Below are 115,343 nucleotides of genomic sequence, written 5' to 3' on the forward strand. Positions count from 1 at the left end.
AAAGCTGGGGCTTGAAAAATGCCAAACAGTTGCCATAGGCGATGGTGCAAACGATTTAAAAATGATGGCTCAAGCTGGCTTAGGCGTTGCTGTACATGGTAAACCAAAAGTAGTTGAGCAAGCCCAAGCAGCTATTTGCCAAGGCTCGTTATTACAACTGTTATATATGCTGGCGGTTCCGCTAAACCCATCACAGGTTTAACGTAAACGATTTAACCAGATTAGCTTTCGTCTAGACATTTGCTCAACCTGTTGTTGGTTGAGCGCTAAATGCTCAAGTGCTTCATCACTTACATCAATAATGTCGCCCACACCTGATACAGACCATAATGCATCCTCTAAGTCTTTGGCCTTGTGAATTGCGTATTGGCTAACGTATTTTAGCTCGTTTGCTAAGTAGTCAGTATCGAGTCGACCAGTGCGAGAAATATATAAACGCATTATAAAAACCAGCTCAGATTTAAGCCCTTTACTTACTTGCTGTTTAAACTCGCTACAGTCAGTACCTAAAACACATTGGCTGGTAATGGCATCGGCTATATTTTCTTTTTTAGGATCAAAGTTAATTACTAAACTAAACTCTAGCGGCGGATCTTGACGGGTGCGATCTTTAATATTAGGGGTGATCACATCAATAATATGCGCTTTAGTAATAATATTTGATAAGTCTGTTTTAGCATTCAACAAGGCAAAATTTTGTAAAATAACATGCAGTGGGCTTGGATATAAACCAAATCCCATGGCGCCAATTTCAAAATGCGCCATTGATTTATGTAAATAAATCGGAAACTGGCAAAGCGTTTTTGTTACCATATTTCTAAGTGCTGTAGAAAGGCCTGGTACTTTAGGTGACTCTTCAGCAACTTTTAATTTCTGTTTATTACTATTGATTAAAAGGGTAAAAAAATCGACCCCAGTATGAGATGAGCCTTTATCTGCATGCGCTTTCAAATTAATCGTAGTCAGCGATTTGCTCACTGCCATGACTTCATATTGAATAAGATTTAATGAATAGTTCTTGGTAATTTTTTGCAAATCAGGAAATGATAACGAAACAATATCGCCTTTTTTAAAGTCCACTTCTTGATTGCACTCTAGCTGTAAGCCAAATATTGAAAAATCACGGGTATACCCATGCAATACCGCATCACGAGTATTAATCACTACATTAGTTTTGTATAAATAGCGTTTATTAGAGCGAAGATTTACATACTCTAGAGGTACGGTGTTGAGCTCCGGTGGAGATGCATGTTTACTGTGGCCAAAATATTTTAATTTATTGGCTAAGGCTTTATCAAATTCATATTGTTGATAATGCTGTTGCTCATGCTCATTACCAACTTGGGTAAGTAGCATTAAATATTTTACGTCTTTTATCGCGCCTTCAACACGTGGTGAAGGTGGTTTATTCAGTTTCTCAATATCTTTACCTAAAGAGTTAGGTAAAGATAAAGGAATATAAGCATCTTCAGTATGACTCGGCATTAGTTGTAATTTAAAGCAACGCCAACTGTCTCTTCGGCTACCAAAACCAAAAAATAACGCTTTTAATTGTGTTTGTTGTTCAAGCTCAGAACGAGTTGCTGAGTAGTAATAAATTTTTCCTGCAGAGACATGGGTAAAGGTATACAAATATTCTTCTTTTACTGCCACAGGTTTTAGCGCTAAGGTACGAATACGCTTATGATTTAACACATTGTAAAGACATGATTTTTTGCGTTCATCTGTAAAGTAACGCTGAATAAATAAACTGTTCTCAGTGGTTAAGCTCAGGCTAGGATAATAAACGCCGTTTTGCTGGCTAATAAAAACATATAAAGAATTAACCCTAGGAATATAATATTGTTCATACCCTTTAGAAACAACCGCATCCAGGGTGTTATCTAAATTCACTTTATAACGGCGTTTATTACCATGAATAAAGCTTTCTAAAAAACGATCAAACGCGCTGTTATTTTCTTCAAATGTACGCTTTAAGCGGATATGATTAAATTCTTCAGAGGTGTTTTCTATCGCAACGACTTCATATTTAACGCCACTTTTTAGGCCAAGCTGAAAATCTTGCTCTAAGCCTACTAAATGCATATTTATAAGCTGACCTTTTTTTAAGTTATAGCGCGACGCCAACTTAATTTTACAACCACTGAGTGAAATATCAGAGGTACTCGCATCGATTTTTGCTTGCCCGTCATACTCAATAGTAATTTTAATTGAGTAATTCATCCGCTCTTCACTGCGATTTTCATAAACTGCAAATTTAATAACGTTGGTGGTCAGTTCATGTTGTGGTTTAGCTTCTACTTTTTTTGGTGTAATTGATTGCTGTTGTAATACGCGATAATTATTTTCGGTATTCATTACCGCTTCGTATACTGCAAGGGTGTAATCTTTATGTTGTTTTATGGCCGCTTCGAATACTTCAATAGCGGTGTCATCCATAAAGTGTTGCTTGCCCTTGTATTCATATGGTTTTACTTGGCCAGTAACTAAACCACGAAGATCAATAAAGCGGTCTATCGGCTGAGATAAACGCGACATTTCCATTTTTATTAAAAACTGCTCGGGTTTAGTTAACTCGGCAGTTTTTGACTTGAAAATGAGATCAAACTTAGCATTTCCCAAATACTGTTTTAATTCATTTACAAGCGCTTCATGCTTAAGCAATACGTCATCAGCCATTTATAAATCATCACCGTCTAATTTAAAAAGTAGGTATACTGTTGCAATTATTTATTAGAATATTTAATAAATAGAATCTCGCAAAACCGCCAAATGCGGTCACGATACTATGCGTAACTTTACTTTGTGTTTATTGTTATTTTCTAATAGCCAATTAATTGGCAAGGGTTAATTAGTTTTTTAAAGCAAGAAACATGCCCTAAAGTAGGTTAAGTGAAACTACATTAATATAGCGTATTTGGTGATACTAAATGCGCTGATCCACAAGACGTTGTTGCTAAGGTAGAGCCAGCAATGGCAAAATAAGCGCTTAACACTGTGTATTTCAAAATAAAGAATAGTAGGTAAGGTTTAAATGGCTAAAGCGGCAAAAGTAGAGTTTGTTTGTACAGAATGTGGCATGAACTATCAACGTTGGCAAGGCCAGTGTCGCTGTGGCGCATGGAACACTTTAGCAGAGTTTAAACCCTCTGCAGGGCAAAACAAAAAGGTAGCTGCTCGTGCAAGTGTAGGTGGTTATGCCGGTGGCATTGGCGGTGGTTCTAAGAAAATTAATGATGTAGCAACCTCTGAGGCTGAAAAGCAGCTTACTGAAATTGGCGAACTTGACCGTGTACTAAGCGGTGGTGTAACCACCGGCTCGGTTAATATTATTTCTGGCGATCCGGGGGCGGGTAAAACAACACTACTATCTGATTTGGTGGCAAGAATGTCTCAGCGTATGCCATCACTTTACTGTACTGCGGAGGAGTCTCTATCGCAGTTTAAAAATAGGGTTAATCGGTTAAAACTAAATTACAACGAAGATGAACTCTATTTACTGTCAGAAACCAGTGTTGAAACCATTATTGAAGAGCTGGATAAAAACAAAATTAAGTTTGCCGTTATCGACTCTATTCAAGCTGTTGTCACCGATACCGCTAATGGCAGCCCAGGTTCACCTTCTCAGGTAAAAAGTGCAGCTCAAGCATTAACTCAATATTGTAAGCAAAACGACGTGACTATGTTTATTATTGCTCACGTAAATAAGAATAATGAAATAGCCGGCCCGCAAACCTTAGTACACATAGTTGATGCACTGTTACATATTGATACCAACGATGGTCAAGTGCGCACCCTGCGCGCTAATAAAAATCGCTTTGGTGATATAGACACCGTCGGCATTTTTAAAATGTGTGAACGCGGTATGCTCAGTGTGGATAACCCCAGTGAAATTTTCTTATCGGGCTCAACCACTGAATCACCGGGGTCGACAATTACCTGTATCCGTAAAGGAAATCGTAATTTACTGCTAGAAATTCAGTGTTTAACCACTGAAACCGAAGCAGAGTTTCCACAGCGAGTATGTGTTGGTTTAAATATGAACCGGATCAAAATGCTCACCGGTATTTTACGTAAGCACACCAAAACTAAAATATTCCACGATACGTTTTTTAATATTGTCGGTGGTTTAAAAATTGATGAATCAGAAACCTGTATTGACTTAGCGCTTGTTACTGCACTTTTGAGTAGTTTAAACGAATTCGTTGTTCCACGAACCACCTGTATTATGGGGGAGTTAAGTTTAAATGGTGATGTACGCCCAATCGACAGTGGTGTGCCCCGTGTTAAAGAAGCGGCGCAACATGGGTTTACTGAAATATTTATCCCATTTCGTAACTACCATAAATCAATGGAAGGGCTGGGTGCCAAAATAACGCCGGTTAAAACCGTGCACGAGCTACTTAGTTTAATTAATTAGCAAACAAAAAGTGCTTAACGACTTATGCTCTCAATGTTAGTCTTGCTTAAAGCCACTTATGTAAAGAGTTTAATAAGGAAATAACATGAAAAAATTAGTGATTGCAGCCGCGATTATTGCTGCAGGTGTGGGTGGCGTAAGCTATGCAAACTATGTAGCAACCCAAGAGGTACGCGCTGAGGTTGATAAGCAGTTGGCTTTGGTTAGCGAACAAACAGGTGCCAGCTTTAACTATGCAGAACTATCGGCGAGTGTTATTTCAAATAGTGTTGCCATTAGTAATATAGAAGTGACCAGCCCTGAGGGTGAAAATATTGCCACGGTTGAGCATGTGGAAGTGACAGGTTACGAAACCGATAAAATATCGCCACATACTGCTTTTACACTGAAGAACTTCCAATTTGATAAAAGCTTTGTCGCTACACTGCCTGCAGATACTAATGCACAACTAGCCTCGGCCAGTTATGATTTACACTCATCATTAGATTACGATGAGCAATCAGGTAACAGCGATATAGTTGTTAAACTGCACGCCAACGATATTGCCAGCATTGATATGAATATGGGACTTGCTAATTCTAAAGCGCTTATGGATGCTTCACTAGAAATAAGCAAAGCTCAGCAAACAGCAGGTGATACACCGCTTACTTATGAGCAAGAGTTGCAACAGCAAACACTTATTATGCAAGCAATGAGCAAGTTAGAGCCACGTACTATGAGTGTAATGCTCGATAACCAAGGCGAGTTAAGTGGTTTGCTAGAAAGTGAATTAGCCAAACAAGGTATGACACTAGAGCAGATGCAAATGATGCTAGCTCAACAGTTACAGCAAGCGCCGGTAACCGAAGAAATAGCGCAAGCATTAACTGACTTTGCTAAAGGTCTAAATTCGCTTAGTGTCTCAGCTAAACTGCCTGAAGGTAAAACCATGATGGAAGTAAATCAGCAGCTAATGATGTTAGCAGGGCAACCCGAAGAGCTGGTTAAATTTATAAATTTAGAAGTAAAAGGCAAATAATAGAATAAGTTGCCAGCTTCCAGTTTAATGTAAAAAGCCGTACTTGATTATTCAAGTACGGCTTTTATTATTTTAGCTGATAGCTGATAGCTGATAGCTGATAGCTGATAGCTGATAGCTGATAGCTGATAGCTGATTATTTAGTGAAGAATACGGGCTCTAATTGTGCCTTCAACAGCACTGAGTTCTTTTAGTGCTACTTCAGATTGAACGGTGTCTACGTCAATAACCACGTAACCAATTGCTTCGTCTGTTTGTAAGTACTGTGCGGCAATATTAATACCATGCTGAGCAAACGCTTGGTTAATTTGCGTTAACACGCCAGGGCGGTTGTGGTGCACGTGTAACAAGCGACTACGGTTGGCAAGTTCTGGTAATGATACTTCAGGGAAGTTAACTGCTGTAATAGTTGAGCCATTATCTGAGTACTTAGCGAGTTTACCTGCTACTTCAATACCAATATTCTCTTGTGCTTCTTGAGTCGACCCCCCAATGTGCGGCGTTAAAATAACGTTGTCGAATTCACGTAGTGGCGAAATAAACTCTTCATCGTTTGATTTAGGCTCAACTGGGAATACATCAATGGCTGCACCGCTAAGCTTCTTCTCTGTTAGTGCTTCAGCTAGGGCGTCAATGTCAACCACAGTACCGCGAGAAGCATTAATTAAAATAGCGCCTTGCTTCATCACGGCAAGCTCTGCTGTTCCAATCAAGTTTTTAGTTTGCGGTGTCTCTGGAACATGTAAACTAATAATATCAGCGCGTTGCAACAGCTGCGTTAAGTTATGTACTTGTGTAGCATTACCTAAAGATAGTTTGTCTTCAATGTCGTAATACTCCACGTTCATACCAATATTTTCAGCCATAATACCCAGCTGAGTACCAATGTGGCCGTAACCAATAATACCTAAGGTTTTGCCGCGAGCTTCAAACGAGCCATTAGCTGTTTTTAACCAGCCGCCACGATGGGCAGCGGCATTACGCTGTGGAATACCACGTAATAACAGCAATATTTCACCAAGTACAAGCTCAGCCACAGAGCGAGTATTTGAAAACGGTGCATTAAATACCGCAATACCGCGCTCACGCGCTGCGTTTAAATCTACTTGGTTTGTGCCAATACAAAAACAACCTACAGCAACTAGCTTTTCAGCTGCGTTTAATACAGATTCGTTAATATGAGTACGAGAACGAAGCCCTACAAAGTGCACATCTTTAATGCGCTCTATAAGTTCGTCCTCTGGCAACGATGTTTTAACGTAGTCGATATTGCTATAACCGTTACGTTTTAGCGTTTCAACAGCGCTTTGGTGAACACCTTCAAGCAAGAGAATTTTAATTTTGTCTTTTGCTAACGATACCTTACTCATAACCATATCCTATTTAATTTGTGGCCCATTTTTAGTGCCGATAATTACTTTATCAGCACCACGCTCTGCAAATAGGCCGTTGGTGACTACGCCAACAATTTGATTTATTTGTGTTTCAAGCTGTTTAGCATGGGTAATTTTTAAATTATGTACGTCTAAAATAACGTTGCCGTTATCGGTTACAACACCGTGGCGATACACAGGGTCACCGCCAAGTTTTAATAATTCGCGGGCAACATAGCTGCGCGCCATCGGAATAACTTCAACCGGCAGTGGGAAGTCTCCTAAGGTATCGACTAGTTTTGTATCATCAACAATGCATACAAACTGTTTTGCTACTGCTGCCACTATTTTTTCGCGGGTAAGCGCCGCACCGCCGCCTTTGATCATTTCATTTAAGGCGTTAATTTCATCTGCGCCATCAACGTATACATCAAGTGCTGCTACATCGTTAAGCTCAAACACTTCTATGCCAAGCTCTTTTAAGCGCGCTGTAGATGCTTCTGAACTTGATACTGCGCCAACGATGGTGTCTTTAACTGTGCCTAGGGCATCAATAAAGTGATTAACGGTTGAGCCTGTACCTACACCTACTATGGTGTTTTCTTTTACAAACTCGAGTGCAGCCCACGCAGCTGCTTTTTTTAATTCATCTTGTGTCATTGTTGTCTGCTCATTGGTGTCAAAATAGCTGTTAGTTTACAAGATTAGTTGTTACCAACAGTAGGTTTTATCGGGTGTTATGATCGTTTTTAGTGGTACATCCCACGATTCAATCGGTAACTCATCGACTTGTTGGCACGCATGTGCGAGGCCAATAAGTTGCGGTTGTTGCCAATGTTGTTCGTATAAACGTGCCAATGTTCTATCGTAAAACCCACCTCCCATTCCAAGGCGATTACCAAATTTATCAAATGCCACTAATGGCATTAAAACGTAATCAAGCTCAGGTAATGGGCATATTTGAGAGCAATTCAGCTTAGGCTCCAAGATACCATAGCGATTTGCTCTCATGGGTGAGTTTTTTTCATAGCGTTGAAATAGTAAATTAGCCCCATTAAATGGATGGATTATGGGCAGGTAAATAGCCTGGTCAGTGTTCCATAATTCATTAATTAACAATGAAGTATCTAATTCTCCATCATTACTTAAATAAAGCGCGATATGGCTTTTTTTGGCCGGATTTATGCTTTTTAAGTGTTGAATAAAATTCACTTTAAGCGATTCGGCGGCTAATTCTTGCTGGTTTTTTGATAGGTTATTACGTGCTTTACGAATATCGTGTCTTATTTGTGCGCGATTATTACTCATTAAATAACTTAACCGTAATTAAAAAGAGAATAAATTAGGAAATAATAAGTACAAAGCAAGTACAATAAGCAATATTACGGCTGTAGAAATCAGCGAATATAAAACAAGGTTGCCGCGTTTTTTGGGCTCAGTAGAGAGAGGCTCATCAAGCATTAAATCGTCATCTTCCCATACTTCATTATTTTCATCAGGTAATGATAATTCAACTTCAGGGAGGCGTTGCTCAATATCTTCTAGTTTTTCTTCAAGGCGAATTAGGCTACTGGTAATGTAATCTAGGGCGTCAAATAAGCGCTGATCTCGCTGGCTGTCGTGCGCTTTTTGAGAAGTAGCTTGTGTAGGGGCTGTTTGCTGAAGTTTGCTTTTGATCCCCAGCGTTGAAAGTAACTTAGCTTGCTTAAGGGCTTTCTCTTTGTTGCTAGGAGCAAACAGCGGCTTGCCATTAAAAAATGCCGCCACCTTTTCAGGTGAGGTTTTTAGTTTTTCTGTCAGTGCATTGGTCACTGCTTGGCTGTCTGCGCCTTCTGCAAGTCCTACAAATATAACACGAAAATTGTCGGCCATTTTTTATCCCTAACACGCTTTATTGTATAAGCAGAGTATATACCTAAAATGTTAAACAGTTCGAGACTGTTTTATGACTAACTTAATACACATAGCAAAACGGCCCTAAAAAGGGCCGTTTTAATATTAGCTAGGTGGCTTACAGGCCAGCTGCTGCGCGAAGTGCGTCTGCTTTATCTGTGCGTTCCCATGGGAATTCATCACGGCCAAAGTGGCCGTAAGCCGCTGTTGGTAGATAAATAGGGCGCTCAAGATCAAGCATTTGAATTAGGCCGTAAGGGCGTAAGTCAAAGTGTTCACGAATAAGTTCGATTAAACGCGCTTCTTCTAATTTACCTGTGCCAAATGTTTCAACACTGATAGATGTTGGCTCTGCAACACCAATAGCATAAGACACCTGAAGTTCACACTTGTCAGCAAGGCCAGCAGCAACAATGTTTTTAGCAACATAACGTGCAGCATAAGCCGCTGAGCGGTCAACTTTTGATGGATCTTTACCAGAGAAAGCACCACCACCGTGACGAGCCATGCCACCGTAAGTATCTACAATGATTTTACGACCAGTTAAACCACAGTCACCCATTGGTCCACCAATTACAAAACGACCAGTTGGGTTAATAAAGAATTTAGTGGCACTAGTAATCAGCTCAGCAGGAAGTACTGGCTTAATAATCGTTTCCATTACCGCTTCTACTAAATCACTTTGCGATACATCTTCGCTGTGCTGAGTAGAAAGTACAACGGCATCAATGCCTACTGGCTTGCCATTTTCGTATGCAAACGTAACCTGTGATTTTGCATCTGGACGCAACCAGTTAAGCTCGCCGCTTTTACGTACTTGTGCTTGGCGTTGTACTAAACGGTGAGAATAAGTAATTGGAGCAGGCATTAATACTTCAGTTTCGTTACATGCGTAACCAAACATTAGGCCTTGGTCGCCAGCGCCTTGCTCTTCAGGGCTTGTACGGTCAACACCTTGGTTAATGTCAGGAGACTGTTTACCAATAGTGTTTAAAATTGCACACGAATCGGCATCAAAGCCCATGTCTGAATGTGTGTAACCAATTTCACGTACTGTTTTACGTGTAATTTCTTCGATATCAACCCATGCGCTAGTAGTGATTTCACCACCAACCATAACCATACCGGTTTTAACGTAAGTTTCACACGCTACACGGGCATGAGAGTCTTGCTCTAGGATAGCATCAAGTACCGCATCAGAAATTTGATCGGCGATTTTATCCGGATGACCTTCAGAAACAGATTCAGAAGTAAATAAATGTTTTGCCATTGTAATTATGCTCACAAATATTGCGCTTCACAAACGTCGGTATTAGCGCTAAAAAATTAAGGCGCGTATTTTATCTAAAACAAGCGAACTTGCATAGTTTTTTTACGCCTAGACGTCTAAATAAAATATATAATAGTAAATGGTTCTTAAAAAATATTCATAATGTCCTATTTTTATGGGTTTTTAATTGCACACAGCCCCTACAATAAGTAAGAATGGAGGTATATAAATACCCGCGCAAATACATATAAAGGTAGGAGAATTCATGCCATCTCGCAAAGAACTTGCAAATGCTATTCGCGTCTTGTCAATGGACGCAGTACAAAAGGCCAAATCTGGTCACCCTGGAGCCCCTATGGGCATGGCTGATATCGCAGAAGTATTATGGCGCGATTATCTAAAACATAACCCAACAAATCCAGAGTGGGCTGACCGAGATCGATTTATACTCTCAAATGGTCACGGTTCAATGCTAATTTATTCTCTATTGCATTTAAGTGGTTATGATTTACCACTGGACGAAATTAAAAACTTCCGCCAAATGCACTCTAAAACACCAGGCCACCCAGAATATGGATATGCGCCAGGAATTGAAACCACTACGGGTCCATTAGGTCAAGGGATCACAAATGCCGTAGGTATGGCAATTGCTGAAAAAGCATTAGCCGCTCAATTTAACCGTGAAGGCCATGACATTGTTGATCACCACACTTACGCATTTATGGGTGATGGTTGTTTAATGGAAGGTATTTCTCATGAAGCCTGTTCGCTTGCTGGCACATTAGGCCTAGGCAAGTTAGTGGCATTTTGGGATGACAACGGCATTTCAATCGACGGTGAAGTTGAAGGCTGGTTTAGCGATGACACACCAGCACGTTTTAAAGCATACGGCTGGCATGTAATTAGCGACGTTGATGGCCACGATAGCGATGCTGTAAGTGCTGCAATTAGCGAAGCAAAAAGCGTGACCGACAAACCAACGCTAATTTGTTGTAAAACAGTGATTGGTTATGGCTCACCTAATAAATCAGGTAGCCACGACTGTCATGGCGCACCACTAGGTGATGACGAAATTAAAGCATCTCGCGAGTTCCTAGGTTGGACGGGTGATGCATTTGAAATCCCTGCTGACATTTATGCACAGTGGGATAACAAAGAAAAAGGCCAACAGCTTGAAGCAAGCTGGGATGAGAAATTTGCCGCATACGAGCAAGCATTCCCAGAGCTCGCTGCTGAATACAAACGCCGTACAAATTCAGATTTACCTGCTGATTGGGCTGAAAAGTCACAAGCGTATATTGAGCAGTTACAAGCAAACCCAGCAAACCCAGCATCACGTAAAGCATCGCAAAATGCATTAAACGCATTTGGTCCGTTACTACCTGAGTTTATGGGTGGCTCTGCCGATTTAGCAGGTTCAAACTTAACAATTTGGGATGGCTCTAAAGGCTTAACGGCAGACGATGCAAGTGGTAACTACGTTTACTACGGTGTGCGTGAGTTTGGTATGTCGGCAATTATGAATGGTATTGCACTTCATAAAGGCTTTATCCCTTACGGTGCAACGTTCTTAATGTTTATGGAATACGCACGCAACGCGGTTCGTATGGCTGCATTAATGAAGCAACCAAGCATTTTTGTATACACGCACGATTCAATTGGTTTAGGTGAAGATGGTCCAACTCACCAACCAGTAGAGCAAATTGCCAGCATGCGTTTAACGCCTAACCTTTACAACTGGCGCCCATGTGACCAAGTTGAGTCGGCAATTGCATGGCAACAAGCTATTGAACGTAAAGACGGTCCTACATCATTAATCTTTACTCGCCAAGGCTTAGAGCAACAAGCACGTGATGCACAGCAATTAAGCGACGTTAAAAAGGGTGGTTACATCCTAAGTTGTGACGGCAACCCAGAACTTATTCTTATTGCTACCGGCTCTGAAGTACAACTAGCGCAAGACTCTGCGAAAGAGCTACGTGCGCAGGGTAAAAAGGTACGTGTTGTATCTATGCCGTGTACTGATGCGTTTGAAGATCAATCGCCTGAGTACAAAGAAAGCGTATTACCAGCAAGCGTTTCACGTCGCGTAGCGATTGAAGCGGGTATTGCTGATTACTGGTACAAGTACGTAGGTCTAAATGGCGCCGTAGTCGGTATGACCACCTTTGGTGAGTCGGCACCAGCTAACGAGCTGTTTGAATTCTTCGGCTTTACCGTAGAAAACATCGTTAATAAAGCAAACGCATTGTTTTAAGCGACTGCTTTAACATTTAAAAGCCCGTCCTGTGTATAGCAGGGCGGGCTTTTTTATGAGTTGTACTTTTATTACCTCTCTAAAGCGCAGCGTCTCATCGCCCTCTTTATGCATAAATTACTAAAAGATCTGTTCGAAACTCGCAGCCCGTTGCTCGAAGCATATCTCTCTATAAAGTCGTTCATTTTTAATCTTTTGGCTTCTAAATGAGTAATTTTCACAGCACTTAACTTGCAAGGTTTTTGTGTATCAGGCACTGTGGAGGTAACAAAATTATAAATTAATAACAGGAGTTAACATGCCAAAGTTCGATAACGTTAGTGTGGTTAAAAAAGCCAATGTATATTTTGATGGCAAAGTATCAAGCCGAACTGTGCTTTTAGGAAATGGTGAAGCGAAAACCTTGGGTTTTATGCAACCAGGTGAATTTGAGTTTAATACTAACCAAAAAGAGTGTATGGAGTTGTTAGCAGGGCAGTGGGATGTGTTATTACCAGGTGAAAGCGAGTGGAAAACATTTAATGCGGGTGAGTCATTTAATGTTGATGCTAATGTCAGCTTCCATGTAAAAGTAAGTGATTTTGCTGATTATTGCTGTTCATACACAGATTAATTACATGAATGGTTAAATTATCAGCACCTCTGAAAGGCCGCTATCACGCGGCTTTTTGCATACTTAATGCTAAATGAATGATCTAAATCAGGTGGGGTAATAAATAATTGCTAAATTTAGCTATTTTCTCTTGTGTTAATTCGTTTAGCCCCCAATACTAACTGTGAGGTAACATAAAAAAGGATACCCTATGAAAATTAATCTTTCTGGTCACCATGTTGACGTTACTGATTCTATTAAAGAACACATTAACGAAAAGTTTTCTAAAATTGAGAGTCATTTTCCATCATTGATAGCGCTCGACATTATTCTTTCAAAAGAGCATCACAAGTTCCAAGCAGAAATTAGTACAAATTATGAAGGTGCGCGAATATCAGTTAAAGGGGAAAACGAGGTTATGTACCCAGCCATTTCAAGCGCAGCTAAAAAACTCGATGCCGCACTAAAGCATCGTAAAGGGCAAATAAAAGCGAACTTACATGAAAAGCCTGTAAGTACCACACCTGAAATAGCACACGAAATCATCCAAGAGATGGATTTAAATTAATAACTAACAATGTGTTATTTTTAAAAAGAGCCTAAGGGCTCTTTTTTATTGCCTGTAAATTAGGTAAGTTATGCACTCACACAGTTTATTAATGATAAAAATTAATAATAAAAGCACATAAAACACCAAATTTGAGAAGTTAATGCAGTACACACAAAACACATGGAAGTCTCGGTTAGGGGCACTCGGCCCAGGTATTTTAATGGCAACCGCTGCCATTGGTGGCTCACACTTAGTTGCATCGACCCAAGCTGGCGCATTATTTGGCTGGCAGCTATTTTGGCTTATTGTGGTGGTTAACGTTTTAAAGTACCCGTTTTTTCGTTTTGGTATGGAGTACACACTCGCTACTAAAAATAGTTTAGTCGAAGGGTATAAAAATCAAGGGCCTGGCTATTTTTACAGTTTTATTGCCCTCAATATTATTGCCGCTGTGGTAAATACCGCGGGCGTATTGTTGCTTACTGCGAGCTTATTACACTACGCATTACCTATTAGTATTCCTGTTACCTTATTGTGCTGGTTAATATTGGCTGTGTGTTTAATTATATTATTACTAGGGCACTTTAAAGCGCTCGATAACGTTGCAAAAGCTATTATGGGGCTACTTACTATAGCAACCATAACCGCATTAGTTATTGCTATAAATAACGGCCCTGTAGCTCCTGTAAACTATATTGGTCCCTCACCATATGAACTTGCCATGTTAGGCTTTATGGTTGCCTTAATGGGCTGGATGCCAGCGCCTATTGAAATTTCGGCTCTGAGCTCGTTGTGGCTTAAAGAAAAACAAGCTCAGCAAAGTGTGACTAAAAGCCAAGGCTTATTCGACTTTAATGTAGGTTATTGGTTAACCGCTGGGCTTGCGCTGGTATTTTTTAGTTTAGGTGCGTTAGTGCAATATGGGCAAAGCAGTAATATAGAGCTTGGCGGTGTAGCCTTTGCTAAACAGCTGATTGATATGTATGCACTTACTATTGGCGAGTGGGCAAGGCCTTTGGTATCTGCCATCGCGTTTTTGTGTATGTTTGGCACCACACTCACCGTGCTTGACGGTTACGCCCGCACACTTAACGAATCGCATAAACTACTGGGTTTTAAGCAATCAAAACACAGCTTAAATACGTGGCTTATATTACAAGCATTGGCCGGTATGGCGGTGATCTTATTTTTTAAATCAGCTCTTGGCCCCATGCTTACCTTTGCCATGACACTTGCGTTTGTTACCACACCGGTTTTTGCATGGCTTAACTTCAGCCTAGTGCGCTCAGAGCCTGCGATTAAACACAGTCTACTTTTGCGTGGCTTAACCTGGTTAGGCTTGGTGTACTTGGTTGGTTTTGCTGTAGCGTTTGTGGTGTGGAAGTTGATGTGATTTTATATTCGAGGTTCGAGGTTCGAGGTTCGAGGTTCGGGGTGAAAGGTACAAACCAAACGCTCTCTGCATAGATACCTGCTAGTGTGGACCACGATAGCCTACGGTGGGCGAGAATTGGCCTGTCAAAAGTAATAGCTAGGTGAAAAAGATGATCATACTTGAAAGCCAAGTATTTAAGACAATCCCTAAGTCTCCAGAACAGAGCTTTATCTTTTTAAATAATACGCAAACAGATAAAGTTGTTGATGGTACTTATTTGGAGCTTTGTATTAAAGCGGGTTGTAAATACCTTGTCTTTATGACGGATGACATTCCTTACGAGGATATGCTTCACATCCATCTCTTGAATGAGCGCCTTGATATTATTGATTCAGCTACGATTGGTAGCATGTATTCAACGGGATCTTTTCGAAATTATAATATTCAAAACTCGAACACGTTAACTTTTCATTTTATTGGCGATACTAAATGGAAAATAGAAATACTAGATAGTAAGGAGTTCTTATTTCCTCTTATTTCTTCACTTAAAGGAGTTTCGAGAAAGAATATTTTTTATCAATATTTTAAAATTTATAGCAATCCTTCGTTATAAGCCTTGTAACTTTAAATTGTCCTAGGGAATCATTATTTTATGTTTAATCTACAAGGAAGAAACTATGATATTTAATATGCTTATTACAGACAACTTCGCATCATTTTATGATGAGGATAAAGAAGTACATATTTTTATTGATAGTTTTGATAATCAAAGGTTTGAGATGCGAATAGGGGACTTAGAACACTCGAAATCAGTCGGTAGCGTTTTAGCTTCTAGCAATGATGAGTTAAATATAAAGTTATTAGCGCTTTATATTAAATATTAATACACGGAAAAATGAGTTGTAAATGGAAATAAGAACAGGCGAGCTTTCAAACCCACACGTCATAAAACTATTAAAAACGCATCATAACGATATGCTAAAGCACTCACCTGTTGAGAGCGTACATGCACTTGATGTGAGTAAACTCACTCACCCCAACATAACATTTTATAGCTTATGGATTGATAATAATTTAGCGGGTGTAGGTGCATTAAAAGCGCTTAATACAACTCATGGCGAAATTAAATCAATGCGTACATCAAGTAACTATTTTCGCCAAGGCATAGCGGCTAAGCTACTTACGCATATTATTGAGCAGGCAACACTGCGAGGTTACAAAAAGCTAAGTTTAGAAACTGGAACAGCAGAGGCATTTTTGCCCGCACAAAAGCTCTACGCCCAATTTTGTTTTAAAGAGTGTGAACCGTTTGGGAATTATGAGCTAGATCCATATAGCTTGTTTATGAGTAAAGCGCTTTAAAAGTGAGAAAGGGATATTATGGCTTATAAAGTTGGATTTAAAGCCCCTGCACTGGATGAGTTTGCTAATTTACGTACACAAGTAAAGTGGCAAAATCCTGACGATGAAATTTTAAAAGTGTATGAATAGGGTCAGGTCTTGTATTTTTCCTTTATGTAATTAGTGGCAAAAAAAAGACCTGACCCCGATAGTTCGTACTCAACGAGTTATGAGTTTAGCCAATTTAGCCTAATTGTTACTCATTTGAGTAAACAACAATTTCATCAGAATTTGGTAATTTATAAAATCCAACGTTTTTTGATTGCTTACCAATGAAATCAATAGCATATTTCATCTCTGCAATTGTTCTTACTGTAGAAAATTTATCTTTAAAACATGCTGAGAATTCGTATGTGAAAGATGTTGACTGATCATAACCTCCCAGCTCTAAAAGGTTATATTCAGCAAAAGGATCTGGTCCTAGAATTTGATGAGAGGTAATAAAAGGCACTCTTGAGTCTTGTGATTTCCAATCATTCAAACATTTAGCTTCAACATTACTTGCTAATAAATAAATGCTTTCATTTTTTTTAGAGTCACTTATAAAGATAGAAATAAAAACCATATTTATAATAAGTGATGCAAACAAAACTAATTTTAATGTATTCCTATTACTCATTTTAACTCAGCTCTTTTATAGCGCTACTTATCCCATCCAAGCTCAGCGGGTACATGCGGTTGTTCATTAGCTGCTTTATAAAATCAATTGATTGATAGTACGGCCAGTGTTCAACCGGTTGTGGGTTGAGCCACGCGACTTTATCAAAGTGATTGGTGATTCGGTTTAACCATGCACTGCCGGGTTCTTCATTCCAATGCTCTACTGAGCCGCCAGGATAGGCAATTTCATACGGGCCCATAGTGGCATCGCCAACAAATATTACTTTGTAGTCGCTGGTAAACTTGTTGATGAGTGTCATGGTGTCAATAACGTTTGAGTGGCGGCGTTGGTTATCTTGCCAAACGTGTTCGTATAAACAGTTATGAAAGTAGTAAAACTCTAAATGTTTAAACTCGCTGTGGGCGGCGCTAAATAACTCTTCACAGGTATGAATGTAGTCATCCATTGAACCGCCAATATCAAACAGCATCAATACTTTTACCGCGTTATGGCGCTCGGGGGCCATTTTTACATCGAGCATGCCGCCTTGCTTGGCGGTCGCGCGAATAGTCTCGTTTAAATCAAGGGTGTCGCTTGCGCCAGTACGAGCAAATTTGCGTAGTTTTTTAAGTGCCAGCTTTATGGTACGTGAACCAATTTCGCGGTCAGAATCGAGGTTACGGTATTCGCGCTTATCCCACACTTTTACTGCTTGGCGATTGCGGTTGCCGTCTTGACCAATACGTACACCCTCAGGGTTATAGCCGTATGCCCCAAAAGGCGAGGTGCCGCCTGTACCTACCCACTTATTGCCGCCAGCATGGCGTTTTTGCTGTTCTTCTAAACGCTCTTTTAGGGTTTTCATTAGCTCGTCGAGCCCACCCATGGCTTTTAGTTGGGCTTTTTCTTCATCGCTTAGGTGCTTTTCAAACTCTTTACGCAACCAATCTTCAGGTAAGTTGTGTTGCTGTTTTAAGCTCTCGAGTAGGTCTAAGTCGGCAATACCGCTAAAGTAATCGCTAAAGGCTTTATCGAACCGGTCAAAATGGGTTTCGTCTTTTACCATAATAGTGCGCGCTAAATGATAAAACCCGTCTACATCAGCAAATATAACGCCTTGTTTTAAAGCGTTAATTAAATCGAGTAGCTCTCTCAGGCTCACGGGTAAGCGGTATTCTCGTAATTTGAAGAAAAACTGTACCAACATGTTAGCGACGGCTCATAAACGCAAGTTTTTCGATTAGGCTTATGTCTTGCTCGTTTTTAAGCAGCGCGCCAAACATCGGCATTAAACCGCCTTTTTGCGCTTTGTCGTGCAGGGTTTTTGCGTCTATGTCTTCAGCCATTAATAGTTTTAACCAATCCAGCAATTCGCTGGTTGATGGCTTCTTTTTAAGGCCGTTGGCTTCGCGTAAGTTAAAAAATACTTCTAGCGCTTGGCGAACTAAATCTTGTTTAACATGCGGGTAGTGCACATCAATAATTTGCTGCATTTCGTCGCTATTTGGAAAATCAATATAATGGAAAAAACAGCGACGTAAAAACGCATCAGGCAGCTCTTTTTCATTGTTTGATGTGATGATCACAATAGGGCGCTCTTTAGCCACAATGCGCTCACCGGTTTCGTATACATGAAATTCCATTTTATCGAGTTCGAGCAGTAAATCGTTTGGAAACTCAATATCGGCTTTGTCTATTTCATCAATAAGCAGTACTGGGCGTTTGCCGTTTAATTCAGCGTACATGAAGGCTTGCCACAGCTTACCTTTAACTATGTAGTTGCTAATATTGTGAACGCGCTCATCACCTAGCTGGCTGTCGCGCAAACGCGATACCGCATCGTACTCGTACAAACCTTGCTGCGCTTTAGTGGTTGATTTTATATGCCACTGAATAAGCTCAGTATCTAAACTTTTCGCTAACTCTTCAGCCAGCATGGTTTTACCTGTGCCAGGCTCGCCTTTAATTAAAAGCGGTTTTTGCAGCATAATAGCGGCGTTTACTGCCTGTTTTAATGCTGAGCTTGCGATGTAATTATCAGTAGAATTAAATTGCACGGGTTATCCTTTATCTGGTCTGAGCAGTAATTATTATGCGTTATAATGCCATAGTTAATCGGCTTCACCAAGGTAGGCAAAACGGGCGATAGTTTTACCGTCTTTTTCTACGGTTTCAGTAAACATACTTAGTGGGCGTGCCCATATGCCGTATTCACCGTATAAGGCTTGGTAAATAACCAATTGCTCGTTGGTTTCGCTGTGAGTCGCCACATGCATAACTTTATATTGTGGGCCTTTGTAGTGTTGATATAAACCCAGTTTTAGTGCTGTAGTCATAGTCTGTTATCTTGTATAATTTGCCTTCGCTTTTTATTATGCCAAAGAATACAGCAATACTATGAATTATATTTCTCTTGATGATTACAAAAAAGCCTGGGTATTTCGCCACAAAGATATTCCGGTTTCAGATATTGATGCAGCCAATATTAAACCCATGACCAGCGAGCGTGCCGCCGTACTGTGGACAACCATGGTGAGTCGCGAACATGATCATCCAGACTTTTTTGATAAAACCGATTGGTGCGCGCAAGAGCAAAACTTTAGCCAAGAAATTAATTGGGAAGATGCGTGGGAAAGCGAAGAACCCCAATTTCCAGATGCTATTTTGAACCACTTAGATTGGCAGGCTAATACCACAGTGTATTTTTGCATGGCACGCGACAATATTATCGAAACGACATTTGATGTGTTTAAACGTAATTGGCAAAACTTTATGTTTTTGGCTGATGGCAGCTTATTAATAGGTAAAAAGCGAAGTACTATGGTGCAATTTTTAGAATCAGGTATCGCAAAATTAGGTGAAAAGCCAAGCGCTTAAATTACTACAAGTGCTTAAAAACTGTGCATTACTGTGTTATAAAACAGTATTAAAATGTTTTTTTGAGTACAGCGATTGGTTGCTAAAAATAAGCAGTTTAACACAAGCCAGCAAGTTGAAATGTGGCAAACTGATGCACAAAAAGTGCTTTACGCACAATTATGCAATGCTTTTTATCAGCGTGAAGTTCAGCGCTTAGTGGCTGAACCTAATGGTGACCGTTTACGCAGGCAATTAAAAAGCCTGCCTTATTATATTGAACGTGCCGCAACACGTGTAGCTAATGCACCATTGCCTTTTACGCTTGATGCGCAAAATGGAGGCTGGCTTGAAAAACAAAAACCTACACCGCCAGAGGCTAATCCTGCAGCGAATGAACTTTTTTATCAAGCGCATGCCAAAGTAGGGCTAATAATTCCGGTATTATTACAAAGTCACGGTCAAATTCGGGTTAGAATAGATAGCATTGATCAAGTAGCTGATACGCAACTGCATTGTAATGAACTTGGCTGGTTTGATTTTTTAGGCCAAGGACTTGAGCAACAAAGTGCGCAATTGCTTAAACCTAGTAAAACGAGCCTTGCAGCGGCGTGTTGTGGCCACCAGTGGCAGTTTTCAAAGCGTAGCACGCCACGGGTTTTGTCATTACGGGAAATGTTACTAGCTGCCAATATTAATTGGCGCAATGTTAAGCGGCCGCTAGCATAAGTAGATAATTAAAAATTAAAATAAGGAGTGTTTAATGCGATTTTTTCAATTTGGCTTGTTGTGCTTAGCACTTTTTATCCAGTATCGCCTTTGGTTTGGTCATAACGGGGTGCAAGACTACACCCGTTTAAAAAATGCGGTGGCATCGCATCAACAAACTAACGAAAAACTAATAAAGCGTAATAAAGTATTAAAAGCGGATATAGAAGATTTAAAGCTCGGCCACGAAGGCATTGAAGAGCGTGCCCGCAACGAATTAGGAATGATTAAACCGGACGAAACCTTTATTCGTGTTTTACCGGCTCAACACCATGACAAATAAACAAACTATTGCTGCTATTGTTCCTGCCGCAGGTGTTGGCAGTCGAATGCAACACACAACACCAAAGCAATATATTTCCTTAGCAGGAAAAACCATTTTAGAGCATACGCTCGCTAAGTTATCGCAGTTACCGCAGTTAAACTCTATAGTGGTGGCTCTGAGCGAAACCGACCCCTACTTTGACGACCTTACGCTAGCTGATCCTCGCATTGTGCGTGCTATTGGCGGTAAAGAGCGCGCAGATTCAGTGTTAAACAGTTTATTGTTTTTAGCTGCCAACCCACCTGCTTGGGTTTTGGTGCACGACGCAGCAAGACCTTTAGTGGATATTGCTGATATAGAGCGCTTGATAGCACAGTGTATGCAGGCTGATGAAGGCGGCATTTTAGCCAGCAAAGTAAAAGACACTATAAAACGGGGGCAAAGCCATGCACAGCAAACAGTGCCTCGTGATGATTTATGGCAAGCGCTTACCCCGCAACTGTTTAAATACGACGAGCTTAAAACGGCATTGCAAAATGCGCTTAACAGCGGCGTTACTATTACTGATGAAGCCAGTGCAATGGAGTGGGCAAATAAGCCGGTAAAGCTGGTAGCAGGGCGTAGTGATAATATTAAAATCACCACCCCAGAAGATTTAGATTTAGCAGGCTTTTTACTGCAAAAACAAAATAATGAGAGTGCAAAATGATACGAATAGGCCATGGTTTTGACGTGCATAAATTTGGAGGCCAAGGGCCTTTAACTATCTGCGGCGAAAAAATTGATTATCCACAAGGCTTTTTAGCACACTCAGATGGTGATGTAGCTATTCATGCCTTATGTGACGCTATTTTAGGATCATTAGCGCTGGGCGATATTGGTAAGCATTTTCCGGATACGGCCAGTGAATATGAAAATATCGATAGCCGTATTTTACTTCGCCATGTAGTGAACCTAGCCAAGCAACAAGGTTATGTATTGGGCAATGCGGATGTCACTATTGTGGCACAAGCACCAAAAATGCTGCCGCACATTCAAGCGATGCGTGGCAACCTTGCCAGTGATTTAAATGCCGAGCTTTCACAGGTAAATGTAAAAGCTACCACTACCGAAAAACTCGGTTTTGAGGGGCGTAAAGAAGGCATTTCAAGCCATGCCGTGGTCATTATGAGCAAACAAAACGCATGAGCGAATTAAATTATTTATATGGCGCGCCGCTTTCCAAAGCCGACTTTAAAACCACCGCAGAAGACTTTATGGTTGATGAGGATCTCGGTATAGAGTTTACCGGCAGTGGTGAACACGTGTGTTTGCAAGTGGTTAAAAAGGGTGAAAACACCCAATATGTTGCCAAGCTGATTGCACAAAAAGCGGGTGTATCGCCACGTGATGTAAGCTATGCCGGTATGAAAGACCGCCATGGAGTATGCTCGCAGTGGTTTAGCGTGAAAGTACCGATTAAAAAGCATATTGATTTTACAGAGCTGAACAGTGAAAGCGTGTTTGTGGTATCGCAGCAGCGCCATGAGCGAAAATTGCGCACCGGTTGCCATAAAGGAAATAGATTTACTATTACCTTGCGCAATGTAACCGAGCCGCTTGATATTCTGTGCCGTATAAACGCAGTACGCGCAGGTGTGCCTAACTATTTTGGTGAACAGCGCTTTGGTCGTGATGGACACAACCTAGTGATGGCCGAAAAGATGTTTGCCGGTGAGCGTATTCGCGATAAAAAGCTGCGAGGCATTATTATTTCTGCCGCGCGTTCACATGTGTTTAATCAAATTGTTAGTTTACGCGTGGCTGAGCATGGCCTTGCTAAAACCATGCACCGCGAAGTATTTATGCTCAGTGGCAGTAATGCATTTTTTGAAGATGCGATAAGTGATGAAAATATTGCACGGCTTGCCTCTGGCGATATTATGATGTCGGCGCCCATGGTGGGCAAAAGTGAAAAAGGCTTAACCGAACAAGAAAAAACATGGTTGGCACCGTATCAAGCATGGTGTGATGGCTTAGGGGATTTAGGGCTTAAAAACGAGCGTAGAATGCTGCGTTTAATACCCCAAGAGCTAAGCATAGAAACACTTGATGAACGCACATTAAAACTCAGCTTTGGTTTACCCAAAGGCTGTTTTGCAACGGCTTTACTGCGCGAACTGGTTAATTATACTGACGCCAGCCCACGCGAGCGAAAAGAAAAGGATACCGCAGATGAAGATTCTATTAAGTAATGATGATGGTGTTAATGCCAAAGGTATTGCTGTTTTATATCAAGCATTAACACAAATTGCTGAGGTAACGCTGGTTGCTCCAGATAGAAATTGTAGTGGTGCTAGTAATTCACTAACGCTAATGAATCCGCTGCGTGCCACAACGCTCGACAACGGATTTATGTCGGTAAACGGTACACCCACTGATTGTGTGCACTTAGGTGTTAATCAATTAGTGGATGAAAAACCCGATTTGGTAGTTGCCGGTATCAATCATGGCGGTAATTTAGGCGACGATACACTTTACTCTGGTACAGTTGCTGCGGCGACTGAAGGTCGTCATTTGGGCTTACCAGCGATTGCGGTATCTTTGTGCTCTCATCATGGTGAGCATTTTGAAACAGCGGCAGCCGTTACTGTAAATATTATTAAAGGACTTGCCTCACATCCGCTGCCGAAAGATCAGATCATTAATATTAATGTTCCCGATATTCCGCTCTCTGAGCTCAAAGGTGTTCAGGTAACTCGTTTAGGGGCTCGTCACAAAGCAGAAACCATGACCAAGCAAACCGATCCATGGGGACGCGATATTTTTTGGTATGGATCGCTAGGGCTTGAAAGCGACGCAGGTGAAGGCACTGACTTTTATGCGGTTAATAATGGCTATGCATCAGTGACCCCGTTAAGCGTTGATATGACTGCCAAAGACAGTATTAAAGCCGTGGGAGAGTGGTTAGCCGAGTTGGAGATTAACCGTGCTGGCTAATTATACTCGTAGTGCACAAGCGCTTTCAGACTTATTACAGCGAGATGGCGTAGAAGATAAAGAGGTTTTAAAAGCAATAGCGCAAATTCCTCGGCATATTTTTATTGATGATGTACTCAAACACAAGGCGTATCAAAATACCGCGCTACCTATAGGACAAGGGCAAACTATTTCTCAGCCCTATATTGTTGCGCGCATGACCGAGCTAATGCGATTAGCCGGTGTGCAACATAAGGTGTTAGAAATAGGCACCGGGTCGGGCTATCAAACTGCGGTTTTAGCTAAAACCTTTGATAAGGTATATTCGGTAGAGCGTATTAAAGCTTTGCAATGGCAAGCTAAACGCCGATTACACCAGCTCGATTTGTACAATGTCACCATGAAACATGGCGATGGTTGGCAAGGCTGGCAGTCACAAGCGCCATTTGATGGCATTATCGTGACCGCTGCGGCAACCACCATTCCCCCCGAGTTACTCGCACAACTTGCAGATGGAGGCGTATTACTGGCCCCTATTGGTGAGGCAGAACAAAATTTAACCATGGTTATTCGCCAAGGCGATAGCTTTACAGAGCATGTAATTGCGCCAGTAAGATTTGTACCTTTAGTCCCTGGTGATATTGAATAGGAATTCATTTTGAAGTTGTTTACCAAGTTATACGATATGGCGCTAGTGTGGGCTAAACACCGCCACGCAGAACGTTATTTAGCAGGAATGAGCTTTGCCGAATCGGTTTTTTTTCCGGTCCCGCCCGATGTAATGTTAGCGCCGATGTCGCTAGCGCAACCAAGTAAGGCATGGCGATTTGCAAGCTTTGCTACGGTTGCCTCTGTGCTTGGCGGCGTGCTGGGTTACTTACTTGGATTTTGGTTGTTTGAACCGGTTGTAGAGCCCTTTATTGCGCAAATGCAATGGCAAGATAAATTTAATACGGCGCTTGCATGGTTCAAAGATTACGGTGTTTGGGTGGTATTTATAGCGGGGTTTTCGCCTATTCCTTATAAAGTGTTTACCATTGGCGCTGGTGTATTACAAATGGCGTTTTTACCTTTTATTATTGCCTCAGGTATTGGGCGTGGCGCGCGTTTCTTTTTAGTATCTGCTTTAATGAAATGGGGCGGAGTTAAAATGGAACAAAAATTACGCCAATATATTGAAGTACTTGGCTGGGCAGTGGTTGCTTTAATCGCTGTTGCGTACCTATTGTTGCGATAATCGCCATAATATAATGATATTAAAACAGAGGGCAAAACACATTGAATAAACAAATACGCTGTTATGTTGCTTTATTTATTAGTGTTTTGCTTTGTGCATGCTCGTCTCGCCATGTTCCCGCTCCTGTAAGTAGTTTAAATAATAATATTAATGACTATCCTTCACGGATTAATATTAACGGTGGTAAGTACACGGTACAAAAAGGCGATACACTTTATTCGATTGCTTTTAGTGCTGGAAAAGATTTCAGAGAACTTGCAAAAAATAATTCAATTCCATCACCTTACACTATTGTTCCTGGTCAGGTTGTATCCCTTTTAGAACCAAGTAGGTCAAGGGTTACACAAAAAAAGTATAAAAAGAAAGCTGTTAAAAAGTCATCTCATTTACAAAAAAGTAACAGAAAATTAAAGAAAGAGCTTGATAAGCCGAAAAAACGTAGGTATGTTCAAAAACAAGCTAACCAAAAAATTAGTCAGTCTCAAGGTTCTTCAACTAAAAAGTTGAGTTGGTTTTGGCCTGCTAAAGGTAAAATAACAAAACGCTTTTCTAACAAGGAAAATGGTTATAAAGGCCTACAGATTGCTAATAGAAAGGGTACTGCCGTACTCGCCGCTGCAAAAGGAACAGTAGTTTACGCGGGTAGTGCACTTAGAGGTTACGGTAATTTAATTATATTGAAACATAATGATGATTACCTAAGTGCTTATGCACATAACTCAACGTTACTTGTGAAAGAAAAGCAAATAGTGAAGGCGGGACAAAAAATAGCAGAAATTGGTAATTCAGAGTCTTCAGTAACGGCACTTCGTTTTGAAATTCGTTATCGAGGAAAAGCTGTTAACCCTGCTAAGTACCTACCCTGAACTGAAGGTGTTGATTGACTGTTCTGGAGAAGGCTCATGGCTAATACAGCAAAAGCTAATAAAACGACTACAGACCTTAATCATAAAGTTATTGATAGCTTGCTCAGGAGAAGTCTTATGGCTGATGTAGCAAAAGCTGAGAAAACCCCCACTGATGATAAGTTTGACGACTCTAAAATAGAGGAGACAACGAAGTTACTTGATGACGTGGAAGATGAAGATGTATTTGTAAAAGAAGAAGTCACTAAAAACCTCGACGCCACCCAATTATACTTAGGCGAGATTGGTTTTTCCCCTCTATTAAGTGCAGAAGAAGAAGTGTTTTTTGCACGAAAATCGCTTAAAGGCTGTGAAGCCTCCCGAAAACGCATGATCGAAAGTAACTTACGCTTAGTTGTGAAAATTGCGCGTAGGTACAACAATCGTGGGCTTGCTCTACTTGATTTAATTGAAGAAGGTAATCTAGGGCTGATCCGAGCTGTTGAAAAGTTTGATCCTGAACGGGGTTTTCGATTTTCTACTTATGCCACATGGTGGATACGCCAAACCATTGAACGGGCAATAATGAATCAAACCCGTACTATTCGTTTGCCTATTCATGTTGTTAAAGAGCTTAACGTTTATTTACGTACGAATCATGTACTGGTGGTGGAGTGAGTTATTCGCTTACCGATACCCCCGGAAGTTCAGCATATATTGACCGTGCATTTGTTACTTATAGCAATAACGCCAAGCAAGAATTACTCAATGTGAAGCATGCTACCCTCGAGCAATTTGGCGCAGTAAGCGAACAAACAGTCATTGAGATGGCTGCAGGCGCCTGTAAGGCTGCAAATGCTGATATTGGCATTGCTATTTCAGGAATTGCAGGTCCAGGTGGTGCTACTGAGGGCAAACCGGTAGGGCTCGTGTGGTTTGGACTGCAAATTAACGGTAAACACTGGACGTTTGAACAAGTATTTAATGGTGATAGGGCGCAAGTTAGGCTGCAAGCTATTGTATTTTCTTTAAAAAATATAATAGAGAAGATAAAATAATAAAATTAGCTTGATACTGTGATTTCATACAGTATACTTGTCTGCATTAGCTGGATTTGGAGAAGAAAATGAACGATAACAAACAAAAAGCGTTGGACGCAGCTTTATCACAAATTGAACGTCAATTTGGTAAAGGCTCAATCATGAAATTGGGTGACAATAAAGCGTTAAACATTGACGCTGTATCAACAGGCTCGCTAGGTATTGATATTGCCTTAGGCATAGGCGGCTTGCCGATGGGGCGTATTGTTGAAGTATATGGCCCAGAGTCATCAGGTAAAACAACGCTAACATTGCAAGTTATCGCTGAAGCTCAAAAAGAAGGTAAAACCTGTGCCTTTGTTGATGCTGAGCATGCTCTTGATCCAATTTATGCACAAAAACTAGGTGTTAACATTGATGAGTTACTGGTATCTCAACCAGATACGGGTGAGCAAGCACTGGAAATTTGTGACATGTTAGTGCGTTCAAGCGCGGTTGATGTAGTGATTGTCGATTCGGTTGCAGCATTGACACCAAAAGCTGAGATTGAAGGCGACATGGGTGATTCACACATGGGCCTACAAGCACGTTTAATGTCGCAAGCATTACGTAAGCTTACAGGTAACATTAAGCGTTCAAACACACTATGTATTTTCATTAACCAAATCCGTATGAAAATTGGTGTAATGTTTGGTAACCCTGAAACAACAACTGGTGGTAATGCCCTGAAATTTTACGCCTCTGTACGTATTGATATTCGCCGTATTGGTTCGGTAAAAGAAGGCGATGAAGTTGTTGGTAATGAAACGCGCGTTAAAATTGTGAAAAACAAAGTTGCACCGCCGTTCAAACAAGCTGAATTTATCATTATGTATGGCGAAGGTATTTCTAAGCAGGGCGAGCTGATTGATTTAGGTGTTAAGCACAAAATTGTTGAAAAAGCGGGTGCTTGGTACAGTTACAATGGCAACAAAGTTGGCCAAGGTAAGTCTAATTCGATTAAGTTCCTTAAAGAAAATCCTGAAATTGCAGATGAAATTGAAGGTAAATTACGAGAGATGCTATTGCTAAAAGCAACGGTTGAGCCAGAAGATGGCGAAGACGTATTAGGTGATGAAGGCGACCTTTAAGCCCATTTGTTTTAAAGCTTGATTTGACCCGAGCTTAAAAAAAGCGCTAACCATTAGGTTAGCGCTTTTTTATTGTTTGCTATAAAGTGACTTAAAGCCTAGTTAGCTTTATAGCTGCCAGTTAACTGACAATGAGTAGTTACGCGGTGCCCCGTAGTAACCTTGCTCCCAATAAAGGCTGTTTATGTACTTTTCATCAGTACTGTTATTAACATTAAAGGTAACACCGACGTTTTGAGTAATTTCGTAGGTGGCCATTAAATCTAATAAGCCATAAGCATCTTGTTTTGTAGTTGCCAATGCGTTGCCTGCTGGATCTTTCACTTGCACACGGCTAATAGAATCTTGCCAGCGGTAATTAGCACCTAAGGTTAAACCATCAATAAATGGCACTTGATAAGTGGCTGCCATTTTTAATTGGTTTTCTGGGGTGTAATCTTTAACGAGTTCATCACCATCAATACTTAAATTACTAAAGCTGATGCTGGCACTTAAATCATCAGTTAAGCGACCGCTTAATTCAATTTCGAAACCATCACTGTTAATACCATCTGCAGCGTAATAACGCGTATCGCTTGGAAGGGAGCCCGGAAGTGCAACAGCAAGTCCATCTTGCTTAGCATCAAAATAGGCCAGTGTTACAAATACTTGCTCATCTAAAAGTTGTGCTTTTAAACCAACTTCAGCACTTTTACCAATAACAGGAGCCAGTTGTTCAGCGTTAATGTCTAATTCTTTTTGCGGCACAAACGTTTCTGTGTAGCTAGCGTAAGCTGATAATGACTCGGTAAAATCGTACACAGTACCAATGTAAGGAATAACCTCTGAGTCATCGCGGGTTTGCACTACACTATAAGCAGTACCTTTAGTTTCCCAGTCGGTATAGCGTACGCCAGCCAAAATGCTTAATGGATCTGCTAGTTTTATACGAGTTGAAACATAGGCCGATCTTTGTGTATTTTGTACATCACTGCCGTCAGGTTTATCAACCAGTGTTGCTTCTGGTGCTATCCCATCCCAAGTCGCTAAATCAGGCATCGCAGGGAAACCATTTCCTGTGCTGTAGTCATAAAGAGATTGGTCATTAAAGTCCATGTTTGCTTGGCTAATGCCGAATGATAAGTCGTGCTCTAAAGAAAATAGCTCAAACTTACCGCTGGCATATAAATCAAACAAATCTTGTGTGTCTTTGTAATCATAACGACTCGCATAGCCGGTTAAACCTAAACCAGTATCTTTATCTGGGGTACCATATACATAAAATAACTCAGAATTTTGTTCATTTTTTATATGGGCATAACGGGCTTTAGCAACCCAAGTCGCTGATAAGTTTTGCTCAAGTGTTACATAGATACGTTCAGCGCTATTATCCCAATACGACCAATCTGCAGCTGTACTAGTTGACTCATCATAATCAGTTGGTGAACCATCAGTGTAATAAAGCGGTAACGCGCCCCATAGAGGGCTATCGGCATCTTTTTGCTGGTTTACATAGTTAATGCTTAGTAGTGTATCGTCAGTTAGCTTACCCTCATAGGCAAGGTAGGCAATGGTCTTATCGGTTTCGTAACGGTCTAGGTACGACTCTTTATCTTGCTTAGTAAATACAGCACGAACAGCGTGTTCATCGTTAATCGGTGCGGAAACATCAATATCTACACGTTTGTTATTCCACGAACCATAAGAAGCCGATGCATTAGCTTGCGTTGTGTAGGTTGGCTTTTTTAGCACCATATTAATAGTCGCAGATGGGTTACCTGCACCGGTCATCATGCCATTGGCACCACGTACAATTTCAACGCGATCATAAATTGCAGTATCTAGTGTACCTTGAATTGAACCGGAATTTTGCGGTGTCCCTAAGCCATCAATTAAAAAGTTAGTTATTTCAAAACCACGCGCTTTAAAGTAAGTACGGTCAGTTTCTATTTGCTCTACTGTTACGCCAGGTGTGCTTTCTAATACTGCGTTAATATCATCAAGTGAAAAATCATCCATCAGCGCGCGTGAAACAACAGAAATTGACTGTGGGGTCTCTTTAATTGTTAGACCTAGCTTAGTCGCAGACTGTGCTTCTTCGGTGATATAGTTTTTATGATGTTGCCCATAAACGGCTATTTTTTCTAGAGGCAGGTTGTCTTGCGTGTCGTTTGCAACAGCATATCCAGATAAAACGAGTGAAGTAAGTAGACTTAGTTTAAATGCAGAGTTTTTATGTTTGTGCAGCATCTTGTTTCCCATAAGATTAAATTTGGTTGGTAATTTAATCTAAATGAGAGTGATTTGCAATTACGTTTGCGCGGTATTTTACACGTCTTTGACATTTTTTAAGTAAAGCGCATGGATTTGGTTAACTTGAGCTCTGGTTAAAAACAAAAAAAAGCGGCCGAAGCCGCTCAGGAAGTAAATCAGTATTTTAATTGGTTAGGAAATTAAAACGCATACTTTACAGAAAATTGTAAACGATCTAGATCGCCATCTACGCCACTTTCAAGCTCTCGTTCTGCATGTTTAAATTCCGCACCAAAGGTTAGACGTTTAACCGGTGAGTATAAAATATTTGCACTGTAGCTTTGGCTTGATTCTGTAGGATCGCCATACATTGCAAGTAGGTTTTCATCGTTATCAGCAGGTAAGAACGAATATAGGAAAGTAGAGCGCCACTGGCTATTCCACTTATGTTGATATGCAATAAAACCTGATGTTGAATCAATCGCATCTAGGTCATCACCATTGAGAACCGCACCACGAGCTACGTTTAGACCAACATAACGACCTAGTCCTTTACCTTGGGTAAGCATAAATTTTAGATTGTCTTCACCAAGTTTCACCATACCCGATGCACTAACACCAAATGAGGTTTCATCGGCATCAACACCACCTACTTTGTAGGTCAGTTGACGAGCAAGGGCTGCTACTACAAAGTTACCCCAATCCGCTTTGTGAGTATAGCGTGCGGTAAAGTCAGGTAATGAGGCATCATCAGTCACTGCCATACCACCACCTGCTGTAGTAATTGTGCTTTCTGGATTTTCTAAAGAGAAAGACCATGCACCTGTAGTGTATTTAATTTGAGATTGACGAACGAACACTGTGCCTTCTGCTGGGCCAACAAAATCAAGCGCTTCTGGTAATGCACCAACGTTTTGAAAGTTTGACCACGTTTGACCAAATAACCATCCATCATATGAGATAAATGCATGGCGAATACGCGGCGAATATGAATTAGACACACGCTCGTTACCGCCTGGGGCAGAAGCTAAAAAGTCTAGCTCTATTTTAGTTTTAACCGTTTTACCGTTATCTAATAAGGTAGCAGTTCCAAAATTGAAACGTGACTCACGAGCGTGCATATCAAATACAGCGTCTGAACTATCATCGCTACCGACTGTTAATGTACTTGGTACATAAAAGTCACGGCCAACACTGCTGCCTGCAGGAGCGCCTGCTGAGTAGTCACTCCACATTGCGTCGAGTTTAATGTATCCACCATAGGTGAATTCTGTATCACCTATTTTCGCAGCTGTAGCAGCATAAGCTGTGCTAGAAAGTGCACATAGTACAGCAGTCGCTGCCAGTGTTTTAATTGGAGTAAATTTCATTGTTGCGTCCTTTTATAGGCTACTTGTTGTATGTTGTTTGCTTATGATATGCATTAATGTGTGTTACTTATATAGTACTAACAGATTGAATTTAATTATCTTTAATTTAATTTGTTAGTAAATACGAGTTATTAATAAACAATCAAGGTTTTTATATATTTAAGCTACTGTTGTATATGTACACAATTTACTCAATCAACTATTAGTCTATTAGACTAAGGTTTAATAATTATTGAAGGCTCATATACTTTTATTTAATAGTATGTTTTTTATGTAAATAAGGTGTAGCCATGAGGATTATAGATAAGATAATCGTTGTTTGAACCCAGATACAACTAATGTCTAATATTTAATAGTGCACTGCTGAGTAATCCTTGATGAAAAGCCTAAGGCAAGTAATATAAATTGGAGACTAATATGTCACAAAGTATCTATCCAGTTCCTGCGCAGATAAAAAACGCAGCGCTCGTCGATAATGAAAAATATAATACGATGTATAAACAGTCTATTGAAGACCCTGAAGGGTTTTGGGCTGAGCACGGTAAGCGTCTTGACTGGTTTACTCCATATTCAAAAGTAAAAAACACTTCATTTGACAAAGGCCATATCAATATTAAATGGTATGAAGATGGCTACCTGAATGCCTCTTATAACTGTATTGATCGTCACTTAAAAACAAAAGCGGATAAAGTAGCATTAATTTGGGAAGGTGATGATCCTTCACAAAGCGAAAATATCACCTACCAACAGCTACATGATGAAGTGGCAAAGTTTGCCAATGGTTTAAAAAAATTAGGTGTTAAAAAAGGTGACCGTGTAGCCATTTATATGCCAATGAGCCCGCAAGCTATATACGCAATGCAAGCTTGTGCCCGTATAGGTGCTATTCATTCAGTTATATTCGGTGGCTTTTCACCGTCAGCTATTGCGGATCGTATTAATGATTCGGGTGCTAAAGTGGTGATCACCTCAGATGAAGGCCGACGTGCAGGTAATTGTGTACCGCTAAAAGCCAATGTAGATGAAGCCGTATTACAAGATTCAGTCACCACCGTTGAGCATGTAGTGGTACATAAACTAACTTCAGGCGATGTTGATTGGCACGACCATGATATTTGGTGGCATGACTTAGTTGCAGACCAAGCGCCAGATTGCGAACCTGAACACATGAATGCTGAAGACCCGCTGTTTATTTTATACACCTCAGGTTCTACCGGTCAGCCCAAGGGGGTGGTACACACCACTGGTGGCTATTTAGTGTATTCATCTATGACCCACGAATACATTTTTGATTTAAAAGACGATGATATTTTTTGGTGTAGTGCTGATGTTGGCTGGATCACAGGTCACAGTTATATTGCTTATGGGCCGCTCGTTAATGGGTGTACACAAGTCGTATTTGAAGGCGTACCAACTTACCCAACTGCTGGTCGTATGGGCGAAGTGGTTGATAAACATAACGTGACAATTTTATACACAGCACCTACTGCCATTCGTGCATTGATGGCTAAAGGCGAAGAGCCGATTGCAAGCTCACATCGTGACAGCTTACGCATTTTAGGTTCTGTGGGGGAGCCGATCAATCCAGAAGCGTGGACTTGGTACTATGAAAAAATTGGTAAGTCGAATTGCCCAATTGTAGATACTTGGTGGCAAACCGAAACCGGTGGCATCATGATTGCTCCATTACCAGGTGCAACTGATATGAAACCTGGCTCTGCAACTCGTCCATTCTTTGGTATTGCACCGGCATTATTTGATGCTGAAGGTAATACATTAGAAGGTGCGGTTGATGGTAACCTTGTGATTTTAGATAGCTGGCCTTCACAAGCACGAACCGTTTATGGCGACCATGAGCGCTTTGAACAAACCTACTTTAGCGCTTATCCTGGTGTGTACTTTACTGGTGACGGTTGTCGTCGTGATGAAGACGGTGATTATTGGATAACAGGACGCGTTGATGACGTACTTAATGTGTCTGGGCACCGTTTAGGTACTGCGGAAATTGAAAGTGCGTTAGTTGCTCATGAAGCTGTAGCTGAAGCGGCAGTAGTAGGCTACCCGCATGATATTAAAGGCCAAGGTATTTACGTTTACATAACTCCTAACGAGGGTGTAACGGTGAGTGATGAGCTAACAAAAGAGATCCGTAATTGGGTACGTAAAGAGCTAAGCCCAATAGCATCACCAGATATGATTCAGTGGTCTCCAGGTTTACCAAAAACACGTTCTGGCAAAATTATGCGTCGTATTTTACGTAAAATCGCGGCAAATGAGCACCAACAGCTTGGTGATACTTCAACACTTGCGGATCCGTCAGTGGTTGATGAGCTAGTAGAAAATCGATTAAATCGTTAATTTCGCGTTAAAAGCTTGATTAGAAGTTGATTCTAAACGTAGTATATCGGCTGTTGTCTATTGGATAGCAGCCGAATTTTTGGGAGTGAACAATGAGTCAGTTTTTAATAGCGGACGATCATCCGTTATTTCGTGAAGCACTAAAGGGCGCTTTGAGTGCAAAGTTTGCAGGTTTAGAAGTATTTGAATCAGCGGATTTTGATAGCACATTGCAGGTGTTAAGCGAACAAGAAGATCTTGATATATTACTACTAGATTTACACATGCCAGGTAACGGTGACTTATACGGCTTGATCCGTATACGTGAAGATTACCCAAGCTTACCTATTGCGGTGGTTTCGGGTAGTGAAGATGTAAATATTGTTTCGAAAGTTATGGGTTATGGGGCAATGGGGTTTATTCCTAAGTCATCATCATCTGACGATATTGCCAACGCAATTAACCAAATACTCGAAGGCGATACTTGGCTGCCAACCGAACTAAAAAGTAAAGTGGCTGAAATAGAAGGCGCAGATAGAGAAATTGCTGCACAAGTAGCATCACTTACTCCACAGCAATACCGTGTATTACAATATTTGCACGAAGGGTTACTGAATAAACAAATTGCGTACGAACTTCACATTTCAGAAGCCACAGTCAAAGCTCACATCACTGCCATATTTAGAAAACTCGGTGTTTATAATCGAACTCAAGCTGTTTTAATTGCTGCAAAACTACAACTAGAACCGATAGAGCAAGCTTAAGCAGACTAAATAAGAGGCGAGAGCCTCTTTTTTGTAACCCCATCACAATAAAACCCATCAGTTAATTACCATGACATAACAAGTCATTCATCTTTATTACATGACCTGCTCAGAAAATAATGCTAGGTTACGGGCATTTTGTAATTAAGAGAGCATGGTATGTCAGACTCAATGGACTCACCACACACATCCCAAGATGAAAATCAGGCCGCAAAGGGCGGTTGGTTTAATCGATTTTTAGCCACGGTAGAATTTTTAGGGAATATGCTTCCCCATCCAATTACCTTATTCGCGCTGTTTTGTATTGCCATTATTTTATTTAGTGGCGTTGCTGATTGGTTTGGACTTAGTGCTATCGATCCTCGCCCTGAGGGCTCTGCTGGGCGCGATCCAGATGGTGTAATTGAAGTTGTTAGCTTACTCAGTGCCGAGGGCTTACAGCGTATTGTAACGGGATTGGTAACTAACTTTACCAGCTTTGCCCCATTAGGTACGGTGTTAGTGGCGCTATTAGGTGTAAGTGTTGCTGAACATTCTGGGCTATTGTCTGCGGCAATGCGTGGCATGGTTATGGGTGCATCTAAACGCTTAGTTACCTTTATGGTTGTATTCGCTGCTATTTTATCAAACACAGCATCTGAGCTGGGTTATGTCGTATTGATCCCCCTAGCGGCAATGATATTTCATAGTTTAGGTCGTCATCCGCTTGCAGGCCTTGCTGCAGCATTTGCTGGTGTATCGGGTGGCTATAGCGCTAACTTATTACTGGGTACTATCGATCCGTTATTAGCGGGTATTACGACGCCTGCAGCACAAATGATTGATCTAACTTATCAAGTAGGCGCTGAAGCAAACTGGTATTTTATGATGATTTCAGTATTGCTAATTGCTGTTTTAGGTACACTTGTTACTGAGAAAATTGTTGAGCCACGTTTAGGTAAATATAATCCAGATGAAGCCAGTGAAGATTTAGCTCAAAATAATATTGCCGGTTTAACTGCCAAAGAAAAATCAGGTTTAAAATGGGCTGGGGTTTCATTACTTCTGGTTTCATTGTTACTTGCTTGGACTATTGTTCCTGCCGACGGTATTTTACGTAACCCTGAAACGGGGCTGGTTGCTCACTCTCCGTTTTTAAAAGGGATTGTGGTGTTTATTTTTGTCACCTTTGGTATTCCTGGTTTTGTATATGGTCGCGTGGTTGGCACCATGAAAAATGATAAAGACGTGATCAATGCCATGAGCAAAAGTATGAGCTCTATGGGCATGTACATTGTATTAGTGTTTTTTGCTGCACAGTTTGTGGCATTTTTTAAATGGACTAACTTAGGTACGATTTTAGCGATTAATGGTGCCGCATTACTACAAGCACTTAGCTTAACTGGACCGGAAGTATTTGTACTGTTTATTTTAATGTGTGCGTTAGTTAACTTAACTTTAGGCTCATCGTCAGCGCAGTGGGCAGTAACAGCACCTATATTTGTTCCTATGCTGATGCTTATAGGTTATGCCCCCGAGACAATTCAAGCGGCTTACCGTATTGGTGATTCAGTAACTAACTTAATTACTCCGATGATGAGTTACTTTGGTTTAATCCTCGCGGTTGCCACTAAATACAAAAAAGACATGGGAATAGGTACTTTGGTAGCCACTATGTTGCCATACAGCTTAATTTTCTTTGTTGGCTGGGTGGTACTGTTTTATTTATGGGTATTTGTTTTAGGTATGCCAGTAGGTCCTGGGGCACCAACGTATTACACACCCTAATTAGGTAAGGTTTAATATTTACTTATAAAAAATGCCAGCTTAGTAGCTGGCATTTTTAATTTTGATATAAAGCTAATTATGAAAATACGACGGTTTTATTGCCATTAATAAACAGCTAGAGTATTACCAAATAGGTTTAATAACATGCCGCCTAAACAAAGGCTTCTTTTGGAGCTAATAATACAACTTTGGTTTTTTCTTCGCCGTGCAGTACCACTTTTGCAATCCTTCGCAAAGTTATAATAAAAAATCGCTGCGGGATTAGCCTGTGAGTTCTGCTCTCATAAAAAGCGTTGTGCATCTTTATCAACAAGGCCTAATAATATCTAAATTATGCTGATTACAGAGTTTGGTAATTTTGGCTAAGCCTAATATCGTTTGCGTATTAGTTGGTTAGTGTATTACTTATTTTCCTCATTTCCCTCCCTGTCTTTACTGCGCTTGCAGGGGGGAATTACATTTACATCAATGTGTAGAGAGGGGGATTTTAGTGTGGAAAGATGCCACCTAATAATAAGGTGGCATATATAGATAAGCTAGGTTTTTGGCTCAGACGCTAAATCGTCTTCCTGACGTAAAAAACCAGCGGCTTCCTCATCATCTTTGGTTAAAGCTGGCTGCATAGGCATAGCCCGTGTTTGCTGGTTTAACTGGTGCAATTGAGATGCATTGCCTAAATCGCGTTCGCTAGTGATAGAGGCAATTGATTCTCGATCTTTCAAAAATGCAATTACATCTTTTTTGATTGCTTGTAATTGACCTTCATCTTTATGCATTTCCATAATATGTCGAGGATGCTCGAGGTTTTTCATGCCTGTAGCTGCAAAGGTTGTAGAAACAATGCGCGAAACAATCACCCAAGGCGTTATGCTGCTACGTACCAAGGTATTTTCCGAGCGTGTGCTATCATGAATACCGGTGCCCGTTGATATTTTTGACTCAGTAAATGTGCCCTCGCACTTGAAGTACACGAGTAAAGATTCAAATTGCATTTCAGCAAAAAATAAATGGGCACTATTGCTCAGCAGCTGAGCAAATGCTTTAACTAATATGCCGATAAGCAATAAATGAACACTTGCCATTAACAGCTCGCTAAACTCAATAATATTTTTATTATTAAAGGCTTGTTCAATACTATTTATATTAGCAGCGTCAATATAGTGGTAAATATTAATAAAAGAGTAAGCAAGCAACACAGTAAAGGTAAGCGCTACAATGTAGAGTAAGTTACCACTAATTAACGCAACTAAACGAGAAAGGTTAAAGTGCTTACCTAAATCCATTGTGTGTAGTTTAGGCTGAATCTCTTGAATCATTTCGCCTTTAAACCCGCCTTTTCCTTCAATTTGCTCTTGTAGTTTAGGATCTAGCTCACGATAAACCCTATTAGGTACTTCTTTATAACGGCGATTAGCCATTACTAAGTTATCAAGATTTATAAAAATTTCATCTGGATGAACAGACTCTTGCCAGTTTTCACGTAGTTCTGATACTTCAGCGCTTGGTGTCACTTCGTTTAAACGCGCTTTAATCATCACAAAAACAAGTGCACAACTAAGTGCAGCTAAAATAATAATGGCAGTTAAATAGAGGCCCGCGTTAAGATTGGGTAATTGCTCAAGCCAATTGTCTATTTGTTGTTTGCTTATGCGCTGTTCCTGCATTATCCACGACATAGACAGGCCTATAGCAATGGGCAATATAAAGGATAAAGAAATGATTTTAGCAAGAGCACCAGTACCTAAGGCTTCAATATTTTTCTCTGCATTACGTGAAATAGGTTTGCCAGAAGAGCGCCAAGAAAACAGCACATAAAACATTAATATGGCACTATATATTGGAAAAGCTAGTTCGCCAGCTTCACCGGTAAAACCAGACAGTGACACAAAGGCGACCAATGCGTAAGCGATAAGAGCAACCAGTGTGCTTATCCATGAGCCAAATAAACGTTGGGCAACATTACGTATTGGGTAGGGTAAAAATAATAGTTTTGGTACTAAACTATGTAGCAAACGCGATAAAAAGCCATTCGGTTCTTTAAAAGTACTGTTTTTGCGACCAACAAGCATTTCTTCTAATGTTTGCGCAGTGTAGGCTACCTCGTTTTTTTCTTCTTGTGCAGTTGAGGTTTGCGACTTGCTAAAATTAAACGCCAGCGATGTTGGGTGGTTTCTACCTACGAAGTACTTAAGTGTTGCATAAATACCACCCGATAAAGTCCGAATGCCTAGGGCGAGTATTAACATGCCAAATATCATTAAGATCCAACCTGCTGTTGCATCTTCTTTTACAGAGCTAGACGCGATAACAAGCAAGCTGACGCCAACAACAGATTCAATAAGCCCTCTTATTGCTTTTACTTTACCTTCCAGTTTGAAAGGGTTTTTTAGTCCAAGATCGATTGATCCGTAATCAAAAGCCATCAAATGCTCCTTATAAATAGTAAACCCTAAAAAGGGAATATCAGCATAGCTAAAATAATGCATGCATTAAGACATTATTGCTTAATTTCTGATTATATATCAATAATATTGTTCAGCTTAAGGTTACTTGAATATGATAAGTTAAATCTCTTAAAAGTTGTTATTGCTTAAAAGGGAGTGTAGTAAATAACCTGATATTTCAGCTAATCCATAAAGTGAATGGTTTTGCCAAGAGGAAAATTGCATATTTTGGCCGTGGAAGTTGATAGTAAAGGCCGAGGAAAATAATGATATAAATCTAACAAAAGGCTCTATTTTCGGTTCTATTAGGTTGAATTTACTTGCAATAGAAAACAGCTGATACGTAAATTTACTTTGTTTTAATAAAGTCTCTTAATCAATGTTCAGGTTTAGTTATATTGGATAAACAAATGCCAGCTTATTAGCTGGCATTTTTAATAGCTATATAAAGCTAATTATGAAAATACGACGGTTTTATTGCCATTAATAAACAGCTTATGCTCTGATGCTAGTTGCAGTGCTTTACAAAACACCGTTTTTTCCACATCTTTACCCATTTTAGCCATCATCTCAGCTGTATTCGCATGAGTCACACTCGATACGTCTTGTAAAATAATAGGGCCTTCGTCTAGCTCATTATTAACAAAGTGAGCCGTGGCACCAATAATTTTCACACCACGCTCAAACGCTTGATGATAAGGTTTTGCACCAATAAAAGCAGGTAAAAATGAGTGATGAATATTAATTATTTTACCCTCAAAACGACCTACAAATTCAGGGCTTAAAATACGCATATATTTAGCTAGGCCAATAATGTCAGGGTTATAGCTGGCAATTAAGTCACCGACTTTTTCGTCGTGCTCACTGCGCGTAAGTCCTTCATGAGAAACCACATGAAAAGGAATATCAAACCCTTTCACTAGAGGCTCTAAAGTAGGGTAATTGGCGATAACGGCGAGTATCTCTATGTTTAGGGCTTGTTCAAATTGCTTAAGTAACATGCCGCCCAAACAATGAGCTTCTTTTGTAGCTAATAGTACCACTTTGGTTTTTTCTTCACCGTGCAGTGCCACTTTTGCGCCAGCTGGTAATACGTCGCGAAGTTGTGACAAAAACTCAGCATGTGGTTCGCCTGTAAGCTCTGTGCGCATAAAAAAGCGTTGTGCATCTTTATCAACAAATTCGTTGTTACGAATAATATTTAAATTATGTTGATTACACAGTCCGGTAATTTTGGCGATTAAGCCTATATCGTCTGCGCATTGGGTGGTTAGTATATAACTCATTTTCCTCATTCTTACCCAGTGGTTAGTTGCTTCATTATTTGTGTTTTAACTCAGAAAGCAAGACCTTTGTGTGATGGCCAATGTTTAATTTTAATTTACGCTAAGATAGCGTTAGTAAGGTTAATTTAGCTTTAAGTAAGTTTAACAAATTGTGTTCTAGTAAGGATTTAAAACAAGGAACTAAATCAGTTGTTTATTACTATATTTATACTATTGTCTAGTTAAAAAGTTGTTTTTAGTGTGCTTTACTAGCATACGAGTATATTAAATTGCGAATTAACTCTGTTTGTGCTTAATTTGTATACAAGTGTGGCGCTATTGTAAGTAATATAAACAATGGAAACTTAGCTGCTAAGCGGCTGAAAAATAAAAAGCTTAATGGCTTATAATGTTAATTGGAGAAATAATGGGTAATTTAAGCTTAAAAAACAAGTTGCTACTGTTGGCTGTTTTACCATTGATAGTATTACTAATCAGTTTTATGGCGGGCTCTTATTATTTAGAGAAGCAGAATCAACAGCAAAACTTTAATGAGTTCAAAACTAAATTAATTGCTGATAAACAAACCTTGCTAAGAACAGAAATAGAAATCGGCTCTAAAGTAGTGCAATACCAATTAGCACAAGGAAATGAACAAGACGCTAAAAATGCGTTGCGAGATTTAACCTTTGGTGAAGATGGTTACTACTTTATTTATGATACCAATGGTATTAGTGTTTTTCATGCCTTATTGGGTGATGCAATAGAAGGTCAAAATAAAATAGGCATGACCGACCCAAACGGTAAAAAAATAGTGGTTGGCTTACTTGAGCAAGCGCGTAAAGGCGGTGGCTCGTTTACCTATCATTTTCAAAAGCCCAACACCACCGGCTTAGTCGAAAAAATTGGTTATGCTGCAATGATCCCAGGTACCAATTGGATGATAGGCACTGGCACATATATGGATGATATTGAAGCTGAATTGGTAAAGTATCAAGCAACTATGGAACGCCATTTAAGTGAAAAAATGACCACTTTGGTTTTAATATCACTTCTACTTCTTGGTTTAGCAGCAGCCGGTGCGTTGTATGCTTCTAATAATATGCTAAAACCGATTAAACGTATGGTGCAAAGCTTAGATGATATTGCCAAAGGGGAGGGGGATTTAACCCGACGCTTAGAAATAGATACTCATGATGAAATTGGTCAGTTAGGTGAATCTTTCAATGTATTTGTGAGCAAGCTACACAGTATTATTGCCGGTGTGGTTGATGTAACAAGTGACGTTAAAACAGCTTCTTCAGATATTAATACGCAAACATTACTCATAGAAGACAAGTTATTAAAGCATAACCATGAAACCGATTTAGTGGCAACGGCGATTACCGAAATGTCAGCAACCTCGCATGAAGTTGCGCAAAATACCACACAAGTTGCAGTGTCAACGCAGGCGGCAACAAAAGAAGTGGCTAACGCGCAAGATTGTGTGGATGTTTCACTGAGCGAAGTATCAAACTTAATGGGCGAAATTAATCAAGCAGCAGAGCAGGTTAACTCGTTAAGTGAGCAATCTAAAAAAATTAATAGCGTATTGAGTGTAATTGGTGGCATTGCTGAACAAACAAACTTATTGGCATTAAATGCGGCAATTGAAGCGGCACGCGCAGGTGAGCAAGGTCGGGGGTTTGCGGTGGTGGCTGATGAAGTTAGAAGCTTAGCGAGCAGAACCCAAGACAGCACATTAGAAATTAACGAAATGCTAAGTGAGTTACATAATTTAGTAACGGCAGCTGTTGATGCTATGCATGCGAGTCAACAAAGCTGTAATCGTTCAGTTGAGTCTTCTCGCGCTATTTCTGAAAGCTTAGGTGCGGTAACCACGTCTGTGACTACCATTAATGATATGAGTACACAAATTGCTACAGCGGCAACAGAGCAAAGCAGTGTAACAGAAGAAATTAATCGTAACGTGTATGCGATTCAAGAAATAGTTAATGAATTAACACAGTCGAGTAAAACCACTTCTTCAGTAAGTCAGCACCTAGCAGGGCGAGGTGAAAACTTGGGTGACCTAGTAGGACAATTTAAAATATAGATAGCGTGATTTAAATTGCTAACTACGCTAAGCCGTAACATTATTTGTTACGGCTTTTTTATTGGTTGGCGCTGAGTGGGTGATAGCGGCTATAAATATCTAACGACACAGAGATTTTTTAATATTTTTATTCGTCTCTAATGTACACTATTAGCTATTCTTATTAATAAGTGCTTACTTATTACAGTAAATTTATAGTGAAAGACTATTTTAGGGTTTTGAAATGATAGAGTATCCGGTTGATCAGTTACCACAACTCATAAACGACTTATTGCAGTGTGATACCACAGAGCGCAAAAATAAATTACTTATAGATGCTCAGCAAACCTTATCAACCGAACATTTATCTTTGTTGTTTGAAGCTATTCCTAAAGAGCAACGCCTTGAAATTTGGCATTTATTAGATGAAGACACGCAACACGAAATTTTCGTTAATTTAAGTGAAGATAGCTGTTTGTGGTTATTGCAGACTCTAGATGACAGCGACGGTTTTAAATTATTGGACGAAGTTAATGTTGAAGAGCTGCTTGAATTAGAAGAGGTTATTCCACAACGTTTTATTGATTATGCAAAAAAGCAGCTAGATGAAGCACAAACCAAACAATACGAACTGGCGCAACAATATACACCTGAGCAGTTAGGTCACTGGATTGGCTTTGACTTTTTAAAGGTGTCTGACAAGCTCACTGCTGGTGGCGCTAAAAAGCTGCTACATAAAGGGTTACCGCAGTACAGCGAAGTGATTTATTTAGTGAGCCGTAAAGGTAGCTTAATCGGCGAAGTGGCAGTTAATGACCTAATAAAAGCAAATGATAACGAGAGCTTAATGACTCTTGCTAATCATGACTTTACTTCACTGCACGCAGACCATGATTTATATGAAGCCGCCGAGGTGGTTATTCACAGCGAGCAAATGGCTATGCCTGTGGTTAATGCCGATAACAAACTAATAGGACGTTTAACCATTGCATCGGCTTACGAGTTACGTCAAGAAATCGCTGACGAAGCAGCAGCAAAAGCCGGTGGTTTACGTGAAGACGAAGATTTATTTGCCAGTGTTCGCAAAAGTGCTAAAAACCGTGGTATTTGGTTAGGTATAAACTTAGCAACCGCATTTTTAGCCTCTTGGTTTATAGGTTTGTTTGGCGCCACCATAGAACAAGTGGTGGCTCTTGCGGTATTAATGCCAGTAGTGGCGTCAATGGGCGGAATTGCCGGTAGTCAAACCTTAACAGTTATAGTACGCGGTCTTGCGCTTGGTCAAGTTACCGACTCGAACCGTAACGCTCTACTCAAAAAAGAGCTGCGAGTAGGGGCGGTAAATGGCTTGGTGTGGGCTTTAGTGATTGGTTTGCTAACGTATCTATGGTTTAACGATATTATGCTTAGTATAACCATTACCGTGGCAATACTGCTGAATTTAGTGGCTGCATCGTTGGCGGGCGTAGTGATCCCGTCTATTTTAGATAAAATGAAAATTGACCCTGCATTATCAGGCTCAGTTATTTTAACCACAGTGACTGATATTGTCGGCTTTGTAACCTTTTTAGGGTTAGGTAGTTTATTGTTACTTTAAAATCGGCTGTTATTTAACTAAACGCCACCTCCATGAAGTGGCGTTTAATATGGATATAGCGTCATGAAAAGGTCTTTAATTTAAACTTTAAACAATCGTACTTATTTTATTTCTGCCTTCCGTTTTTGCCCGGTATAAAGCCGTGTCTGCGGCATATAACAGCGCCTCGTAGGTGCGGTACTGGTTATTATTTTCACAGGCAATTCCTTGGCTTACCGTAATTTTAACCTCTGGCGGCAAACCTAAGTCGGTAAAGCTCATTTGTGCAATTTGTTGTTGTATATGGTTGGCCACAACGGTGGCGGTTTTTATATCGCAACGGGGTAAAATAATGGCAAACTCTTCACCGCCATACCTAGCAGCTAAACACTCTCTAGATGGAATGCATTGTAATAGCATTTTTGCTATTTTCTGTAAGCATTTATCGCCTTTAATATGCCCATAGGTATCGTTGAATTTTTTAAAGTGATCAACATCAATTAATATACTGGTTAAAGGTTGTTGGCTTTGAATACTCTCTTGCCAGTATTTTTTTAACGACTCATCTAAAGCTAAACGGTTAGCAAGCCCAGTTAAATGATCGGTTGAGGCCTGTATTTTTAAACGGTTATACATGGCTTTATGAGTACTAAGATCGTGAAGTATACATACGTACAACTTTTGTGCCGATGTGATACTTTTTGGCATACTTGATATTGATAAGTCAGCTTCAATCACATCGCCATTGGCTTTGTTTATAGCAACTTCATTTGGGCCAATGCTAAGAGGGGTGTCCTTAATACCAATCCAATTTAATAAGGTCTGTTTATATTTATCAAGGTCTGAACCGTGTAAAAACGACAGTAAATTTTCGCCTATCAGCGACTGTTGAGAGTAACCAAGTAATTGAGCAGCTTTTGGGTTGGCAAATTCAAAACCACCCTGTTCATTCAGTACAAAAATACCTTCGGCGGTGCCATTAAATAATTCAATTAATGCATCAAATTGAGTATGAGAAAAAGAGGATGATAAAGCGCTATCGAAGAGCAATGCTTTATCGTTATCAGTTGCTGCAGTCTTTTTATTGTTAATTTGTTTCGACACGTTTTAGCCTTAGCATGGTACAGACGTTTTTGATGTCTACAAATTTACTTAAAAAAGTGCAATTAAACCTTTCGGTAATCTTCTGAATTTAATTGTTTGATTTTTAATGTCTTTTTTGTGTTTGTGTTTGTGTTTGTGTTTGTGGTTTGGTTTTATTTGCGGTTTAAATAGCAGTTAGTGTGTTAAAATTTATTGTTAATTAAAATATTCATTTAAATTTGTTGTTGGTTATACAACATTTAAAACTAATTAGTAATAATATGAACAACTTTTAAAGTTATGTATGTTTGAACTTTCTAAATAAAAGACGCTCATTTAGTTCACAGCTAAATGAGCGTTTTGAGTTCTAAATATTAACGAGGTTCATTTCTAACTTGTGGATCTGCGCTAATGTATTTTTGGATTGTTGGGATTGCAACAATAAACTGCAAGCATAAATCACCTGCATTTTTATTTGAATCAACAACCACTATAGATTGACCACCGTTGATTATTTTAAAACTAAAATCTTCTACTATCGGTCCACTCAGCTCTGCACCAACAAAATAAAAACCACGTTTAAGTGTTTCTTCATCTAAAGTATAGACACCATGAGTGTTTGGAACTGTTACCTCTCCACCACCTGATACCTCATGACCATTTTCTGTGTATTTGAATACAGCCTCGTCGTTCTCATTAATTGTTACGTTAACACTAAACTTTATAAGTTGATTGTTATCTACTGTAGTCATTGTTTACATCTCTTTTTTAATAAGTAGTAGGATACTACTGAATATATTTTTAGTTTATAAGTCGAAATTATTGATACCAAATTCTTTAAGTATCTTTATTTTTTCGGGAGCTTCAGACAAGCGATCTAAGCAACTATATGTCTGTAATAGGGGAAAAAGAATATCAATATCATTTGTTTTTTTAGCTATATTTAAGATTGATTTTAGAGCCTTGTGGCAAAATAATTTTCGCTTCTCATTATTCTCTTTAGATGCTGCTAATTTTGCTTGCGCCAAATATATGCTGGCTATATGAATGCTATTATTAATGCCTGAGTTTTCTTCAATTCCTAGTGAAGTTGTATATCTGTTTAACTCATCCATGAATTTCTCTGCCAAGGTCGATTGTTTGACTTTGACAAAGTAGCGAATCAAATTGACATAGATACCCGTGATATTACGATTTTTCTCTGATGTATGTAAGAAGTTTATAATGCTTTCAATTAAAGAAATATTAGCGAGCTCAGCGTAAATTAAGGTTTGGTTAGTTAAAAACTGAAAATATTTTTCTTGGAATTTCTTATTTTTTGGATCCTGTTTTAATGCTTTTTTTTCAGCCTCTAATGCTTTTATTGTATGCAAAAAAGCTGGCTGTTTATCTGGCAGGTAACTTAGTAGATTGGCTTGATGGGAGTGCGTATAGGCCAGCATCTCTAATAAGTTTGCATCATTAGGATATAATGAGGTTAAAGTATTTAAAACTTTTTCTGCTTGTTCATAAGAATTTAGCGCATTTCTGTAGTTACCTAAGTGTACTTCTGTGCTAGCAATCCAGCTAAGAGTATCAGCTCTATCAATTAATAAGTTTTTATCGTTTGGAATTAAATTAAGCGCTTCATTTTTAAGGGCGAGCGACTTTGTAAAGCGTTGTTTCGCGGCAGTGTAGTTAAATTGCTTTAAATACAAAGAGCCCAGCGAATTATGCGAATACGATAGCTCCATAATCGAGTTAAAATCATTCGGTGCTAATGAATACATTTTCTCGCTGTAGGCATGATATTTTTTAAATAATGGCTCAGTAGCAGCGTAATTACTTTTATCATAATGAAGCTGACCGAGCCAAAAGGCATTGGCACCGGCAAGCGTTAGTAACTCTAAGTTGCTTGGCTGAATTTTTAATAATGCTTCAAGGCGAATGCGGGCGTTTTCAAAGGCAGTGAAGGCCTCAATGGTTTTACCGCGAGAATAGGCCACTTCCCCCATGGCTTCTAGGGTTTGTGCGTACTGAAAGCGACTTTTAAACTCGGCTTGTTGACTGCTAAAGTTAAATAGCGAGCTTGGCTCCTCTACTTGATTGGTAAAATACTCAAGTGCTTTATTACTAATGCCATCAAGTAAGTCCATACGCTTTACGCTGCGTAATTTATCGGCAAAATCACCTACCATAAACCCTAGTAAGCTTTCGGCCTCTTGGCGTTTTTGCTGTGCAAGTTGCTGCGCTTGAAAGCTGGTAACACTCATAAATAGGGCAACACAGGTAAGTAAACAAAGCAGAGCGACGGTGCCGCGTTTTATGGTTGTTTTTGTTTTACTGTGTTTAAGAGAGCTGGTTATAAGCGCGCGTTCGTCATCGTCTAGTTTAAATATGTTGTCGTTTAATAAGGTAACGGCCTCTTGCAGCGGTTTACCCGGTGCTAACAGGTAGGCGTTACTTTTATGCTCATTAAGCCATTGTTGCGTGTGGTGGTGTAAGCGGCTTTTTATAGCAAGGGCATCTTTATGGTCATTAATCCACTGTTTGGCACGTGGCCATTGGCGTAATAATGCCTCATGGGCAAGGCTAAAGTAGGCTTCTTGGTTTTGTAAATGCGATACAAATAAGCGGCTATCGACCATGGCTTGAACCAGCTCTTTTTGGCTGGTGTTGGTTAATGCTTGCAAGCGGGCTGCGCGGCTAGTAATGGTTTTACCATCTGGGTTTAGCGTTACTAATTGCGATAACACGCTTTTTAGTTGCTGTTGTTGCGCTTGAGAAAGCCCTATAAATATCTCTTCGGCTTTTTTACCAATGGCACCCTCAATACCGCCGAGTTTTTCATATACACTGTGCAATAACTCATTATTATCACTGCGCTGTAAATACAGCTCTTGCAGTGTATATTGTAGCATGGGCAGTGCATCTGGATTATTGGCGGTATCGGCGCAAAGTATTTCATCCAGCGGGGTTTGGGTTTGCGGGTCGTGTGAGAACGTTAAATTAGCGGTTAACGCTGGCAAACGAATAATTTGTTGTAGTTCATGGCGATTTGGCGGGGTTAAATCGTAATGCGCGCCATGAGCTTTGCCCACCATAAGGCTTGGCTGCTCAACCACTAAAGGGTAAAAATCGTTACGACAGGCACTAAATACAATCACCGCTTTAGAGGTCGCTAAACGCTCAATAACAGATAAAAAATGACTTCGGGTGTCGTTACTAAATAGCGGTGAGGAGAGAAGCACTTCTAAGCGGTCTATAAACAAAAACAATTGCGGCGTTTTTGCAGCTGTTTGGGTATTCGCAACTGTATTTTTTAAGCAACTAATAACATTGTCTATGTCATGTTCTAGCTGCTGCGCCAGCGTTTGTGCGCTTAACCCTGTAAATACTGGAATGTCGTTAATATCCCAATCGAGCATGGCTGAGGCGAGATCTAAATACAGCCTATTTTGAGCTACATCTGCAAAGTCGAGTTGGGTGTACGACATTACTCTAATGCCGTTATAGCCTCGCTCGTCGAGTAGCTTTGGCAGTATACCCGCATTAACTAATGATGATTTACCCGTACCACTAGGGCCAAGGATTAAACAAAATGCGCGCTGCAATGTTACTTGGTTTGATACGCTCTCTAATAACGTGCTGATGGCATGATTACGACCAAAAAATAAGTGGGTATCGGTTGGGTTATATGCACTCAAACCTAAAAAAGGGGAGCCGCCTTGCCATGTGTTAACTTGGTTGGGGAGGTCATCAGCTAATGGAAACTCAACCGATGCAATAACCCTATAACCACGTTTACGTATGGTTTCTATGTATTGCGGCGCGCTTGCCTTATCACCCAGAGCCTTTCGAAGTTGAGTGATAGTTTTATGCAGAGGATTATCGCCGGTTTCTGTGTTTGCCCAGCAGTGAGTTAATAACGCTTCGCTACTCACAATCTCTGCTTGATTTTGACACAAGTATACCAGTACATCCATGGCTTTAGGTTCTAGCTGTTTTTGTTCCTCAGCGCGTTGAATGGTGTTACTGGCAGGGGTTATTTGCCATTCACCTAAATAAAAGGGAGGTTGATGCATAATAGGCTCATTTTTATAGTTATAAGTGCACTTAGTTTTTGCTTTATTTATATTAGTAGTACTAGTTATTTTTATTAAGTGTAACAATGCGCTGTGGAAACGGAATTTCTATATTGGCATCATTAATTGCTTTATATACGCCGCCATTAATAGCGAGCTTAGTTTCAATAATTTTAGTGGTAGGAACCCAGTATCGATAGCTAATAGTAACGCCGCTATCAGCAAAGCGCTCTATGCCAATTTGTGCATTAGGTTGTTTAGCAACCAGTTCGTGATTAGCTAATACGTTTTCGATAAGGTTGATCGCAGTATCACTAGAGGCGCTGTAGGCTATGTCTATTTCACCTTTTACTAAAGAGTAGTTAAATGAGTTATGTAGGATTTCGCCAACGATATGCTTATTGGGAATGGTTATTTCTACTTTTTCTTCATTAATTAACACGGTGTGGCCCAGTTCAATTACTTTTACTTGGCCACTAACCCCTTTTACTTCTATGGTATCGCCTACCACAAATGGCCGCGTGGCAATAATAGCAAGTCCCGCGCCATAATTAGAAAGCATGCCTTGTAATGCTAAGCCAGCACCTAAAGAAGCGGCACCTATTGCAGCAACAAACGGGGTAACACTAATACCAATTTTACCCAACGCAATTATGATCACCATAATGATCAGCAGTACTTTAACTACATTACTAACAAAGTTAGTTAAGGTGATATCAATGTTATGTCGAGTCATCAAATTGGCAACTACTTCGGCAAGCTTTTTCGCCACCCAAAGACCAACCAGTAGAATAAAAATAGCACCGACTATTTGCATACTATAGGTGACTAAATACTCGGTAAGTAGGGCGTAGTACTTTTCAAATTGTTGAATTTCGGAACTGATCATGGTGAGCTCTAGTTTTAGTTATATTGGTATCAACTTACTATAACAAAGTGCTCACTAAAATTGGATATAATAGTGGTACTATCACAGCAGTTAATAGCGCACTCAATGCCATAGCCACCGATGAAAATGCCCCTATTTTTGGATGTTCGGCAATTGCAGCCGCTGTACCTATAGCGTGACAGGCCGTTCCCATTGCAATGCCTTGTGCCTCAAAGTTAAATATTTTAATTAATTTTAGTAGCAAAAAGCCAAACAAAGCCCCAAGCAAACCAATAAAAATAACCATAGCAGCGGCTAGCGAGCTGATCCCGCCAAGTGAGTCGGTGACAAGTAATGCAATAGGTGTAGTAACGCTAAGTGCCGCAACTGAAGCGCTGAGCTGCGATGGGACAGCAAATAAAACACTTAATACAAAAGCCACCAGTGTGGCGTTAATAATGCCAATACTGCAGGTGACTAAAATGAGTAAAAAGTTTTTTCGAATATGCATAAACTGCTGATACAAGGGGAGGGCTAACGCGACTATGGCCGGCTCTAATAACCACGTTAACAACCGACTATGCGATGCAAATTGTGAATAGGGTAATTTAAGGTTAACGAGTAATAAGGCAACAATGCCGATACTTAAAAATACGGGGTTCGTGAGGGATTTTAAAATGCTGTGACTTACTCTCACATTGAGCATTTTTAGTCCAAAAAAAAGAGTAATTATAAAAGGGATGGTCAACCACCAAAGGCTTGGCGTTATTGCACTGATTTGCTCATTCATTGTTTTCAGTGCCCTTAAAGTGGCCAACCACACTGGCTACTAAAATTAAGCTACTCAAGGGCACTATAATCATCACAGTGGTTAAAAATGGCCAATGTGTTTTTATAAGTCCCAAGTGTTCAATAAAACCAACGCCTGCAGGAATAAAGAAAATAGGCATTACATTTAAAATAGGCGAGGCGCATGGAGTAAGTTGCTGCTCTTTAACAATGCCTGATAAAAGTAGTAGCAGTAAAATAACCATTGCTAATAGTGGCGCAGGAAAACTGGCATCAATAAAGTGCATAATAAGTTTGCCCGCTGCCAAGCAAAGCAAAATGATAGCGCTACTTAAAAAGTATTTCATGACGACGACTCAATACAATAGAGGGTTATCACTTTAACAAATAACGCTGTTTTGTGCATTGTGCCTTAGTATTACCATCAATGTTACCAGCGCTTGGCGTTTGAAAACTCAATACCAGTTTTACCTTTTGCTTTAGCAATGGCTTTTTTAGTATTGGGGTTGCTTAATAAGCGAATTTGGCTCCATGTTTCTTTAGCGAGTATTTTTCGAGCTTGGGCTTTATAGCTTTGTTGAGTTACTCGTTTTATTGCCGCCAATGTGTCAGGTGAACGCGCTTGTAATGTTTCAAGCATTTCTTTAGTTGCTTTATCTGTATCGTCGGTTGTTTTTGTTACTAAACCGAGTTCAAAAGCGTTTTGTGCGTTTATTGGTTCGGCATGGCTTGCTAGCCAAAGTGCTTGGTCGCGTTTTACTAAGCCTGAAATCATAACATTAGCGCCCATGTCTGGGCATAACCCCCAGCGCGCTTCCATAATGGCGAGTTTGGCATCGTGGTGAACAATTCGGTAATCGGCACCCAGTGCTATTTGCAACCCTCCACCAAGGCAATTTCCATTAATTTTAGCAATTACAGGCACACTCAATGACTGCCAGCCTAGTACAACTTTTTGCGCTAGGTTTTGATTACCAGGAAGCCATTTGAATAGGAGCTTTATGATATTAAATGGCGAGGCCATAACCGCATTAATATCGAGCCCCGCACAAAAGTGTTCGCCCTCACCGGTTAATACAACCGCACGAATACTGGCATCTCTTTTTATATTTTTAATCACCTTGTTAAGCTCAACAAACATAGTAAAGCTTAAGGCATTTTGTTTTTCTACGCGATTTAATGTAACGGTAGCAATACCCTGTTTTTTTTCTAATTTTATCATTATGCACTCCTCTGACCTGTTGTTTGAGCTTATGTTTTTATTGATGTTAAGTAAAGTGGATGAAGATGAATAAAAACAAAGTGAATTTTTTAATGTAAGTTGGGTCTATTCCCTTTAAAGGAAAATTTAATTTAAAAGGTCAGCAGACCTTAATACAAACCCATCCAACAATATCTATAAGTATTAGGTAAAAGTAAAAAAGCCAGTATTTAACGTGTTTTTTTTATCAAAACCCTAGCAACTTTTGATATTATGATTGCCACTTAAAAGCTCAGAGGTTAACCATTCATGTCAGATCCACGTTTATTTACGGTAGAAGAAGCAACTCATCAAGCTTATGATATTTTTTTAGAGCTGGCTCCCAATAATTTAAGCGACAAAGATATTGAAGAATTTAACCTACACCGTGAAGAACTAGGCTTTATTGAAGAAGATGAGCCCGATGAACAGTGGCAAGACTTTGTTGCCCTAGAAATTGAACCTGAGCATTTTATTCAAGTATTAGTTGGCCTTGAGTTTGATAACGAAGACGTATTATTTGCGAAAATTTTAATTAGCCGTGATAAAGACGCGCCTTTTTGTCATATTTTGTGGAAAGAAAGTGAATAACCATTTCTCTGCTTTTTTGTTATTGCCATTTGTAAGAGAACGTATTTTGCGAAACTCCTTTGTATTACTGCTTTTATTATTTAGCTGCTTTAGCTGGGCAGTTGATCCCTTTGAAGATTTTCATGAGTATGGGGAGCTCTCTGATGAAGAAATTCATGAGTTACACAAAGGCGAAGTATTGTATGGTGATACCGAATTTGGTTTTATTTTAAGTAAAGGTAACACTAATTCCATCAGTTTTAAGCTTAAAGGGAACCTTTATCAAGATTTTGAAAACTGGCGAAATCAATTCAAAATAGACTCTTTGTACAAACGTGACGAAAACGAAGAAACGGGTGAGTCGGATGTTACTGCTAATCGCGTGTTTTTCTCTGCACAGGGTAACTATAAAATAGGTGTTAAAAACTCGTCTTTCTTTATTTACGGGGATTATGAAGAAGATCAATTTAGCGGCCTTGATTTTAAAAGTACGGTAGCAACCGGTTATGGCGCACGTGTTTATCAAGGGGTTAAAAATAAGGTAGATATAGATATTGGCCCAGGTCTATACCGCTCAGTTGCTGATGATGAGTCAACAGCACTTGAAGACGATAAAGACAAAATGGGTTATTTACTTCGTATTGCAATGCAGTGGGAACGGTTGGTATCTAAGCGTACCCGATTTAATCAAGATATCAGTATAGAACAGTCTTTGTCTGGGCTTAACTCACGGTTAAAGTCAGAAACGGCATTAATTAGCCAAGTGGTTGGCGCGGTATCGTTAAAGTTTGCTTATATGTATCGTTATAATTCTAAGCCTGAAGAAGATAAACTAAAATACGATTCAGAGCTCAGTGCCACCTTAGTGTACAGTTTTTAATTTTTTAACTTTTTAATAGAGAGTGTTATGTATCAGCATAAGCAGTATGCGGTATTTATATTTGTAGTATTAGCGTGGATCAGTGGTTTTGTTGCGCTTGCATGGAATTTAATTGGTGCCGATGCCCCGTTAATCGTATTTGCTGGTATTTTAGTGCTGGTGGGTTTTTTGTTCCACGGTTTAACCATTAAAGTTGACGAAACTCATGTTAGCTGGGCATTTGGCCCTGGGGTTGCAGGCCAAAAATTAGCATTAGAAGACATAGTGGACGTAAAGCCAGTACAAAATTCATACCGCCATGGTATTGGTATTCGCATTACACACGATGGGTGGATTTATTCGGTATCAGGCTTTAGTGCGGTGCAATTAACGCTTCAAGATGGCACTCAGTATCGCTTAGGCACGAATGACCAAGCAGGATTAGTTGCTGCGCTTGAAGATAAAATAACCCCTGCTGAAATGCCAGCAGCAGAGCCTCAAGCCAAATTACGAACACAGAATAATATGCTATAAAAAAAGCGCCTTAGGCGCTTTTTTATAAACTTATAGTAATTTTATTTAGCGGGTTTTAGTGCTCGTGGCCACAGCCGCCTTCACCATGTACGTGGCCATGCTCAAGCTCTTCGGCTGTTGCATCGCGTACCTCTAAAATTTCTACATCAAAGTTAAGTGTAATACCGGCAAGTGGATTATTACCATCAACAATCACTTCTTCGTCTTGAATGTCGATGATCATTACTGACTGGTCGCCGTCATCTGTGGTTGCACGAAATTGCATGCCCACTTCAATTTCCATACCTTCAAACATTGATTTTGGTACGGCTTGCATTAGGTGATCATGACGCTCACCGTAACCTTCTTCAGGCTCTACTTTTACGCTTAGTGTATCGCCAGCTTGCTTGCCTTGCAGCGCGTTTTCAAGCCCTGAGATCAGGTATCCTGTACCAACGATAAAAATTAATGGCTCACCGCCAAATGAGTTATCAATGGTATTGCCGTCATTATCTAAAACAGAGTAATGCATTTTTACCACTTTATTTGCTGCAACGATCATAGTCATTCCTATTATTCATCTTCAAGAGAGTAAGGTAGAGGCAGAATGTTTAGCTCTACCGAAGGGGTGTGTTTTGCACGAAGAGTCTGATCGATATCAGTATCGTTTGGCAACACGACCAAACCAGTTAAAGTCTGTGTTTGTTCATTATAGCTTTGCGCAATAAGTTTACCTGCGCGGCGCCAGTTTTCACCTAATTGAGTTTCAATGTCGGGTGCTTCGAGTAACCCCTCACTTTGCCCAGAAACGATATACATAGCACGTTTGTTTTTGCCTAGGTACTTCATACGTGCAACGGTTTCTTGGCCTGTGTAGCAACCCTTTTTAAAGCTAATGCCGTTAATGGCTTGCAGATTAACCATTTGCGGTACGTATTCATCAATCGCATCGACACTTAATTGCGGTTCACCAGCGAGTATAGACGCTTGTTGCCATAGGGCATCGTTGTCGAGGGTCGATACGTCGTCAGGTAGGCAAAATTGGCTATCAACCATCAATAAAACGCGGTTTGATGCAAGTTTAAGGGCTTTACCGTGAGCGAAGTCACAAGCCGTTGCGTCATCGCTGAAGTGAATATCGAGTTGTACGAGTATGTCTGTTAAGTTATCGCCAAGTAGACCAATTAATCGCTCTGATGCTTTATTAATTTCAACTTTTGCAAATACAGCGTATTTTTTTAATTCAGCTAGTGAACGTTCGACTTCAGCACTTGAACCAGCTAAAAAGTAACTTTGTTGATAAGAAAATAGCTTAAATACACCCCATAACTTACCTTTTGCACTGCAGTGACCTGCCCACAAAAAGTTATCGTTGTTAAGTTTATTTAGATCTTGAGTGATTTGTCCGTGGAGGTACGATAATTTATCTGCGCCTGAGAGGCTAATAACCTGATGTGATAAAGGACATGCATAAACCTGAGACATAAACACCTTCTTTGCAATAACAAATGAGGTCACATAATAACGTAGTTAAAGCGTATGGTACAGCGACTAACAGACGATGTTTTTATAACTTAGTGCTGTTAAATTAACGCGTATTTGGTAAACTCGAGTTAATTAAATATGAGGTTTAAAATGGTTGAAATACATAGTAAAGCACGTATCCGTTGGGCTTGTCGCCGTGGCATGTTAGAGCTAGATGTTTTGTTTATGCCGTTTGTTGAAGAAGCTTATGATTCGTTAGATGCTAAACAGCAAGCGATTTTTCAGCGTCTATTAACGCAAGAAGACCCAGATTTATTCGCTTGGTTTATGGGCCATGAAGAATGTAAAGACGCAGAGCTAAACAGCATGGTTCAGCTAATTTTAGACCGAGTTCGTGTATAGATTTACCGTTACAGATAATAAAACAGACCACAAACCGATTGTGGTCTTTTTTTGTGTGCTGACTTTAGTGTTGTGCCTATTTATGAACTCGGTGGTGGCAACTCTTTTTTGTATTGCACTTAATACACTTGCTGGCATTATTGTTTGGCGAAAAATCGTGGCTGCTCAACCACAGCAAGGCATTATACTCTTAGAGCCGAATCAATTTCGTTTTGAAGGATCAGGCAGGCAAATTCAAGGGGTAATTAGTAAGCAAAGCCGGTTACTTGGTCAGAGTGTGTGGCTGTATATTAATGGCTTTAGTAAAAACTATTGGCTGATTATCTCAGCCAATAGTGTTGATGAGCAAAGCTATGCGCGCTTAAAACGGGCAACGCTTGAAGCAATTAATTACGTAGCGGAGTCAAAATAGTGGGCGTTGGGTTCTCATTTTGCTCTGGATAATCAATAGTAAAGTGTAGTCCACGACTTTCTTTACGTTCCATTGCGCTTCTAATTATAAGCTCGGCAACTTGTACCAAATTACGTAACTCAAGTAAGTTATTACTCACTCTAAAGTTTGCGTAATAATCGTGTATTTCCTGTTGTAGCAGTTCAACACGATGCAGCGCACGTTCAAGGCGTTTTGTTGAGCGTACAATCCCCACATAATCCCACATAAATAATCGTAGCTCATGCCAGTTATGGGTGATCACGATTTCTTCATCTGAGTTAGATACACGGCTTTCATCCCAACTAGGTAAATCTACCAGCGCGGGTGCGGTCTCTATTTTACTTAAAATGTCTTTTGCTGCTGCATGGGCAAATACAATGCACTCTAATAATGAGTTACTTGCCATGCGGTTAGCACCATGTAAGCCGGTATAAGCCACTTCACCCACAGCGTATAAATTTGCTAAATCCGTTTTGCCATTAAAGTCGGTCATTACGCCACCACAGGTGTAATGTGCCGCAGGAACGACAGGGATTGCTTCTTTGGTTATATCAAGGCCTACGCTCAAGCATTTAGCGTAAATAGTAGGGAAGTGTTCAATAATAAAATCTTTGTCTTTATGGCTAATATCTAAATATACGCAATTTGCGCCAAGGCGTTTCATTTCAAAGTCGATAGCGCGCGCGACTATGTCGCGCGGGGCGAGTTCTTCTCGCTCATCAAACTCTTTCATGAATCGCGTGCCATCTGGGCGTTTTAAATAGGCCCCTTCACCACGCATTGCTTCGGTAATTAAAAAGTTTTGTAATTCCGGGTGGTAAAGACTGGTTGGATGAAATTGATTAAATTCCATGTTAGCAACGCGACACCCTGCACGCCATGCCATTGCTATGCCATCACCGCTAGAAACATCAGGGTTAGAGGTGTAAAGGTACACTTTACTTGCGCCACCGGTTGCTAAGGCAACAAATTTTGCGCCAATGGTTTCTACTTTTTTGGCTTTTTTATTCCACACATGCATACCGTGAACATGTGACCCCGTTTTACCGATATTTTTATCAGTAATTAAATCAATCGCATTATAATGCTCTAACAAGGTGATATTACTGTGCGCTTGAACTTGGCTAATCAGCGTTGTTTGCACTGCTTTGCCAGTGGCATCGGCAGCATGCAAAATGCGTCGATGGCTATGACCCCCTTCACGGGTTAAATGAAAGCGCTCTTTACCTTTACTATCAAATTCCATATCAAAAGGCACGCCTTGATCAATCAACCATTGTAGGCAGTCATGCGCATTACTGGCAGTGTAATGAACAGCTTCTCTGTCACATAAACCGCCACCTGCATCTAAGGTATCTTCAACGTGAGATTCTATACTGTCATTTTTTTTATCAAAAACAGCGGCAATTCCGCCTTGGGCATAAAGAGTAGAACCTTCGGTTAATTCACCTTTACTGATCACGGTAACGTTACAGTAATTAGCCAAAGATAAAGCAAGTGATAAGCCTGCTGCGCCGCTACCAATAATAGCGACATCGGTAATGTGATGTTTATTTTGGTTCATCTGTGAGGTACTTTGCGGTTACAATGCTCAGATAGAGCAATATTTATTTTTAATACTTACAGTTGTACCATATTTGTTGAACTACTACTAAGTGGTTTTAGCGTATAAACGCGTAATTTGTAGCTATTTTATAAAAAAACAATATGAGTCAGAACTTTTTATTCATCTAAGGGTCAGAGTAGGTGTGAACAATGGCGACACTATGAATAATAAGCAAGAATCAATCAGAGGAGTACCGGCTCGAATGAGCGAGCAGGAATTAGATTTAGCGTTAGTGAAAAGGGTCCAGCAGGGAGATAAAAACGCCTTTAACCTATTAGTTAAGAAGTATCAGAACAAAATAGCCGGTTTGATCTCACGTTATGTATCAAATCAAGGTGACATTGCTGATGTAGCACAAGAAGCGTTTATTAAAGCGTATCGTGCCCTTCCAAACTTTCGTGGTGATAGTGCTTTTTATACTTGGCTTTACCGTATCGCCGTTAATTGTGCTAAAAATTATTTAGTGGCTCAAGGGCGTAAACCGCCAGCAAATGATATAGATGCTGACGATGCCGAGTTTTATGAAGGTGCAGATTCAATGCGTTCTAACGCGTCACCTGAAAATTTACTATTAAGCGAAGAAGTACGCGCTGTTATTTTTAATACGATTGATAGTTTGCCTGAAGATCTTAAAACCGCGATTACTCTTAGAGAAATTGAGGGTATGAGCTATGAAGAAATAGCCGTGGTGATGGATTGCCCAGTCGGGACGGTACGTTCGCGTATTTTTCGTGCCCGTGAAGCAATTGATAATAAATTAAACCCATTAATAGGCGAGTCTTAGTATGACAAAAGCACACGTTAACCGCTTAGATAGCGAATCGTTATCAGCATTACTTGACGGTGAACAAACATTAAATGATGCAACTATTGCATCGGATGATGTTGCTACGTTTGGCCGTTACGCGTTAATCGGTGATGCAATGCGAGCTAAAGAAAATAACAATAATATGGATTTTGATATTAGTGATCGCATTTCGTTAGCACTTGAGAGTGAGCCCGTTTATGCAGACTTTAGCCAGTCTGATAAGTTGGCAACCCCTTCAAATACCGAAACAGAAAATAAAGTAGTGGCGTTTAATTGGCGTAAACCAGTTGCTCAATTAGCGATTGCAGCGAGCGTAGCAATGTTTACTATTGTTGGTGTGAACACCTTACCGCAAGGTGAAGATGCTGTGCAAAACGAAATTCCATTATTGCAAACCACGCCGTTAACCGGCATGGCGTCGCCAGTAAGCTACTCATCGGCACCTGCACTTGATAACGCAGAGCAAGGTTTGCGAGAGCTTCAGCAGCAACGCATTGGCGCATTAGTACTTGAACATCAACGTCAAGCGCGTGTAGCTCATTCGTTAAAAACAGCTAAAACAGATGAAACATCCCCAGAGGAAAAAAACTAATTAGATGAAAGTAATTACTTTTATTATGTCATTGGTGCTGAGTTTTAATACTTTTGCCAATGACACAAACCCTGCTAAAGATTTACTGCTTGAAATGGCCAGTGCAGTTCACACTCGTAATTTCGACGCCTCTTTTGTTGTTGTTAAGGGTAAAAGTATGGAGCCCTACCGTTGGGTGCATGCTAAACAAGGTGATATAGAGCTTGAACATTTAAGTTTGCTTAATGGTGCAGGCCTTGAAATGATCCGCATTGACGATCAAGTTACCTACTTTGAGCCACAATCAGAACCTTACTCGTTAACAACTGACTCGATTGCAGGCCCCATCCCAGAAGTCTTATTTAAAGATATTAACCGCTTAAGTGCACATTATGACTTTGTGCTTGGTGGTAAAGGCCGTATTGCGGGGCGTCCTGCTCAGCTGGTTCGAATTGAATCTAAAAACGATGACAAATATAACTATTGGATTTGGATTGATACTGAGTCGTCTTTATTGTTGAAAGCCGCCTATGTGAATCACCAAGGCGAAGCGCTTGAGCAATTACAACTTACCCACATTAGCGTAACTGAGCAACCGGCAAGCTTATTATTAGAAGTACTTAATCGTAATTTCCCAACACCATTACCCGCTAATTCAATTGATGAACAAAGCAAAGCGAATGCTATGAATTGGACTATTGGATGGCTACCTGAAGGGTTTGAATTACTTAAGTCCGATAGACATAAGCTCGACTTAAACAATGAATTAACAGATTACTATTTATTCTCTGATGGATTTGTTGAGGTATCAGTATTTGTGCAACGGCCACTACCAGGTAAGCGCTTAAGCGGAGCTCTCACCTCAGGAGCAACCACTATTTATGTGCACAACGGCGGAAATTTTGATGTGTCTGTGGTGGGAAACATTCCAACCATGAGCGCTAAAGCGATTGCTGAGTCTGTTTCACGGGCATTATAGATGATAGAACAAACGTTAACCGTCGTGGCCCTTAGTGGCCACGTTGCGCATTTAGAAGCCCAACAAAAGCAGGCCTGCGAAGGCTGTAATGGTCGTTGTGGCTCTCAAGTGTTTAGTAAGTTATTTGGTACAGCAAAGAAAACCTTACCCTATAAATTCGAAACGCAATTAGAAGTTGGACAAAAAGTGACTATGTCACTGGATGACAGCCATGTTGTAAAACATGCCTTTGCCGTTTACATGCTGCCCTTATTTTTGAGTTTAATCTTCGCCTTAATAACTAGTGAATTAATACTATTGGCTGAAGGTTGGCAAATTTTAGCAGCGATATTGGGTGGCATCACCGGCTTCTTAATTGCTAAAACATGGGTAAAATCACTTAGGCATGAGATTAAAGTGATAAAAATTCATCCAATTAGTCTTCCTTTAACTCAAATAGATGGTGATTGACGCCAATTAAATGTAAAATTGCGTTTTTATGCCACAGTAACTTGAAAATGCACAGCAAGTATTTTCAAGTTATTTAGGCATGCGACCTTAGTCCTTTAAAATAGAAGTTTAGAATCCAGTTTATGAAGCATATCCGTAATTTTTCGATCATCGCCCACATTGACCATGGTAAATCGACCCTTTCTGACCGTTTGATCCAAGTTTGTGGTGGTTTAACCGACCGTGAAATGCAGAAGCAGGTTCTGGATTCAATGGATATTGAACGTGAGCGTGGCATTACCATCAAGGCGCAAAGTGTAACGTTAAACTACAAAGCAAACGATGGTGAAACCTACCAGCTCAACTTTATCGACACTCCAGGTCACGTTGACTTTACTTATGAAGTATCACGTTCATTAGCCGCGTGTGAAGGTGCATTATTGGTTGTTGATGCTGGCCAAGGTGTTGAAGCACAAACATTGGCTAATTGTTATACCGCCATCGAAATGGACTTAGAAGTTATACCGGTTCTAAATAAAATTGATTTACCGCAAGCTGACCCATTACGTGTAGCCGAAGAAATTGAAGACATCATTGGTATTGATGCCCTTGATGCCGTGCAATGTAGTGCTAAAACAGGTGTGGGTATTGCCGAAGTACTTGAAATGATCGTTAAAGATGTACCGCCACCAGTTGGTGATAAAGACGAGCCATTACAAGCGCTAATTATCGATTCTTGGTTTGACCCGTACCAAGGCGTTGTATCGCTGGTGCGTATTAAGCATGGTGAACTTCGCGCGGGCGACAAAATTAAAATTATGTCGAATGAGCATATTCATACTGCAGATCATGTGGGTATTTTCACACCTAAACAAACTAATACCGGTATTTTACGTACAGGTGAAGTAGGGTTTGTTATTGCCGGTATTAAAGAAATACACGGTGCACCGGTGGGCGATACTATTACTCATCAAAAAAATGCGGCACCAGAGCGCTTACCTGGTTTTCAAAAAATTAAACCACAAGTCTACGCGGGCATGTTCCCAATTGCGTCAGATGATTACGAGTCGTTCCGTGATGCACTTAACAAACTAAGCTTAAACGATGCGTCGTTATTCTTTGAACCAGAAAATTCAACCGCATTAGGGTTTGGTTTCCGTTGTGGCTTCTTAGGTATGCTGCACATGGAAATTATTCAAGAGCGTTTAGAGCGTGAATACAACATTGACTTAATAACCACAGCACCAACGGTTATTTATGAGGTAGTGACTAAAGAGGGCACTACACAAATTGATAATCCATCTGACTTACCAGCCGTAAACGATATTTTAGAAATACGTGAGCCAGTAGTAGAGGCTAATATTTTAGTACCGCAAGAGTACTTAGGTAGCGTAATCACTTTATGTGTTGATAAGCGCGGTATGCAAACTAAAATGAGCTACCATGGTAAGCAAGTTGCAGTAACGTACGAACTGCCAATGGCCGAAGTGGTAATGGACTTCTTTGATAAGTTAAAATCAACCAGTCGTGGTTTTGCGTCGCTTGATTATAACTTTAAGCACTTCCAAACCTCAGACATGGTACGTGTAGATATACTCATTAATGGCGAGCGTGTTGATGCCCTTGCTATTATTGTACACCGTGAAAGCGCGCAGTCTCGTGGTCGTCAGCTTGCTGATGCGTTAAAAGAGCTTATACCACGTCAAATGTTTGATATTGCGATTCAAGCAGCAATTGGTCAGCATGTAATCGCGCGCACAACCGTGAAGCAACTTCGTAAAAACGTAATCGCTAAATGTTACGGCGGTGACGTGAGTCGTAAGAAAAAATTACTTCAAAAACAAAAAGATGGTAAAAAGCGAATGAAGCAACTTGGTAACGTTGAAGTGCCTCAAGAAGCGTTCTTAGCCATTTTAAAAGTTGGTAAATAAAAAATAAAGGGATAATAAATGGCTGGCTACTTTTCAGTTTTATTGGTGTTATTAACCTTAGGCTCAGGCTTAATATGGTTAATAGATCACTTAATGTTTGCCCCTAAAAGGCAAGAGCGTTTGGCAATTGCACAAACTTCTGCCGGTGGCCAACTTGACGAAGAAACAGCAGCATTGATTGCGCCTGAGCCAGTCATTACTGAAACAGCAAAGTCGATTTTTCCGATGATTGCTGCTATCACTATTTTTAGATCGTTTATTTTTGAGCCGTTTCAGATCCCATCGGGTTCAATGATGCCAACCTTATTAGTAGGCGATTTTATTTTAGTGCAAAAGTATTCTTATGGAATTAAAGACCCTGTATGGCGCAGCCAGTTAGTGGATGTAAGCGAACCAGAGCGTGGCGATATTGTTGTTTTTAAATACCCATTAGATGAGAGAGTTGATTATATTAAACGCGCTATAGGCTTACCTGGCGATAAAATTGTTTATCGCGACAAGCGTTTATATATTCAACCAAAGTGTGAAGAAGGCGAAGTTCAAAAAGGCGCGCTTCTTTGCAACGAATTCAATAAAATTGATTTTAAATTAATTAATGATGATGAATTTATGCAAGGCCCAATGGCTTTAGCGCGTTTAAATGAAGATTTAACGACCTCTAGCCATGATATTTTAATCAACCCAAAATCGCCTGAACGTAAAGGGCGTTACTACCAGCAATTGGGCACTCCTGCAGATGAATGGGTGGTGCCTGCTGATCATTACTTTATGATGGGTGACAATCGCGATAACAGCCAAGATAGTCGCTTTTGGGGCTTTGTACCAAAAGAAAACTTGGTGGGTAAAGCTGTCTTTATATGGATGAGTTTTGAATTTGATAATGGCCCAGATGACATTTTACCAGGATGGGTTCCAACTGGTGTTCGTTTTGAACGCCTAGGTAATATTCAGTAACAATGAAAAAAAATGTAACAGAGTTATACAAAAGAATTGGCTACACATTTGCTGATCAAGGCCTACTTGAGCAAGCAATGACGCACCGCAGCCACAAAGGTCAACACAACGAGCGACTCGAATTTTTGGGCGACTCGATTTTGAGTTTTGTAATTGCCAATGCCTTGTACGCTAAATTTCCTAAAGCACGTGAAGGCGATTTAAGCCGCATGCGTTCGACTTTAGTTCGCGGCCAGACGTTAGCTGAATTTGGTCTTGAGTTTGAGCTAGGTGATTACCTGCGTTTAGGCCCTGGCGAGCTAAAAAGTGGCGGGTTTAGACGCGAGTCGACCCTAGCAGATGCAGTGGAAGCTATAATTGGCGCTGTATTTTTAGATTCAGACATTGATCGTTGCGGCGAGCTTATTTTAGCGTGGTATGAATCACGTTTAGATGCTATTTCACCAGGGCTTAACCAAAAAGATCCTAAGACCCTGCTGCAAGAGTATTTGCAAGCTCGTAAGCTATCATTACCTGGTTATACTGTAGTAGACACTAAAGGTCAGGCACACAATCAAACATTCACGGTTGAATGTATCGTTGATGGAATGGATAGCATTATTTCTGTTGGCAGCTCAAGGCGTAAAGCCGAACAAAAAGCGGCCGAAAAAGCATTGAAGATACTTAAAAATGAATCTTGATACCTTAATACAGCCTCATGAAGGCGAAATAGACACATTTTGTGGCATGGTTGCGATTGTTGGCCGTCCTAATGTGGGTAAATCAACCTTGCTCAATGAAATTATTGAGCAAAAAGTCAGTATTACCTCACGTAAGCCACAAACCACGCGCCATCGTATTATGGGTATTCATACTGAGGGTAAACACCAAGCGGTTTACGTAGATACCCCAGGTCTGCATGTTGAAGAAAAGCGCGCAATTAACCGTTTAATGAACCGCGCAGCGTCGAGCTCAATTGGCGATGTTGAACTGATTATTTTTGTTGTTGAAGGCACCCATTGGAATGCCGATGACGAGATGGTACTAAACAAAGTGAGCCAAAGCGGCAAGCCGGTATTGTTAGTTATTAACAAAATTGATCAAGTGAAAGATCGCGATCTTGTACTGCCACACATGAAATTTTTAGGCGATAAGTTTGACTTTATAGGCATTATGCCTGTATCTGCGACTCAGGGTAAAAACATTGACCTGATCAAAGAAGAAGTGACTAAACGTTTACCGCCGTGCGAATTTTATTTTCCGGATGACTACGTTACTGACCGCTCAATGCGCTTTATGGCTGCTGAAGTGATCCGTGAAAAGCTTATGCGCTTTATGGGTGAAGAACTACCTTACTCAGTGACTGTGGAAATAGAGCAGTTTAAATGGCAAGAAAACGGTGTTTGGCACATCAATGGCCTTATTTTAGTTGAGCGTGAAACGCAAAAACGTATGGTTATCGGTAACAAAGGCGAAAAGCTAAAAGTGATCGGCCGTGAAGCGCGTAAAGACCTAGAAGAAATGCTTGAAAATAAAGTATTTTTAGAACTATGGGTTAAAGTAAAATCGGGCTGGGCTGACGATGAACGTGCCTTAAGAAGCTTAGGCTACGGTGAAGATTAATAAGTATCGAATAGCCTAATATGGACAGCGACTTTTACAAAGCCTATTTATTACATCGACGTCCCTATAGTGACTCGCAAGTAATGTTAGATATGCTGGTAGAAGGCGTTGGCCAGCTTAGAATGCTCGCACGAGTTAGTGGCCGCCAGGCCACTAAACATAAAGCCCAATTGCAACCATTTCAATCCTTACTCGTCCATTACAATGGCAAATACGATTTAAAATATATTAATAAATTTGAGCTCTACGGCAACCCGTTATTTCTAACTGGTGATAAGCTTTATTGTGGCTTTTATTTAAATGAGCTAACTAATCGCATTGTGCCGATTAATGAACCCATTGATCAAGTTTTTCAACTTTATAAAACACACCTAGAAAACCTTAATAGCGGTACTGACATGCAAGCAGTATTGCGCTCTTATGAATTTCAATTGTTAGAGCTGCTAGGATATGGAGTTGATTTTAGTTTTGATGCGGACGGTGAGCCAATTGACGAGGCACAAACGTATAGCTATTTTGCAGAAGTAGGGTTTTCGGTGCAACATGACACGCGTTCTGGATTTACCGGTTCACAACTTAATGCCATAGCAAATCATGACTTTAGCCAAGCGGATGTGTTATATATGGCAAAGCAATTAAGTCGTTATTTATTAAAGCCATTATTGGGCAATAAGCCATTAAAAAGTCGTGAGTTATTTATTAGCTCTCAATAAACAAATTTCACAGGTACAAACATGAAAGATATTCTTCTAGGCGTGAATGTAGATCATATTGCAACGCTTCGCCAAGCTCGAGGTACTTCTTACCCAGATCCAGCCCATGCAGCCAGTGTTGCAGAGCATGCCGGTGCTGATGGCATTACGATTCATTTACGCGAAGACCGCAGACACATTCAAGACCGCGATGTGTATGTGATGGCTAAAACCATTCAAACACGTATGAACCTTGAAACCGCAGTAACCGATGAAATGATTGCGATTGCACTTGAGGTTAAACCTGAATATGTTTGCTTAGTACCTGAAAAACGTGAAGAGCTTACTACCGAAGGCGGCTTAGATGTAGCGGGTAATATTGATAAAATCGCCGCAGCGACTAAAACTTTAACGCAAGCCGGTATTAAAGTGTCACTGTTTATAGATGCCGATAAAGCGCAGTTAGACGCTGCAAAAGCCTGTGGTGCGCCTTATGTTGAAATTCATACCGGAGCCTATGCTGATGCCACCAACGATGAAGATACAGCAAAAGAGCTTGAACACATCCGCCAAGGCGTTAAGTATGCAGCGAGTATTGGCTTAATTGTTAATGCCGGCCATGGTTTGCATTATCACAACGTGAAGCCAATTGCAGCGATGCCAGAGATTTACGAGCTTAACATTGGTCACGCTATTATTGCCCGTGCAGCGATTGATGGTTTAGATAAAGCAGTGCGTGATATGAAACGCTTAATGCTTGAAGCTCGCGCTTAGAATCATAAATAGCAATAGACAAGACGAGCTATAGCTCGTCTTTTTTATTGTTGTTATCAATGTTGGCATCAACAAGTAAGTTTTCCAGCTCGTCTTGAAGTTCAAACAGTTCGGGCTCTATATTATCAAGTACGCACTCATTTTTAAGTGATGTTTCGATCGTTTCAGCTAAGGTTTTAAGTTTTGGTACACCTGTATAGCAACACGCTCCATGAAATTTGTGGATCACGCTGAGTACTTGAGGGCAATCATTGCTGACTATTGCTTGATTTAATAAGTTTAGGGTTTCAGGCACGCTTAATAACAACATGTTAAGCATTTCATTGGCTAATTCAGGCTTACCGCCTGCACGTTGCAGTGCCAACGTCCAATCAAGCCGAGTGCTATCAAAAGGCGCTGTGCTATGTTCAAATGTGCTTTTTGACTTATCACGGCTTACAGGTAATTGCGGGCTATGATCGCAAATAATTTGATTGAGCATATCTTCGTCAATTGGCTTAGTTAAATAGCCTTCAAAACCATCTTTTAATAATTGTTCTTTTTCACTATTAAGTGCATGCGCAGTTACGGCAATAATAGGTGTATCTTCATTTAAAGATGACTCTTTAATGAGTTTACAGGCTGTAATGCCGTCCATTATCGGCATTTGAATATCCATAAAAATCACATCATATTTATGACTTTTACTTAAGCTGTAAGCTTGTGAACCATTATGGGCAGTATCAATCAATTCCACCTGTTCATTGAGTAGGGTGTATATTAATTTTAAATTAGCGTCGTTATCATCTACCACTAATACTTTTAATGGCAGTAGAGTTTGTTCATGCTGATCTATGTTATGTGCCGGGTGATCAAGTCGGTATGGTGCGGCTAATAACTCACATAATTTACGATGGTTGAGCGGTTTACTTAAACAGGCATCTGCACCGCTGCCTATAAAGGCTTCACGCATATTGTGTGATACAGTATTAAGCATTAAATATAAATAATCGGTTGATTCCCTAACCGCTTTTACATAGCTTTTTAAGCGCTGCATATCATCAACCGATGCCATGTGACCAATAAGGCATATATCAAAATTAATCTCTGATTTCTCGATACACTCTAAAAATTCACTTTCGCTATGACATCGAGTGACGCTAATTTTCCACTCTTGTAATAATGAAACAACGGCATGATGGGTATGCTTATGTGGCTCTAGGTAAAGCACACGTTTACCAATTAATGACTGGGTAGGCAAATCGTTGATAAATACATGATTTGGTAATCTAAATACGCCATTAAAAGTAAAGCATGTGCCACTACCTGGAGCTGAATTTAAGGTAATACGGCCATTCATTGCTTCAACAATATGTTTAGTAATAATAAGCCCTAAGCCAGTGCCACCAAATTTACGGGTGATACTGGAGTCGGCTTGGCCAAAGGCGGTAAATAACGCGTCTTGTTTATCGGCAGGAATACCCACCCCAGTGTCAGCCACCGACACTAAAATGGAAGTACGCTCCTCATCCAACAAACGATGGCTAATATCGACTTTAATGGCGCCTTTTTCAGTAAATTTTATAGCGTTACTTAACAAGTTAATAAGCACTTGTTTAAATCGAGTGGGGTCGCCGGTTAAGTGATCGGGCACCTGAGGGTTTATATAAATAGAGAGCTCAAGTTGTTTGTCGTGAGCGCTAGGTGCCAGTAATGTCATCACTTCGTTTACGCTATCGCGTAATTGAAATTGAATCGATTCAAGCTCCATAGCACCCGCTTCTAATTTGGAGAAGTCTAATATATCGCTAATAATGGTCAGTAAGCTGTTTGCTGAAAGCTCAATGGTATCAAGGTAATCTTTTTGGTTTTTATTTAGCGGTGTTTTATAAAGCTGGCGAGTAAAGCCAATAACCCCATTAAGTGGTGTGCGCAATTCATGACTCATTTTTGCTAAAAAGTCAGACTTAACGCGATTAGCATCTTGGGCTTCTTTTTTAGCCATAGTGAGCTGTATATTTTGTGTTTCGTATTGCTCAAGCGTTTCGCGGTAATCACTAGTTGCTTGATCAATATTTTTTTGCATTTCGTCTTTTTGCATCACCATAGAGTGGGATATGGTATTGAGTCCTTCACGCAATAGTTCAAACTCACCATTCATGGGCTCAGTTAACCCTGTTTGTCTTTTCCCTTCAATCAACCTGTCGGTAGCAAGTACTAACTTATTTAGCGGTGTCATAAACATACGGCTAAGTTTTAGTGCTAAAATAGCTGCTAATACTAAGGCAAGAATAATAATAATACCGCTGACTAATAATGCGCGTTGCTGACCAATAACAGCTTTGTCGCGATTAAGTTGGATCACTACGGTACCTAATGTGGTCTGAAACTCAGAGGTATTCCAATCGCTATTAGGTGTTGTGTGATTAATAATAGGGGTAAAAAAAGTTACTAACTCTTCAGTTTGCTGAACATGTGTGGCTTTAAAACTGTCTATTTGTGTTTGCTCAATTAAGGTATCGAACGAGCGATGATAGTTACTAGTTATAATAAGTTGGTTGTTATCATTAAAAATAGCAATTGATTTAATCGCCGGTGAGTGTTTGTTATGTGTATAACGAATCACGCGATTAAGTAGTTTTTTATTTTTTTCCAGTAAAGGTTGTTCAAGAGCAATCGCTAAAGGCTCAGAAATTGTTGTGCCTTGTTGATATAAAATTTCATCAAGCTCAATGTAACGATTTATTGTAAAATAACCACCTAGTAATAGCCCAATGATCACTGTGGGGATCAGGGTGAGTGTTAAAACAGAATCGCGCAAGCCTAGTTTGGTCATAATCTGAGCATTATTATCATTTTTATTAAATGTGAGTATATACATACTCATAGCTATTCTCAAAGTAGAGACGTAATTCATCAACCTTTAAGGTAATGCCTCATGGCACAAATATTTAAAGCAAAGAAAAAACCACTACAACAGCAATCGCTAGAACTCGATATTACAGCAATGGATCACCATGGCCGTGGTATTGCTAAGTACAATAATAAAGTGTGTTTTGTTAGTGGTGCATTACCTGGTGAGCGAGTAAAAGCCAAGTTGGTTGATGATAAAGCACGTTACAGCCAAGCTGATACGCTTAAAATAATTAAAGCTAGTGAATATCGCACAGCGCCTATTTGTGAACATTACAGTCAGTGTGGTGGTTGCCAGCTACAGCATTTAGATACCACACAACAGGTAATTGAAAAGCAAGCTGCGGTGAATCAATTATTTGCCAAGTTTGCAAAATTAACCGATTTAAACTGGCAAGCCCCGCTGCAAAGCCAAGCAACTCATTATCGACGCAGTGCTCGAATTGCTGTTATGCTCGACAAGGCTGCAAAAAAAATGCGGGTAGGCTACAGAGCACGTGGCTCTAAAAGTATTGTTAGTATTAATCAGTGCCCAGTTTTAAGTGATGTATTTGCCGATGTATTTAATGTATTTGATAAAGTCATTAATCAAAACAAGACGCTACACAGTATCAGTCATTTACAATTATGTGCCGCTGATGAACAATCTTTTATTGTTATCCGCCATACCAAAGCGATTTCACCTCATGATAAGGCGTTTGTTGAGCAAAGTGTGGCAGCTCATAATTGGCAGTTAGTGTGGCAAAGTGACAGTGATACTATTGATCATTCACATTTAGCTATGCCATTTTATAAACTTGAACAGTTAAATATAATGTTTGAGTTTGGGCTCAGTAACTTTATTCAGGTTAACGCGAGTGTAAATCAAGCGATGCTGATCCAAGCTGCAAACTGGTTAGCACTTCAAGGCGATGAAAATGTTCTGGATTTATTTTGTGGTATTGGTAACTTCTCTTTAGTGTTAGCCAAACAAGCTAAAACAGTAACAGGAATTGAGGGCGTAACTTCGGCGGTTGCATTAGCAACACAAAATGCGCACACTAACTCTATTACTAATACCCAGTTTCATTGTTTTGATTTAACCACGAGCATTAAAAAAGCGCCGTGGTTTAATAAAGAATTAGATGTTTTAGTACTCGACCCCTCACGCACTGGTGCGATGGCAGTTTTAGAACAGCTTCCATTAACGCAGTTTAAAGCGATTTTATACGTTTCTTGCGACCCTGTTACTTTAGCCCGTGACAGCGCTATTATTTCGCAAGCCGGCTTTGAGCTGAACAAGATAGGGCTAATGAATATGTTTCCTCACACGGGGCATATCGAAACTATGGCGTTATTTCAACGGAGGTAAAGCGCATTATGGTAGCGACACGTCAATCTCATCAACATGATAAAGCGGGTGACTTTTTTTCACGCGTAGAATCTCTTGATTTGTCTCAAGAAAAAATCAGCTTACTCAACAAAGCGCAGCAGCTTTGCCAAACGTGCGATAACAGCGAGCGACAAAATACCGCTATAGAAATGGTGGAGATTTTAGTTGAGTTAAATTTAGATGCTGACTCTTTAGCCACAGCCTATTTAACCCCTTATTATTTAAATGATGTAGTGAGCATTGATGCGGTAGAAGAGCATTTAGGCAATCATGTTGCAGTGCTGCTTACAGGTGTGTCACAAATGGCTACCATAAGTACCTTAGCTCATCAAGGCAACGGCACTGTGCAAGTCGATAATATTCGCCGGATGCTGCTTGCTATGGTGGAAGATGTGCGCGCTGTGGTGATTAAATTAGCCGAACAGGTTTGCCATTTACGCAATGTCAAAGATGCCGCAGAAGAAGAGCGAGTAGTTGCCGCCAAAGAGACCGCTGATATATTTGCACCGCTTGCCAATCGTCTTGGTATTGGTCAATTAAAATGGGAGCTTGAGGATTTAGCTTTTCGTTATTTGCACCCCGATATTTATAAAAACATTGCCAAGCAGCTCGATGATAAGCGCCTTGCCCGTGAAGCGTATATGGTTGATATGGTTGAACAGGTCAAACAACGCCTCCATGAAGCGGGTATTAAAGCTGAGGTGTACGGCAGGCCAAAACATATCTACAGCATTTATAAAAAAATGGCGAAAAAGAACTACGAGTTTGATCAGCTATTTGATATACGTGCCATGCGAATTGTGGTTGAACGATTACAAGATTGCTACGGCGCCCTAGGTATAGTGCACACTAATTGGCGTCATTTAAATAAAGAGTTTGACGATTACGTTGCGACCCCAAAACAAAATGGCTATCAATCTATTCATACGGTTGTGTTTGGTCCTGAGGGTAAAACCGTTGAAATTCAAATACGAACACACGACATGCATCAAGATGCAGAGCTGGGTGTCGCCGCGCATTGGATGTACAAAGAAGGCGCATTGCCAGGGCGTGGTTCAGGCTATGAGCAAAAAATTAGCTGGTTGCGTAAATTACTGCAATGGCAAGAAGAAGTGGTTGATGGCAGCGATTTAGCACAAGAGCTTAAAAACCAAGTGGTTGAAGATCGTGTGTATGTGTTTACCCCTCGAGGCGATATTTTTGACTTACCACTGGGGGCAACGCCTCTTGATTTTGCTTACTACATTCACTCCAATGTAGGGCATCGATGTATTGGCGCAAAAATATTTGGCAAAATAGTGCCATTTACTCATCAGTTAAGCACTGGTGACCAAGTTGAAATACTAACCCAAAAGCAGCCAAACCCAAGCCGTGATTGGTTAAACCCGTCGCTGGGATATATTAAATCGTCTCGCGCTAGAGCCAAAATCCACCATTGGTTTAAACAGCTCGACCGCGATAAAAATTTAAGTGCGGGTAAAGAAATCCTTGATAACGAATTACAAAAATTAGAGCTAACTTATAAAGATTTAGATCCTGCTATAAAGCGTTTTAATTTTAGAGAACTTGATGACTTAATGGTCGCCATTGGCGCAGGCGATATTCGTCTTAACCAAATGCTTAACTTTATTACCGACAGAACAGAGCATGAGCCGGTAATTCGTTTCAAATCGCCTAGTAAAGTGACTGGTGACAAAAACGGTATTGTGGTGGATGGGGTCGGTAGTTTAATGAGCCATGTTGCTCGTTGTTGTCGCCCAGTACCTGGGGATGAAATTATTGGGTATATTACTCAAGGGCGCGGTATTGCGGTGCACCGAGAGGATTGTGATTCGTTTAGTAATTTAAAAAACAAGCACCCCGAGCGTGTTATTTCAGTGAGTTGGTCAGACGATATTAGTAGCTCTTACGCCTTAACTATTCGTATTGAAGCCAGTGATCGTTCTGGCTTAATTCGTGACATCAGTTCTGCACTTGCCAATGAAAAAGTTAATGTGCTCAATATGAACGTAAACACGGTTGATAGCACTCAAACTGCTATTTTTGTGATGCAAATTGAAGTGCATGACTTACAAGGCACAAACAAAGTGCTGTCTAAGCTACATCAGATCGAAGGGGTACACAGTGCAAAACGAGGGCAGTAATCAGGCTAACAATGAGGCTTTAAGCCAACTGCTGGAAATAATGCAAACACTGAGAAACCCTGAGGGCGGATGCCCTTGGGATCTCAAGCAAACGTTTGCGTCAATCGTACATCACACTCTTGAAGAAGCCTATGAAGTGGCTGATTGTATTGAGCGCGACGATTTAAATGAACTTAAAGGTGAACTAGGTGATCTGTTATTTCAAATCGTGTTTTATGCGCAACTAGCGCAAGAGCAGCAATTATTTGATTTTAATGATGTGGTGGCTCAGTTAAATGAGAAGCTGATACGTCGTCATCCGCATGTATTTTCATCGCAAGACACACCCACAACTGATGCCGAATTAGCCGCGCAGTGGCAAGCAATAAAAGCACAAGAGCGCGCAGCTAAACCCCAAGATGACAGCTCAACACTTTGGCAAGATATACCAAATAGTTTACCTAGCTTAACAAAAGCTAAAAAAATTCAACAACGTGTAGCCGCTTTAGGCTTTGATTGGCCTACTTATCATGGAGCTATAGATAAAGTGAGTGAAGAGGTTGAGGAAGTGAAAGAAGCTTTAGCTCATAACCCGTACTCAGCGCATACAGCAGAAGAGCTAGGTGATTTGTTGTTTGCTACCGTGAATGTAGCGCGCCATGTTAAACGTGATCCAGAGCAATTGCTTCGTAGTGCCAACGATAAGTTTTCTGCACGATTTGAAAAGGTGCAAAATTACTTAATTGCCCAGGGTAAATGTATTGAGTCAGCGTCTTTAGAGGAAATGGATGCGGCATGGGATGCAATAAAAAAATTAAATAAATAGGGACATAAAAAATGTCTGTTTTTTGTGCACAGATTTGCTATTTATAGCTGGATTGCTTAGCTATGTTTTGGTATAATTTCGCCCCGTCTTGTTTATATTCCAAAATCACTTGTTTGGGTATTATATTCCTTTTAATTCCTGATATTCTAGGGTTCGCATGAGTACAAAATTTATCTTCGTTACTGGCGGAGTTGTTTCTTCGTTGGGTAAAGGTATTGCAGCAGCATCATTGGCCGCTATTTTAGAAGCCCGTGGCTTAGATGTTACCATTCTAAAGCTGGATCCTTACATCAACGTTGACCCAGGCACAATGAGCCCAATTCAACACGGTGAAGTATACGTTACCGAAGACGGCGCAGAAACGGACCTTGATTTAGGTCACTACGAACGTTTTATTCGCACCAAAATGACCAGCCGTAATAACTTTACGCAGGGGCGCGTATATGAAGATGTACTACGTCGTGAAAGACGTGGTGAATATCTTGGCGCAACTATTCAGGTTATTCCTCATATTACCAATGACATTAAGCAACGTGTTTATGATGGCGCAGAAGGCCATGATATAGCAATCGTTGAAATTGGTGGTACGGTAGGCGATATTGAATCACAACCATTTATCGAAGCAATTCGTCAAATGGGTACAGAAATTGGTCGTGAACGCGCACTTTTTATTCACTTAACCTTAGTGCCATTCTTAGGCCCTGCCGGTGAAGTGAAAACAAAACCAACTCAGCACTCAGTTAAAGAGTTACGCTCGGTAGGTATTCAACCAGATATTCTTATTTGTCGCTCAGACCGTAAGCTGCCAAATAACGAGCGTGCAAAAATTGCATTGTTCACAAACGTTGAAGAAAAAGCAGTTATTTCACTGCCTGATGTAGACAGTATTTATAAAATCCCTGCGTTATTAAAATCGCAAGAGTTAGATAACTTTGTATGTCGTCGTTTTCATTTAGACGCGCCTGAAGCCGATTTAGCTGAGTGGGAACAAGTATTGTATCAAGAGTCTAACCCAACGGGTGAAGTGACAATTGGTATGGTAGGTAAATACATTGAATTACCAGATGCATACAAATCAGTAAACGAAGCATTAAAGCATGCGGGACTGAAGAATCGTTTAACTATTAATATCCAATACGTTGATTCACAAGACTTAGAAACCAAAGGAACGGATGTTCTTTCTCGCTTAGATGCTATTTTAGTGCCAGGTGGTTTTGGTGGTCGTGGTGTTGAAGGTAAGATTTTAGCGGCTAAATATGCTCGTGAAAACAAAGTGCCTTACTTAGGTATTTGTTTAGGTATGCAGGTTGCACTTATTGAATACGCACGAAATGTTGCCGGTTTAGTTGATGCAAACTCAACTGAATTTAACGCAAACTCAGACTCGCCAGTGGTTGGTTTAATCACTGAGTGGTTAGATGCTGAAGGTAATGTTGAATTACGAGACGAAAAATCTGATTTAGGTGGCACTATGCGTTTAGGCGCACAAAAATGTCATTTAACACCAGGCTCTAAAGTACATGATGTGTATGGTAGCGACGAAATTGTTGAACGCCATCGTCACCGTTATGAAGTTAACAACAACTTTGTAGCACAACTTGAGCAAGCTGGTTTAAGCTTTACAGGTTTATCTGAAGATAAAAAACTAGTAGAGATTATTGAGAATAAAGATCACCCTTGGTTTATTGCAGCGCAATTCCACCCGGAATTCACTTCAACACCACGTGATGGTCACCCGCTATTTGAAGGGTTTGTAGCTGCGGCTCATACCTATCAAAAAGCGTCTTCGTAATATAAAAAGGCTGTGCATGATGCGCGGCCTTTTTTGTTTCTAAGGCTAGCCAAACTCAGGTTAGCCGCACTCACCATTTTGGGAATATAGAGGAATCAAGATGTCAGAAATCGTAAAAGTAATCGGTCGTGAAATTATGGACTCGCGTGGTAACCCAACTGTTGAAGCTGAGGTATATTTAGCTGATGGTTCATGGGGCCGTGCTGCTGCACCTTCAGGTGCATCTACAGGAACTCGCGAAGCATTAGAATTACGTGATGGTGATAAAGCGCGTTACTTAGGTAAAGGCGTATTAAAAGCGGTTGGCTTCATTAATAATGAAATTGCAGAAGCGCTAAAAGGTCAAAACGCACTTGCTCAAAGTGATGTAGACCAAGTAATGCTTGATTTAGATGGTACTGAAAACAAAGAAAAACTAGGTGCTAATGCTATTTTAGCGGTTTCACTTGCTAACGCAAAAGCGGCTGCACAATCTAAAAAAGTAGAGCTTTACGAGCACATTGCTGACTTAAATGGCACGCCAGGTGTTTACTCTATGCCACTACCAATGATGAACATCATCAACGGCGGTGAGCACGCTGATAACTCAGTAGATATTCAAGAATTTATGGTTCAGCCAGTAGGTGCTACTAACTTCCGTGAAGCATTGCGTATGGGTGCTGAAGTATTTCATAGCCTAGCTAAGGTACTTAAAGCAGATGGACATTCAACAGCTGTAGGTGACGAAGGTGGTTTTGCACCAAACCTTGCATCAAACGAAGCTGCACTTGCAGCTATTAAAGTGGCTGTTGCAAATGCCGGTTATGAGCTTGGTAAAGATATTACCCTTGCACTTGATTGTGCGGCCTCTGAGTTTTATAACAAAGAAGCAAATATCTATGACCTTAAAGGTGAAGGTAAGCAATTTACATCTGAAGAGTTTAACCACTTCTTAAAAGATTTAACTGAGCAATACCCAATTGTATCAATTGAAGATGGTTTAGATGAGTCTGATTGGGATGGCTTTGCACACCAAACCAAACTAATGGGCGATAAAGTTCAATTAGTGGGTGATGATTTATTCGTAACCAATACTAAGATTTTAAAACGCGGTATTGATAACGGTATTGCCAATTCAATCTTAATTAAATTTAACCAAATTGGTTCATTAACAGAGACGTTAGCTGCAATCAAAATGGCAAAAGATGCAGGTTTTACAGTGGTTATTTCTCACCGCTCTGGTGAAACTGAAGATGCAACTATTGCTGATTTAGCAGTAGGTACTGCTGCAGGTCAAATTAAAACGGGTTCATTAAGCCGTTCAGATCGTGTTGCTAAGTACAACCAATTGCTACGTATTGAAGAGCAATTAGGCGCTAAAGCACCGTACAATGGTTTAAAAGAAGTTAAAGGTCAGTAATTCTCTAATCAGAATCTGATATTTAAGATTATAAAAATCCTCGCTTATGCGGGGATTTTTTGTAAAAAATAGCAAAAAAGGGACAAAGAAACGGGCTACGAGCACCGAGCTACGGGCGTTAAGCAAGCAGTGCGAATATCTAGGTTAAACAAGCCTAACGTTAGTTACTTTTCATCAATTAAAGCTGAAATTGCTTTTTTAAAATATCACCCGTAAAACTGGTTTTTAAGTAAAAGCCACGTGGCAGAGTTTTTATAATTTGTCCGTTTGGGCCTATTGCATCGGTAACAATATGGCTATTGGCTGCTTTTGGTCGTATTTGCATTACATCCCCTAAATGACCTGAGATTTCATCAATTCTACCAAGAGCTATAAGCTCCATTTGTTCTTCCCAGTCTCGCTGCAATTGTGCATCTTGCGCGGGGGAAGGTTGCCACAAAAAGCCACTGCCTATGGTTCTATCAAAAGGAGCGATATCGCGCTCACTTAAAATAGGTAACCATAAAACATGATTCAACTTTTTACGTACGCTACTTGTGTGCCACGTCATGCCAGTTACATTCATTAGCGGGGTGACCGACACAAATGTGGTTTCTAGCGGTTTACCTTTATATGAAATAGGCAATGTTTTAAGCTCTATGCCTAAATCTTCAAAGTCGGGGAGCGGTTTTGAACCAGCGGTTGCGCCTAATACATACTCAATCAGTTGACCTGTCCAGCCTTTTTCACGCAATAAATCATCTGGCGTTTTAAAGTGGTACTGCTGTGCTAGTTGTCCAAGTGTGAGCCCTGCAATATTATTGACACGTTGCATTAGTTGATTAATTGAATGAGGTTTTAAAGGTTGCATACTGTTAATTTAGTTGAATAAATACCAACGCCATGATAGCAAATTAGCTTGATAGTGGATATCTTTAGCGGTTGGTTGATTTTTATACGTGTCGTGGTTGGTGCAATTTTATGCACTGCTTTAAAACGCTAAAATTAACTAAGTAACTGAACTACATTGTTTTTTTTGTTTTTGGTGTTCAGTTTTAATTAAGGTCTATAATTGTTGTAAGGATAAATACAGATGTATAAACATGTTTATCCACAGATTCTGTGGAGAACATCACTTTTTTGATCTTGTATTGTGGATTTGTTTGCTAAATGAGCGTGTTTTACAAAAGTTATGCACAAGCTGTGAGTAACCAGCACAAACAGTGTGGTTTTTATGTATTTACGTATGGCAGTGTTGTTTGTTATTCACATGAATGGATTTCGCCATTAATTTGCCTTAAGCGAAGGTGTTAACGAGGCTTGCACGTAATAGTATTTGCCGTATTGCAGCTAATGTGGAACAATCATAAAAAATCGACTTACAAATGAGGCACTAAGGTGATTGATGCCGAAGGTTTTCGTGCCAATGTCGGAATTGTAATTTGCAATAATCAGGGGCAAGTGTTTTGGGCCAGACGCTATGGTCAACATTCTTGGCAATTTCCCCAAGGTGGTGTTGATGATGGTGAAACACCAGAACAAACTATGTACCGTGAATTACACGAAGAAGTAGGTTTGCGACCAGAAGATGTAGAAATAGTTGCAAGCTCAAAACATTGGTTACGCTATAAATTACCCAAACGATTAATCCGCCGAGATTCAAGTCCGGTGTGTATTGGGCAAAAACAAAAATGGTTTTTACTAAAACTGCGCTGTAAAGATGAAGATGTTAACTTACTGAAAACCCATCATCCGGAATTTGATGATTGGCGATGGGTAAGTTATTGGTACCCGGTTAGACAGGTTGTGTCGTTTAAACGGGACGTTTATCGACGTGTTATGAAAGAGTTTGCTCCCTTTGCTATGCCCTTTAATAAGCGAGAGCAACAAAAAGATCACTGGCGAAATAAAAGGTAGTTTTACATAAAAAGGAGCAGTGTATGCTGGCAACACTCAGAGCGATAGCTGAGTCTGTTTCGCAACAAGCGAATTTAGACGACGCGTTAGTGTGCTTTGTGAAAATGGTAAAAGATGCCATGAATACCCAGTGCTGCTCCATTTATTTTGCAGATTACAGCCAAGATAATTTTGTACTGATGGCTACCGAAGGGTTAAACCCTGATGCGGTGGGCAAATTTAGAATTGGCTTTACCGAGGGTTTAGTTGGGCTTGTTGCTCAGCGTGAAGAAGCAATTAACATTGCCTTTGCCAAGTCGCATCCTCGTTTTAAACTCTCCCCAGAAGTTAACGAAGAAGGTTATAACGCCTTTTTGTCTGTGCCTGTTGTTCATCAAAAAAAAGTGTTAGGTGTTATTGTTGTTCAACAGAAAATGGCGCGGGTATTTTCTCAAGATGAGGAGTCTTTTTTAATTACGCTTTCTGCGCAGTTAGCTTCGCAATTAGCCCACGCTGAAATAAAAGAAGTATTACGCCAAGATGAGTCTTCCCATCAAACATCGGTATTAAAAGGGGTTTCTAGCGCACCTGGTATAAGTATTGGTAAAGCTTTTGTTGTTATTCCTAAACTTAATTTTAAATCCATAGAACTTACTAAAAATAACGATGTTATTGAACAGCGTCGTTTATTCACCCAAGCAGTTGCTGCTACGCGCAAAGAATTTAGCACCTTATCGATGACGTTAAGTGACAGCATACCGCAAGAGGCGTTGGCTGTATTTGATGTATATCAGCAATTACTAGATGCTAAAAGTTTAGGTCATAATGTAGAGACACAATTACAAGAAGGGTGGTGTGCAAAAAGTGCATTAAAAATTGTGATTGAACGTTTAGTTGCACAGTTCAACGAAATGCAAGACCCTTACATTAAAGAGCGTGCGGTTGATGTTAAAGACATTGGCTTACGAGTGCTGCATCACTTAGTGAATACCGAACACGCAATAAAAGACTACCCTGAAAACACCATTTTAATAGCGCACACACTAACGCCAGCTATGTTAGCTGAGGTGCCCAATGAGCGTTTAGCGGGGGTTGTGAGTATTAATGGTTCAGCCAATAGCCATGCCTCTATTTTAACCCGTGCTATGGGCGTGCCTGCGATTTGGGGTATTGAAGATTTACCGCTATTGCAGTTTGATAGTAAAGAAATGATTTTAGATGCTTTTGCTGGGCGTTTATATATTTCGCCTTCGCAAATGCTTATTGATGAGTATACCGAATTACAACACCAAGATAACTTACTCAATAATCGGTTTTTAGAAGAACAAGCACTGCCTGCAATCACGTTAGACGGTGAGCATATTAGTTTATTACTTAATGCAGGGCTTGAGCTTAATACCCAACAAAATAGTGCCCATATTTGTGATGGTGTTGGCCTTTACAGAACCGAAGCATGGTTTATGCAAAAGGGGCAGTTTCCATCGCAACAAGAACAAGAAAACTGGTACCGAGAAGTACTAAGTAGCTATTACCCTAACCCCGTTGTTATGCGAACGTTAGATATAGGTGGCGACAAAGTTTTAGATTATTTTAACATTACCGAAGAAAACCCATTTTTAGGATGGCGAGGTATTAGAATTAGCTTAGATCATCCTGAGCTTTTTTTAGATCAACTCAAAGCGATGCTAAAAGCGAATATTGGCTTAGGTAATTTAAAAATAATGCTGCCGATGATCAGTGGCACTGATGAGGTTGAAGAGTCACTGGCATTGTTTAACCAAGCTTATTATGAGTTAAGTGAAGCGTTTCCTGAGCAACTAATAGAAAGGCCCGATATTGGCATTATGCTTGAGGTGCCTTCAAGTGTATTTATGCTGCCAGAGTGGTCTAGAAAAGTCGATTTTTGCTCAGTAGGTAGTAACGACTTAACTCAGTATTTATTAGCCGTAGACAGAGCAAATGCACGCGTAGCCGATTTATTTAATCCCTACCATCCAGCCGTGTTGCGTGTATTAAATAATATTGCCAGCGAGTGTGAGCACTATGAATTGCCCTTTAGTTTATGTGGGGAGCTTGGTGGCGACCCCGAGGGCGCAATATTACTAATTGCTATGGGTTATAGGCGTTTAAGCATGAACTTATCGTCACTAAACAAAGTGAAGTGGGTGCTAAGGCGCTTAAATGTAAGCGACATGGAACAATTACTGAGCGAATGTTTGGCACAGCCCAACGCTAAACAAGTACTGCGGTTAACTCGTAGTTTTATGATAGAGCATCAGCTAGGTAATTTATTTTATACACCAAAATGATAGAACTGTAATTGTTTATATAATCAATTAAAATATACTTATAATTAAATGTATTAGAGATAACTATGTATGAACTAGGACTTCTAGTTGCAAGTTGTGCGCTGTTAGGCTGCATTGTTGGTTTTTTAGCAGGGTTACTAGGCATAGGCGGTGGTTTAATCATTGTGCCAGTGCTAAGTAGTTTGCTACTTAGTTTTGACGTTGCCGCTGCCGATCATGTGTTAGTTATCGCCATTGCAACATCTTTAGCCTCTATTTTATTTACTTCTACCTCTTCAGCGTTGGCTCATCATAAAAATGATAATGTGCCTTGGAAAATTGCTCCTTGGGTTATGTCGGGCGTGGCCATTGGTGCATTGGTAAGTGGCTTTGCTGCCAGCTTTATCCCTGAGAAAATGTTAAGAACGGTGTTTGCCGTCAGTGTAGTTTTTATTGCAATGAGAATGGTACTTTCTGCTCGTAATAAAGTGAGCGCAGAACACCCTTTGCCCGCAGGCCCCGTGCTAGCTAGTGTTAGTTCGGTAATGGGGGCTTTGTCTGGATTAATTGGCATTGGTGGCGGTGCATTACTTGTGCCTATGTTGCATTATTTTTCGGTTGATATTAAAAAGGCAATTGGTTGCGCTGCTGCATGTGGTATTGTAATTGCCTTTTTTGGGTCTATCGGTTACATCAGCGCTGGGTGGCATGTAACGGACTTAGCGCATGGTTTTATGGGGTTTGTATATCTACCTGCTTTATTTGGGATTGTTGTTACCTCATGGTTTATAGCGCCTATTGGGGCTAAGGCAACACATTACTTACCTGTGAATACAATTAAGAAAGTTTTCGCGATGTTACTGGTTTTCATCGCTATTAAAATGGTTTTTAGCTAAAGGTTTATTTTTATGGCACTGGAGTTTCCTCAAATTGATCCAATAATATTTTCTGTTGGACCACTTAGCGTTCGTTGGTATGGGTTAATGTACTTAATTGGTTTTGCGTTTGCGATGTGGTTTGCTAATCGTCAAGCTAAAAAACCAGGGTCGGGTTGGACTAAAGACGAAGTCAGTGATTTACTCTTTTACGGCATGCTGGGCGTTATATTAGGTGGACGTATTGGTTATGTTCTGTTTTATCAATTTAGTTATTTTATCGAAAACCCCTTATATTTATTTAGAATCGATCAAGGTGGCATGTCGTTTCATGGTGGCACACTTGGGGTGATCACTGCGATTGCTATTTTTGCTTATAAGCGTAAAAAGTCCTTATTGCAAGTCGGTGACTTTGTAGCACCTTTAGTGCCAGTTGGTTTACTTGCCGGGCGTATAGGTAACTTTATTAACGGCGAATTATGGGGCCGCACTACCGATGTTCCATGGGCAATGGTATTTCCAACTGGAGGCCCGCTTGCACGCCACCCATCACAACTTTACGAAGCTTTTTTTGAAGGTCTAGTATTGTTTGTCATATTATTGTGGTTTATTAAGCGTCCTCGTCCTGCGGGAAGTGTGTCAGGTTTGTTTTTACTGGGTTACGGCGTATTTAGGTTTGGTATTGAGTATTTTCGCCAACCCGATGCGCAATTGGGGTTATTTGCCGACTTCATTTCAATGGGGCAAATTCTATCGTTACCTATGATCATTGGCGGGTTAGGCTTACTTATTTGGGCCTATAAACAACCACAATCGCAAACAGCGGCAAAAGTTTAAAAGAAGAAGTTAGATGAAACAATATTTAGAATTATGTCAGCGCATTGTTGACCAAGGACAGTGGGTTGAAAATAAACGCACCGGTACACGTTGTTTAACGGTTATAAACGCTGATTTAGAATACGATGTGGCGAATAATCAGTTCCCTATGATCACCACTCGAAAGAGCTATTACAAAGCGGCTATTGCTGAATTGTTAGGTTATTTAAGAGGCTATGACAGTGCTGAGCAGTTTCGTAGTATAGGCTGTAAAACCTGGGATGCTAACGCCAATGAAAATAGTGCCTGGCTCAATAATCCTAACCGTAAAGGTGAGGATGATATGGGGCGCGTTTATGGCGTTCAAGGACGTGGCTGGCAACGCCCTGATGGTTCAACATTGGATCAACTGGCAAAGGTCATTAATAATTTAAAAAATGGCATAGATGATCGCGGCGAAATTATTACATTTTACAACCCTGGTGAATTTGAACTTGGTTGCTTGCGCCCATGTATGCACACACATACCTTTTCATTATTGGGCGATACCCTGTATTTAACCTCATATCAACGCAGTTGTGATGTTCCACTAGGACTTAATTTTAATCAAATTCAATGTTTTGTATTACTTGCATTAGTTGCCCAAATTACCGGCCATAAAGCGGGTAAGGCATATCATAAAATTACCAATGCTCATATTTATGAAAACCAGCTCGATTTAATGCGAGATGTGCAGTTAAAGCGTGAGCCATTTGCTTCTCCCCAATTAAAAATCAACCCAGAGATTAAATCACTCGAAGATATAGAAACATGGGTAACACGTGATGACTTTGAGGTGGTTGGCTATCAATGCCATGAAGCGATTCAGTACCCATTTTCAGTTTAAAAAATAAGGAGAGCATAATGAAAGCAGTGATCCCTGTAGCGGGCCTTGGAACACGTATGTTACCGGCCACTAAAGCAATTCCAAAAGAAATGCTGCCAGTTGTAGACCGTCCACTAATTCAATACGTTGTGAGCGAAGCCGTTGCCGCTGGCATCAAAGAGATAGTGTTAGTAACCCATTCGAGTAAAAACTCAATTGAAAACCATTTCGATACTAGCTTTGAATTAGAGGCTACGTTAGAGAAACGTGTAAAGCGGCAATTACTTGCCGAAATACAGTCTATTTGCCCTAACGACGTGACGATTATTCATGTGCGTCAAGGTGAGGCAAAAGGGTTAGGTCATGCTATTAACTGTGCTGCCCCTATTATAGGGGATGAACCTTTTGTGGTTATTTTACCTGACGTTATTATCGATGAAGTGGAAAGTGATTTAACAAAAGATAATTTAGCGGAAATGATCACTCGTTTTGAGCAAAGTAAACACAGTCAAATTATGGTTGAACCAGTTCCTAAAGATGACGTAGATAAATTTGGTGTTGTTGATTTAGGTGATGTTGAGTTAAACCAAGGTGAAAGCTCACCCATTAAGAGTATGGTAGAAAAGCCACCCGTTGACGAGGCACCTTCAAACCTTGCTGTGGTTGGTCGTTACGTGTTGAGTAAAAATATTTGGCCATTATTAGCTAAAACACCACAAGGTGCTGGTGATGAGATTCAGCTAACAGATGCAATTGCGATGCTTATGCAAAACGAAAAAGTAGACGCTTATGCTATCAAAGGCCGAAGCCATGATTGTGGTAGTAAAATTGGTTATTTGAAGGCGACGATTGAATTTGCCTTACGCCGCGATGAATTTGCTGATGAGCTTAAGACCTTTATTAAAACGTTAATCTAATCAGTTCTTTATTTATTTAAAGCGCCTATATGGCGCTTTTTTTTTGATTGTAAAGTCGCTTTTTCAGGACTTTAATTATAACTATTTTTGCAGTTATACAGACAGATCTGGGTTTGTAATGTAAGCTTTATGTTAACTAAAGTTGTTTTGTAGTTAACGTTCTTTATTAGGCCAATTGTAAATTGGCTCAATTTAGCGATCTAAACTGTTGAAAGAGAAACAATCAATGTGTGAATGCAGCATAAAGTATCACCGATATTTAGTTATAGCGTTACTCATGTTAATTGGGAGTGGCTGTACTATATCGCCAGATAAAACTACGTTAAATGAACAAGTTAAAGATTCTCCTGAATATGTAACCATTACCGCACTTGAGCTTGCACAGCTAAAAGATGCCGCTTTGCAATGGCAACAGGCGCGCTCTGGTATTGAGCGGCTATTAAAATTAGAACGCGAGCTTACATATTTAGTTGATAATTTAGATATTATTAATAGTAAAGCAATAGCGCAATCAAATCAGGCTGTTAGCAATCGCTATGCACGCTCATCAATTAAGGCTAATACATCGCCAAACCTCAGGTATGGTAATAACTACGCAAGCACGTCAGATAAAGTTGAGCGCCCAAAGCAAAGATATAGTAATCGCTACGCAAAACCAACTAATAGGGACGCTCTACAAAATCAGCGATACAACAGTCGCCATGCAAGTGTGCCTAAAAAAATGATTACAGCCCCTCCAAAAAGTTACAGTAACCGCTCTGTTCGTTCGTCAGTAAAAGCTATTAATCCAAGGATGAATAAAAAGGTCGCTTCTAAAATATCGAAGGCAACAAAAGTGGCAATGGTTGATACTAATAGAAAGGTATTTGCTTTGCAGGTAGCTTCGCTTGATTCAGAAGAGAGTGTTGCTAAGCAGTGGAAGAAAATTAATAGAAAAGCGGCGCCTCTATTCAGAGATAAAATTACTACTAACGTGGAAAAAGCCAAGGTCAATAATAAAACCTATTACCGATTAAAGTTAGGTGAATACTATAACTTTAAGAGCGCCGAGGATGATTGTGAGGTATTTAAATTTTATAAAGTTGATTGCTTTGTGAGTAACTACACTGACAAACCAATTAGATTATAAATTATTTATTTGGCGCTTTTATTGCATAATAGCTAGAGCTAGTTTTTTGTAATAGGTGCTTTAAAGTGAAACTTCGTTTAATAATATTACTAATACCCTTTGCATTAGCTGGTTGTAGCAACCAGCTAATGCCCGCCGACTCACAAAGCGACAAGCTTGTGCGTGAAAAAGATATAAAACCTTACTTAGAGCAATGGGATAACAACAAAGAGCAAATAGCGCGTTTAAGCACCATGGAAGAGGACTTATCATTACTGATTCAAGCTCTTTCTGCACAAACAGATATTGATACCGTACCAGAGCCGTTGAAAGAGAAGGTAAAACGTGTTGAATATGGCTCTAAGCAATCTTTACAACTCTCATCAGAAACTGCCTTAGCCGATAACACTATCAGTACAAACAAAGCAATTTACGGTGTGCAAATTGGACGTTATTTAGTTTCTAACGGAGCCAAAAGGCAAGTACAGCGACTAAAAGAGCAATATCCTCAATTGAACAGTATTTTACAATACCGCATTAATGAGCAACAAAAGGAATCAACAACGTTTTATAGTGTTGTAGCAGGCCCGCTAAAAAATCAACAGCAAGCAGCGCAGCTGTGTTTATTTTTTTATAAGATGGGTAATAAATGTACCTTAGCGGCATTTTTAGAGGATGTTTAAGGTTTTTTACGTTTATTTTTGCATCCTGTTATTATAAATCAAAATAAAGTAAATATTTTCTAACTTTTTAGTGATTTTGGCCGATACTTAACATAACCTGACTGACAGGTTTATACTTTATATCTAAGGGAAAACTATGAACAAAATATTTACTAAAGCAGCATTAGCTGCATCAATGGCTGTTCTTTCTTTCGGCGCTGCAGCTGAATCAGTTTCGTTTCAAGCAGGTGTTACAGTTCAAAATGCTTTTACCTTGACTAACGATTCTGCACTAGATTTTGGAACAATTCGTGCCTCAGCAGATTTAGCAGCAGCTGAGACGGCTACCCTTGTTTTAGCCGCAAATCCAGCGACCTCACCTACAACTGCTTCTACATCGATTGCCGATGCTGAAATCGCAATTTTAGTACCAGGTGCACCAGCTTCTTTTTCTGTTTCTGGCGTGTCTCCTTTCGGTTCACTGACAATTACAAATCCGACAGAAACTGCAATTTCACCTGATGCAGCACCTGCTGGTACTGCAGCATTTACTTTGGGTACTCCAACGTATTATGTGCTAACTGGCGCGACGCCTAACAGTGCTGCTACAACGACCATTCAGGTAGACGCAAATGGTGAAGCGACATTTAATGTTGGTGCCACATTAACGACAGATGCCACTACTCCTACGAGTGATTACATTGATGGCACTTACAGTGGCTCATTCACATTAGAATTAAACTATTAATGAGCAAAGCCTGCTTTATTATAAAGCAGGCTATTTTATGAAATTAATTTTATTCATACTAGCAGCTTCCTTAACTCCAGGTTTGTGCGCGCAGGTAACACCGCTTGAGCCATTGAGTTTTGGTAAAATTGTTATAAGTGATAATCAAAGCATTAGCTCCATAACTTTGTTGCCTAGTAATACAAATACCTTAACCAATAAGATATATTTACTTGAAAAAGGCCATGCAGCTGAATTGCTGCTTGAAGGATACCCTGCACGTATTCAAGTAAATGTAAGTGACTTTGTAAGCAACCAACCTTTAAATAACATTTTCGGTGGTGCATCTCTGATTTTAAATCAACTCATATACAATGCGACCATTACAACCGATACCACAGGGACTGCGTTATTGAGAGTTGGGGGGCAATTGAGTACCTCAGGTGACGGTAATACTTATAAAGATGGCATCTTTGATACTACAATTGAAGTGACGCTAAATTATTAGACAACTAGAGATGTTGATTAAATGACAATAATAAAAACTTTTTTTATCTTAGTAAGCTTTATTTTAATTAGCTTTCATTCTTATGCAAACTTACTTATTTCTCCAACAAGAATCAATTTTGATGAGCGCCAACGTGTTGCTAAAGTCATTGTTGTTAATAACTCTAATGAACCCAAAACTTATAGGTTGGAGTGGCAAGACAAAGTTGCACTAGCTGGCGGAGGGTATGCTAATTTAGCGGCTGATCAAAAAATTTCATCTTCACTTAAAAACATGGTTAGGATCAGCCCATCGCAAGTTAGATTAGCACCAGGAGAAAGGCAGATTGTTAAGCTTGCTATTAGAAAACCGAAAGGTTTAACAGAGCAGGAATACCGATCTCATCTAGCCTTTAAAGCACTCCCTAATGAAGCTCAAAGTCAGCAACAGAGACTAGGCATTAAGGTAAACTTACTCTTAAGCTACACTATTCCTGTTATTTTGCGAAAAGGCGCTGAAAAACCTAATGTTAATATTAGCAATTTACAGCTTATACATAGCCCAGAAAAAAAGGCGCTTGAGATTGAAATTAAGCGAGAGGGTGACTTTAGTTCTTTTGGCAAGTTAGAAGTTTTCTTTAAGCAAAAAGGAGCGGATACAGAGAAAAAGATCGCAATGTTAAACGATTTTAGTATTTACCCTGAGCTAAAAACAACAACGGCGACGATACCAATTTTTGCAGATCAAAATATCCCGAAAAATGGCGAAGTTCGCGTCATTTATACAGGGCTTAAAGAATATCGCGATACTATTTTTAGTGAAAAGTTTGCGCCAATCAATAATGCAATTATCGGTAATTTGAAATAGGCGATGTATTACTTTAAGCACTTAAAGTGGTTGTTGATCATTTTTTTATCAATTGATCCATTATTAGCAGCAGAGCCTGACACTCAGGCCATTCTTGCTAGCATAAAAAAAATAGATAAAAAATGGCAGCAATACAACACTGAACAAGCTGTAAATGAGAGAGCCGAGTCTAAGCTTAATGTGCAGCAAGGTGAGGGCATCCCCGAAGGGGAGTTATTATTTTTTTCATCGTTCGTGAAAAAAAATTACTTGGGTGAAATGCTCGGGGTGAAAAGTAAAACAGGTGTATTAATAGATTTATTAAGTTTTTCAGAAAGCCTGGATTTTGCTATCGATATAAATAGCGATGACCTTATTGCTCAAGGGTGGTTTATTCGTGAAGATAATCAGTTTTATCTAGACCTAAATACAAACACAGCACAAATTAACGGCGCTAGATATTCATTTAACAGCCAACAAGCTTATGCTGATAACGGCGATATGTTTGTTGATAGTAACTTGCTAGCGCAGTGGTTTTCGTTAGATATTGATATTGAATATTCAGCACTTGAGCTATATGTAAGCTCCCCTACCAAATTACCTATAGAATTAAAACGCGAAAGAGAGCAGCGAGAAACTGTAACTAATAGAGAGTCACGTCAAGCAATATTACCGTGGAAGGCCAGTCCATACAGTGCAATTTCATCTCCTCTTGCTGATGTGCAGCTTAGTGCAACCAAGAGTAATACGGATTCAGCGATAGGGTACTCTGTATTAGGGTCAAATGACTTAGCCTATTTTAATGCTCAGTATTTTTTTGCAGGGCGAAAACAAGATTTACTATCAGATTCAAGATTATCATTTAGCCGTCAAAGTAAAGATGCACGGTTATTAGGTCCTTTAAATGCGACAACTGTTCAATTTGGAGATGTATTAGCAACTCAAGTCGGTAAACAATTTAATAGTAGTTACGCCAGAGGAGTAAAAGTTGATAACAAACCACTTTTTAAACAGGTTAATAGTAATCAAATTAATTTAACGGGTGCTATTCAACCAGGGTGGGATGTTGAGTTATACCGTAATGATGTACTGCTAGCGCAGCAGTTTAGTTTAGCTGATGGGCGTTATTTATTTGAGGATATTGATTTATTGTTTGGTGCTAATAATTTTGAGCTGATCTTTTATGGCCCACAAGGGCAAGTAGAGCGAAAAACAGAGCAATATTTTATAGATGGTAATAGTTTGTCAGCAGATGAGTCGTTCTATGAGTTGTCAATTACTGAGCAAGGTGAGCAGTTATTTAATCAATCACTTTATTCGACAGAGGGCAAAGGTTGGCAGCTAGCAGGCCGTTATGAAACGGGGTTAACTGATTATTTATCGGTTTATGCTGGTACATCAATATTAAATAGTAATTCGGGTGATAATGTTAACAATTATGCTTTTGGTTCGAACCTAAGTATATTTGATAAAGTATTACTTAATCTAGATTATGAAAAAAATAATAACGATGAAGACAAGCTAGAGGTAGCTGCTAGAGGTGAGTTAATTGGTCAATCGGTACGTTTAAGCCTGTCTCAAAACAATGAAAAGATAGTTGGTGATTCGCAGACAGCGAAAGTTGAAAGTTATCAACTATATGCGGCAGGAAAGTTGTTTGATAAATCGTTTGGAAGCTTGAGCTATCAAAATACGCTCGCATATAACAACAGAGAGTTTAGCGACTCATATTTAAGTGTTGATAATACCTTATCGTATAATTTAGGCGGTACCGTTGTTAGTAACAACTTAATTTGGCGAAAATTTGATTCTTTAGATGATGCAACAACACTTGGCAGCATGCGTCTTCAACATCGATTTGGTAAAACATACACTCGTTTTAGTGTTGACTATAGCGCAGACTCTGGTTCAACTATACTGGGTTACCAAGCTGAATTAAGCCGTAGTTTATCTCAGAATTTGCAATCTGAATTCACACTGAGAAACTCCCGTATAAATGATTTAGTTTCTATGGAGTTGGGTCTAAATTGGCAAAGCGATAGTTTTAGCTTAAATAGCACAATGAGTTACGATGATGATGATAACTGGCGACTAGGTTTATTTAGTCGTTTTAGTATTGGTTTTGATACGAACACTGACGAGTACTTTTTAAGTAAAAGAAGCCTCGCAAACTCTGGCACTTTAATGGTTAGAGTCTTTCTTGATTCAAATAATAACAATATTCAAGATGACGGAGAAAAGGGAATTGAAGGCGTTAAGGTAAAAGGAGTTCAAAACTATCGCCGAGCGGTAACTAACGAAAATGGTTTAGCGATTCTTAAAGGAATGCCAGCAAATAGAACCACCGACATAGTGATTGAGTCTGGTAGTATTAGTGAGCCTTTTTTAGTTGCCGCCAATGATGGCTTTTCTATTACACCGCGTGCCGGCTTTGTTGAATATATGGAAATCCCACTTAATAACAGTAGTGAATTAGAGGGAACTGTTTACAAACAAGATGAGCAAGGCAGTAGTGAAGTACAGCCTTTTGCTACCGTAAAATTACTCGACAAACAAGGCAAGCAAGTGGCGCAAACACAGGCTGCTTATGATGGTTATTATTTGTTTACCGATTTACGCCCTGGCGAATATAAAGCGGTTATAGATGATGAATTTAAGCAACGTAAATCTTTAAAAGATACGCAACAGGTGGTGGTTAAATTACCAGCGCAAGGTGAAGTAGTAATGGGCGTTGACTTTGAGCTTAAAGAAAAAACACAAACTCCAGCGTATATTGCTAATGCAGGTGGGTTTTCATCATTGCCAATTATGAAAGCGTATTATCAATTAATTAAACGTCATTTAAATGAGCAATCAAAGCGTGATGCTTTTTATATTAAAGACGAAAAACAAAAACGGTATATTTTAGCCGTCGCTTATGCCGAGTCTGCGCAAGGGGAACTTGAACAAGTATGTGCAGAATTAAAAGTAAAAGGCTTGAACTGCCAAGTCCAAGCGCAACTTATTAGCCACTAATAACAATAAGGTTTAACCATGCAACATGCTAATTTATATAAACGCTACTCAATACTAATTGCCTGTATTGCTGCTCTTTTTATATCAGGATGCAGCACCACCAAAACTGCAGAATCTCCTCAGCCAATGCAAGCGAGTGCCAGCCTTTCTGAGGAAGAGTTGGCGCAGCTAAAAGCATCGTCTCAGCAGTGGCAAGCAGCCAAAGCCGGTGTTGAGCGTTTATTAGTGATTGAACAAGACTTAAAGTTATTAATAAGCCAATTAAATGCAGTGGCAAAACAAGGCTCTGCATCAACAAATACGCCTGAAGTACCAACAGCTAAAGCTTCGGCTGAAACGGTAGCACCCACAAAAGTTGCACAAAAAGCTAAAGTAGCAATGAATACAGCTGATGAAAAACAAGCCGTTAAAGCCTTATTTTCCTTGCAAGTTGCAGCCGTTACCGACAAAGAGCGACTTAGCCAAAGCTTAAATCAAATAAAAGCCAGCGCATCTTCGTTATTTCAGGGCGAATTCGTGGCGAATGTAGAAACTATTAACGTGAGTGGCATGACTTATTACCGTTTAAAGCTTGGAGCTTATCAAAATCAAGCCAATGCCGCTGCTGATTGCGATAGACTTAAACAGCGCCAAATCAACTGCATTGTGAGCCATTACACCCAACAGCCATTAAAATAAATATGCATCTAGGGTATTAGGCATAATAATTGCTTTGTAACTATTATGTTTTTAGAGGATGGCAACTATGCGCCTTTTGTTACCCTTACTATTATTAAATTTAGCGGGCTGTAGCTTAACACCCCAGCCAAAGCCAAGTATAAGCACTGATGCGCCTAAAGCGGTCATGGCACCCTATACGCTCAACCAGTATGTAAATAGCTTGAGTGCTCAGCTTAGCCATATCAAAGAGCCTTTTAAAAGCACCGCTTCAATCGCGGTCAGCAGCTTTTATTTAGCCAATGCTTTGGATTCACAAATTGCCCAAGGGCAGGGGACAGGGCTTAGTCAGCAAGTTCAAGAAAGCTTAATAACCCAATTTACTCAGTTAGGGTACAACACGGTTGAATATCGGCTTGAAAACCAACTTAACTTATCAGCAAGGGCTGATTCAGTGTTAAGCCGCAGTACCAGTAACTTAAAGCAGCGTCAGATTATTGACTTTGTGATCACTGGTACTTTAACCCGTCAAGAACATGCTTATATTGTTAATGCTCGCATGGTAAATATGCAAACTAATCAGATTGTATCTGCCGCAAGTACTGAAATTCCCATCAATGTGATGTGGAGTAATGAAAAAATACAGCAGCGCGGTGACTATATTTACCGCAGTGAATATTAATTAGGAGCACACATGAAACGCCTACTATTAACTTTATGTTTGCCACTGGGCTTTGGTTGTTCACAAATGACAAACCATAGTGACACGCAAATTACCGACGATGCGCCTATGTTTTTTGAGCAACGCCCTGTAGCTGCACCAACAAATACTGATTCGCTTTATCAAAATAAAGCCGCAGTGATGAATAAAAACAAACAAGTAAATACGCCAACCCGTAAAAATATTAATCATTATGTGCGTGGCATCATGCAAGACATGGCTGAAAACTTACAGTATGTAAATACTAAAACGCCATTGGCGGTATCAAGCTTTGTTTTTTTAGACCGTGACTACAACAATGCTGACTTAGTGGGTAACCAAATCGCAGAGAGCTTTATGCATGAGCTGCATAATTTTGGTGTGCCGGTCATTGATTTTAAAACCACCGATTATATGCGCGTAACGCCTGGCGGCGATTTTGTTTTTAGTCGCGACTACTTAGAGCTTAACCAAGAACAAAACTTTAGTTACGTATTAGCCGGCACGCTAGTAAACCACCAAGGCGGCATATTAGTAAACGCACGTATTGTTGGCTTAGCGAGTAAAGCGGTTGTAGGCTCTGCACAGGGCTTTATTCCACAATCAGTTATTGATGCGCTAAATAGCAGTAACAGTGCTGATGGCGTTATGCTAAAACAAGCGAGTAAGTGAGGTTTATCATGGCTAACTTAGCTAAGCGCTCAGCTTTAATTAGCATAAGTGCATTATCACTATTACTTTCAGGCTGTAATTTACTTGGTGGATCTAACATGGCTGAACCCGCCAAATCTGAGCCAGAGCAAACAGTGGTAAGCAATCTTGATTTTAACCAGATCATGGCGCAAATGCAGCAAAATGACGAGCAAGAACAATACGCCGATACAACGCAGTTTAACCCAAACAAGCATCATAAAAGCTTAGTTAACTACGTAGAGCAAATGGCACTTGATTTAACCGACACCATGCAAGTAGCCCCGCAAGATGCAGCGATTGCAGTCACCTCGTTCGTTGATTTAGACGCAAGTTTAACTACAGCAAGCCAGTTAGGTAATCAGTTATCAGAAACCTTCATACATCAGCTGCAAAAATTTGGTTATAGCGCGGTTGATTTTAAAACAGCCAATTTAATTACCGTTAATGATCAAGGCGACTTTGCATTTACCCGCAACACTCGCAAGCTTGCAGGTACGAATATAGCCAGCCATGTTTTATCGGGTACATTAATTTACCGTGCAGATGGGGTTGTTATTAACGCTCGCGTGATAAATATTGAAAATAAACGCCTTGCCGCCAGCAGCCGAACATTTATACCGCTTTACGTATTAAATAAAGAAGATATATATTTATCAAGTAATTAACTTAATTTGATGCTTGATATAAAAAACCAGATGCCGTTATAATTTCCAAACACTTAGTACTTAGCACCCAACGTGGCCTCTTAGTTAAATGGATATAACGGCCCCCTCCTAAGGGGCAGTTGCAGGTTCGATTCCTGCAGGGGCTACCAATTAAATCAATGAGTTATGTTTTTATTTTCACTGTTTTTAATTTCCGTGTAGCACATATGTAGCGGCCTTTCCAACTAGTCTCCCGATGGTAATTATTTTGTAATCTTTCTTAATATCGGTTAGTTTAATTGCTTATTCAGTACAAGTTCACTTTGTTAAATAATGGATTAAGAATGGCGATTAAAAAGAATAAACCGGTAAACCGCTTTTATACTAATATCAGTAATTATAAAAATTATGGAGCCGCAGGAAGCAACCTTTTTGAAATAAATAATTGGCTTGAGACTGAAGGACTAATTGAAAAGCTTCATCAAAACTTAAAAAAAGAGCAAGATGTTTATACGTTACTTTCTCCAGAGCAACCAAAGAAAGTACAAAGCTTTTTTTATCCACCGACGGTGAAGGGAAGAGGCCAAGATGATGTTTCATTAGAGAATTTAATGAAAAAAAATGGCAAGAACGGTGTCTTGATTCAAGGAAAGTTGGGGCAAGGTAAGTCTATGTTGCTTAGATATTTGCAGTTTCTTGAGCTCAATAATGGCTTTGCAATACCGCTATTTTTAGAATTAAGGAAAATTAAATCTACTACACCTTTATTAACAGCTGCTAAATCAAAGTTGAAATCATTAGGATTAGACTGTTCGGAAAAAGTTTTCAACTTTTTGCTAGATAATGGGTTAGTTACACTGCTATATGATGGATATGATGAAGTTTCTCTAGAAAATAGGGAGCTAGTTAGTCAAGAACTTACTGAAATATGTGATCTTTACCCAAAGGCGAAGGTTGTAGTAACTAGTCGCCATCATACTGAAATCAGTAAGAATAAGTCATTTATAATTTACACAATAAATACTCTTCAACGAAGTGATTTAGCCCCGTTTATTAAAACTATATTCGGTAAATCAGATTTATATGCACCAATTATATCTAAAATCAATGAATCGAACGAGTTTGAATATGAAGTTCTTGATACACCTCTGATGGTTACTTGGTTTATTGTAGTTTATAAAAAAAGATTTAAGATCCCACAGACTAAACTTGGATTCTATGAGGATTTATTTGGGGCGATATTATCAAGGCATGATGGATTTAAAGAAAGTTACGATAGGGAATCAAAGTCAAGACTTAATGATGACCAAATTAAGCAGGTTTTTCAGACTTTTTGTTATTTGAGTCGAAAAAGTCAAGTAAGCACTTTTAGTCAGGCAAAAATTAAAGACTATATACAAAGAGCATTAAATATAGAGTCGTTAACGAATGTTAAACCTTTCGATTACTTATATGATCTCACTCATGTAACGTGTTTAGTTAAAATAGATGGTTTAGAGTATGAGTTTTTCCACGACAGTGTACCTCAGTACTTTAGTGCTTGCTTTATTGCTTCAAACACTGACGAAAATGTTAAAAAATTCTATAAAAACCAGGATAATGTGGCAGTTATGGAAGATGAGCTCATGTTTTTGGAGGAGCTGGATCAGTATCGCTACCTCAAATATTTCTTAAAACCTAGAATTGAAGCCTTGTTAACTGGAGAAAGCATAAATAGTGATATATTAAAGTTAATGCTAAAAAACTCACATTTATGCTTTGACAAAAAGGATGATAATAACTTTGTTATGCTCGTTTATATTAAATCTTATGAAACGAAAAAGATATTTGAGGTTAATGGAAATGATACTTTACAACTGTCTGCATCATTTGTGCTAGATCGGATTGTAGAAGATAATAAGCATAATAGAGAGATATTCTCGTCACTATATGAAGAGTTTGATAATAATACAGGGCGCTTTATATTTGTTGATTTATCTAAGTTTTTAAAGGTTTTCAAATTTACCCATGAATTCTATGAAATAATGAAAGGGGTTCTTGTTGATTATGTGGTTAATAATTTGAATAAAGTTGCTGCTATTATTACGAAAGAAGATAAGAAAGAGGATTTATTTTAATGGTTAGTTGGCTTGTTCTAAAAGATATATATGAGCTTAAGGTCATTAAGGGGACTGCTATTTGGATATTTATAGTCCCAGCTTTTGTTAAATTTTTCAGTATTTTTGACTCTTCAGAGATAATTGATGCTAGTTATGTTTTTTTTAACTCTTATGTTCTATTTGGCTTATATTTCTCAGCGCTGAGCTTTTTCTTAGGTTCTATTGTTTTTAATTTAAGGTGTCCTTCATTAAATAAAGGTTTACACGGTTATGACGCTTTTCAAGAAAAAGGGATGACAATTTACAATTTGGCTGAATATACAAATGAGTTAGCTGAAAGTGATGCACTTAAATATAAACCTATTTTAAAAAATGTAAGTAGCCAATTTGAAAGCCATTATATAGATAATGGCAAGACCTACACATTAGAAAGGACGGATCAGACTATATGTCAAAGCTTTCTAAAAGATGAATTACCTCTTATTTTTTGGTCATTATATGTGTTTACATCGAAAACTAGGTCTATATCACAGTTTTTTTGCTGGTTGTTTTTGTTTTTCGGATTTGCTGGCTTGTTATTAGTTTTACTTAGAAACCTTACAATAGTGATTGAATTTTTAATGGATGCTTTAAATTAAGTACAGTTATTTACAGAACTCCAAGTAATATCTCTCTTGCCATTCTGACAAGTAGTTCGCTAAAGGTTATTTTTGGCTTTGTACTGGTGTTTGATATGAGCTAAAGCTCAGTAGGTAGCTTTAGCTATTTGAAATGTTGAATTTAACTGCAATTTTATTTTAAAGAGATAGCTTTAGGTTATGCTTTTTCCAACTTCCATGAATAATACCTAGTGATGATGGCTTTACCAGCGAACCATAACCCTTTTACTTTGAGTATGAGTTCACTATCGTAATCGCTTTGTAAGCACTCGCCAGTTTCTTCTCATTTATAAAATCTTTTCTAATTACAAATAATAAAGCGAGTAACATAAATTTACTCGCTTTATTATTTTGATAGCTGATAGCTAGTTCTTAACCATCACTAGTAATTGTAGCAATCAGCTCGCTCAGTACCTGCTCAGCTTTGCCTGTTTCTACTTGGCAAGTACCGGCATTTAAATGGCCGCCGCCACCGTATTTAAGGCACAACTCGCCAACATTAGTATTGGAGCTGCGGTTGGTGATTGATTTACCAATGGCGTACACCACGTTTTGCTTTTTAAGCCCCCACATTTTATGTATTGAGATATTACATTCGGGGAACATGGCGTAAATAACGAAGCGGTTAGTAGCGTAAATGGTTTCTTCTTCGGTTAAATTGAGTACCACTAAGTTGTCGTGTACTGATGAGCAGCGGTCTATTTGCTCTTTAGCTTGTGCGTTGTGCTCGTGGTATAACGCAACACGCTCGGCAACATCTTCCATTGCTAGTATTTGTTCTATGCTGTGATCTTTACAGGCGTCAATTAACTTCATCATTAACTGGTAATTAGAAATTTTGAATTCACGAAAACGGCCAAGTCCTGTGCGCGCATCCATAATAAAGTTCATCAGTACCCAGTCTGTTGGGTTTAAAATTTCGTCTTTTGTAAATTGTGCCGAATCCCCTTTATCGACCGCTTCCATCATGTCAGTTGAAATATTAGGGAATTTCTCTGCACCGCCATAATAGTCGTATACAACGCGTGCTGCAGAGGGCGCATCAGGGTCAATAATGTGGTTTTTAATATCGCTTTCGTTACGAACGGTTTCACTCAAGTGGTGATCAAATGCAATATGACAACCGGCAACATAGGGGAGGTTAGTGGTAATGTCGTTGCTGGTAATGGCTATTTTACCGTCTTGCATGTCTTTTGGATGCACAAATAAAATATCGTCGATTAAATCTAAATCTTTAAGTAATACGGCACACACTAGGCCGTCAAAATCGCTTCGAGTGACAAGTCTATATTTATTATTGCTCATTTTCGGTCCATTTTTGTTTATTTATTAATCTGAGTGTAGCAGTTTAAACTCCATTTTATATACCAGTTTTTAACATAAAAAAAGCCAAAACAATGGTTTTGGCTTTGAGTAGCAAGTGTGTATTAGTGATGTGTTATGCGCCTGGGCCACATTCCATACAATGGTTAATAATGTCTGGGCCAAATTTTAATTTAGCGTTTAAATCACGTAGTGCAGTGCGTAGGCCTTCTTCAATAACAGGGTGATAAAAAGGCATATCAAGCATTTGTGGTACAGTCATTTTGTTTTGTACAGCCCATGCTAATAAATGAGCAATGTGCTCTGCTTGAGGGCCAATAAATTCAGCACCTAAAAATAAGCCGGTGCCGTGCTCGGCATACACACGCATGTGGCCTTTGTTTTTTAGCATAACGCGGCTACGGCCTTGGTTTTCAAAGCTGACTTCGCCTATTTCAAAGCACTCACAGCTGCCTAATCGTTGGCTAATTTCTTTAAAGCTTTCACCAACCATGGCTATTTGTGGGTCGCTAAACACAGCGGCAATTTTAGCGCGGCGTAAACCCGCACGTACATGAGGGTAGCGGCCTGCGTTTTGCCCTGCGATTGTTCCTTGATCGGATGCTTCGTGAAGCAAAGGGATCATGTTACTAGCATCGCCAGCAATAAATATGTGGGAGTTGCCACATTGCATAGTGTGGGCATCAGCGAGTGGTACGCCACGTTCATCAAGCTCTATGCCGGTGTTTTCTAACCCTAGTTTATCGGTGTTAGGTACTCGCCCGGTTGCAGCCAGAACATAGTCAAACTGCTCGGTGTGTTTAACACCTTGTTTGTCGGTATAGGTTAGCTCTGCTTTATTACCTACTTGTTTCATATCTGAAACGTTTGAGTCGGTATCAACATAAAATTCTTCTGCGAATACGGTATTAGCGTAATCTTTAACTACTGGGTCGGTTAATGGGCCTATGGCACCACCTACACCAAAGAGTTTTACCTTTACCCCTAATCTATGCAACGCTTGGCCAATTTCAAGGCCTATAACGCCTGGGCCAAATACGGCTACTGATTCTGGTAAATCATCCCAGTCGAATACATCGTCATTAATAATCAGTCGGTCGCCAAAGTTATTAAATACGCCAGGGTAAGATGGGCGTGAACCTGTTGCTATTACAAAGCGTTTAGCAGTGATAATGGTGTGCTCATCTATTTGCACGCGGTTGGCGTCTAAAAACTGTGCATAGCCACGAATTTTATCTTCGCTAGGTATTTCATCTACGGCTTCTACTACGAATCCTGCAAAGCGATCGCGCTCACTTTTAACTCGTGCCATAACGGCTTTACCGTCAATAACAGGTTTTGAGCTGTGAACTCCAAAGGCAGGTGCCATTTCTATTGAGTGCGCGGCTTCTGCTGCAGCAATCAATAACTTACTTGGCATGCAACCAACACGTGCGCAGGTTGTACCGTATGGGCCTGATTCAATCATAAGTACGTTTTGAGTAAATTGTTTTGCATTACGGTAGGCACTTAAACCAGCAGTACCTGCACCTATAACAACAACGTCGGTTTGCAGTTCTTTCATAGTGTTTTTCCTTTAATAAACAGGGGCGTTGCAGCCCCTGTTTTATTTACTTAATTAAGCAAAGTATTTTTCTAAATCGTCTGAGCCGCCAATGTGCTTACCGCCAATAAATACTTGTGGTACGGTTTCACGGCCCGATACCGCTTTAAGGCTGGTAAGTGATGCGCCAGCACCCATTACGATTTCTTCAAAAGCAAAGCCTTTAGCTGTAAGTAGCTCTTTTGCTTTTTTACAGAAAGGGCAGCCAGGCTTAGTAAATAGAGTAACCGCCTCTGGTTTTACTTGAGTTGGGTTGATGTAATCAAGCATAGTGTCGGCGTCTGATACTTCAAACGGGTCGCCTGGTAAATCTGGTTCGATGAACATCTTCTCTACTACGCCATCTTTAACCAGCATAGAGTATCTCCAGCTGCGCTTACCAAAACCTAAATCGTTTTTATCAACTAGCATACCCATGCCGTCAGTAAATTCGCCGTTACCATCTGGTAGTAAGGTAATGTTTTGCGCTTCTTGATGTTCAGCCCATGCGTTCATTACAAAGGTATCGTTTACTGATACACAAACAATGTCGTCAACGCCATTTTGTTTAAGTACACCAGCTAACTCGTTGTAGCGTGGTAGGTGAGTTGATGAACACGTTGGTGTAAATGCACCAGGTAGTGAAAACACAACGACTGTTTTGCCTTTAAAAATGTCATCAGTAGTTACTGATTTCCATTCGTCGTTTTGACGCGTTGCAAATGTAACGTTAGGGATTGTTTGACCTTCAATATTGTTTAACATGTTTTTAGTTCCTCTTGATTTGTTGATAGCCATTATGGCGAACAATTAAATATAGTTCCAATCGTTTGTTTGTATTAAACTGATAGGCATAAACTATCAGGTTGAGTGTGAATATGAACTTAAAAGATTTAGAATATGTAAAAGCCGTTGCGCATTTTAAACATTTTCGTAAAGCAGCCGACGCTTGCTTTGTAAGCCAGCCCACCTTGAGTGGGCAAATTAAAAAGCTAGAACAAGAATTAGGGGTTATCTTATTTGACCGTTCAACTAAGCACGTTACCTTAACAACCCAAGGTGAACGTTTGTTGACACAAATCACTCTTATATTAGAACAAACTCAAATATTAAAAGAACTGGCTGCTACTTCTAACCAACCGTTACAGGGCAAGCTGAGTATTGGTATTATTCCTACTATTGCCCCGTATTTACTACCTACACTGCTTACATCAATGAAAGCGGCATTTACTCAAAGTCAGTTTTCGTTTATTGAAATGCAAACTTCTACCATTTTAGCTGCGCTAGACAGTGGCGAGGTGGATTTTGCAATTTTAGCGGATGTGCCTGAGCTAAAAAATTACCATACGATTAATGTATATAAAGAAGACTTTTTAGTTGCGGTATCTGCTGATAACGCTTTAGCTGTAAATAAAAAGGTAGCACTGCAAGATCTTCAAGGTAGTAACCTATTAATGTTAAGTGATGGCCATTGCTTTAAAGATCAAGCCCAGCAGTTTTGTTTTTCGGCAGGAGTGGATGTTTCTAGCCATTATCAAGGTAATAGCTTAGAAACCTTATTAGCGCTGGTGGCGATGGACGATGGGGTTACGTTTGTGCCAAAACTTGCTGCAATCCCCCGAGAGGGAATTCATTATTTGCCTATTTTTCCTAATCAGCAACGTAATATTGTATTGGCCTGTCGAAAGCACTACCCGCATTTATCTGGGGTTGAGCAGTTAGCAGATTGGTTAAGCGCTCACGATAATTTAAAAGTTAAGCTAACCCAAGCACTTTAGGGCGTTGCAACTTCCACAATATCGTTAATTTGTACGCCCGGTAAAGGCTGATCATTAATACTGACGGCAATGGCGCTATGCTGATATAGCTGCTCTACACGAATACGGTTCAAAGTGGTTATAGTATGCGGCATGGTGTTGCCTTGCGCGTCTGTTAAATAATTATGATGAGCAATACTCAGTTGTTGGCCTTTTTCTAAGCCATGTGCCTTTCCTAAGTTAATGACGAGTTTATTATTTTCCATGTGCAAAATTTTGCCTTGGGTGGGTAGGCACGCCATGGCTGCTTGCAAATCGTAACTTAGGGTTTGGTTTATCTCACTAATACTTTGACCAAAAGGTGACTGCCAAAAACGATTACTGTTTACATCAATAATAGCTGTTTTTTCAAATGGCCAGATAGCTTGGCTTTGATAGCTTTGTTGCCACAAGGGCTCATAAGTAGTGCCATTAAATAAACTAAACTCTATTCGGTAGTGACGCTGATAGCTTTCATCTTGCCAAAATGCATAGTCGCTATTGAGTTTATCGCTGGTGGATAAACTGGTAATTTGGCTCAGTAGCACATATTGTGCGTTACTGCGCGATGAAATTTCCTCTAACTGGCTGTTAGAGTAGTCATGTTGTTGATTAAAATAGGTATCGACTTTTATCGCTTTATTGAAATAGGCAACCGGTATAGCACTCATTTTTGATTTTTGCAGTGACGTGTAGATGTTTTTGCTTACTGCTTTATTAATGTCAAATATTTGACCCATTCTCGCTTGTTCGCGATTTGTTAATTGACTTTGCGTCACAGCTATAAATTTATTGAAGTTGCTTTGCGGGCATTGCTCGGTTTGTGCAAAAATATCTAGGCGTAAGGTAATCGCAAATTCATCATTGCTGCGGTTTTCGCTAACGAGCTCTATTTTTTGAATTTCGCCTTGGCTACTTATTTTTAGCTGATCTTGGGTTAAAACACCATCAACAAGTGTTTGCACCGAGCTCACCCGCGCACCAGAGAATACAAGGGCTTGGGTAATCGCATCTTTTATTGCAGCGGCCTTTGCACCGGGAATGTCGCTATTTTGAATAACCGCATGGCCTGTAGACTCATACCACTGAGCGTGGGTAAAAGGTGAAAACGTTAATACAGCAGTGGTGCTTAATCCTGCCAATACTGCTTTTAAAAACGACTTCATACTCTTACTCCAATTAAACGTTAGCGTTAATGAGTCTCAGCAAGTAATGTACCACTATTATTTGTTGTTACAGAATATAGGTATCACTGGCATTAAACGTGCATAACTGAGTTTAATTAGTTTTTAAAGGCCCTGTATGATGCGAGTAATGCCATTAATGATCACATTAGGCTGCTTAACGTTAAGCGGTTGTAGCAATATATTTGATAAGCACGTTGAATATAAATATGTTGAGCCAAATAATTACCCTGTATTAAAAGCAATAGGGTACGCGCCCATTAGTTTGCAGTCGGGAAGTAATGACACTCAAAAACAGCTTATGGCAATTAAAGCCTCCAAGCTAGAAGCATACCGCGAACTAACGGAACAAGTGTACGGGCAAAAAATTACCGCAGGCACAACCGTCGCAGGCTCTGTTGCCCAAGATGATTATTTACAGAGTAAAGTGCAAGGTATTATAAAAGGCGCGCAAATTATAAAAACCTATGCCGTTAATGATATGTATATTACTGAGCTTGAGCTTAATATGAAGCGCGTACACGACTTGTACATCGGTGAGATAAAACCACGGGAAGTGAAAAAAGTCACTTATTACTAAGCGACAAGTTATTACCAACCGACAAATTATTACTCATAAAAAAACGCCTAAACGAATAATCGTTTAGGCGTTTTTTTATGAGTATTCTTTAGGCTTTTAGGTTACGCACAATGCTGTTGTCAGTATTAACTACGCTACCGGCTTGATCGTAGGTCATAGACGAAGGTGCGCCAATTAAAATACCCTTTAATTGCTTTACACTTAACTGCGCCTGGTGCGCTGCATGAGCGTTAACTTCATTTTGTTTTTGACATTGCTCAAGCTTAGTTCTGGTTAGCTTTATTAAGTCAGCGTTTTCATCTGTTTGCTGATCATTACTGGCAATCAGTTTACTGAGTTCTTTATCTAGGGTGCTTATGCTGGTTAAAAAAGACATTTTTTGTTGGGCAATTTCTTTTAAACCTTCGCCTCTTCGTGAGGCAATAGCATCAAGTTCTTGAGTAAGAAGCTCACTCAAGGTTGTTAAACAATTTATTTGTTCGTTTAGTTTAATCGTAATTAAACTATTGTGATCAGCCATAAACATTAAACTCGAAGTCTGCTAAATTTTTGGCAAGTTTCTCACTGTCTATTTGATACTTGCCTTCGGTAATCGCTTTTTTAAGCTCAGCAACTTTGTTGCTGTCAAAACCAGAAGACTGCTCTGCTTTTTCTTGTAAAGATTTTAATTGCTTGGCCTGCGGTGTTAAGCTCACCGAATCGCTTGCAGCTTTAGGTGAAGGCGTTTGCGCAGCTTGTGTATTTGCATTATCTCTTTTTAAATCAACTTTTTGCTGTTGAGTGTTTGTTAAAACACCAGGCTGTTGATTTGATTTGTTTACTTGACCGACCATGATAAAAACCCGTTTATTACCCAACTGATGCCTTTATATCGGCATTTACTAAAGATACTTTAGCATAAATTTACATTAAATATTTACCTGCACAGACTCTACACCATCTACTCGCGCATTTAAAACTTTACCTGTTTTTTTGTTTTCAACTCGTACTTGTTCACCTAAGGTTCCATCCTCTAATGCAACACCCGTGGTTTTTACTCTTAACCCTTTAATATTGGCAAAAATATTGACAGAGTCGCCTTTGCAAACCATACAAATTTGATTGAGTAGTACAGGCATACCTTCACGAATATTACGTTTACTGCGGCTACCAATAAGTTGCGCAGGATCATCAAGATACTGAACACGTATAAAGTGCGCAGGGCGCATATCAATACTTAAATGGGATGGAGTAATCACTTCACCTCGTGCTAAATTGGTAGTAGCAACTACAACAGGTGCTGATTCAGTGATTCTCACATGAACGTATTGTGCCCAGTTGTCACTATCGTTACATTTTATTTGAATGGTGACCTGACGATTAAATGGGGGCTCACTTGGCGTTACTAGCTCTAGCTCAGAGTTACACTGGCGATCGGGTATGCGGGTATCTAGCGGTAACGCGCTAAACTGTATTTTGTTGTCATTTGTAGTTACTGCTTTTTGAGCAACATAAGATACAGCCATTTCCTGTAGTGATTCTTTACTAAATACTTGAGCCTTCAGTGGCAAAGTGAAGCAGAGGCTAGCAAGAAAATAAAAAACACTGTATCTTCTGGTTTTTTTTAACAAACTCATAATGTTTCGACTATGCTTATGGTTGCAAACAGGGTATAAATATTTTGCGTCAGAATTTAGACGCCCCCGTTGTGTTATGACGCTTTATTAATTGAAAGCAATTATCGTTCCTTATATTTGTTTTCTTAGGAGATTTAAATGGCCGGTATTTTAGACTCAGTAAACCAACGTACTCAGTTGGTTGGGCAAAACCGCTTAGAGTTATTGTTATTTAAGCTTAACGGACGTCAGCGCTTTGGCATTAATGTGTTTAAGGTAAGAGAAGTTCTTCAATGCCCGCCATTAACCAGCATGCCAAAATCTAACGCTTACATTCGTGGTGTAGCACATATCCGTGGCCAAACAATCTCGGTAATTGACTTATCAATGGCAGTAGGTGGTCGTCCTATTAAAAGCATAGAAGATGGCTTTATTATTATTGCAGAATATAACCGTACAGTGCAGGGCTTTTTAGTTGGTGGTGTTGAGCGGATTGTTAATATGAACTGGGAAAAAATAATGCCACCGCCATCAGGAGCGGGCCGCTATTCTTATTTAACTGCCGTGACTGAAATTGAAAATGAGCTGGTTGAAATACTCGACGTAGAAAAGATCCTAAACGAAATTTGTCCTGTCAATACTACCGTGAGTGATGATGTTGCCTCGCAAGGTAATATACAAAAAGACTTAGGCGAAAGAATTGTATTTATTGCCGATGATTCGGCCGTGGCACGAAATCAGGTTAAACGAGCGTTAGAACCTTTAGGTGTAACTACTGAACTTGCTAAAAATGGTAAAGAAGCTTTAATAAGACTAAAAGAAATTGCAGAGCTTGATTGTGTTAACGATATTACAGAGCGAGTAGGGTTACTTATTTCAGATGTAGAAATGCCAGAAATGGATGGTTATACGCTCACTGCAGAAATTAAAGCAGATCCCAAACTTGCACCATTGCATGTGATTTTACACACATCGTTAAGTGGTGTGTTCAACCAAGCAATGATTGAAAAAGTAGGGGCTGACGATTTTATTGCAAAATTTAATCCAGACGAGCTTGCTACAGCCGTTAATAAGTGGGTTCATTGTGATTAATAAACATAGGTGTTATTGATTTGACTAATAAAGATTTGCAGCAAACAGAATACGATCAATTTCGCTTATTTTTAGAACAACAGTGCGGTATTGTTTTAGGTGAAAATAAGCAGTATTTGGTTAAAAGTCGCTTGGCACCATTAATGTCTCGATTTAATGTTGAATCGTTATCTGAACTGGTTAGCAAAACACTTGGCGTGCATGAGCGTCAATTGCGCGCTACTGTTGTTGATGCCATGACAACCAACGAAACATTGTGGTTTAGAGATCAATACCCATTTGAGTTGCTCAAAACCAGATTATTCCCTGAATTTAAAGCGTTAAATAGGCCATTAAAAATATGGTCTGCTGCGAGCTCTTCAGGGCAAGAACCTTATTCAATTGCTATGTCGGTTGCTGAGTTTCAATCAAGTAGTCCTGGTGTTTTAAAAATGGGTGCACAAATAGTGGGTACTGACATCTCAAATACCATGCTGGATATGTGTAAACACGCCGAATATGATGCATTGGCACTGGCTCGCGGGCTATCTGCTGAGCGTCGTAAGAAGTTTTTTAAAGATAGCGGCAATGGTATGGCACAAGTGGTTGACTCATTGAAAAAGCAAGTGAGCTTTAGGCATTTAAATTTACTCGACTCGTACGCTTTGATGGGTAAGTTCGATATTATATTTTGCCGTAATGTTTTAATTTATTTTTCACCTGAGGTGAAAGCCAAAATAATTGCACAATTTTCTCAAGCACTTAACCCTAAGGGGTATTTATTTTTAGGTGCGTCGGAATCTATGTCTGGTTTGAGTACCGAATTTGATATGGTGCGTTGTAACCCCGGGATTATTTACCAAAAAAAATAACTACCGTTTACACCCCCCCCCTCCTAAAAACGGCGCTATAGCGTCGTTTTTTGTTTTTATCGTCACTATTTTCATTGCTGGCTTACTTATTGCTTTATTGGTACTAAGTCAATTTTTTGGAGATAGTTATGGCTATCAGTTTTGATAAAGCATTAGGCGTGCATCCGCATGCGATGTTAATCCGTTCGCAAAGAGCAGAAATGCTCGCTACTAATATCGCAAATGCTGATACGCCCGGCTATAAAGCAAAAGATATCGACTTTGCCTCAGCATTAAAAACGGCAAAGTCTAACCAACTAAGCGGCAATACGATGGTAAGAACCAACGAAAAACACATTGCCGGTGGTACCCGTAGTGTAGGTGGAAATGAACTATTTCGTACGCCAAATCAAACAGATACAGGTGATGGTAACTCTGTTGATATACAAGTGGAACGGAACTTGTATACACAGAATGCTATGGAGTATCAGGCCAGTGTCCAGTTTCTTAATGGTAAATTTAAAGGCCTGAAAAAAGCCCTCGGTAGTCAAGGAGCCTAATTATGAGTTTATATAATGTGTTTGATATTGCAGGTTCGGGTATGAGCGCGCAAAACGTGCGATTAAATACCACCGCAAGTAATATCTCTAATGCCAATACAATTAGCTCTTCACAAAATGAAACGTACCGAGCGCGACAACCTGTATTTGCTGCGGAGCTAACAAAAGCGTCAGCGTCAGCAAGCAACCCACAGGGCTCTGCCGTTGGTGTGAAAGTGTTAGGAGTGGTTGAGAGTGATAAACCACTACAAATTGAATATAACCCAAACCACCCGAGTGCGGATGAAAATGGTTACATTTATAAACCCAACGTGAATGTTGTTGAGGAGATGGCAAATATGATTTCTGCATCTCGCTCTTATCAGACAAATGTTCAAGTTGCTGATGCAGCTAAGCAAATGTTAAGTAAAACACTGCTGTTAGGTCAGCGGTAACTGAGGGTAGCTCATGAGTAACGATATTAGTACTTCTTCATCCTACATGGACTCTTTACGTTGGCAAGATAAGCAAGTGCCACAAAAAGAGGATAGTGATGCGTTAACCCAAGAAGATTTCTTTTCGTTGTTAACACAGCAGTTGTCATATCAAGATCCCAGCAAACCAGCTGATAACGATCAGATGATTGCACAAATGACAAACTTTACCATGGCTGAAGGAATATCAAATTTAAACTCTAATTTTGAGTCTTTAGCCGCGTCGATGACATCAAATTCGGCATTGCAAGCATCAACACTGGTTGGCAAACAAGCGCTGTTGGAATCGAATACACTTGAGCTTAATGAGTCGGGTGAATCAAGAGGTTCTGTTGTAGCTGAAAAGCCAGTCGATAGTTTAATGATTCGCATTGAAGATGCATCCGGGCAGTTGGTTAAAACTATAGATTTAGGCACTCAGCCCGCAGGAGCCATTCGTTTTGCATGGGATGGTAAAAATGAAGCGGGTGAACGGCTACCACCTGGTGAATACAACATCAAAGCAGAAGGTAGCACAAATGGGGAATTTTCAAGCCTTCCGTTAGCTACATTCAAAAATATTGAAAGTGTTAATATTAATGGCTCAAGCGGCATTATTATTAACACAAAAGAAGGTGCGGTTAGGCTGACTGATGTCGCAGAAATCGCGTAATAGATTTTATGTATTTTTTAGCCATCGGGCTAAATACTTTTAGGTTAGAGGTTAATTATGAGCTTCAATATTGCATTAACAGGCCTTGCTGCCGCACAAAAAGATTTAGATGTTACCGCCAATAACATTGCCAACGTAAATACCACGGGCTTTAAAGAGTCTCGCGCTGAATTTGCTGATGTATACGCATCTTCGGTATTTAGCGCAGGTAAAACGAAAAATGGTGATGGTGTGCAAACCACCATGGTTGCTCAGCAGTTTCATCAAGGGTCGCTGCAGTTTACTAATAACTCACTGGATTTAGCGATCACAGGTGAGGGTTACTTTGCAACAAGTAATGACTTAGGCTCTTTAGATTTTAGTTATACTCGCGCAGGTGCGTTTAAGCTTAATAAAGACAACTTTGTAGTTGATGCTAAAGGAAACTTCTTACAGAGTTTTCCGGTGAATGAGGTTACAGGCAGTACCACTTCGGTTAGTTTAAGTACATCTTCTGCATTGCAAATACCTGATTCATCAGGCTCTCCGCGCTCTACTTCAAACGTATATACGTCGTTCAATGTTGATTCGCGTGACGATGTTATAGCTGTGCCATTTGATGCAACAGATGGCACTACTTATAACTCTTCGACTTCAACCACAGTTTACGACTCACTAGGTGAGCCGCATGTAATGCAGTTTTATTTTGTTAAAACTGCACCAAACGAATGGCAAGTGCATGGTACATTGGATCAAAAACCGTTTGATGCTACCGGTGCCGCAACGGCAACTCCAAGCCCACTTAGTACGTTTGGATTTAACGCAAGCGGTACGCCAGAAACAACCAATGGCGCACCTATTACAGGAAGTACCTTTGATGATGTAAATTTAAATACTGCTAACTTTTCAGGATTATTAACCAACGGTGCACAGTTTAATGACATTGCAATTCAGTGGCGTGACGAGGCAGGTACTGCAGGTAAAATACCTACTCAATATGCAAATCGATTTGAAGTAAAAGCACTAGAGCAAGATGGTGCGACAGTGGGTCGCTTAGCGGGTATTGACATTGGTACTGATGGAAAAGTCGTTGCATCGTACAGTAATGGCGACACTTCATATTTGGGTCAAGTAGCCATGGTTAGGTTTGCAAACTCACAAGGTTTACAACAGGTGGGTGATACTTCATGGAAAAAAAGTTTAACCTCAGGTGAGCCTATAGCAGGAGAACCGGGAACAGGAACTTTAGGCAAAGTCAATTCTTCAGCGCTCGAGCAATCAAATACAAACTTAACCACAGAGCTGGTTGATTTGATTAGTGCGCAGCGTAACTTCCAAGCAAACTCTCGTGCGCTTGAAGTGAATTCAACGCTTCAACAAAATATCTTACAGATCCGATAATCATATTTTGATTTATAAAGGCTGCTTAATGCAGCCTTTTTTATTCCTCCTTAAAATCTTATTCATACTTAAATTTAATCTGGCACTTATATTGCATTTACCCATATATAGATTTCTTAATGAGTCGATGTTATGGATAAAATGGTCTACATAGCGGCATCTGGCGCTAAACAAAGCATGCAAGGGCTTGCTCTTAAAGCCAATAATTTGGCAAATGCGAATACCACTGGGTTTAAATCTGATTTTGCGCAAGCGCGATCAATGCAGGCTTTCGGTGAAGGTTTGCCGACTCGTGTTTTTGCTATGCAAGAGCGCCCAGGATCTAACATGACATCGGGCGGTATTGTGGAAACAGGTCGCAGCCTTGATATCGCTATGAGCGATAACGCCTGGCTGAGTGTTCAGGATGCCTCTGGTAATGAAGCCTATACAAAAGTGGGCTCGTTAAATATCACTGCTGAAGGTATGTTGACTACCAGCGACGGTCGTCAAGTTATTGGCGAAGGTGGGCCTGTCATATTACCTGTACCGATTGAAAAAATTGAATTTAGCAAAGATGGCACTATTCAAGTACGCCCTCAAGGTGCACCGGCTAACTTTTTAGAAGAAGTTGATCGGCTAAAAGTGGTTGATGCAAACAACGCCACGCTCGAGAAGGGTAACGATGGCTTATTCAGAGCTAAACCAGGCCAAATAGTTGAAACATCAGCCAATGTACAAGTATTAGGTGGCACATTAGAAAAATCGAATGTAAATCCTGTGCATGAAATGGTCGATATGATCAGTCACCAACGCCAATTTGAATTACAAGTAAAACTGATGAAAACAGCTGAAGAGATTGACGAACGTCAAGAACAGCTGATGCGCATCGTTTAACTTTAACGTGAGGATATTATTATGAATCCAGCATTATGGATAAGTAAAACAGGGCTTGACGCTCAACAAACTGATATATCGGTTATATCAAATAACTTAGCGAACGCCAGTACAGTGGGTTACAAAAAAAGCCGCGCTATTTTCGAAGACTTACTCTACCAAAATATTAATCAACCAGGCGGTCGCTCATCGCAAGACACCGAAATGCCGTCAGGCTTAATGCTTGGTGCGGGTACTAAGGTAGTGGCTAACCAAAAAAACTTTTCGCAAGGTAATATGCTCACTACTGAAAATTCATTAGATTGGATGATTTCTGGTCCTGGCTTTTTTGAAGTATTGCAACCAGATGGCAATATTGCTTATTCGCGTAACGGCCAGTTTACTACCGACGGCGACGGGCGTGTTGTAACCTCGGGCGCTGGTTATGTTGTTCAGCCTGAAATGAATGTACCTGACGATGCACAGTCGATCACCGTATCTCAAGATGGTGAAGTGTCAGTTCGCGTAAAAGGTCAGGCCGAAAACGTGGTTATTGGTCAAATCACGATTAGTGATTTTATTAATCCGTCGGGCCTTGAGCCTATAGGGCAAAACTTATATACCGAAACCGCGGTAAGCGGTGCGCCTGTTCAAGGTAACCCGGGTGTTGAAGGTTTAGGTACGATTATTCAAGGTTCACTTGAAACATCAAATGTAAATGTGACCGAAGAGTTAGTTAATTTGATTGAAACGCAGCGCGTTTATGAGATGAACTCAAAAGTTATCTCAGCCGTTGATGAAATGATGAGTTATATCAATCAACAGTTATAGTTTTGGGGGATTGTATGCGTAATATTATGTTATTTACAGTAGGAACTTTACTATTAAGTGGTTGTGTAGCTACACAAAATAATGAGGTAGTACAAGACGATCCCTATTATGCACCTATGTATCCAGAGCCTAATATGGAGCCAGTAGTCGCAACCGGCTCTTTGTTCAGTACTCAATTATCGAATGATCTATATGCCGATAAAAAAGCACTGCGAACAGGCGATATCATTACTGTTAAATTACAAGAGTCGACCCAAGCGACTAAAGCAGCTAAAACAGAAACGGATAAAGAAACCGATGCCAGCCTCGACCCTGTAATTGGTTTAGGTGGTTTACCGGTAAATATTGGCGGCGATAGCATTCAATTTGGTATTGGCAGTGACTCCTCATTTAAAGGTGACTCAAAATCAAATCAATCAAATAGCTTAGTTGGCGATATTTCGGTTAACGTGATGCGAGTACTACCAAATGGTAATTTAGTAATTCGCGGTGAAAAATGGCTAACGTTAAATACCGGTGAAGAATTTATTCGCCTAGAAGGGTTAGTGCGTCCGCAAGATGTCAATGCCGATAATACTGTTGAGTCTAATCGAATTGCGAATGCACGTATTCAGTATTCAGGTAAGGGTCAAACTCAAGAGGCACAAAGCCCGGGTTGGTTAACGCGTTTCTTTAGTAGCTCATTGTTTCCCTTTTAGAGGACATTCGACATGAATGGTTTTAAAGTTTTTTGTTTTATGGTGCTACTAGGCTGGCAATTTACTGCCAGTGCTGAGCGAATTAAAGATGTATCTATGGTCGAAGGGGTGCGGTCAAACCAATTAGTCGGGTATGGATTGGTAGTGGGTTTACCGGGAACTGGTGAGCAAAGCCGTTTTACCGAGCAAAGCTTTAAAGGCATGCTCAATAGTTTTGGTATTACGTTACCAGCTAGTTTAAAGCCAAAAATTAAAAATGTTGCAGCGGTTGCTGTTCATGCTGAACTCCCGCCATTTAGAAAGCCAGGGCAGACTATTGATATAACCGTATCATCGATTGGCAGTGCAGGCAGCTTGCGCGGTGGCACATTATTACAAACATTCTTAAAAGGGGTTGATGGTAATGTTTACGCCATCGCTCAAGGCAGTTTAATTGTAGGTGGCCTAGGTGCTGAGGGGCTTGATGGTAGTCGCGTTGTGATTAATACGCCAACGGTAGGGCGTGTGCCAAATGGTGCAACCGTTGAGCGTGCTGTTAAAAGCCCATTTATGCAAAACGACTATATTACTTTTAATTTAAACCGCCCTGATTTTACTACTGCGAAACGTTTAGAGAAAACCATTAATGATTTAATTGGTCCAAATAGCGCTCAAGCACTCGATGCAGCCTCTATTCGCGTTATTGCCCCACGTGATGCCTCGCAGCGCGTATCGTACTTATCAACTCTTGAAAACTTAGAGTTTAAACCGGCAGATACTTCGGCAAAAATAATTGTTAATTCGCGTACTGGCACCATTGTTATTGGCAAAAATGTAAAATTACAACCTGCGGCAATTACCCACGGTGGTTTAACAGTAACGATTGCGGAACAACAAAATGTAGCGCAGCCAAATCCTTTAGCAGAGGGTGAAACCGTGGTTACTCAGCAAAGTATTATTGATGTTAATCAAGATGATTCACGCGCTTTTGTATTTGACCCTGGTGTAAGTCTTGATGACTTAGTACGTGCAATTAATGAAGTTGGCGCTGCCCCGGGTGATTTAATGGCTATTCTTGAAGCACTAAAAGAAGCCGGTGCAATTAATGGTCAACTTGTTGTAATTTAATCTTTTAAAAAACACCGTTTAAAATTTTATTGCGGTGTTTTTTACTTTTTATTCCTGCTTACTCCTACCCTTGAAAGTCTCGCTGGCTCAATTATTGCATTGCTTTAGATATTATTAATTATTGTGTCAAAAAGCCGATGGAAACAAATCATCTAGATAAGCAAAACTTTTTTGATTTAGGCAACTTAGACTCTTTGCGTCGAGATGCTTTAAACAGCGGTGATGCATCAACCGATGCATCTAAAGCGGCGTTAAAAAAAGCGGCGGCACAATTTGAAGCTATATTCACCCAAATGCTGCTTAAAAGTATGCGTAAAGCCAATGAGGCTTTTGAAGATAAAGAAAGCCCGTTTAATGCTAGTGGCGTTAAGTTTTTTGAAGAAATGCACGACCAACAGATGGCTTCAGAGCTTTCATCAAATGGCTCTTTGGGTCTTGCAGATTTAATTGTGCAGCAATTATCGCCAGATGGAAAAAACTTTATGCCAGGCTCTGTTCTTCGCACAACGTCAGATTTCTTTAGTGACCAACGTGCGGGTAGCACCTTACCTCATCAAGAAAACCAAAAGGTCACTGAAAAAGTACCGCTCGTTGATTCAACTGAAAAAAGCGAACAAAACATAGCGTCTGGCACATTTGAAAATGCTGAGGAATTTGTAAGCACCGTGTGGGAACACGCAAAAACAGCGGCTAAAAAAATTGGTTTAAATCCGGCGGTTATGGTCGCACAAGCAGCATTAGAAACTGGCTGGGGTAAACATATTATTAGTAAAGGTGATGGTAATAGCTCAAACAATTTATTCAATATTAAGTCAGATAAAAGTTGGCAGGGTGAAAAGGCCAGTAAAGTCACTTTAGAGTTTGAGCAAGGTGCTGCAGTTAAAAAGCAAGCAAGCTTTAGAGCGTATGATTCGATAAAAGATAGCGTGAATGATTTTGTGGATTTTTTAACACAGAACCCGCGCTATCAAGATGCATTAAACAATACGGCAAAGCCGCATAAATTTTTAGACTCTTTACAGCAAGCTGGTTATGCAACCGATCCTAACTATGCAGACAAAATAAAAAGAGTGCTGAACAGTAACGAATTGAAGAATATCGCCACAAGCGTGATCCGCCAGGGAGTAGAGTAACATGTCGTTTAATTTATTAAATATTGCTAATTCAGGAATAAGAGCAAACTCTGAGTTATTGCAAACGACAAGTAAAAACATTGCAAACGTTAATACCGAAGGGTATGTACGTGAGCGCACCGAATTTACCACCATGATTGATAATCAGGTAGGCCGTGGTCAAACGTATCGTTTATTGAATGAGTTTGCGCAAAAGCAATTAAACCGAGATACTTCAAATAAAAGTTTTTTTGATCAATTTGTTAGTGAAGCGAGTCGGGTTGATCAAATTTTTTCAGAAAAATCAAACAGCTTATCAACTAGTATCAACTCAATGTTTAATAACGTGCAAGAAGCTCTTAATCAACCTTCATCAACAGTTGCTCGTTCGTTGGTGATGAGTGATGCGCAAAACCTGATTGATCAAATGGATCGGCTTGCAGGTATCGTTTCAGAGCAAAAAGCGGTGGTTAATGAGCAATTAGAGATTTTTTCAGAAGAGGCGAATACGTTAATCGAAAGTATTAGTTCGTTAAATCAAGAAATTGCGGGTGTTCATGGTACTAAAAACGAAGCCGATGCGAGCTCAGCTTACAATGAGCGTGATAAAGCAATACGTGATTTATCTGAGCTGATTGATATAGAAACACTTGATGGCCCTAATGGTGAAAAACAAGTGTTTATGGGTACAGGTGAAGCGGTTGTTATGCAAAATGGGTCATTTAACTTATTTTCGATCAGTGGCGATCCTGATGCTAACTTTAAAGAGCTACGTTTAGATGTAAATGGCGGTAAGGCTGTGCCATTAGATATAGACCCTACTAAACTCAAAGGTAAAATTGGCGGTTTATTGGCATTTAGAGACGATATTTTGGTGCCTGCACAAAATCAAATAGGCCAGATGGGTATTGCGCTTGCTGATTCGTTTAATCAGCAAAACCGTCTAGGTATGGATGCAAACGGTGAGCTCGGAGGGGATATTTTTGATATCCCAACGGTCAGTGCTTTTGTTTATCAAGCAAACAC

General features: G+C 39.9%; 111 protein-coding genes, 1 tRNA gene and 2 pseudogenes (2 of these 114 cut by a window edge). 81 read left to right on the top strand and 33 right to left on the bottom strand.

Translation table 11 applies throughout. The features are described from left to right. Nucleotides 1–202, top strand: partial view of a phosphoserine phosphatase SerB gene (gene serB, locus PUND_RS05450; RefSeq protein WP_041709674.1) — the final stretch only. Its footprint begins 824 nt before the window's first position; 202 of the gene's 1,026 nt are visible here — the last part of the coding sequence; its start codon lies off the left edge, out of view; its stop codon occupies nt 200–202. Here the strand turns inward: serB and PUND_RS05455 are convergent. Continuing rightward, nucleotides 199–2,679 carry a PilZ domain-containing protein gene (locus PUND_RS05455; RefSeq protein WP_010387715.1) on the bottom strand — a complete coding sequence of 827 codons (2,481 nt, stop codon included), beginning with the start codon at nt 2,677–2,679 and terminating at the stop codon, nt 199–201. The two genes, serB and PUND_RS05455, sit on opposite strands and share 4 nt — an antisense overlap. Before the next feature lie 355 nt (nt 2,680–3,034). On the opposite strand from PUND_RS05455, the gene radA reads away from it, so the two are divergent. Both radA and PUND_RS05465 read left to right on the top strand, forming a co-directional pair. After that, nucleotides 3,035–4,420 carry a DNA repair protein RadA gene (gene radA / locus PUND_RS05460; RefSeq protein ID WP_010387717.1) on the top strand — a complete coding sequence of 462 codons (1,386 nt, stop codon included), beginning with the start codon at nt 3,035–3,037 and terminating at the stop codon, nt 4,418–4,420. 85 nt (nt 4,421–4,505) lie between these two features. Next, the gene (locus PUND_RS05465) at nt 4,506–5,438 is read left to right on the top strand and encodes a hypothetical protein (protein WP_010387719.1); all 933 of its coding nucleotides are present in this window, start codon (nt 4,506–4,508) and stop codon (nt 5,436–5,438) included. A gap of 140 nt (nt 5,439–5,578) precedes the next feature. On the opposite strand, the gene serA is transcribed toward PUND_RS05465, so the two are convergent. From serA to metK, 5 genes are all read right to left on the bottom strand, one after another. Continuing rightward, on the bottom strand, nt 5,579–6,808 hold the full coding sequence (gene serA / locus PUND_RS05470; RefSeq protein WP_010387720.1) for a phosphoglycerate dehydrogenase: 1,230 nt from the start codon (nt 6,806–6,808) through the stop codon (nt 5,579–5,581). Between the two features lie 9 nt (nt 6,809–6,817). Then, nucleotides 6,818–7,471 carry a ribose-5-phosphate isomerase RpiA gene (gene rpiA / locus PUND_RS05475; protein WP_008110310.1) on the bottom strand — a complete coding sequence of 218 codons (654 nt, stop codon included), beginning with the start codon at nt 7,469–7,471 and terminating at the stop codon, nt 6,818–6,820. A 51-nt stretch (nt 7,472–7,522) separates the two neighbouring features. Beyond that, nucleotides 7,523–8,119: a 5-formyltetrahydrofolate cyclo-ligase gene (locus PUND_RS05480; RefSeq protein WP_010387724.1), complete on the bottom strand. Its 597-nt coding sequence runs from the start codon at nt 8,117–8,119 to the stop codon at nt 7,523–7,525. Between the two features lie 18 nt (nt 8,120–8,137). Continuing rightward, complete coding sequence (locus PUND_RS05485; protein WP_010387725.1) at nt 8,138–8,683, bottom strand: hypothetical protein; 546 nt, start codon at nt 8,681–8,683, stop codon at nt 8,138–8,140. Nucleotides 8,684–8,822: 139 nt separating this feature from the next. Next, the gene (gene metK / locus PUND_RS05490) at nt 8,823–9,974 is read right to left on the bottom strand and encodes a methionine adenosyltransferase (protein ID WP_010387726.1); all 1,152 of its coding nucleotides are present in this window, start codon (nt 9,972–9,974) and stop codon (nt 8,823–8,825) included. A gap of 265 nt (nt 9,975–10,239) precedes the next feature. On the opposite strand from metK, the gene tkt reads away from it, so the two are divergent. From tkt to PUND_RS05525, 7 genes are all read left to right on the top strand, one after another. Then, the gene (gene tkt, locus PUND_RS05495; protein ID WP_010387727.1) at nt 10,240–12,231 is read left to right on the top strand and encodes a transketolase; all 1,992 of its coding nucleotides are present in this window, start codon (nt 10,240–10,242) and stop codon (nt 12,229–12,231) included. A gap of 298 nt (nt 12,232–12,529) precedes the next feature. Continuing rightward, entirely contained in the window at nt 12,530–12,844 is a 315-nt protein-coding gene (gene ppnP / locus PUND_RS05500) for a pyrimidine/purine nucleoside phosphorylase (protein ID WP_010387728.1), read from the top strand. Between the two features lie 190 nt (nt 12,845–13,034). Then, nucleotides 13,035–13,391 carry a ribosome hibernation-promoting factor, HPF/YfiA family gene (gene hpf / locus PUND_RS05505; protein ID WP_008110321.1) on the top strand — a complete coding sequence of 119 codons (357 nt, stop codon included), beginning with the start codon at nt 13,035–13,037 and terminating at the stop codon, nt 13,389–13,391. Between the two features lie 142 nt (nt 13,392–13,533). After that, on the top strand, nt 13,534–14,766 hold the full coding sequence (locus PUND_RS05510) for an NRAMP family divalent metal transporter (RefSeq protein ID WP_010387730.1): 1,233 nt from the start codon (nt 13,534–13,536) through the stop codon (nt 14,764–14,766). Nucleotides 14,767–14,917: 151 nt separating this feature from the next. Next, nucleotides 14,918–15,361, top strand: a complete 444-nt coding sequence (locus PUND_RS05515; protein WP_010387733.1) for a hypothetical protein — start codon at nt 14,918–14,920, stop codon at nt 15,359–15,361. A 64-nt stretch (nt 15,362–15,425) separates the two neighbouring features. Next, nucleotides 15,426–15,632 (top strand): hypothetical protein, encoded by a 207-nt coding sequence (locus PUND_RS05520; protein ID WP_010387734.1) that lies wholly within the window; start codon nt 15,426–15,428, stop codon nt 15,630–15,632. Nucleotides 15,633–15,654: 22 nt separating this feature from the next. After that, on the top strand, nt 15,655–16,110 hold the full coding sequence (locus PUND_RS05525; RefSeq protein WP_010387735.1) for a GNAT family N-acetyltransferase: 456 nt from the start codon (nt 15,655–15,657) through the stop codon (nt 16,108–16,110). 235 nt (nt 16,111–16,345) lie between these two features. Here the strand turns inward: PUND_RS05525 and PUND_RS05535 are convergent, their stop codons facing one another. From PUND_RS05535 to PUND_RS05550, 4 genes are read right to left on the bottom strand one after another with little or no spacing between them, the layout of a single operon-like run. Beyond that, entirely contained in the window at nt 16,346–16,768 is a 423-nt protein-coding gene (locus PUND_RS05535) for a hypothetical protein (RefSeq protein WP_010387736.1), read from the bottom strand. 1 nt (nt 16,769) lies between these two features. After that, nucleotides 16,770–17,957 carry a vWA domain-containing protein gene (locus PUND_RS05540; RefSeq protein WP_010387737.1) on the bottom strand — a complete coding sequence of 396 codons (1,188 nt, stop codon included), beginning with the start codon at nt 17,955–17,957 and terminating at the stop codon, nt 16,770–16,772. Nucleotide 17,958: 1 nt separating this feature from the next. Beyond that, nucleotides 17,959–18,807 (bottom strand): AAA family ATPase, encoded by an 849-nt coding sequence (locus PUND_RS05545; protein WP_008464234.1) that lies wholly within the window; start codon nt 18,805–18,807, stop codon nt 17,959–17,961. 54 nt (nt 18,808–18,861) lie between these two features. Beyond that, a complete protein-coding gene (locus PUND_RS05550; protein WP_008110327.1) occupies nt 18,862–19,086 on the bottom strand; it encodes a DUF1653 domain-containing protein in 225 nt (74 codons plus the stop codon). A 61-nt stretch (nt 19,087–19,147) separates the two neighbouring features. Between PUND_RS05550 and PUND_RS05555 the strand changes: the two genes are divergently transcribed. From PUND_RS05555 to recA, 13 genes and pseudogenes are all read left to right on the top strand, one after another. Next, on the top strand, nt 19,148–19,627 hold the full coding sequence (locus PUND_RS05555) for a DUF2947 domain-containing protein (protein ID WP_008464232.1): 480 nt from the start codon (nt 19,148–19,150) through the stop codon (nt 19,625–19,627). A gap of 75 nt (nt 19,628–19,702) precedes the next feature. After that, a complete protein-coding gene (locus PUND_RS05560) occupies nt 19,703–20,335 on the top strand; it encodes a hypothetical protein (protein WP_008464230.1) in 633 nt (210 codons plus the stop codon). A gap of 34 nt (nt 20,336–20,369) precedes the next feature. Next, nucleotides 20,370–20,657: a cell division protein FtsB gene (ftsB, locus tag PUND_RS05565; RefSeq protein ID WP_008110330.1), complete on the top strand. Its 288-nt coding sequence runs from the start codon at nt 20,370–20,372 to the stop codon at nt 20,655–20,657. Next, nucleotides 20,647–21,348, top strand: coding sequence for a 2-C-methyl-D-erythritol 4-phosphate cytidylyltransferase (gene ispD / locus PUND_RS05570; protein WP_008464229.1), 702 nt, complete (start codon nt 20,647–20,649; stop codon nt 21,346–21,348). The genes ftsB and ispD overlap by 11 nt, the downstream gene beginning before the upstream one ends. After that, entirely contained in the window at nt 21,345–21,827 is a 483-nt protein-coding gene (gene ispF, locus PUND_RS05575) for a 2-C-methyl-D-erythritol 2,4-cyclodiphosphate synthase (RefSeq protein ID WP_008464226.1), read from the top strand. Before ispD ends, ispF begins: the two co-directional genes overlap by 4 nt. Beyond that, entirely contained in the window at nt 21,824–22,873 is a 1,050-nt protein-coding gene (gene truD, locus PUND_RS05580; protein ID WP_010387747.1) for a tRNA pseudouridine(13) synthase TruD, read from the top strand. The genes ispF and truD overlap by 4 nt, the downstream gene beginning before the upstream one ends. Next, the gene (gene surE / locus PUND_RS05585; protein WP_010387748.1) at nt 22,854–23,618 is read left to right on the top strand and encodes a 5'/3'-nucleotidase SurE; all 765 of its coding nucleotides are present in this window, start codon (nt 22,854–22,856) and stop codon (nt 23,616–23,618) included. The genes truD and surE overlap by 20 nt, the downstream gene beginning before the upstream one ends. Next, nucleotides 23,608–24,246 (top strand): protein-L-isoaspartate(D-aspartate) O-methyltransferase, encoded by a 639-nt coding sequence (locus PUND_RS05590; protein ID WP_010387750.1) that lies wholly within the window; start codon nt 23,608–23,610, stop codon nt 24,244–24,246. The genes surE and PUND_RS05590 overlap by 11 nt, the downstream gene beginning before the upstream one ends. Before the next feature lie 9 nt (nt 24,247–24,255). Further along, nucleotides 24,256–24,834: a YqaA family protein gene (locus PUND_RS05595; protein WP_010387753.1), complete on the top strand. Its 579-nt coding sequence runs from the start codon at nt 24,256–24,258 to the stop codon at nt 24,832–24,834. A 41-nt stretch (nt 24,835–24,875) separates the two neighbouring features. Further along, on the top strand, nt 24,876–25,700 hold the full coding sequence (locus tag PUND_RS05600; RefSeq protein ID WP_010387756.1) for a peptidoglycan DD-metalloendopeptidase family protein: 825 nt from the start codon (nt 24,876–24,878) through the stop codon (nt 25,698–25,700). Nucleotides 25,701–25,817: 117 nt separating this feature from the next. Further along, nucleotides 25,818–26,333 (top strand): annotated as a pseudogene (locus PUND_RS05605) (sigma-70 family RNA polymerase sigma factor); the annotation flags it as partial. Next, a pseudogene (locus tag PUND_RS05610) lies at nt 26,327–26,737 on the top strand (CinA family protein); the annotation flags it as partial. The pseudogenes PUND_RS05605 and PUND_RS05610, both read left to right, overlap by 7 nt. 68 nt (nt 26,738–26,805) lie before the next feature. Next, on the top strand, nt 26,806–27,849 hold the full coding sequence (gene recA, locus PUND_RS05615; protein ID WP_008110343.1) for a recombinase RecA: 1,044 nt from the start codon (nt 26,806–26,808) through the stop codon (nt 27,847–27,849). 108 nt (nt 27,850–27,957) lie between these two features. On the opposite strand, the gene PUND_RS05620 is transcribed toward recA, so the two are convergent. After that, a complete protein-coding gene (locus PUND_RS05620) occupies nt 27,958–30,078 on the bottom strand; it encodes a TonB-dependent siderophore receptor (RefSeq protein WP_010387760.1) in 2,121 nt (706 codons plus the stop codon). A gap of 203 nt (nt 30,079–30,281) precedes the next feature. Continuing rightward, entirely contained in the window at nt 30,282–31,451 is a 1,170-nt protein-coding gene (locus tag PUND_RS05625; RefSeq protein WP_010387761.1) for a DcaP family trimeric outer membrane transporter, read from the bottom strand. Between the two features lie 417 nt (nt 31,452–31,868). Between PUND_RS05625 and acs the strand changes: the two genes are divergently transcribed. From acs to PUND_RS05640, 3 genes are all read left to right on the top strand, one after another. After that, nucleotides 31,869–33,809 (top strand): acetate--CoA ligase, encoded by a 1,941-nt coding sequence (gene acs, locus PUND_RS05630; RefSeq protein ID WP_010387762.1) that lies wholly within the window; start codon nt 31,869–31,871, stop codon nt 33,807–33,809. A gap of 92 nt (nt 33,810–33,901) precedes the next feature. Continuing rightward, on the top strand, nt 33,902–34,552 hold the full coding sequence (locus tag PUND_RS05635) for a response regulator transcription factor (RefSeq protein ID WP_008111545.1): 651 nt from the start codon (nt 33,902–33,904) through the stop codon (nt 34,550–34,552). A gap of 159 nt (nt 34,553–34,711) precedes the next feature. Beyond that, nucleotides 34,712–36,319, top strand: coding sequence for an AbgT family transporter (locus PUND_RS05640; RefSeq protein ID WP_010387765.1), 1,608 nt, complete (start codon nt 34,712–34,714; stop codon nt 36,317–36,319). A 536-nt stretch (nt 36,320–36,855) separates the two neighbouring features. Here the strand turns inward: PUND_RS05640 and PUND_RS05645 are convergent. Both PUND_RS05645 and purU read right to left on the bottom strand, forming a co-directional pair. Beyond that, complete coding sequence (locus PUND_RS05645; protein ID WP_010387766.1) at nt 36,856–38,742, bottom strand: hypothetical protein; 1,887 nt, start codon at nt 38,740–38,742, stop codon at nt 36,856–36,858. Nucleotides 38,743–39,218: 476 nt separating this feature from the next. Next, nucleotides 39,219–40,049, bottom strand: a complete 831-nt coding sequence (gene purU, locus PUND_RS05650) for a formyltetrahydrofolate deformylase (RefSeq protein ID WP_010387767.1) — start codon at nt 40,047–40,049, stop codon at nt 39,219–39,221. A 406-nt stretch (nt 40,050–40,455) separates the two neighbouring features. On the opposite strand from purU, the gene PUND_RS05655 reads away from it, so the two are divergent. Together PUND_RS05655 and PUND_RS05660 are read left to right on the top strand one after the other, a co-directional pair. Next, nucleotides 40,456–42,123 carry a methyl-accepting chemotaxis protein gene (locus tag PUND_RS05655; protein ID WP_010387768.1) on the top strand — a complete coding sequence of 556 codons (1,668 nt, stop codon included), beginning with the start codon at nt 40,456–40,458 and terminating at the stop codon, nt 42,121–42,123. 223 nt (nt 42,124–42,346) lie between these two features. Further along, nucleotides 42,347–43,699: a magnesium transporter gene (locus tag PUND_RS05660; protein WP_010387769.1), complete on the top strand. Its 1,353-nt coding sequence runs from the start codon at nt 42,347–42,349 to the stop codon at nt 43,697–43,699. Between the two features lie 87 nt (nt 43,700–43,786). Here PUND_RS05660 and PUND_RS05665 read toward each other — a convergent pair whose 3' ends face one another. From PUND_RS05665 to PUND_RS05695, 7 genes are all read right to left on the bottom strand, one after another. Beyond that, on the bottom strand, nt 43,787–44,782 hold the full coding sequence (locus tag PUND_RS05665; RefSeq protein WP_010387771.1) for a GGDEF domain-containing protein: 996 nt from the start codon (nt 44,780–44,782) through the stop codon (nt 43,787–43,789). Nucleotides 44,783–45,135: 353 nt separating this feature from the next. Beyond that, nucleotides 45,136–45,513: a DP-EP family protein gene (locus tag PUND_RS05670; protein ID WP_010387773.1), complete on the bottom strand. Its 378-nt coding sequence runs from the start codon at nt 45,511–45,513 to the stop codon at nt 45,136–45,138. Between the two features lie 54 nt (nt 45,514–45,567). Next, a complete protein-coding gene (locus PUND_RS05675; RefSeq protein WP_041709683.1) occupies nt 45,568–48,825 on the bottom strand; it encodes an nSTAND1 domain-containing NTPase in 3,258 nt (1,085 codons plus the stop codon). Between the two features lie 61 nt (nt 48,826–48,886). Then, a complete protein-coding gene (locus tag PUND_RS05680) occupies nt 48,887–49,714 on the bottom strand; it encodes a mechanosensitive ion channel family protein (RefSeq protein WP_010387776.1) in 828 nt (275 codons plus the stop codon). Between the two features lie 37 nt (nt 49,715–49,751). Continuing rightward, the gene (locus PUND_RS05685; protein ID WP_010387777.1) at nt 49,752–50,483 is read right to left on the bottom strand and encodes an LrgB family protein; all 732 of its coding nucleotides are present in this window, start codon (nt 50,481–50,483) and stop codon (nt 49,752–49,754) included. Further along, complete coding sequence (locus tag PUND_RS05690; protein ID WP_010387778.1) at nt 50,476–50,829, bottom strand: CidA/LrgA family protein; 354 nt, start codon at nt 50,827–50,829, stop codon at nt 50,476–50,478. Before PUND_RS05690 ends, PUND_RS05685 begins: the two co-directional genes overlap by 8 nt. An 83-nt stretch (nt 50,830–50,912) precedes the next feature. Beyond that, on the bottom strand, nt 50,913–51,704 hold the full coding sequence (locus PUND_RS05695; protein ID WP_010387780.1) for a crotonase/enoyl-CoA hydratase family protein: 792 nt from the start codon (nt 51,702–51,704) through the stop codon (nt 50,913–50,915). A 288-nt stretch (nt 51,705–51,992) separates the two neighbouring features. On the opposite strand from PUND_RS05695, the gene PUND_RS05700 reads away from it, so the two are divergent. From PUND_RS05700 to PUND_RS05710, 3 genes are read left to right on the top strand one after another with little or no spacing between them, the layout of a single operon-like run. Beyond that, nucleotides 51,993–52,313 (top strand): HI1450 family dsDNA-mimic protein, encoded by a 321-nt coding sequence (locus PUND_RS05700; RefSeq protein ID WP_010387781.1) that lies wholly within the window; start codon nt 51,993–51,995, stop codon nt 52,311–52,313. A 46-nt stretch (nt 52,314–52,359) separates the two neighbouring features. After that, the gene (locus PUND_RS05705; protein ID WP_041709682.1) at nt 52,360–53,172 is read left to right on the top strand and encodes a DUF481 domain-containing protein; all 813 of its coding nucleotides are present in this window, start codon (nt 52,360–52,362) and stop codon (nt 53,170–53,172) included. A gap of 27 nt (nt 53,173–53,199) precedes the next feature. Then, complete coding sequence (locus tag PUND_RS05710) at nt 53,200–53,685, top strand: hypothetical protein (RefSeq protein WP_010387785.1); 486 nt, start codon at nt 53,200–53,202, stop codon at nt 53,683–53,685. Between the two features lie 55 nt (nt 53,686–53,740). On the opposite strand, the gene PUND_RS05715 is transcribed toward PUND_RS05710, so the two are convergent. After that, entirely contained in the window at nt 53,741–54,226 is a 486-nt protein-coding gene (locus PUND_RS05715; protein ID WP_008111743.1) for an FKBP-type peptidyl-prolyl cis-trans isomerase, read from the bottom strand. Between the two features lie 11 nt (nt 54,227–54,237). After that, entirely contained in the window at nt 54,238–55,149 is a 912-nt protein-coding gene (ygfZ, locus tag PUND_RS05720) for a tRNA-modifying protein YgfZ (RefSeq protein WP_010387787.1), read from the bottom strand. A 150-nt stretch (nt 55,150–55,299) separates the two neighbouring features. On the opposite strand from ygfZ, the gene PUND_RS05725 reads away from it, so the two are divergent. Together PUND_RS05725 and PUND_RS05730 are read left to right on the top strand one after the other, a co-directional pair. Beyond that, a complete protein-coding gene (locus PUND_RS05725) occupies nt 55,300–55,551 on the top strand; it encodes an FAD assembly factor SdhE (protein ID WP_010387788.1) in 252 nt (83 codons plus the stop codon). 82 nt (nt 55,552–55,633) lie between these two features. Further along, entirely contained in the window at nt 55,634–55,963 is a 330-nt protein-coding gene (locus PUND_RS05730; protein WP_010387789.1) for a hypothetical protein, read from the top strand. Here PUND_RS05730 and nadB read toward each other — a convergent pair. Further along, nucleotides 55,938–57,548, bottom strand: coding sequence for an L-aspartate oxidase (gene nadB / locus PUND_RS05735; RefSeq protein ID WP_010387791.1), 1,611 nt, complete (start codon nt 57,546–57,548; stop codon nt 55,938–55,940). The genes PUND_RS05730 and nadB overlap by 26 nt on opposite strands. A 244-nt stretch (nt 57,549–57,792) precedes the next feature. Between nadB and rpoE the strand changes: the two genes are divergently transcribed. The 10 genes from rpoE to pdxJ all read left to right on the top strand — a co-directional run bounded on the left by rpoE (nt 57,793) and on the right by pdxJ (nt 66,330). Beyond that, nucleotides 57,793–58,374 (top strand): RNA polymerase sigma factor RpoE, encoded by a 582-nt coding sequence (gene rpoE / locus PUND_RS05740; protein WP_010387792.1) that lies wholly within the window; start codon nt 57,793–57,795, stop codon nt 58,372–58,374. A 1-nt stretch (nt 58,375) separates the two neighbouring features. Next, nucleotides 58,376–58,990, top strand: a complete 615-nt coding sequence (locus tag PUND_RS05745) for a sigma-E factor negative regulatory protein (protein WP_010387793.1) — start codon at nt 58,376–58,378, stop codon at nt 58,988–58,990. Nucleotides 58,991–58,994: 4 nt separating this feature from the next. Next, nucleotides 58,995–59,948, top strand: a complete 954-nt coding sequence (locus PUND_RS05750) for a MucB/RseB C-terminal domain-containing protein (RefSeq protein ID WP_010387795.1) — start codon at nt 58,995–58,997, stop codon at nt 59,946–59,948. Then, complete coding sequence (locus PUND_RS05755; protein ID WP_010387796.1) at nt 59,949–60,398, top strand: SoxR reducing system RseC family protein; 450 nt, start codon at nt 59,949–59,951, stop codon at nt 60,396–60,398. It begins immediately after the preceding gene. Between the two features lie 122 nt (nt 60,399–60,520). Then, the gene (gene lepA, locus PUND_RS05760; RefSeq protein WP_010387797.1) at nt 60,521–62,308 is read left to right on the top strand and encodes a translation elongation factor 4; all 1,788 of its coding nucleotides are present in this window, start codon (nt 60,521–60,523) and stop codon (nt 62,306–62,308) included. An 18-nt stretch (nt 62,309–62,326) separates the two neighbouring features. Next, nucleotides 62,327–63,262 (top strand): signal peptidase I, encoded by a 936-nt coding sequence (gene lepB, locus PUND_RS05765; RefSeq protein ID WP_010387798.1) that lies wholly within the window; start codon nt 62,327–62,329, stop codon nt 63,260–63,262. A gap of 2 nt (nt 63,263–63,264) precedes the next feature. Beyond that, the gene (rnc, locus tag PUND_RS05770; RefSeq protein WP_008466504.1) at nt 63,265–63,942 is read left to right on the top strand and encodes a ribonuclease III; all 678 of its coding nucleotides are present in this window, start codon (nt 63,265–63,267) and stop codon (nt 63,940–63,942) included. Then, nucleotides 63,932–64,864 carry a GTPase Era gene (gene era / locus PUND_RS05775; RefSeq protein WP_010387801.1) on the top strand — a complete coding sequence of 311 codons (933 nt, stop codon included), beginning with the start codon at nt 63,932–63,934 and terminating at the stop codon, nt 64,862–64,864. Before rnc ends, era begins: the two co-directional genes overlap by 11 nt. Before the next feature lie 20 nt (nt 64,865–64,884). Further along, on the top strand, nt 64,885–65,577 hold the full coding sequence (gene recO, locus PUND_RS05780; RefSeq protein ID WP_010387802.1) for a DNA repair protein RecO: 693 nt from the start codon (nt 64,885–64,887) through the stop codon (nt 65,575–65,577). A 21-nt stretch (nt 65,578–65,598) separates the two neighbouring features. After that, nucleotides 65,599–66,330, top strand: a complete 732-nt coding sequence (pdxJ, locus tag PUND_RS05785; RefSeq protein ID WP_010387803.1) for a pyridoxine 5'-phosphate synthase — start codon at nt 65,599–65,601, stop codon at nt 66,328–66,330. A gap of 28 nt (nt 66,331–66,358) precedes the next feature. Here the strand turns inward: pdxJ and barA are convergent, their stop codons facing one another. Continuing rightward, entirely contained in the window at nt 66,359–69,145 is a 2,787-nt protein-coding gene (gene barA, locus PUND_RS05790) for a two-component sensor histidine kinase BarA (RefSeq protein WP_171039095.1), read from the bottom strand. Nucleotides 69,146–69,247: 102 nt separating this feature from the next. Between barA and rlmD the strand changes: the two genes are divergently transcribed. The 5 genes from rlmD to eno all read left to right on the top strand — a co-directional run bounded on the left by rlmD (nt 69,248) and on the right by eno (nt 76,734). Further along, entirely contained in the window at nt 69,248–70,573 is a 1,326-nt protein-coding gene (gene rlmD, locus PUND_RS05795; RefSeq protein ID WP_010387805.1) for a 23S rRNA (uracil(1939)-C(5))-methyltransferase RlmD, read from the top strand. An 8-nt stretch (nt 70,574–70,581) separates the two neighbouring features. Continuing rightward, nucleotides 70,582–72,738, top strand: coding sequence for a GTP diphosphokinase (gene relA, locus PUND_RS05800; RefSeq protein WP_010387807.1), 2,157 nt, complete (start codon nt 70,582–70,584; stop codon nt 72,736–72,738). After that, nucleotides 72,719–73,543: a nucleoside triphosphate pyrophosphohydrolase gene (gene mazG, locus PUND_RS05805; RefSeq protein ID WP_010387809.1), complete on the top strand. Its 825-nt coding sequence runs from the start codon at nt 72,719–72,721 to the stop codon at nt 73,541–73,543. Before relA ends, mazG begins: the two co-directional genes overlap by 20 nt. Nucleotides 73,544–73,700: 157 nt before the next feature. After that, complete coding sequence (locus PUND_RS05810) at nt 73,701–75,335, top strand: CTP synthase (RefSeq protein WP_008111779.1); 1,635 nt, start codon at nt 73,701–73,703, stop codon at nt 75,333–75,335. Between the two features lie 100 nt (nt 75,336–75,435). Continuing rightward, nucleotides 75,436–76,734: a phosphopyruvate hydratase gene (gene eno, locus PUND_RS05815; RefSeq protein WP_008111781.1), complete on the top strand. Its 1,299-nt coding sequence runs from the start codon at nt 75,436–75,438 to the stop codon at nt 76,732–76,734. Nucleotides 76,735–76,912: 178 nt separating this feature from the next. Here eno and mutH read toward each other — a convergent pair whose 3' ends face one another. Next, nucleotides 76,913–77,584 (bottom strand): DNA mismatch repair endonuclease MutH, encoded by a 672-nt coding sequence (gene mutH / locus PUND_RS05820; protein ID WP_010387810.1) that lies wholly within the window; start codon nt 77,582–77,584, stop codon nt 76,913–76,915. Nucleotides 77,585–78,111: 527 nt separating this feature from the next. Here mutH and rppH point away from each other — a divergent pair. The 19 genes from rppH (at nt 78,112) to PUND_RS05915 (ending at nt 96,646) form a co-directional block, all read left to right on the top strand. Continuing rightward, the gene (gene rppH / locus PUND_RS05825; RefSeq protein WP_008111786.1) at nt 78,112–78,630 is read left to right on the top strand and encodes an RNA pyrophosphohydrolase; all 519 of its coding nucleotides are present in this window, start codon (nt 78,112–78,114) and stop codon (nt 78,628–78,630) included. Nucleotides 78,631–78,653: 23 nt separating this feature from the next. Then, nucleotides 78,654–80,918, top strand: coding sequence for a phosphoenolpyruvate--protein phosphotransferase (ptsP, locus tag PUND_RS05830; protein WP_010387813.1), 2,265 nt, complete (start codon nt 78,654–78,656; stop codon nt 80,916–80,918). Between the two features lie 65 nt (nt 80,919–80,983). Then, nucleotides 80,984–81,793 (top strand): sulfite exporter TauE/SafE family protein, encoded by an 810-nt coding sequence (locus tag PUND_RS05835; RefSeq protein ID WP_010387814.1) that lies wholly within the window; start codon nt 80,984–80,986, stop codon nt 81,791–81,793. A 12-nt stretch (nt 81,794–81,805) separates the two neighbouring features. Continuing rightward, the gene (gene lgt, locus PUND_RS05840; protein ID WP_010387815.1) at nt 81,806–82,609 is read left to right on the top strand and encodes a prolipoprotein diacylglyceryl transferase; all 804 of its coding nucleotides are present in this window, start codon (nt 81,806–81,808) and stop codon (nt 82,607–82,609) included. Between the two features lie 13 nt (nt 82,610–82,622). Beyond that, nucleotides 82,623–83,474, top strand: coding sequence for a thymidylate synthase (locus PUND_RS05845; RefSeq protein ID WP_010387816.1), 852 nt, complete (start codon nt 82,623–82,625; stop codon nt 83,472–83,474). 17 nt (nt 83,475–83,491) lie between these two features. Continuing rightward, a complete protein-coding gene (gene galU / locus PUND_RS05850; protein WP_010387817.1) occupies nt 83,492–84,370 on the top strand; it encodes a UTP--glucose-1-phosphate uridylyltransferase GalU in 879 nt (292 codons plus the stop codon). 277 nt (nt 84,371–84,647) lie between these two features. Continuing rightward, entirely contained in the window at nt 84,648–85,499 is an 852-nt protein-coding gene (locus tag PUND_RS05855; protein WP_010387818.1) for an SPOR domain-containing protein, read from the top strand. A 65-nt stretch (nt 85,500–85,564) separates the two neighbouring features. Beyond that, entirely contained in the window at nt 85,565–86,161 is a 597-nt protein-coding gene (locus tag PUND_RS05860; RefSeq protein ID WP_010387819.1) for an SPOR domain-containing protein, read from the top strand. Nucleotides 86,162–86,297: 136 nt separating this feature from the next. Beyond that, entirely contained in the window at nt 86,298–86,888 is a 591-nt protein-coding gene (locus PUND_RS05865) for a DUF4402 domain-containing protein (RefSeq protein ID WP_010387820.1), read from the top strand. Between the two features lie 37 nt (nt 86,889–86,925). After that, on the top strand, nt 86,926–87,375 hold the full coding sequence (locus PUND_RS05870) for a DUF4402 domain-containing protein (RefSeq protein WP_010387823.1): 450 nt from the start codon (nt 86,926–86,928) through the stop codon (nt 87,373–87,375). 21 nt (nt 87,376–87,396) lie between these two features. After that, complete coding sequence (locus tag PUND_RS05875; RefSeq protein WP_010387825.1) at nt 87,397–88,221, top strand: fimbrial biogenesis chaperone; 825 nt, start codon at nt 87,397–87,399, stop codon at nt 88,219–88,221. A gap of 33 nt (nt 88,222–88,254) precedes the next feature. Beyond that, entirely contained in the window at nt 88,255–91,215 is a 2,961-nt protein-coding gene (locus PUND_RS05880) for an MSCRAMM family adhesin SdrC (RefSeq protein ID WP_240539499.1), read from the top strand. 18 nt (nt 91,216–91,233) lie between these two features. Further along, nucleotides 91,234–91,893, top strand: a complete 660-nt coding sequence (locus PUND_RS05885) for an SPOR domain-containing protein (RefSeq protein WP_010387828.1) — start codon at nt 91,234–91,236, stop codon at nt 91,891–91,893. A 67-nt stretch (nt 91,894–91,960) separates the two neighbouring features. Next, nucleotides 91,961–92,554 carry a FlgO family outer membrane protein gene (locus PUND_RS05890; protein WP_010387831.1) on the top strand — a complete coding sequence of 198 codons (594 nt, stop codon included), beginning with the start codon at nt 91,961–91,963 and terminating at the stop codon, nt 92,552–92,554. Between the two features lie 12 nt (nt 92,555–92,566). Then, nucleotides 92,567–93,244, top strand: a complete 678-nt coding sequence (locus tag PUND_RS05895) for a FlgO family outer membrane protein (RefSeq protein ID WP_010387835.1) — start codon at nt 92,567–92,569, stop codon at nt 93,242–93,244. An 8-nt stretch (nt 93,245–93,252) separates the two neighbouring features. After that, the gene (locus PUND_RS05900; protein WP_010387838.1) at nt 93,253–93,930 is read left to right on the top strand and encodes a FlgO family outer membrane protein; all 678 of its coding nucleotides are present in this window, start codon (nt 93,253–93,255) and stop codon (nt 93,928–93,930) included. A gap of 74 nt (nt 93,931–94,004) precedes the next feature. Further along, nucleotides 94,005–94,079 (top strand) — tRNA-Arg (locus tag PUND_RS05905). 174 nt (nt 94,080–94,253) lie between these two features. Beyond that, nucleotides 94,254–96,026, top strand: coding sequence for an NACHT domain-containing protein (locus PUND_RS05910; protein ID WP_010387839.1), 1,773 nt, complete (start codon nt 94,254–94,256; stop codon nt 96,024–96,026). Then, entirely contained in the window at nt 96,026–96,646 is a 621-nt protein-coding gene (locus PUND_RS05915; RefSeq protein ID WP_010387841.1) for a hypothetical protein, read from the top strand. The genes PUND_RS05910 and PUND_RS05915 overlap by 1 nt, the downstream gene beginning before the upstream one ends. Nucleotides 96,647–97,039: 393 nt before the next feature. Here PUND_RS05915 and PUND_RS05920 read toward each other — a convergent pair whose 3' ends face one another. The 3 genes from PUND_RS05920 to PUND_RS05930 form a co-directional block, all read right to left on the bottom strand. Next, nucleotides 97,040–97,972 carry a DHH family phosphoesterase gene (locus tag PUND_RS05920; RefSeq protein WP_010387844.1) on the bottom strand — a complete coding sequence of 311 codons (933 nt, stop codon included), beginning with the start codon at nt 97,970–97,972 and terminating at the stop codon, nt 97,040–97,042. A gap of 133 nt (nt 97,973–98,105) precedes the next feature. Beyond that, a complete protein-coding gene (locus tag PUND_RS05925; protein ID WP_010387847.1) occupies nt 98,106–99,554 on the bottom strand; it encodes a dihydrolipoyl dehydrogenase in 1,449 nt (482 codons plus the stop codon). Between the two features lie 54 nt (nt 99,555–99,608). Next, nucleotides 99,609–100,337, bottom strand: coding sequence for a glutathione peroxidase (locus tag PUND_RS05930; protein WP_008466566.1), 729 nt, complete (start codon nt 100,335–100,337; stop codon nt 99,609–99,611). 113 nt (nt 100,338–100,450) lie between these two features. On the opposite strand from PUND_RS05930, the gene PUND_RS05935 reads away from it, so the two are divergent. Continuing rightward, nucleotides 100,451–101,350: a LysR substrate-binding domain-containing protein gene (locus tag PUND_RS05935; RefSeq protein WP_010387852.1), complete on the top strand. Its 900-nt coding sequence runs from the start codon at nt 100,451–100,453 to the stop codon at nt 101,348–101,350. On the opposite strand, the gene PUND_RS05940 is transcribed toward PUND_RS05935, so the two are convergent. Then, the gene (locus PUND_RS05940) at nt 101,347–102,534 is read right to left on the bottom strand and encodes a flagellar assembly protein T N-terminal domain-containing protein (protein WP_010387854.1); all 1,188 of its coding nucleotides are present in this window, start codon (nt 102,532–102,534) and stop codon (nt 101,347–101,349) included. The two genes, PUND_RS05935 and PUND_RS05940, sit on opposite strands and share 4 nt — an antisense overlap. Before the next feature lie 139 nt (nt 102,535–102,673). Here PUND_RS05940 and PUND_RS05945 point away from each other — a divergent pair, with 139 nt between their 5' ends. Then, complete coding sequence (locus PUND_RS05945; RefSeq protein WP_010387855.1) at nt 102,674–103,132, top strand: LPP20 family lipoprotein; 459 nt, start codon at nt 102,674–102,676, stop codon at nt 103,130–103,132. Between the two features lie 88 nt (nt 103,133–103,220). Here PUND_RS05945 and flgN read toward each other — a convergent pair whose 3' ends face one another. The 3 genes from flgN to flgA all read right to left on the bottom strand — a co-directional run bounded on the left by flgN (nt 103,221) and on the right by flgA (nt 104,748). Further along, nucleotides 103,221–103,652: a flagellar export chaperone FlgN gene (flgN, locus tag PUND_RS05950; protein WP_041709680.1), complete on the bottom strand. Its 432-nt coding sequence runs from the start codon at nt 103,650–103,652 to the stop codon at nt 103,221–103,223. After that, nucleotides 103,645–103,965: a flagellar biosynthesis anti-sigma factor FlgM gene (gene flgM / locus PUND_RS05955; RefSeq protein ID WP_010387860.1), complete on the bottom strand. Its 321-nt coding sequence runs from the start codon at nt 103,963–103,965 to the stop codon at nt 103,645–103,647. The genes flgN and flgM overlap by 8 nt, the downstream gene beginning before the upstream one ends. A gap of 75 nt (nt 103,966–104,040) precedes the next feature. After that, entirely contained in the window at nt 104,041–104,748 is a 708-nt protein-coding gene (gene flgA / locus PUND_RS05960) for a flagellar basal body P-ring formation chaperone FlgA (protein ID WP_075169689.1), read from the bottom strand. A gap of 138 nt (nt 104,749–104,886) precedes the next feature. On the opposite strand from flgA, the gene PUND_RS05965 reads away from it, so the two are divergent. The 12 genes from PUND_RS05965 to flgK all read left to right on the top strand — a co-directional run. Further along, nucleotides 104,887–105,819, top strand: coding sequence for a chemotaxis protein (locus PUND_RS05965; RefSeq protein WP_010387865.1), 933 nt, complete (start codon nt 104,887–104,889; stop codon nt 105,817–105,819). Nucleotides 105,820–105,839: 20 nt separating this feature from the next. Beyond that, nucleotides 105,840–106,670, top strand: coding sequence for a CheR family methyltransferase (locus tag PUND_RS05970; protein WP_010387867.1), 831 nt, complete (start codon nt 105,840–105,842; stop codon nt 106,668–106,670). A 128-nt stretch (nt 106,671–106,798) separates the two neighbouring features. Next, the gene (gene flgB, locus PUND_RS05975) at nt 106,799–107,209 is read left to right on the top strand and encodes a flagellar basal body rod protein FlgB (protein WP_010387869.1); all 411 of its coding nucleotides are present in this window, start codon (nt 106,799–106,801) and stop codon (nt 107,207–107,209) included. A 2-nt stretch (nt 107,210–107,211) separates the two neighbouring features. Then, nucleotides 107,212–107,643 carry a flagellar basal body rod protein FlgC gene (gene flgC, locus PUND_RS05980; protein ID WP_008113068.1) on the top strand — a complete coding sequence of 144 codons (432 nt, stop codon included), beginning with the start codon at nt 107,212–107,214 and terminating at the stop codon, nt 107,641–107,643. A gap of 13 nt (nt 107,644–107,656) precedes the next feature. Next, the gene (locus tag PUND_RS05985) at nt 107,657–108,334 is read left to right on the top strand and encodes a flagellar hook assembly protein FlgD (RefSeq protein ID WP_021033157.1); all 678 of its coding nucleotides are present in this window, start codon (nt 107,657–107,659) and stop codon (nt 108,332–108,334) included. A 57-nt stretch (nt 108,335–108,391) separates the two neighbouring features. Continuing rightward, entirely contained in the window at nt 108,392–109,714 is a 1,323-nt protein-coding gene (gene flgE / locus PUND_RS05990) for a flagellar hook protein FlgE (protein WP_010387877.1), read from the top strand. Between the two features lie 132 nt (nt 109,715–109,846). Then, nucleotides 109,847–110,590 carry a flagellar basal body rod protein FlgF gene (locus PUND_RS05995; protein ID WP_010387878.1) on the top strand — a complete coding sequence of 248 codons (744 nt, stop codon included), beginning with the start codon at nt 109,847–109,849 and terminating at the stop codon, nt 110,588–110,590. A gap of 21 nt (nt 110,591–110,611) precedes the next feature. Beyond that, a complete protein-coding gene (gene flgG / locus PUND_RS06000) occupies nt 110,612–111,400 on the top strand; it encodes a flagellar basal-body rod protein FlgG (protein WP_010387879.1) in 789 nt (262 codons plus the stop codon). Nucleotides 111,401–111,414: 14 nt separating this feature from the next. Then, nucleotides 111,415–112,098, top strand: a complete 684-nt coding sequence (flgH, locus tag PUND_RS06005; RefSeq protein WP_010387881.1) for a flagellar basal body L-ring protein FlgH — start codon at nt 111,415–111,417, stop codon at nt 112,096–112,098. A 12-nt stretch (nt 112,099–112,110) separates the two neighbouring features. Next, complete coding sequence (locus tag PUND_RS06010; protein WP_008113075.1) at nt 112,111–113,205, top strand: flagellar basal body P-ring protein FlgI; 1,095 nt, start codon at nt 112,111–112,113, stop codon at nt 113,203–113,205. 137 nt (nt 113,206–113,342) lie between these two features. Beyond that, nucleotides 113,343–114,338: a flagellar assembly peptidoglycan hydrolase FlgJ gene (gene flgJ, locus PUND_RS06015; RefSeq protein WP_010387885.1), complete on the top strand. Its 996-nt coding sequence runs from the start codon at nt 113,343–113,345 to the stop codon at nt 114,336–114,338. Between the two features lies 1 nt (nt 114,339). After that, nucleotides 114,340–115,343, top strand: partial view of a flagellar hook-associated protein FlgK gene (flgK, locus tag PUND_RS06020; protein WP_010387886.1) — the 5' portion only. 1,003 nt of this gene lie beyond the right edge of the window; the window shows 1,004 of its 2,007 coding nt (coding positions 1–1,004); it begins with the start codon at nt 114,340–114,342; its stop codon lies beyond the right edge, outside the window.

The sequence above is a fragment of the Pseudoalteromonas undina genome, assembly GCF_000238275.3.
Classification (GTDB): domain Bacteria; phylum Pseudomonadota; class Gammaproteobacteria; order Enterobacterales; family Alteromonadaceae; genus Pseudoalteromonas; species Pseudoalteromonas undina.

Coding starts and splice junctions, on each gene's coding strand:
- PUND_RS05455 (WP_010387715.1), bottom strand. CDS start 2,679: ATGGCTGATGACGTATTGCTTAAGCATGAAGCGCTTGTAAATGAATTA.
- radA (WP_010387717.1), top strand. CDS start 3,035: ATGGCTAAAGCGGCAAAAGTAGAGTTTGTTTGTACAGAATGTGGCATG.
- PUND_RS05465 (WP_010387719.1), top strand. CDS start 4,506: ATGAAAAAATTAGTGATTGCAGCCGCGATTATTGCTGCAGGTGTGGGT.
- serA (WP_010387720.1), bottom strand. CDS start 6,808: ATGAGTAAGGTATCGTTAGCAAAAGACAAAATTAAAATTCTCTTGCTT.
- rpiA (WP_008110310.1), bottom strand. CDS start 7,471: ATGACACAAGATGAATTAAAAAAAGCAGCTGCGTGGGCTGCACTCGAG.
- PUND_RS05480 (WP_010387724.1), bottom strand. CDS start 8,119: ATGAGTAATAATCGCGCACAAATAAGACACGATATTCGTAAAGCACGT.
- PUND_RS05485 (WP_010387725.1), bottom strand. CDS start 8,683: ATGGCCGACAATTTTCGTGTTATATTTGTAGGACTTGCAGAAGGCGCA.
- metK (WP_010387726.1), bottom strand. CDS start 9,974: ATGGCAAAACATTTATTTACTTCTGAATCTGTTTCTGAAGGTCATCCG.
- tkt (WP_010387727.1), top strand. CDS start 10,240: ATGCCATCTCGCAAAGAACTTGCAAATGCTATTCGCGTCTTGTCAATG.
- ppnP (WP_010387728.1), top strand. CDS start 12,530: ATGCCAAAGTTCGATAACGTTAGTGTGGTTAAAAAAGCCAATGTATAT.
- hpf (WP_008110321.1), top strand. CDS start 13,035: ATGAAAATTAATCTTTCTGGTCACCATGTTGACGTTACTGATTCTATT.
- PUND_RS05510 (WP_010387730.1), top strand. CDS start 13,534: ATGCAGTACACACAAAACACATGGAAGTCTCGGTTAGGGGCACTCGGC.
- PUND_RS05515 (WP_010387733.1), top strand. CDS start 14,918: ATGATCATACTTGAAAGCCAAGTATTTAAGACAATCCCTAAGTCTCCA.
- PUND_RS05520 (WP_010387734.1), top strand. CDS start 15,426: ATGATATTTAATATGCTTATTACAGACAACTTCGCATCATTTTATGAT.
- PUND_RS05525 (WP_010387735.1), top strand. CDS start 15,655: ATGGAAATAAGAACAGGCGAGCTTTCAAACCCACACGTCATAAAACTA.
- PUND_RS05535 (WP_010387736.1), bottom strand. CDS start 16,768: ATGAGTAATAGGAATACATTAAAATTAGTTTTGTTTGCATCACTTATT.
- PUND_RS05540 (WP_010387737.1), bottom strand. CDS start 17,957: ATGTTGGTACAGTTTTTCTTCAAATTACGAGAATACCGCTTACCCGTG.
- PUND_RS05550 (WP_008110327.1), bottom strand. CDS start 19,086: ATGACTACAGCACTAAAACTGGGTTTATATCAACACTACAAAGGCCCA.
- PUND_RS05555 (WP_008464232.1), top strand. CDS start 19,148: ATGAATTATATTTCTCTTGATGATTACAAAAAAGCCTGGGTATTTCGC.
- ftsB (WP_008110330.1), top strand. CDS start 20,370: ATGCGATTTTTTCAATTTGGCTTGTTGTGCTTAGCACTTTTTATCCAG.
- ispD (WP_008464229.1), top strand. CDS start 20,647: ATGACAAATAAACAAACTATTGCTGCTATTGTTCCTGCCGCAGGTGTT.
- ispF (WP_008464226.1), top strand. CDS start 21,345: ATGATACGAATAGGCCATGGTTTTGACGTGCATAAATTTGGAGGCCAA.
- truD (WP_010387747.1), top strand. CDS start 21,824: ATGAGCGAATTAAATTATTTATATGGCGCGCCGCTTTCCAAAGCCGAC.
- surE (WP_010387748.1), top strand. CDS start 22,854: ATGAAGATTCTATTAAGTAATGATGATGGTGTTAATGCCAAAGGTATT.
- recA (WP_008110343.1), top strand. CDS start 26,806: ATGAACGATAACAAACAAAAAGCGTTGGACGCAGCTTTATCACAAATT.
- PUND_RS05620 (WP_010387760.1), bottom strand. CDS start 30,078: ATGCTGCACAAACATAAAAACTCTGCATTTAAACTAAGTCTACTTACT.
- PUND_RS05625 (WP_010387761.1), bottom strand. CDS start 31,451: ATGAAATTTACTCCAATTAAAACACTGGCAGCGACTGCTGTACTATGT.
- acs (WP_010387762.1), top strand. CDS start 31,869: ATGTCACAAAGTATCTATCCAGTTCCTGCGCAGATAAAAAACGCAGCG.
- PUND_RS05635 (WP_008111545.1), top strand. CDS start 33,902: ATGAGTCAGTTTTTAATAGCGGACGATCATCCGTTATTTCGTGAAGCA.
- PUND_RS05640 (WP_010387765.1), top strand. CDS start 34,712: ATGTCAGACTCAATGGACTCACCACACACATCCCAAGATGAAAATCAG.
- PUND_RS05645 (WP_010387766.1), bottom strand. CDS start 38,742: ATGGCTTTTGATTACGGATCAATCGATCTTGGACTAAAAAACCCTTTC.
- purU (WP_010387767.1), bottom strand. CDS start 40,049: ATGAGTTATATACTAACCACCCAATGCGCAGACGATATAGGCTTAATC.
- PUND_RS05655 (WP_010387768.1), top strand. CDS start 40,456: ATGGGTAATTTAAGCTTAAAAAACAAGTTGCTACTGTTGGCTGTTTTA.
- PUND_RS05660 (WP_010387769.1), top strand. CDS start 42,347: ATGATAGAGTATCCGGTTGATCAGTTACCACAACTCATAAACGACTTA.
- PUND_RS05670 (WP_010387773.1), bottom strand. CDS start 45,513: ATGACTACAGTAGATAACAATCAACTTATAAAGTTTAGTGTTAACGTA.
- PUND_RS05675 (WP_041709683.1), bottom strand. CDS start 48,825: ATGCATCAACCTCCCTTTTATTTAGGTGAATGGCAAATAACCCCTGCC.
- PUND_RS05680 (WP_010387776.1), bottom strand. CDS start 49,714: ATGATCAGTTCCGAAATTCAACAATTTGAAAAGTACTACGCCCTACTT.
- PUND_RS05685 (WP_010387777.1), bottom strand. CDS start 50,483: ATGAATGAGCAAATCAGTGCAATAACGCCAAGCCTTTGGTGGTTGACC.
- PUND_RS05690 (WP_010387778.1), bottom strand. CDS start 50,829: ATGAAATACTTTTTAAGTAGCGCTATCATTTTGCTTTGCTTGGCAGCG.
- PUND_RS05695 (WP_010387780.1), bottom strand. CDS start 51,704: ATGATAAAATTAGAAAAAAAACAGGGTATTGCTACCGTTACATTAAAT.
- PUND_RS05700 (WP_010387781.1), top strand. CDS start 51,993: ATGTCAGATCCACGTTTATTTACGGTAGAAGAAGCAACTCATCAAGCT.
- PUND_RS05710 (WP_010387785.1), top strand. CDS start 53,200: ATGTATCAGCATAAGCAGTATGCGGTATTTATATTTGTAGTATTAGCG.
- PUND_RS05715 (WP_008111743.1), bottom strand. CDS start 54,226: ATGATCGTTGCAGCAAATAAAGTGGTAAAAATGCATTACTCTGTTTTA.
- ygfZ (WP_010387787.1), bottom strand. CDS start 55,149: ATGTCTCAGGTTTATGCATGTCCTTTATCACATCAGGTTATTAGCCTC.
- PUND_RS05725 (WP_010387788.1), top strand. CDS start 55,300: ATGGTTGAAATACATAGTAAAGCACGTATCCGTTGGGCTTGTCGCCGT.
- PUND_RS05730 (WP_010387789.1), top strand. CDS start 55,634: ATGAACTCGGTGGTGGCAACTCTTTTTTGTATTGCACTTAATACACTT.
- nadB (WP_010387791.1), bottom strand. CDS start 57,548: ATGAACCAAAATAAACATCACATTACCGATGTCGCTATTATTGGTAGC.
- rpoE (WP_010387792.1), top strand. CDS start 57,793: ATGAGCGAGCAGGAATTAGATTTAGCGTTAGTGAAAAGGGTCCAGCAG.
- PUND_RS05745 (WP_010387793.1), top strand. CDS start 58,376: ATGACAAAAGCACACGTTAACCGCTTAGATAGCGAATCGTTATCAGCA.
- PUND_RS05750 (WP_010387795.1), top strand. CDS start 58,995: ATGAAAGTAATTACTTTTATTATGTCATTGGTGCTGAGTTTTAATACT.
- PUND_RS05755 (WP_010387796.1), top strand. CDS start 59,949: ATGATAGAACAAACGTTAACCGTCGTGGCCCTTAGTGGCCACGTTGCG.
- lepA (WP_010387797.1), top strand. CDS start 60,521: ATGAAGCATATCCGTAATTTTTCGATCATCGCCCACATTGACCATGGT.
- lepB (WP_010387798.1), top strand. CDS start 62,327: ATGGCTGGCTACTTTTCAGTTTTATTGGTGTTATTAACCTTAGGCTCA.
- rnc (WP_008466504.1), top strand. CDS start 63,265: ATGAAAAAAAATGTAACAGAGTTATACAAAAGAATTGGCTACACATTT.
- era (WP_010387801.1), top strand. CDS start 63,932: ATGAATCTTGATACCTTAATACAGCCTCATGAAGGCGAAATAGACACA.
- recO (WP_010387802.1), top strand. CDS start 64,885: ATGGACAGCGACTTTTACAAAGCCTATTTATTACATCGACGTCCCTAT.
- pdxJ (WP_010387803.1), top strand. CDS start 65,599: ATGAAAGATATTCTTCTAGGCGTGAATGTAGATCATATTGCAACGCTT.
- barA (WP_171039095.1), bottom strand. CDS start 69,145: ATGACCAAACTAGGCTTGCGCGATTCTGTTTTAACACTCACCCTGATC.
- rlmD (WP_010387805.1), top strand. CDS start 69,248: ATGGCACAAATATTTAAAGCAAAGAAAAAACCACTACAACAGCAATCG.
- relA (WP_010387807.1), top strand. CDS start 70,582: ATGGTAGCGACACGTCAATCTCATCAACATGATAAAGCGGGTGACTTT.
- PUND_RS05810 (WP_008111779.1), top strand. CDS start 73,701: ATGAGTACAAAATTTATCTTCGTTACTGGCGGAGTTGTTTCTTCGTTG.
- eno (WP_008111781.1), top strand. CDS start 75,436: ATGTCAGAAATCGTAAAAGTAATCGGTCGTGAAATTATGGACTCGCGT.
- mutH (WP_010387810.1), bottom strand. CDS start 77,584: ATGCAACCTTTAAAACCTCATTCAATTAATCAACTAATGCAACGTGTC.
- ptsP (WP_010387813.1), top strand. CDS start 78,654: ATGCTGGCAACACTCAGAGCGATAGCTGAGTCTGTTTCGCAACAAGCG.
- PUND_RS05835 (WP_010387814.1), top strand. CDS start 80,984: ATGTATGAACTAGGACTTCTAGTTGCAAGTTGTGCGCTGTTAGGCTGC.
- lgt (WP_010387815.1), top strand. CDS start 81,806: ATGGCACTGGAGTTTCCTCAAATTGATCCAATAATATTTTCTGTTGGA.
- PUND_RS05845 (WP_010387816.1), top strand. CDS start 82,623: ATGAAACAATATTTAGAATTATGTCAGCGCATTGTTGACCAAGGACAG.
- galU (WP_010387817.1), top strand. CDS start 83,492: ATGAAAGCAGTGATCCCTGTAGCGGGCCTTGGAACACGTATGTTACCG.
- PUND_RS05855 (WP_010387818.1), top strand. CDS start 84,648: ATGTTAATTGGGAGTGGCTGTACTATATCGCCAGATAAAACTACGTTA.
- PUND_RS05865 (WP_010387820.1), top strand. CDS start 86,298: ATGAACAAAATATTTACTAAAGCAGCATTAGCTGCATCAATGGCTGTT.
- PUND_RS05870 (WP_010387823.1), top strand. CDS start 86,926: ATGAAATTAATTTTATTCATACTAGCAGCTTCCTTAACTCCAGGTTTG.
- PUND_RS05875 (WP_010387825.1), top strand. CDS start 87,397: ATGACAATAATAAAAACTTTTTTTATCTTAGTAAGCTTTATTTTAATT.
- PUND_RS05885 (WP_010387828.1), top strand. CDS start 91,234: ATGCAACATGCTAATTTATATAAACGCTACTCAATACTAATTGCCTGT.
- PUND_RS05890 (WP_010387831.1), top strand. CDS start 91,961: ATGCGCCTTTTGTTACCCTTACTATTATTAAATTTAGCGGGCTGTAGC.
- PUND_RS05895 (WP_010387835.1), top strand. CDS start 92,567: ATGAAACGCCTACTATTAACTTTATGTTTGCCACTGGGCTTTGGTTGT.
- PUND_RS05900 (WP_010387838.1), top strand. CDS start 93,253: ATGGCTAACTTAGCTAAGCGCTCAGCTTTAATTAGCATAAGTGCATTA.
- PUND_RS05910 (WP_010387839.1), top strand. CDS start 94,254: ATGGCGATTAAAAAGAATAAACCGGTAAACCGCTTTTATACTAATATC.
- PUND_RS05915 (WP_010387841.1), top strand. CDS start 96,026: ATGGTTAGTTGGCTTGTTCTAAAAGATATATATGAGCTTAAGGTCATT.
- PUND_RS05920 (WP_010387844.1), bottom strand. CDS start 97,972: ATGAGCAATAATAAATATAGACTTGTCACTCGAAGCGATTTTGACGGC.
- PUND_RS05925 (WP_010387847.1), bottom strand. CDS start 99,554: ATGAAAGAACTGCAAACCGACGTTGTTGTTATAGGTGCAGGTACTGCT.
- PUND_RS05930 (WP_008466566.1), bottom strand. CDS start 100,337: ATGTTAAACAATATTGAAGGTCAAACAATCCCTAACGTTACATTTGCA.
- PUND_RS05935 (WP_010387852.1), top strand. CDS start 100,451: ATGAACTTAAAAGATTTAGAATATGTAAAAGCCGTTGCGCATTTTAAA.
- PUND_RS05940 (WP_010387854.1), bottom strand. CDS start 102,534: ATGAAGTCGTTTTTAAAAGCAGTATTGGCAGGATTAAGCACCACTGCT.
- PUND_RS05945 (WP_010387855.1), top strand. CDS start 102,674: ATGCGAGTAATGCCATTAATGATCACATTAGGCTGCTTAACGTTAAGC.
- flgN (WP_041709680.1), bottom strand. CDS start 103,652: ATGGCTGATCACAATAGTTTAATTACGATTAAACTAAACGAACAAATA.
- flgM (WP_010387860.1), bottom strand. CDS start 103,965: ATGGTCGGTCAAGTAAACAAATCAAATCAACAGCCTGGTGTTTTAACA.
- flgA (WP_075169689.1), bottom strand. CDS start 104,748: ATGAGTTTGTTAAAAAAAACCAGAAGATACAGTGTTTTTTATTTTCTT.
- PUND_RS05965 (WP_010387865.1), top strand. CDS start 104,887: ATGGCCGGTATTTTAGACTCAGTAAACCAACGTACTCAGTTGGTTGGG.
- flgB (WP_010387869.1), top strand. CDS start 106,799: ATGGCTATCAGTTTTGATAAAGCATTAGGCGTGCATCCGCATGCGATG.
- flgC (WP_008113068.1), top strand. CDS start 107,212: ATGAGTTTATATAATGTGTTTGATATTGCAGGTTCGGGTATGAGCGCG.
- PUND_RS05985 (WP_021033157.1), top strand. CDS start 107,657: ATGAGTAACGATATTAGTACTTCTTCATCCTACATGGACTCTTTACGT.
- flgE (WP_010387877.1), top strand. CDS start 108,392: ATGAGCTTCAATATTGCATTAACAGGCCTTGCTGCCGCACAAAAAGAT.
- PUND_RS05995 (WP_010387878.1), top strand. CDS start 109,847: ATGGATAAAATGGTCTACATAGCGGCATCTGGCGCTAAACAAAGCATG.
- flgG (WP_010387879.1), top strand. CDS start 110,612: ATGAATCCAGCATTATGGATAAGTAAAACAGGGCTTGACGCTCAACAA.
- flgH (WP_010387881.1), top strand. CDS start 111,415: ATGCGTAATATTATGTTATTTACAGTAGGAACTTTACTATTAAGTGGT.
- PUND_RS06010 (WP_008113075.1), top strand. CDS start 112,111: ATGAATGGTTTTAAAGTTTTTTGTTTTATGGTGCTACTAGGCTGGCAA.
- flgJ (WP_010387885.1), top strand. CDS start 113,343: ATGGAAACAAATCATCTAGATAAGCAAAACTTTTTTGATTTAGGCAAC.